The organism is Moritella dasanensis ArB 0140 (genome assembly GCF_000276805.1).
In the GTDB taxonomy this organism is placed as follows: domain Bacteria; phylum Pseudomonadota; class Gammaproteobacteria; order Enterobacterales; family Moritellaceae; genus Moritella; species Moritella dasanensis.
In genome coordinates this window covers 1-115,343 of the sequence record NZ_AKXQ01000002.1, presented here as the reverse complement: position 1 = coordinate 115,343, position 115,343 = coordinate 1, and the positions used below count along the sequence as shown (strand labels likewise).

Sequence of the window (115,343 nt, the reverse complement as noted above, 5' to 3'; positions counted from 1 at the left end):
GCACTCGGTTTAGCTAAGCGTAGATTATCACCAATCGTGGCATGAAATAGATGACTGTTTTGACTCATCAGGGCAATATGTTCACGCAACGATTCAGTATTTAAGTCATTTAAATCAATGTTATTAATCGTGATACCAGGCTTTGATTTGCGCTCAACAACTGAGCCTTGATCCAGTTCAGGTTGAAGAATAGGCCAGAAGCCCATTAATAGATTCACTAAGGTTGATTTACCTGCGCCACTAGCACCGATAATGGCCACTTTTTCACCTGGTTCAATAGTAAGGTCAATATTGTTTAACACACTGCAATGACCATCAGGATAAGTGAAATTTAAATGATTAAACTCAATTGTACCTGTTGTTACTAACGTGTTGCCGCCAACATCTGGAATTGGTTTGTCAATAATTTCAAATAAACGCGCGGCACTGTCATGCACTTTCGGTAAAATCTGACAGGCTAGGGGCATATTAATCACAGTCTCAAAACAGACTAAAATAAGCAACGCCGCACTGGCAACGAACTCTGGTTTTAAATCACCCGTTTGTGCCAAAGGTGTCAGCAAGTATAAGCTTGTTAAGACAGTCGTGTTAATTGCTAAGAATGTTAACGCAGTGGCTAACGCATGTAAGCGGTGTAAGTGTAATTCCGCTTGATGGTAGCTTTTTGATACGTGATTAATTGATTGTTGATATTGATTGGCAATTTGATAAACCAATAATTCACGCATAGATGCAACGCCGTCGACTAATTCAATTTTTAATTCACTCGAGAGCTTAGCTTGTTGTCTAGCGCGTTTTTTACTTAACAATAATATTAATATTGGTAAAACAAAACCGACAATCAGTAACGCGCTAACAATCACAAGGGCAAGGTCTGATGAAATGAAGCTCACCCCCCAACCAACGAGTGGAATACTAAAAATAGCGACTAAAACCGGTAGTAACACTCTTAAATAAAAGTTATCAAGTTCATCGATGTCTTGCTGTAAACGTGCAAGAATATCTGCTGATTTAAAGTTAACGCGGTAGTAGGGCAGTAAGGGTTCTAAGCGGGTATAAAAGTAATAACGTAACGCAGCAAGGGTATTAAACGTGGCTTTGTGCGTCAGCAGACGTTCGGCATAGCGACCTGCTGTTCTTACAATAGCAAGAAAGCGAATGATGGCTGCAGGGGTGAAGTAGTTTGCGGTCACGCCAGAAAGTCCTGCAATGGCCATGATGGTAATGAACCAACCTGATACCGCGAGTAGGCCAATATTCGCCATCACGGTAATAATTGATAACAAGGTACCGAGCAACATTAAGGGTAATTGCGGCTTAAGTAATTTCATCAACCTAACTAATGGATTCATACGCTGGTCTCCATATCGATATTAATGGTGTCGGCATAACTTCCATTTAATTCGAGCAATTCGCTATGGGTGCCTTGCTCAATAATTTGTCCTTGTTCTAATACAATTATCTGCTTAGCATCTATCACGGTATGTAAACGGTGAGCAATGACAATGACCAGATGATCCTTGGCATACTCAGCGATACTATCACTGACGACTTGCTCGGTATCTTTATCTAAATGGCTACTTGGTTCATCTAAAATTAACACATCTGGCTGGTGGTAAAATGCTCGCGCTAACGCTAACCGTTGTGATTGACCACCAGAGAGTCCAACACCACCTTCGCCAACATGGGTGTTGAGTCCATCTTTGAGCTGTGACACAAAATCAGCAAGGCCAACACTGCTTAATACTTGTTGTATTTTTTCTTCATCAAAGTGTTCAGTTAAGGCGATGTTAAAACCTAGGCTGCCATAGAAAACATGACCTTGTTGGGCTATCCAACCACAGTTATTTAACCAAGCATCACGCAGTGCTGGAGTGTGCTTAATACCGTTGATTGTCATCTCGCCGCTATCTGGCGTATTAAAGCCTACAATAGTATCGATTAATGTCGATTTACCCGCGCCACTTTCACCAATGACGGCGTACAGCCCTTGGTTTTCTAGCGTCAGGTTAATATTGTTAAGGGTATTGTTTCTGCCCGAATAGGTAAAATTAACATCTGTTAAACTGATGACGAACGGTGCTTTAAATTGTGTTTCCGTTTGGCTTTCTTTAATCGGGGTATTCAGAATCTCTAGCATGTCTTGAGCCGCTGTTACACCGGCCATCTTGGCGTGGTACTGAGTACCTAATTGTCTAAATGGTAAATAGAATTCGGGGGCAAGTAATAGTACCCACAGGGCTAATAAATAATCGACACCACCGTAATAAAGTCTAAAACCAAGAATAACAGCAACGAGTGCAATGGCGATAGAAGCAAGAAATTCCAACATGAATGAAGAAAGGAAAGCGACCTTTAAGATCCCCATTGTTTGGTTACCATAGTCTTCACTGATTGTTTTTACTGCCGCCATTTCTTGGCGAGATGCATTGAATATTTTAAGCTGAGTAAGACCTTGAATAATATCAAGGAAATGACTACTCATGCGCAGTAGTTTAGTCCAATGTTGTTGGTTTAAATCATGTGCTTTGTGGCCAATGATGATCATAAACATGGGTACCATCGGCGCAGTTAACATTAATACTAAACCCGAACGCCAATCCATTGGAAATACCGCAAATAACACCGCACTCGGGATCACTGAGCAATAAGCGACAATAGGTAAGTAGCCAGAGAAGTAATCTTCCAGTGAATCAACACCTTGATGCAGAAGTTGTGCTATTTTAGCACTACCAATCGTTTGTGTTTTGGCTGGTCCCATGGCGAAGAGGTGTTGTAATAACTGTTGTCTAATAGACACCTTAATCAACATGGCGGCATGGCGACTGTAACGTTCACTGATATAACCAAATACAGTGCGGAAAATGACGATGGTAACTAAACCGAGTAATAAGGGCGTTATTTCTGCGAGTGCTTTGTTTGAGAAGATGATTTCATTGATGATGCCAGCTAGAAACGCCATTTGTATTATCATCAATATGCCATTTAATGATCCTAAAGCAATAGCTTTGCTTAATCGACCTTGGGCATGTGTTCGTTGGCTTTTAAGCCATGTTAAACGCTCTTTTTGAGTGTATTCTGTATTTATTGATTCTGTCATTGGTAAGCCTGAAATTGGAGGAATATTAAAATACTATTTAAAGAATAGCCCCTGAAATTGGAGGTTTAGAAACAGACGCCCATCCTTGGGCGCAAAGCGTAATCCGTTATTGATATAACTTAACTATTAAAAGTTAATGTTTTAGTCTTTCTGATCATCTTGATCTTTTGCCACGTTATCCGTGTGCTGTTCCATTTCGTACCACATTACATTGATGATACCGAGAGAAACTGCCAGCAAAACACCTAGGATCCAACTGAAATACCACATGGTTTACTCCTTAATATGATGAGTGGGTGTTTTCTTCAATTTCAGAACGAGTCACCGTTCTCCACATTTTGCTATAACACCAAATCGTATAACAAAGAATAAGCGGTAAGAATATCGCTACCACGATCAACATTAAGTTAAGCGTGCCTTCACTCGAAACCGCATCCCAAATTGTTAAGCTGTGATTAGGCGTGCTGCTTGACGGCATGATAAATGGAAACATAGAAACACCCATCGTCAAAATAACACCGGCAATTGATAACGCACTGGCCGTAAATGCTAAACCACCAGGCTTAAAGCGAGCAAGTAGACCTGCTACAATCGCCATCACGAAACCTGTTATAGGTAACAACCAAAGTATTGGCATGCTGTTAAAGTTATTTAACCATGCACCCGATACTATCGTAACGACTTTATTAGTTGGTTGAGCATAAGCCTGAGTATCAATTGCACTTTGAATAACATAACCGTCAATCGTTGTGGCAATCATTACACCGGCAAGGGCAAAACTAACAACAAGCACAGCTGCAAATACTTGTGCTGCTTTTGCAGAGCGTGCCGCAACATGTTCATCGGTACGCATACTTAACCAAGTGCCGCCATGCATCAGTATCATTGAAACACTCACAACCCCACTCAATAGTGCGAATGGGTTAAATAGTGCGAAAAATGAACCTGTGGTGTAAACACGCATTAACTCGTCAAAGTTAAACGGAATACCTTGTAGCAAATTACCAAATGCAATACCAAAGACGAGAGGGGGCACTATGCTGCCAACAAATAATGCTTTATCCCAGTTATAACGCCATTTTGGTGAATCGATCTTACTGCGGTAATCAAAACCAAGTGGTCGCAAGAATAAGCAGAACAGCGTTAGCATCATTGCAAAGTAGAAGCCACTAAACGCAGTACCGTAAACCATTGGCCAAGCGGCAAATAATGATGCACCAGCAGTAATTAACCAGACTTGGTTACCATCCCAGTGTGCGGCGATGGTATTAATCACTACACGACGTTCGGTATCATCTTTTGCCACGAAGGGCAGTAAGCTACCAACGCCCATATCCATGCCATCGGTAACGGCAAAGCCGATAAGCAATATTCCGATGATTAACCACCAGATAAGTTTTAAGCTTTCATAATCAAACATAATCTAAGCCCTTAGTATTTGTCTTGACGTAATTGTGGTGATGCTTCTTGCTCTTCTTGCTCAAAGTGGTAACGACCAGTATGTAGCGAGCTTGGACCTTGTTTGGCAAATTTAACCATCAGCCACATTTCAAGAATGAACATAACGATATAAACAAGAATGAACGCAATCATCGTCATGGCAACTGAACTTGCTTCATGGTTCGAGGTTGCCATAAAGGTTGGCAAAATCTCACTAATAGCCCAAGGCTGACGACCTACTTCAGCAACAAACCAACCCGTTTCAATTGCAATCCAAGGTAGTGGTAGTGCAAACAAGATTGCTTTAAGTAACCAGCGCTTATCTTGTATTTGACGACGAGCGTTAAAGTAGAAGGCTAGAATAAATAGGCCTAACATGACGATACCACTACCAACCATGATGCGGAATGCCCAGAAGATAGGTGCTACAGGTGGAATTGAATCCTCAACCGCCATCTGGATCTGTTCTTCAGTCGCATTAATCACATCATTGGTATAACGTTTTAATAATAAACCGTAACCTAGATCATCTTTAACTTCATTGAAACTCGCGATGTTTTCAGGTGTTTCTTCACCACCACGTAGCTTCTGTAGGTAATCATAAGCAATCATACCGCCACGAATACGTACTTCATGTTCTTTTTTCAAGTCACTGATACCAGTTACTTGACCATCTAAAGAACGTGTCGCAATAAGACCTAGCGCATAAGGGATTTTAACTGCGTAATCGGTTTCCATTGTTTCTTCGTTTGGCAAGCCAACTAAAGTAAACGCTGCAGGTGCCGGTTCTGTATGGAATTCAGCTTCAATTGCAGCAAGTTTAACGCGCTGCACTTCACCCACTTCATAACCTGATTCATCACCGAGTAGTAATACACAGAATATAGCGGCTAGACCGAAACCTGAGGCAACAGAAAAAGAGCGCTTAGCAAATGCAACATCACGACCTTTTAACAGGTAGTAACTACTGATACTCATCACAAACATAGCGCCTGCAACGTAACCGGCAGCGACAGTGTGAATGAACTTAACCTGTGCCACTGGGTTGAAAACAAGTTCAGAAAAGCTGACCATTTCCATACGCATAGTGGCATAGTTAAATTCACTGCCGATTGGGTTTTGCATCCAACCGTTGGCAACCAAAATCCACATCGCAGAAAGGTTAGTCCCTAACGCCATTAAGAAAGTAGCTGCTAAATGCTGTCGTTTACTTAGTCTATCCCAACCGAGCAGGAACATACCCACGAAGGTTGATTCGAGGAAGAAAGCCATTAAGCCTTCAATCGCCAGTGGTGCACCGAAGACGTCCCCAACATAATGTGAATAGTAAGACCAGTTGGTACCGAACTCAAACTCCATGGTTAAACCGGTCGCGACACCTATCGCGAAATTAATCGCAAAGAGTTTGCCCCAAAATTTAGTCATATCACGGTAAATAACACGGCCTGTCATCACGTATACCGCTTCCATGATAAACAGGATCCAAGTCATGCCAATTGTAAGTGGTACGAAAAGGAAGTGGAATAGAGCTGTGATGGCGAACTGCCAACGGGATAACTCTACTAAGGTTTCATTAATCATTATAAGAATACTCCTCTAGACTAATTTGATTCAGAATTTTTTTTATTTGGAAATAATTGATCTTTTACAGACAGCATCTTAGATACACCAGCGCCTAACTTCATCAATCGGCTCAGCTGCTCTGGATTAAGACGTTGTAATTCAGCTGCCCATTCGGTGACCATTTCGAGCAGATCATGAATTTCTTGCATTTTAGTTTGAGAATACTCGTCACCTGCATCTGTCGGTTTTTCGAGAAGAGAAGCACGCAGTAAAGAAAGCGTCGGATCTATTTCACGTTTACGGCGTTCTTTGAATACAGTGTTAGCCATATCCCAAATGCTACCAATAGAACTGTAGTATTCTTTACGGTCACCTGGAATGTGACTCATTTGGATCAACTGCCATGATTGCAGCTCTTTAATACTCATACTGACGTTGCCACGAGAGATGTTTAAACCGCTCGCAAGGTCGTTTGCACATACCGGTGCTTCAGTAATAACAAGCAGTGCATACATTTGACCAACGGTACGATTGAAGCCCCAGCGACTGCCCATTTCACCGAAATGATAAATAAAGGATTGGTTTTGAGTTGAGATATTCACATGTTACCTAACGAACTTTCAGAAGTTTCTGAAAGTTTAAATCACTAAGTGTAATTGATCAAGGTCAAATTGAGCTGAATTACCTTGTGGAGTGTAAAGATTCGTTGATATATATCAAAACGCTATATAACTTCTTTGATTAGCCAATGACTTGTTATAAAAACCGTTTAATGACACCCTGTAGCGGTGTTAGGTGACGATTGTGATTGAGGTTAACTTAATATTTCAATAAAGTATTTTAAATTAAGTTAATTTACATAAGGTTAAAATCTATTTATTTGGTTAAAAACCCAACTATGGATTTTTTAAAGCCAAACTAATGTGTATCAATCGTCAGTTCATAAATTATGCGTAAAGGATTAATAATGTCAGTTGATAAAAAAACGCCGACATCAAGTATTGATGCAGACAGCAAAAAAAATAAAATGCAAAATAGCGTTGATGAAAAGAAAGTTAAAGATAGCTCTCAAAACGAATTTTTTAGTACATGTGCGAACAAAGTGCTTAATTTAACTGGCTGGTACTGCGAACCGATTCCTGCAAAGTATAACAAAGCTGTTATCGCTTATGCGCCGCACACATCAAATTGGGATTTTCCGTTATTGATTGGTGCGCGATTTGCTAACAAAGTGAATGTGCAATGGGCGGGTAAATCAGAAATGTTTCGTTGGCCGTTTAACAATGCATTGAAGTTTTTAGGCGGTGTGCCGATTGTACGTTCCAAGTCGACCAATATGGTACAGACGGTGGTTAACATTTTTAATACCCAAGAACGCTTTCTTTACGCGATGTCACCTGAGGGGACAAGACAGTATCAAGACTTTTGGCGATCTGGATTTTACTATATTGCCTTAGAAGCAAACGTACCGATTATATTGTATCAATTAGATTATAAGAATAAGCGTGTGACGATCGGTGATGTTGTAAACGTCACTGGGGACATAGAGAAAGATTTAGCTGCAATCGATATGGTATTTAAAAATGTAGAACCTAAATTTAAAGAGAAATATTGTTTGGCTAAATTTAAGCATTCAGTGAAGTAAGGTGATTTGGTTAGCTTTTTACGGGGAAAATAAAGCACTGTTTAAGTATACAGTTAAAAAGTGGTTATCGTAAAAACCTAAGTTTTAACTGGAGTATAGGTAATAAGTACGACTAGATAGCTACTTATTACCTATATAGGGTAGGGTAAGTCGCTATCTAGCATAAACTTAGTCGTTATTTATGACGATTTTCAAGGCATTGAACAACTTCAGTCAGTGGCACTTCTTCTTTTTGTAATAGCACGAGTAGGTGATAAAGCAGATCTGAGCTTTCATTGACCAGCTCGTCACGATCCTTCGCGACTGCAGCTAGTGCAACTTCAACACCTTCTTCACCGACTTTTTGAGCGCAACGTTTGGTACCGCGCGCAAATAAACTCGCTGTGTAGCTTACTTCTGGATCGGCTGTTTTACGTTCTTCTAGCACTTTATCAAGTTGTGCGATGAATGTTAGCGCAGGTTTGTTTTCTGTGACGAAACAGCTTTGTGTACCGAGGTGGCAAGTTGGACCACAGGGTTTAGCCGTAATAAGTAACGAATCATTGTCACAGTCTTTAGTTATCTCTTGAACCAGTAAATAATTATCTGAAGATTCACCTTTGGTCCAAAGACGTTGTTTAGTGCGGCTGAAAAAAGTAACTTTACCGATTTCTAATGTTGTCTTTAACGCTTCTTCATTCATATAACCCAGCATCAGTACTTCGCCTGATACTGAATCTTGAATGATTGCTGGCATTAAACCATCTACTTTTTCCCAATCAAGTTGGCTAATTTGTTCGTTTGTTATCATGTTCTGATCTCCACATCTTGATCTCGTAGATATTCTTTTAGTTCACCAATATTGATGACTTGCTTATGAAATACACTTGCGGCTAATGCGCCATCAACGTCTGCTTCTTTAAATACAGTGTTGAAGTGACTCATTTCGCCGGCACCGCCAGAGGCGATTAAGGGTATATTACAAATTTTACGGGCTTTGGATAACTGTACAGTGTCGTAACCACCACGCACACCGTCTTGATTCATCACATTGAGGACGATTTCACCTGCGCCACGTTTTTGAACTTCTTTAATCCATTCAAACGTTGTCCACTTGGTTACTTGTGTCCGCGTTTCGTCACCGGTGAATTGATATACTTTGTATTCTTCGGTGTCTTCATCGAAATAGCTGTCTATTCCAATCACAATACATTGCACGCCGAATTTAGCGGCAAGGCGATTGATCAAACTTGGATCTGCAAGTGCAGGGGAGTTGATTGATACTTTGTCTGCGCCGTATTCTAAAATACGCGCTGCATCTTCTTCGCTCTTAATACCACCAGCAACACAGAAAGGAATATCAATCACTTCTGCAACGCGGCTTACCCAGCTTTTATCTACAACACGTTCGTCCGCGCTGGCAGTAATATCATAAAATACTAATTCATCTGCGCCTTCTTCAGCGTAACGTTTAGCAAGTGGGACTATATCGCCAATCAATTCATGATTACGGAATTTAACCCCTTTGACGACCTTACCATCTTTCACATCTAAACAAGGTATTATGCGTTTTGCTAACATATTACATCTCCAAGAAATTCTTGATTAATTGTGCACCCGCTTTACTTGAACGCTCGGGATGAAATTGCACTCCGTAGAAGTTATTTCGGTTCACTGCCGCGGTAAATGGCGCGCCATGCGTACACGTAGCAATCGTGTCGCCACCAACTGCAAGCGCATAACTATGAACAAAATAGAAATAACTGCCACTCGGAATATCTTTGAATAATGGATGATCTTGTTGTGGTTCGATCTGGTTCCAGCCCATATGAGGCAGACGAACACCTTTACTTGGCATCGGGTCAATGCTGCCACTAATTAATCCAAGCGTGGCGACGTTACCTTCTGCCGAGAACTCAGCAAGCAATTGCATACCAAGGCAAATACCGAGTACCGGTTGAGTGAGGCTTTTTACTAAATCAATCAACTCACGGTCAGCCAAGTTTTTCATTGCTTCTTGTGCAGTACCAACACCGGGTAAGAATAGTTTATCAGCATTACGTAATACGTCGGCGTCACGGCTTACTGCGACTGAGTAACCCAGTCGTTCAATCGCAAATCTGACCGATGAAAGATTTGCACAACCAGTATCAATAATGACAACATTAAACTTTGCTTGATCTTTGATTGTGTTTTGAGTCATTAAAGCACTCCTTTTGAGCTTGGTAGAACATCGCCTTCCACTTTAATGCATTGACGAAGGGTACGACCAAAACTCTTAAATAAGCTTTCAACTAGGTGGTGAGTGTTCTTTCCTTCCGCCTTAAGATGTACTGTTGCTGCCATACCATCACTGAGAGAACGGAAGAAGTGCGGCACCATTTCAGTTGCAAACTCACCAATATGATCGCGAGGAAAGTCGGCGTTAAACTGCAGGTAAGCGCGGCCTGATAGATCCAAAGAGCAAGATGCTTCACACTCATCCATCGGTAATACAAAACCAAAACGACCGATACCACGTTTATCACCAAGGGCTTGGTTAATCGCATTGCCTAATGCTAAAGCGGTATCTTCAACTGTATGGTGATCATCAATATGTAAATCGCCAGATACACTTAGCTTTAATCTAAAACCACCGTGTGTGGCGATTTGATCAAGCATGTGGTCAAAGAAACCCATGCCAGTGTCAATTTGACTACCACCTTGACTGTCTAAATCGATATCAACTTTAATGTTTGTTTCTTTTGTTGTACGAGTCACACTCGCAACACGATTACCCTTAGCTAAGATCTTATCTGCAATCATCGGCCAGTTTAAATCGGTGCGATTATAAAAGATGCCTTCAATACCCATGTTTTCAGCAAGCTGAATATCGGTAATGCGATCGCCAATGACATAGGAGTTAGCAAAGTCTATTCGACCAGATTGTAGATATTCTTTAACCAACCCTAAATGCGGTTTACGGCAACTACAGTTGTCTTCAGTAAAATGCGGGCAAAGTAATACCGATTCAAACTTAACGCCTTGTGAAGCAAACAGCTCCATCATTGCGTTCTGTGGAATATCAAAGTCACTTTGTGGGTAACTGTCTGTGCCAAGTCCATCTTGATTCGAAACGATGACCAGTGTGAAACCTGCAGCTTGTAACTTAAGTAATGCTGGGATCACTAATGGTTCAAATTTTAGTTTCTCTAAAGTGTCGACTTGTTTATCGCTAATCGGTTCATCGATTAATGTACCATCGCGATCAATAAATAAGAATTTTTCCTTGCTCACATCGGGCTCCTGCTTGTTTATTTATTATTCTTTTAATACTCTTAAATTAAGAGAGTACGGACTTTAAAGCGACTAAAGTGCTGTGCATTTCGGTTACGCTGCCTAAGGTGATTCGAATACAGTTTTCTAATCTTGCTTTGGAACTAAAATCTCTTAATACAATACCTTGTTTACCTAATAAGCTAAACACTTTTTGGCTATCAATAAATTGTACTAATACAAAATTACCGGTTGCAGGAAATACTTTCTCGACACCCTGTAATTGATTCAGTTCGTCGATAAACGCACTGCGCATACCGTTAAGTTGTTCAACACGGGCTGTCATCACCTGGATGCCTGATTCTGTCAACGCTTGGCTAGCTATTTGTGCTACCGGCTCTGGCACCGGATAAGGCGGAATTACTTTTGACAGTAAACCAATAACGGTTTCACTGGCCAATGCAAAACCACAACGTATTGAAGCTAACGCGAATGCTTTTGATAGTGTTCTTAAAATCACCAAGTTATCAAAGTCTTGCAATAAAGACACTTGTGATGCAGCTGGACAAAATTCAATATAAGCTTCATCACAAACAATAATTGCTTTGCCTTTTGCTGCGTTCAACAAATCCGTTAAGCGGTCAGTATTTAACACATTGCCAGTCGGGTTATTTGGTGCACACAAAAAGACGATGTTAACCGACTCTAATTGCGCTGTTATCGCATCGTAATCAGGATCAAAGTTAGCATCTAGATCTTGCTTAATAATGTTAACGCCACAAGTTTCAGCGCTTACTTCATACATACCGTATGTGGGCGGGTTAATCAGAATGCTATCGACGCCGGGTTCACAGAATGTGCGAATAAGTAGTTCAATCGCTTCGTCAGCACCCCGGGTCGTTATTACTTGTTCTGGTTTAACACCAGCATAAGCGGCATAACCTTTAATGACGGATTCAGGTTGAAACTCGGGATAACGATTTAAGCGGCTACAGTCTAGCGAGTAGTGACCGCAATCAGGTGCTTCATTGGCATTTAACCAAACATCACCGGTACCCCCAATTCTACGCGCAGACTGGTATGGCGTCAGTTCCTGAACGTTCTTTCTTGCCAGTAGTGTTAACTTGCTGCTCATTGCATTGCTCCCAAACGGTCAATTCTGATTGTGACGGCACGTTTGTGTGCGTCAAGTCCTTCTGCATCAGCCAGACAAGTGACCGTCTTCGCCAAGCTTTTGAGACCATCTTGGGTTAACTCCTGAACAGTAAAGCGTTTAGTAAAATCAGCAAGTCCTAAACTTGAATACGTTTTAGTGTAACCATAGGTTGGTAACACATGATTCGTACCACTTGCATAATCACCAACTGACTCCGGTGACCAAGCGCCTAAGAAAATGGAACCAGCATGCTTAATCTTCGGTAATAAACTACGCGCGTTTTCTGTTTGTACAATTAAATGTTCGGGTGCATATAAGTTGCTAATTGCTATTGATGTGTCGGTATCATTAGTGACGATGATTAAACTTGATGCAATAGACTGTACCGCGATCTCTTGGCGAGAAAGGCAAGCCAATTGTAGCTGCACTTGCTCAGACACTTCGGTTGCTAACGTACTTGATGACACGACCAAGATTGATTGTGAATCAGGGCCGTGTTCCGCTTGAGACAATAAATCAGCCGCGATGAAACCGGCATCCGCATCGGCATCGGCAATAACCAATACTTCAGATGGACCCGCTGGCATATCAATTGCTGCGCCATTAATGTCCGTACTTACTTGGCGTTTGGCTTCAGTAACAAAAGCATTACCAGGTCCGAATATCTTATCCACTTTAGCAATAGACTCAGACCCGTAAGCGAGTGCTGCTATGGCTTGTGCACCACCGAGGGTATAAATCTCGGTAACCCCACATAACTGGGCAGCAAACAAAATTTCATCTGCAATTGGTGGCGGCGTCGTTAATACAATACGTTCACAATTGGCAATGTTAGCGGGTGTTGCAAGCATAAGAACCGTTGATGGTAGTGGGGCCGTACCGCCAGGGATATATAAACCAACAGCATCAATTGCAACCGTGTGCATTTCACACACCACACCAGGCATTGTCTCTACACGAATCGTATCTTGTACTTGCGCTTCATGGAAAAGATGAATGTGCTGTTGAGCTTGTTTGATAGCTTGCTTGGTTTCACTGTCTACGCGTTGACTTGCCGCTGCAATTTCTGCCGCTGTCACCCGTAAACAATCCGTTTCAACTTTATCAAACTTTGCGGTGAGTGCTTTTAAAGCGCTATCACCTTCATTTCTAACTTGCGCAATAATGTCAGTAACAATGTCACCGATTTTTGCCGAGTTTGATATTGCAGGTCGCATTAATAATGCTGATTGTTGTACCTGACTAAGTTGATCCCATACGACTGTTTTCATGCTTGATCCTCCCTTAACATTGCTTGCTGATACTAACCTAGCATTTTTTCAATAGGTAATACTAAAATTGAACTTGCGCCTAACTGTTTCAGTTCTTCCATTGTTTCCCAGAACAGTTTCTCAGTACTGACTAAGTGTACTGCAACCGTATCTTCAGTCGACGCCAGTGGTAATACCGTTGGGTTTTCAGCACCAGGAAGTAGGGCAATAACTGCATCAAGTTGTGATTTTGGTGCATGTAGCATGATGTACTTGCTTTCTTTTGCTTGCATTACACCTTGAGCACGTACCATTAAGCGATCAACTAATGCTTGCTTATCTTCTGATAACGCGGCTTTAGCTTGGATTAATACTGCTTTAGAATGGAAGATGTCTTGTACTTCTTTCAGACCATTGGCTTCAAGTGTGGCACCGGTAGATACCAAATCACAGATTGCGTCGGCAATACCTGCGCGTGGCGCAACTTCAACAGAACCATTGAGCATAACGGGTTTAAAGCTGACACCTTGCTCATCTAAATAGCGTTTTAGTAATTCTGGGTACGATGTTGCAATACGTAAGCCTTGTAATGATTGAGGACCTTGATAATCAAACTCTTCTGTTGCTGCAATGGATAAACGGCAGCCACCAAATGTCATACGTTTAAGCAGCTTATACTCTGCGGGCTCACCAAGACGTTGACGCTCTAGTTCTTTCTCTTCTAGTTCGTTTTCACCAATGAAGCCTAGATCAGCAACGCCATCCATCACTAAACCAGGAATGTCGTCGTCACGTACACGAAGTAAATCAACCGGCATGTTTTCACAGTGTGCGATTAAACGCTGTTCGCGCATGTTAATTTTAAGGCCCATTGCTTTAAGTAGGTTTTGAGATTCAGTGCTAAGACGGCCTGATTTTTGAATTGCGATTCTTAGTCTTGGTTGTTCATTTTTTGTGTCTAACATAGTCATCCTTAAACCTTGTCAAAATAATTGTCTGTAAACGAAAAAACCCCCGAAAGTTTAATCTTCCGAGGGTTTTTCTAAATGAGTTCCGGAAGTTTGCATGCATACACCTCCAGTTAACAGCCTGAAAGCTAATCAAATATGATGATGGTGATGCACGTTTACTTTCAGATTGTTATTCATATGATTTATCCAGTTAGTATGTTGTTACTAATAAGTTTGGTTGAGTTCACAATAGCAATCTAGGATAAAATTGCAACGCTTTTTTGACTATTATTTATAACTATTATGTATACAATTTTTGAATTAAACATTAAACACCAAGGAAACGTAGAATAATTACTCATCTGAATAAGCTAGATCGATATTTTTATTCATGTGGATTTTAAGATTTTCAAGATTTACATTGGCTTTCACAAAATAGCTTGGCGAAAGTTCTATTGCACGTTCAAGAAAGTATTCTGCTTCACGATAACGACCTTCTAATATTAAAAAGTAGCCAATATCATTATAAGCATGCTCTGTTGGCATTACTTGCTTTAAGGTTTGCAGCGCTTTTGAATACATGCCCTTACGTACGTAAACTAAACCTAAATCTACCCAGGCTCTTGAAAATTGCATATCAAGATCGATAGCTGTTTTAAAATTTATTTCAGCTTCAACAAAATTACCAACTAGGTAATGAGAGTAGCCGATATTAGTGAATAAAATCGGGTCTTGTGGTGTGACTGGTTTTATTAAGTTAAACAATGCAATTGCTCTATCGTGATCACCTTTAAGATCATGAATCACAGCTAAGCCCATGTAAGCCTCTGTTGGGGATAGTTCATCAAGCGAAAAATAAGTATTCTTTGTTTGTTCTTCGTTAGCAAGGCGTAGTTGATCCGTGGCTATCGCTTTGGTTAATAAAACTAAAGCATCCTGTTTATTTCTTTGGGCTAAATAAATAATACCAAGTTGGGTCTGAGCTAATACATGCGATGGTTCTACTTTAAGTACTTGTCTAAATGCTTTTCTGCCAAGTTCGGTATTTCCCTGTTTTACTTCGAGTAAACCGATTTTATAAAATACAGCAGTATTAGTCATTGCTATTGTTGGTTTTTCTTCATCACTTGGCTGAATTTCTAATGCTTTGGCATAGAGCACAATAGCTTTATCAAATTGGCTATTTTGTTCAGCAGAAACAGCCTGCGTAAGTGTGGTCTCTCTTGTGTCTGGTGGAATATCTGAAAAATCGAGTTGATTATTACTGCTGGTGGTTGTACAACCAGATAAAAACGTTAAGCCAATAATGGTAAATAGCCAATTATTAATTCCATATGATTTTGTTATCAAAATGCTTCTCCCCAAACTGCCATGACTTTTAAAACGGCAGGTCCGATAGCGACGATAAAGAACGAAGGCCAAATACAACACATCATCGGAAAAATCATTTTAACGCCTAATTTCGCTGCATTTTCTTCTGCGGCCTGCAATCGCTTCTCACGGTATTCATCGGAATATATACGGATTGTTGCTGCGACCCCGGTACCCAACCTTAAACTTTGTACAATAACCGAATTTAGTCCTCTAATATCTTCTAGGCCCGTTCTATCGCTAAACTCTTTTAACGCTTGCTGTAAAGTAAGCCCGTATCTAACTTTACTGCAAACTAAATTTAGTTCGAAGGCTAAATCGGGATGTGCAAGTTTTAATTCCTTTGCGACTCGTTGAAATGCTTCCAGTAAGCCGAGTCCCGATTCACAACATACGATGAGTAAATCGAGAGCATCTGGAAAGAAACGTCTTAAATTTCCCATTCTACGGTTGGCCATTTTCTTTAATATCATACCGGGTAACAGGTAAGCGATGCCCAGCACAAAGGCGATTATATAGACAACGGTCGTTGTTGAATAAGTTGAAATATTATTGATTAAGGCAATAACTATCCCGCCACTCATTAATAATAATAATAGTTTAACGGAATTGAATATTTTAAGTGCATCTTGAGAGTGGAAACCGGCATGAATAAGTAGTTTTTTAGTTGATGAATCACCCTGATAATGTTTATTAATAAAAGGAACATGGTTCAATTTATCAATGGTATGCTCTAGTGATGACTCATATTCTTTGGCCAGGTCTTCAGGCTGTGCTGACTCGTTAGAAAGTTTGCTTAATTGTTTTTTTACCGGAGAGTAAAGCCCCGATATCAAAGATGAAAGCGCAATGGCTAGAGTTATTCCAGCTACACCTGCAACCAGATAAATGGTCCATTTCATTATTTCGGGGTCGGTAAATGTTGTTTCGAAAAGTTGTATAATTTGATTCATGATTATACCTCAATCTTAATTAATTTACTGATCCAGTAAATACCTAATAGCATGCCTATTCCACCCCATTTAAGTAAGTTTAAACCCTCGGGGGTATGAATTAGGATACTGGTGTAATCTGGGGATGAAATATAAAGCACTGCAAACAAAACGAAAGGAGTTAAGACGAGTACCCAGCCTGAAAGGCGACCTTCTGCGGATAATGTTTTTACACGGCGTTTGAAGGTAAATCTTTGTCTAATTATTCTTGATAAATTATCTATGTTTTCAGCAAGATTACCCCCTGTATCTTTATGGATAGACACTGAACTGCAAAAAGCCATTGCCGACGTACTTGGTACACGTTTGACAAAACTGAGTAACGCAGTATGAACGTCGTTACCAAAATTAATGCGATTAAACATTAATTTAAACTCATCAGACAATTCACCCTCAAGTTCTTCATAAACAAGCTTCAGTGAATCACTAAAAGCATAACCCGCTTGTAAGCCGCGCTTTAGTACATCTAATGCTTCAGGAAATTGTTGCTCAATTCTTTCCATTCGTTTATTTATATTACGGTTTAATATTAAGTGCATGACAGCAAAAACAGTGATGACAGAAAATACTGTAAATACAATATCTAAAGTCAAAAACCAAGCTGTAATGGTCACTACAAAAGATATTAAAATGGTCATTATCAGGTATTGATGGCCGAGCATTTTAGAACCAGATAGTTCCATCTTGTATGTGTAATTGTAAACTAAAGGCAATGATTCTACCCATTGTAGAAAAACGGGTAGTTTTTCAACTTTTTTATTGATTAAAATTTCAGCTTGAGCGTCTTCACTACCGTCTGTTAATGATGCCAAATGCTTACGTATATGTTTGGAATTTGCTCGTTGTGGACTATAGACTGAAATAAAAAAACCTTGGAATAACAGCACAACAGCTACAAATACCAAGAGTAAAAACATGATTTGAGAACTCATAAATTCACCACTTAAAATCCGTTGGACAGCATATCCACAGTGAATAGGCTGTGAGGAATATCAATACCTTTATCTTTGAGTTTACGGGTAAAGGTCGGGACTACTCCTGTAGCTGCATACCTTCCTCTGATCGTACCATCATCATTTTTACCTTCGCGTCGGAAAGTAAATATTTCTGACATCGTGATCATCTCACCTTCCATGCCTGTTACTTCTTGGATACTGGTGATACGGCGCTTACCATCTTCTTGGCGCTGCAATTGCACGACAACATCAATGGCTGAGGATATTTGGGTTCTAATATTATGCACAGGCATATCAAACCCTGCCATGCAAACCATATTTTCTAATCGGCCTAAGCCATCACGTGGAGTGTTGGCGTGAAGTGTCGTCATCGAACCTTCATGGCCGGTGTTCATCGCAGCCAACATATCTATTGCTTCGCTGCCACGCACTTCACCGATAACAATCCTATCTGGGCGCATTCTTAAGCAGTTTTTAACTAACTCTCGCTGGCTTACTTCACCTTTCCCTTCGATGTTTGCAGGTCTTGTTTCTAATCGAACCGTGTGTGGTTGCTGTAATTGTAATTCAGCTGAATCTTCAATAGTGATGATTCTTTCATTACTCGGTATGTAGCCAGATAAAATATTCAGCAATGTGGTTTTACCACTACCTGTACCACCAGAAATTAATATGTTTAGTTTACCTAATACGGCGGCTTGAATGAGATCTGCCATTGGTTGTGTCATCGAACCGTAGTCGATAAGTTGTTGTGCTTGAAGCTTATCAACCGTAAAGCGACGAATTGATAATGCGGGGCCATCAAGCGCAAGCGGGGGGATAATCGCGTTGATACGGCTACCGTCTTTAAGTCTGGCGTCGACCATTGGCGATGACTCATCAATTCTTCTACCGACACCAGATACAATACGATCAATAATATTTAATAAATGTTTATCATCATAAAATTGAACTGATACTTGTTCTAATTTACCAGCACGCTCAACGAATATTCGGTCGTAACTGTTAACGAGGATATCCGCGATGGTTGGATCCTCGAGTAAAGTTTCAAGCGGACCGAGACCCAAAATTTCATCTGTGATTAATTTAATTAAGATTTGTCTTACGTCTTGACTAATTGGTCTCGTTTGTTTATTCAGGAACTGATAGCAAGAATTGGCAATTTTCTCTTTGGCAACCTCTTGAGGTAATGTTTCTAACACCGAGAGATCAAGTTGTGTGAGCAAGAGACCAAATATTTCTTGTTTAGTCTCCATATCACTCGCAGTTAGCATACTAAAAGGGTCATTATTTTGGCTGTTGACAAATTCCATTATAGTCTCCGAAATATTTTAGATAATAAGGTCGTTTTCACTGGAACTTCAATGGGGAATAACTCCCCGATTATATGCGATACCTCATCTTGTATTACTTTATGGTCAGCTACTTTTAATAATGGTGAGCCTGAATCAATACCTGCATTGGCAAGTTCATAATTGTTACTGACGACATATAGTTTTTCGATACCCAACACCTTTTTTATATCTGCAAGTGTTATGTTGCTATTCTTAGTTGAATATCGATTAACGATGACATGTAACTTCTCTGTATCAATGCCTAGGTGTTGAGTTAATTCTTGTATCAGCACTTTTGCTTCACGTAAATTGAGGATATTTTGTTGTACCACAATCAGAACTTTAGATGATAAATTCAATAATGGGATCGTGAAATGCTCAATTCCTCGTGATAAGTCCACTAGTACGAGGTCGTGATTCAATTTAACCTTCCAGACCAGTTGATCTAAATACCCTAAGGTTTGGGGATTGGCGTGTAGTTGGGTATAGGGTTTGCTGGCTAGAAGGCTTAAGTTGTCTCTTTTTAGCATCATTGATTGAATGGCTGTATTATCTAGTTTATCTATTTCATTAAGCGCATCTGTTAAGTAATAGTTAGCATCAAAATTAAATGTGTCAGCAAGTGAACCGTAATTTAGGTCTGCGTCTATGATCGCTATCTCATCGTTTGATATATTTGCGCTAATCTCACCTAAGCAACTGGTAATGAAACTGGCACCAGATCCGGGCTTGCCGTTAATCACTGTATATAGTGGCGCTATTTTACTTGCTTGCATTAATTCATTTGCAGAATTAAGCAGTGAATTAAGTAATTCCTGTTCTACATCTTGTTGAGAAATAATGTCTTTTACTTTGAAATGCACAGCTGTACGAATAACATCATTACTAATATTATCGGCGACTAAAATAAAATTAATTTCTTGTTTCGCCACTTTCTTAATATCGTCTTTAGCTTGATGGTCATTACTATCAAGCACAAAAATAACCAAATTATGGTTTTTTAAGTTGGAATCTAATGCTGTACAATAATCTATTTTTAGATTAGCTACTGAGGCTAAATAGGTTGATAGATGCTGACGCATTGTCGGATTTTGGCACACGACTAAACAATTTAGTGGAAAAGGCAATGTTTGTGTATCTCGATCTATCGGGACGGAGTTGCTTTCACTAAATCCAATTATATTATTTGAATTTTGGTTATTCATTTATGATTCCTTACCAATAAAAAGTTAATTGTCTTTTATTATTGTTATGTAGGCACACAAGATGTTTCTGTTGTACGGCTAACACCTAAGCTTTCACGTGGTAGTGTGGTTGAAAATGTAGGTGAATCGAGAGTTAAGAATAAGCCTGGAATTAATAACTGATGTTGATAATTAATTATGTCTACTTTGACAAATTTAATGAAATTTGCTTCTGTTGGAGTTAGCGCTTGAGCTCCGTCATCCATCAGGTATTCAATTTGTATATTTGATATAGATAGATTAGATATCAATGGTTGGTTATTAAACAGTGAAGTTTGAAGCATGGCATTGAACGGCTCGACATTGGTCGTATCAAAATAACACACTGTTGCCAATCGAGCGCCTCGTCGGGTTACTTCGGTGAGAACGTTCCAAACAAAGAATAGTCTACCAATCTCTAAAACGGCGAATAATAGCAAAAAGAATATACTACCGACTACTGCAAACTCTACAGCGTATAAGCCTTGCTGTTTGTGATTACTTCGTTTAATCATTTGAACGCCCTCATCGTATACGTTGATACAAGTGGGAAGCTGACATTTATATCATTACTCATACCAAAGCTCGTGAACATATCACCAAATAATGGTTGCCAAGGGTAAGAAACATTAATTGTAACGAACTGTCCTGATACACTTAAATCTATGGCGCTAGAGGTTAAATTAGGAAGAAAAGGGGTTGATGATCCAGGGCCCCCATACTTGATATATGTTTTGACCTTAGATTCTATCTCAGGCGTTATCTCATATACTCCGGTACCCAGAATCGAATTCTCTGCTAAGTATCGAGATGCATTGCGTACGGTCTTATTAAGGGCGTTATATTGATACAATAATCGACCAAACTCAGCGGTAGCAAAAATTAGCAATAACATAAAAGGTAATATCATTGTTAATTCAATCGCAGCAAAGCCTTGTTGATTTTTATTTTTTGTACGTTTGTGTTGGAATGAATTTCGAAGCATAGAACCTCCTAAGAGTCAGAACTTCCTGGTACATGATATAAAACAATCTTATATGGACCGTTGTTATCTACAGGCGTGATTGAAGGTGTGCCACCGTTAGTACAGTTACCCCCGCTATTAATAAACTCGCCAATGACGTTTGCTGTGTTACCTGTATGACCCATCTTCTGAGTCATAAAAAAGCAACCTATATCAAGGAAGTCGAGGTCATTTTGTCCATTTATATTACTGGTGCCGCAGTCTACGATGACGACTTGTAAAATTCTGCGGCCATAACTAGATGCCTGCTCCCCCGTACTTGAAGTTTCAGGGATGATATCTCCACTTGGAAAGGCGTCACATGAAGTCGTAATATCAACACCTGTTTTATACTGTTCATAATTTGTATAGCGGTAAGCTTTATCTTCAGCGTCTAATTCATCAAATTCACCCGTTTTTTTGTCAACAATAATAGTATCGCCTTCGCATATATTACTGTCTCTTAGGTGTTCTTTAGATGTTTTTTTCAACGAGCCCTCCCACAGACCCATCCGAGTATTAATTCCGTTAGCAGCCGGTCCAACTTTGTTACCTGTTTCAGTTGGTACTGATGAATTATTGGCACCTTTTGTGAAGCACGCAGTGCCTGCACCATACTCTCCCGCCATAGCTCCGAGAATATCATTACCGCCTTTGTTGTCTCCAAGTCTGATTAACTGGAAATTTCCTGGTCCGATGGCTGATTGTGAATTTGAACCAGTCTTAAGTAAATTCAAACTGCCTTTTTCAAAACCATATTCGCTGGTATCACTGGTATCATTTTTATCACCACAAACGGCCATTGGCACAAGATCCTCATAACAGCTACTGATATCAGAACTTGGGCCGGCCAAAGCGGTTGCAGAAACCTGTTTGTTAAAATTGAAAATATTGGCGAGGAAATTATTTAGATTAAGCTGTGATAACGACACTTTTACATATTTGGCACTTTCATCTAGATCTCCAGTGAATGGATCAGGTTCTTGCGAAAATTCAACTGCTAACTGTGTTGTTATTTGATTAGCATCAGTGTTGATGTTGGCATCGGACAAATCTATCGCATCAGCTAATTCGTGATGGTCGTTATGACTTATGTTTAATCGGAGCATTTCTACGACTGCAAACCTTGCTTCTTTATGGGTAGAGCCCTCGTCCAATTCTGTTGCTGCATGTAATGCGGCAGCATCAACCAGATTTTGCAATTTACCTTTATTAAGTAATAAATGACCACCATCAAGCGCAAGTGATGAAACGGTAATCATTGCAAACAAACCAACGGTGAATATAACAAGAATGTTACCTTTCTGTTTTGTTTTTAGGTTTTTTATTATCTTGGTAGCCATAATATTACCTTCAATTACTGTGAAATATCACGCGCAGATTTAGCGGCGTAAGCGCTACTATTGTATGACGATATAACTTTTTGTGCGTATTTACCTTCAATCCCATTAGTTATGCCATCATTTTTTGCAGGGGCATCGTGATCAAGAATTTGTATTTCTTTGATGTATTGTGTTGATGCTGATAATTCGTAATTCGGCTCTTGTACGCAACCGAATAAGAATTGGCTACAGAACAGCGTTAAACTTATATATTTCATCATGATTCCTTAATTCAATCGTTCGCTATAAATGTATTATGAATATTTAGCTAATTGAGGGTATGACCATACTGTTGCTCTGTACCACCTGAATTGGGGACGATACTCGATGGTGAGTCGGACGTATCATTTGGGTTTTTCGTCGCAGAGTCTTTGTCTTGTTGGGTCATCTTACCGAGTAAGTAAAATTCCATATCTGACACGGGTACGAAGCCATCTGTAGGGAGTATCATGCCTTCTTTATTAAAAGGTCTTACTAATCGCGGTGTGACCATAATAACTAATTCGGTTTGACCGCTAATGTACTCTTGGCTCGTGAACAATTGTCCTAGAATAGGAATGTCGCCTAGTCCAGGGAATTTAGTGACCGATTCTCGGAGGTTGTCGCTGAGTAATCCGCCAATGACGATGGTCTGGCCGTCACCAAGTTCAACGGTGGTTGCAGTTGATCGTTTGACTAAAGAGGGGGTGATTGTCGTTGAACCCGTTTCTAATGCAGATATTGCGACACTATTAGCGTTACTGATTTCACTGACAAGCACTTTAAGGTTGAGGTTTATTTTACCAGAATCAAGTACTGTTGGTACAAAACTAACCCCAACACCAAAATCTCGATACTCAATTGAAACGCCATCGTCACCTGAAACCGGCACTGGGTACTCACCACCAGATAAGAATTCGGCAGATTGACCACTAAGTGCCGTTAGATTCGGTTCTGCAAGCACTTTAGCTAAGCCTTTGGTTTTTGCTACATCTAACGCAACACTAAATAACATGTCACCAGTGAGATAGCGTGCAAAAATATTAGTGTCTATTCCGCCTAACAGATTTCCCGGAACATTACCTGTCCCTGTCCCTATGCCACCAAACCCATCGGAACCGAATCCACCGATAACGGTATTACCGTCCAAATTGCGGCCTATTTCTGTACTCACTTCGGCGACAGTGACTTCTAGCATTACTTGTTGACCACCACCGACAGACATCATGTTTAATACTGTGCTATTACTATCACCCACGTTGGCTGCTGTAGCATAACCCTGAGCGATTTCAACTGCAGTACTCATTTTCATTAATGATGAGGCTTGTCCGCTAACTACTAATTGACCTTGTGATGTTTCTACACCGATCACTTCATTTGGTAAGTATTTATGTAGACGTTTTCTTAGGCTATTTAAGTCGTGAGTCACTTCTAGATTTTGCACGTCAACGAGGTTGTCTTCTTTATCCCATACCATCATGTTAGTGGTGCCTAATTGTTTACCAACAATATAGAGCTCGCTGCTACGTAAAATTAATATATCTGCGATTGCCGGATTACCTACGGATACACGGTGTATTGCTTGATCCATTTGTAAGTTTTTAGATTTAAATATCGGGATCCTAACGCTGTCATCATCTAATGCTGTTGGTCCGCCAGCTAACGCTGAATTCGCTAAGAAAAAATGAGTTATCAAAATTAAAGCCGCTAATGTCCATACATTCTTGTTAGGACCAGACTCAGATTTATATTTATAAAAATGGGAATTTATATTCATATATATCACCTATTTATAGTCGAATAACTAAATTTTAAGTTGGACAGATTCTTGGGTTGTACCGCGGATTATTTCGACTTTATGTTTACTGGTTCTCTGTTTAATCGGGCGAGGTTTTAATACAGGGGGTGCTATTTCAATGATGTCATCAGCAATTACTTTTTTATTACTTGCAAAATCAACGGCATGACTGTCTGTTGGGTTACGTAGCGCTAGTTGTAAGCGGCCTTTGTTACGTGCCGTCATCAATTTTTCTGCTTGTTCTAAGTTAACTTCTACGGTGATCGCACGTACGAGTTGAGGTTTGTTCTCACCTTTACCTGCTCGTTGATCAATAGCGAGAATTTTAATATTGGCAAGAATGACTTCTGTTGTAACACTGCCTTTATCGCTTGTGGTGTTCAAAATATCGACTCGGTTACCAGGTAATAAGAAACCTGCCACACCGACAACATCATCGACTCGGATAGATACTGCTCGCATGTTTTCTGAAATAAGACTTGCGAGTGTGCTACCTTCTCCTTTTACAAGCAGTCTTTCGGTACGCATAATGTCATTAATATAAATAGTGTCTTTGGCTATCATACCGTAGATTTCGTCAGGGTTTTGGATTGTATTATCTGCTGACATGGATACTGGCAATACTTTCAATGTAATATGCTTCGGCTCTATCACTGTGCCAATAGGAACCGTCATGGTTGAAAAAGCGATGTAAACTTGGTTCTCTGGTGCTGCTTGCTTATTATTATCCAGCCAAGATTGTGCAATTAAAATTGCGCCAACCCCAAACATAATCGAGATTGCGACTGAAATTATGGGTTTTTTATTCATGTTACTTACCTCTAATATTATTAGCTTTGACTAACAAAATAGTGTTTCCAAGCAATATCTATTAAGTTTTTTTCGACTTTATTTGGGAGCTCATTAAATTTAACTTGATCGCTGATGATACTGAGTAAATCTCGTGGATAGCAGGGCAGAAAAGGCTTGTTGGTTGTGTTGTGATATGCGTTTAAAAGGTAATCGAATGTGTCATCTGCACAAGTTAAGTTGAAACTTTCGCATACATTACCCCAAAGTTTCTTGTAGCTATCGACTTCTAACGGTTGAAATTCAATTTTGTAACCTAAGCGACGTAGGAAAGCTTCATCTACTAGTTCTGCAGGGTTTAAGTTGGTTGAGAACAATAAAATCAGTTCGAAAGGTATTTCAAAGTGTACGCCGTTGGGCAAAAACAAAAAGTCTCGGCGTTCTTCGAGTGGAATAATCCAGCGATTAAATAAGGCGAGCGGGGTCATTTTTTGACGACCGAGGTCATCCAATAATAAGATCCCGTTATTAGCTTTTAATTGTAGAGGCGCTTTATAAGTACGGCTGCTTGAGTCAAAATTGACCTCTAACATATCTTCGGTAAGCTCACCGCCAGTTACAATCAACGGACGTTGACATAGACGCCAGCGGGGGTCATGACCTCGGTCGAGACTGAATAATGCGTCTGCTGGTGTTTCGTTGTTTTGCTCGGTACTGAGTATGTGTACTTGTGGGTCATAGACTTGGATGATATTGCCACTGATTTCTATTGCCGAAGGGATCAATACATCATCGCCAAATAATAAATTTAAGTTACGGCAGAGGTAACTTTTACCAACGCCTGGCATACCATAAATTAATATCGGTTTGTTAGAGTTCAACGCGGGGCCAATGGCTGACGTTAACGCTTCCGAAAACATTAACTCTGCGAATCTAGCTTGCATGCGTTGTTTAGTAATCTGTGTATTTCTACTGGTTTGCTTAAGCACAATATCAACGTACTGTGTCAAAGGAACGGGAGCAACACTGATATACCCACTTGATTTTAATGCTTTCTCTGCCTCTACCTCACCAATGTTTGATAAGGCATAGCGCATCTGTCCACTGGCTAAGCTTTGTCTATTTTCTATTAAAGCTGACTCTTTTGCTACGTCGATAAGTACTTGTACTATGCCTCCAGGCAAAGCTAAGGCGTCTGCGAGTTCACGTATAGTGGCTACGTGCATAGCATGGATATGTTTAATTAATAATTCGGTTAGAAGTTGAGAGGATAAACCTGTTTCGCTAATTGTTGTTGGGCGCTTAGCTAAGTGCTCACTTGTACAATCAATTTGTTGTTCAGAAACTATTTCTGGAAAGAGTTGGGAGTCATAGGTATTTAATTTCGGTGCGTTTTCTTGCAGCCCATTTATTGATTGGTCCGTCATAATCATGCCCGTTATTTTATATGGTAATTAAAGAAAATTATATGAGGTTAAAGCTAGTACCTATTTCATTGAGCATTATTTCTACCGTCCACATTAAATCGTAAATGTCGTAGTTAATATAAGTTGCTAACATCCAACCGAGCATTAATGCAGGAGCATAAGGTACGTTAACTCCACCTGCGTCACCTTTTTCTGGTTTAAAATATACACCTAAATATAAACAATCGATGTAACGAGAAATCATGGCTTTTAGACCGACCCAACCAACGGTTTTAGTTGCGATTAATATACTTGTAAAAGCACCAAAAATAATACCGTATGCAATTGACCAGGTTAATATTAAAGGACCAGAAATGGCGCCGATGCCAATCATTAATTTTACATCACCAGCACCAAGCATTTTAAATTTGTAAGCAGGAATGAGTAGTATTAATGCCAACCCAGCCCCGAATAAAGACTCTATAAAGCCAGACCATGAATTAAAGAAACTATTAATAATAATGCCTAAAAATAGTGCTAAGAAACATAGTAAGTTTGGTATGCGCTTGTAACGAAGATCAAAGTACAGTGCTACACAAAGAATTAATAGCGCTGTTACAATCGGCATTACTAACGCATAGTTTGACATCATAAAATCCTTTTTTATAAACCTTAGTATTGTGGTCTAGTAAGAGCACTTGCTGCTATGTTTTTATTTAGCCACCACCAGCAGCCGCAGCTACGCCTGTACATGTTGCGTCCGCATCAACGGCACCACATAAAGTTGTTATTTGGCCTGTTGCAGCGGTACCCAATTGATCAAACGCAACGACCATGCCACCAACAACTAATCCACCAGCAATGGCATACTCAACCGCAGTAAGACCACTTTCGTCTTCGATAAAATCTTGGATAAACATTGATAATTTATTCATTTTTTAGTACTCCAATAAGTTACTTTTAATTCACAAATATAGATTAACACATTGATTTTATTGTCTTTACTTCTTGATGCTCCCTTACTTTAGAAGCATATACCTAAAACTAGAGCACTATCTCATTATTGGCTATTTTTTATTGTGTTAATTTTAAATTTATGAGTTGAATAATTAATTATCCTTTTTATACAGGTCGTTACGAAAATTTATTTTCCCTAAGTTATCAATCCATGCGGTTTGATATGTAATAAAAACGGGGAGTGAATCAGACAGTCTCATATGCTGGGTTTTAGACTTGTCCCCATGACTGATAAGTAAGCTCGTGAGTAAGTCTTTGGGCTTCTCTAGACGAATGCAACCGTGACTCAAGGCTCTATTATGTCGATTAAACAGATACTTGGTTGGCGTATCATGTAAGAAGATAGCGTTATTGTTTTTAATATTAAACCGCACATTACCTAACGCATTATTATTGCCAGCTCGTTGAACTAAGCGATACTGTCCTAACATGCTTTGTAGGTCAGCCGGTATCTCCCTGTATACCGTGTTAACGCCAAAACCTTTGGCCAGATGGAAGTTAAGGCTTTTTAGGGCAGTGTTATTGTTGTTATGTAAAGGTAAGAGGTCATTGTTTATTATATTGCGAGTAGGAGTCCATGTTGGATTCAGGGTAACTGAGTTAACCTCTGTGATCATGACTGGCGTTTGATTAGTGGGCTTACCGACAATCACTTTCATTGCCATTACAGGCTTACCTTTATCGATGAGGGTTAAATCAAACGCAGGGATATTGACCATGATGTATTTTGTTGGTGGAGTGCGGGGTAAAGAAAGCCAGCGCCATAAGTTAACTTGAAGCTTGTTGGTACGGGTGGCTATGCTTTGGTTTAAGGCGTTTATTGTATAGGTATTAAGTTTACCTGTTGGCTTAAAACCATTACGGCGCTGAAAATGCTTTATACCGTCAATGAGGCTTTGGTCAAATATGTGCAATCTATGTTTTGACGTAGAATGTTTTGAAGTAGAATTAGGGGCCTTGTTCAAATCATCGAGTATCATTAACTTGTGCCTGAGTATCTTCACTTCCGCGTGACCTTGACCTAATTGTGGGTTAAATGTCTCAGTCAGCAGAGGCCAGTCTATATATTGCATTCTCTTGTATTTGTTAATCGCCTGCCTTAAACGAATGACGGCGTTAAATTGCGGCATTGCTGAATCAATATAGGCGGAAAGGGTATCGTTATTAAGCGCGGCTTTAAAATCATCGGGTTTATTTGCTGGCGACTTTAATTGATTTCCCTGTGATTGCGAAGCGATGTGATAAAGCGCAAGGGTAAGCGCTATATCTGTTGCGTCTATATTCGATTTCTCATTATTGGAGAGTCTAGAATCTTGCCTAAAGCCGAGATCAGTTAATAAACTCAATAATGTAAGACCAGATAGATTTAGCCGATTATGTTTAAAAAACAGCAGCTGATCTTTATTGGTACTTTTAAGCTCGTCGTACAGGTGCTGTTGATCTTGAGAGAAGGGATAAATAGGTACAGTCTTGATTGATACAGAGCTGTTGGCATAGGAGTATGTATGGGAAGTGATAAGTATTAAGGTCACGAACATTAATTTAGTAATTGAATTGGTCTCATTACGCATCAGTCTATCCTTAGATTACTTTTAAAGTAGGACTAAATATTAGTTAATCTTTTAAGTCTAGATGTGAATTGACTATACGAGAGAAAAGTCGAGAGGAAGGTGAGTGTTAATGTGCTGTAGATTGTAGAAGGTGAACTTGCTGGCTATAAAATGAGAGTTAATCTGGTAAGTGAGATTCCTGTAGGGAAGATAAGGAACTCTCAACTTACGATTGGATTATTATATTATCCACGTGTTATTAGGCTGTTTATGACTAGCGCTCTAATAAGGACAGTTTATTTTCTACACCATCCCAGTCATCGGCATCTGCTGGTGGTTCGCATTTTTCTGTAATAATAGGCCATAGTTCTGACAGTTCTTCATTTATTTCGATAAATACTTGTTGATCTTCAGGTACTTCATCTTCTTGATAAATGGCATCGACAGGACATTCGGGTACGCAAAGTCCACAATCAATACAGGCTATCGGATTTATGACCAGGAAGTTCGGTCCTTCATGGAAGGCATCGGCAGGGCATACAGGGACACAATCACCATGTTTACATTTAATACAGTTTTCGGTTACGACAAAAGCCATGATGCTTGTTCCTCAATTTTCAAAGTGCTGGCATTATACGTAAGCAGGCCCTAAAAGCAATTAACATCCAATTAAGACGACAAAAGAGGCTCGAAAAACAAGCTGGTTTTAAATAATAAAATGCATATTTCGTCATAATAACGTAAAATGCCCGCCCTAAGATTCTAGTTTACAAGCGAGTGCTCTAACAGCGCTCAGCATTTTGATATTTGGATAATTTTCTATGTTACGTTTAACCGATGTAAAACTACCACTTGATCATGACGATCAAGCAATCAATGCATATATTTTAGAGAGATTGTCACTTAAACCTGAGCAATTAGCTGAATATACTGTTTTTCGCCGTGGTTATGATGCACGTAAACGTGATGTGATTATCTTAATGTATACATTAGATGTTACTTTGGCAGACAGTGTAGATGAACAAGCGATCTTAGCTAAGTTTGAAAAAGATCAGCATGTTCGTTTGACACCTGATATGTCATACAAATTTGTTGCTGAAAAAACAGAAGAGCTAGAGCAGCGTCCTGTTGTGATTGGCTTTGGTCCATGTGGTTTATTTACTGCACTAATACTTGCGCAAATGGGATTAAAACCAATTGTATTAGAACGTGGTAAAGAAGTGCGTGAAAGAACCAAGGATACTTTTGGCTTTTGGCGTAAGCGTGAATTAAATCCGGAATCAAATGTTCAGTTTGGTGAAGGTGGCGCGGGCACTTTCTCAGACGGTAAATTGTATAGCCAAGTAAAAGATCCGAAGTTTCATGCTCGTAAGATTTTAACTGAATTTGTTAAAGCTGGCGCACCTGAAGAAATCATGTATTTAAGTAAGCCACATATTGGCACATTTAAACTTGTTACTATGATTGAACGTATGCGAAAAGATATCATTGAACTTGGCGGTGATATTCGTTTTAGTGCGCGTGTAGATGATATTTTAATTGAAAATGATCAAGTTACTGGTGTTGAGCTTGCTGGTGGCGAAATTATTGCAACAAACCATGTTTCTCTGGCTATTGGTCACAGTGCGCGTGATACATTTGAAATGCTACAAAAGCGTGGCGTTTACCTTGAAGCGAAACCATTCTCGATTGGTTTCCGTATTGAACACAAACAATCAGCGATTGACGACGCACGTTTTGGTAAAAATGCCGGTAATCCACTACTTGGCTCAGCGGATTATAAACTCGTTCATCACTGTAAAAATGGTCGTTCTGTTTATAGCTTCTGTATGTGTCCAGGCGGTACCGTTGTTGCTGCAACATCTGAAGAAGGTCACGTTGTTACCAACGGCATGAGCCAATATTCACGTAATGAAATGAATGCAAACAGCGCTATCGTTGTTGGTATTACACCAGAAGATTATCCAGGTAACCCATTAGCAGGTATCGACTTACAACGTAAGTGGGAAAAAAATGCATTCGTTATTGGTGGTAGTAACTACGATGCACCAGGACAAACGGTTGGTGACTTCCTTAATGGTAAAGGCGAAGGTGAATTTGGCGATGTCGTTCCGTCATACAAACCGGGTCTTAAATTTACAGATTTGAGCAAGACACTTCCTCCATTTGCAGTCGCGGCAATTCGTGAAGCTATTCCTGCTTTTGAAAAGAAAATTAAAGGTTTCTCTACGAAAGATGCAACATTAACCGGTGTAGAAACTCGTACATCATCGCCTGTAAGCATTAAACGTGGTCGTGACTTCCAAAGTGTAAGCACGAAAGGTTTATACCCTGCTGGTGAAGGTGCTGGTTATGCTGGTGGCATTTTATCTGCTGGTATTGATGGTATTAAAGTAGCAGAAGCAATGGCGCTATCTATGCTTGTTAAAGAAGATTAATGACTGTTAAACAATGAATACAAAAAAAGGAGAGTCTACTTTTAATACTAAGTAGCTCTCCTTTTTTATTACATCATTTAATCTGTATACAATTTAATACATTCTATCTAGTTTAATAGACATGGATATTAATCAATAAGATTGTAATCGTTACGTAAAATTTCAACGATTTCAGCTTTCGGGTTGGCAGACAACACAATCTTTTCACCGGTGATTTTCTCAGCGATGTTTAAGTACGTTTCTGAAATTGACATTAATACAGACGTTGGTAGTGCATTATGTTCAGCAAGTGCCAAACGCTCATCCATTCTGTTTTTGTTTAATAAGATATCAGGTTCAGGGAAGTGGTTAAGCAATTGCTGACGGAAACCTTCTTTAGAGTTCTCCACTACATTACCTTGGTCGAATGCCGCTGTATCCCAAATACGTGATGAATCTGGTGTGCCGACTTCATCCATATAAATCAGTTTATCTTGACCTTTACTGTCTGTTACATAACCAAACTCGAACTTAGTATCAACAAACATTTGGCCAACATCGGCTAATGCATCACTAATTACATTAAAGCCTTCTTTTAATAGCTTCTCGTAGTAAGTAATATCTTCGACAGATTTAAAGTTAAACGCTTCATAATTATCTGAGATATTTGTACGCGTGATATTGACATCATCAACAGCAGGAACGCCAGGAATGCCTTCTAAAATACCTTTAGTCGACGGCGTAATTAACAATTCTGGTAGTTTTTGGTCTTTGGTTAAACCTTCTGGTAATTCGATACCGCAGAAGTTTCGTTCACCTTTACTATAAGCGCGCCACATTGAACCTGTGATGTATTGGCGACAAATCGCTTCAATCATGACTGGTCGGGCTTTTTGAACGATCCAAATGAATGGGTGAGGGATATCAAGGATATGGCTATCAGCTAATCCATTCTCACGGAAAGACTTAAACCAATGGTTTGAAATTGCGTTTAACGCAGCACCTTTCCCAGGTACACCGCGCATGTCGCCTTCACCGTGCCAAATACATTCAAATGCAGAAATACGATCACTAATAACCATAATTGCAAGTGGTGCATCTGCCGCTACGTCATAACCCTTTTCTTCGATTAGACGACGACTATCGGCTTCAGTTAACCAATAAACAGAACGTACTTTACCACTGTGAACAGGCTTATCTGTACGGATTGGTAAATCATTGTTTACAGCTAGTACTTTATCAGCAAGACTCATTGTTAACTATCCTTATTGAGTTTAATCGTTTAAATACCTAAGTAACTTGGAAGAGTTTCTTTCATTTCCCTGAAGGCTCTTCCAAGTTACTTTGGACTCATTAGCTAGATTCGAGGTGTTGCTGTCGATTTGCAGGCGATTTTAGCAGAAGTGGGGCGCGATTCCACTATTACTGACTAATTTTGTTAAAAATAACAAGTTATAAGCGGTAGTATTTTGTTAACAGGGTTGAAAAACAACCATCAATTTGGCTTTATACAACATCAATTTGATTATTAGCATAAGTGATGGTATTAAATGGCGTCTAATAAAATTAAATGGAAACTTGTTTGTGATAGAGCAATATTTTTTATCGGGTGGCGCATTAGCCAAAGTCATCGATGGCTATACGGCTCGTCAACCGCAAATCGATATGGCAAAAGCCATTAACGATGTGATCGCAAGCAAGGGTAACTTAATAGTCGAAGCAGAGACAGGGACAGGTAAAACGTTCGCCTATCTTATTCCTGCGTTGGTTAATGACAAAACAACCATTATTAGTACGGGTAGTAAAAACCTGCAAGAACAGTTGTTCAACCGTGATTTACCTTTCATTATCGACGCATTAAACAGTAAAGCTAAAACAGCATTACTCAAAGGTCGTAATAACTACCTTTGTACAGAACGTTTGACCCGTTTGAGTCGAGAAACGCAATATCAAAATCAAACGATATTAAGTGATTACGTTAAAATAAAGGGTTGGTCTAACATCACCATTAGCGGTGACATGAGCTCGGTACCAGGGCTGAAAGATGATGCGGAGATCTTACCGCTCGTTACATCGACAAATGACAACTGCTTGGGACGAGATTGCCCAGATTATGAAGATTGCTACTTAGTTAAAGCCCGTCGTAAAGCCTTAGAGGCCGACATTGTGGTCGTCAACCATCATTTATACTTTGCTGATCTTAATGTGAAAGATTCTGGTTTTGGCCGCTTGCTGCCTGATGCTGATGTGATTGTCTTTGATGAAGCCCATCAGATACCGGATATAGCCTCGGAATATTTTGGTAAAAGCCTGTCGAGTAAACTAATCCAAGCGTTGTGCAAGGATGTCCAATACCTTGGTCGAACCGATCTTAAAGACACAGTCCAAGTTACAAAAGCCGCAAATGGTCTCGCCAACGCAACTCAAGATTTACGCTTAAGCTTTTCAATGGAAACCGGCCGTGGCAATTGGCGTCATCTCCTTAATCAACAAGCTGTAATGAAAACTGTTACCCGTTTTCAAGACCAACTCGATTTTATCTATGAAGTACTTAAATTAGCGCTAGGGCGAACAGAGCTTGTCGATCAATGTTTCGATCGTGTGGTTGAGATTAAAGCAATATTTCAACAAATAATGGCGGTAAATAATACCGGCGAGAGCTATTGGTATGAATGTACCAAGCGAAACTTTACATTAAATATCACGCCACTTAATATTGCGGAACGCTTTAGTAGCGAGCAGGAAAAAAATAATGCGGCGTGGATCTTTACGTCAGCTACATTGGCAGTCGATCATTGTTTTTCGCACTATCGTCAACAAATGGGCTTAGCTAATGCCAAAGAACTTATTCTGGCCAGCCCGTTTGATTATCAAAACCAAGCTATGTTGTGCGTACCACGTAACATTCCTGAGCCTAATGATCCAAACATCGCGCGGATATTGGTTGAGAAGTTAGCGCCGGTGATTATAGCCAACAAAGGTCGCTGTTTCTTCCTTTGTACTAGCCATTATATGATCAGGCAAGTATCTGCGTTATTACAGCAACAATTACCTATGCCGATATTTGTACAAGGGCAAGACAATAAACAAGTGTTACTGGACCAATTTATTGAACACGGTAATGCATTATTAATCGGTACTTATTCATTTTGGGAAGGTATTGATGTACGCGGGCAAACTTTAAGCTGTGTTATTATTGATAAATTACCGTTTGCATCACCAGATGATCCGCTGTTACAGGCGCGTATTGAAGACTGTCAGCGCAAGGGCGAAGATCCTTTTGCGGCATTGCAAATTCCAAAAGCGGTTATTAGCTTGAAGCAGGGTGTCGGGCGTTTGATACGAGATGTCAAAGACACAGGCTGTGTCATTATTTGTGATACACGTATTGTCTCTCGTGGTTATGGCGCTACATTTATCAATAGCTTACCTGATATGCCGCGTACCAGAGATTTAAATGGCGTTTTATCTTTTATTAAGAAAACTAACAATTAGAAAGTGAATTTTATGAGTAATATTTTAGCACTAGATACATCAACAGAAAACTGTTCAGCCGCACTGAGCATTAACGGTGAGATATTAGTAAGAGAGTTTGAAAGCCCACGTGAACATACTAAACGTATTTTACCTATGGTCGATAGCTTGTTGTCTGAAGCGGGCATTAAGTTGACCGATTTAGATGCACTTGCATTTGGACGTGGACCGGGCAGTTTTACCGGCGTACGTATTGGCACTGGTATTGCGCAAGGTCTGGCTTTTGGTTCTGATTTACCCATGTTACCTATTTCGACATTGGCAGCAATGGCACAAGGTGCACATCGACTACATAATGCGACCGATGTATTACCCGCCATTGATGCACGCATGGGCGAAATATACTTTGCGCAATACAAGCTAAATGAAGCTGGCGTGATGACATTAGTGGGTAATGAAATGGTGATCACGGCTGATGAATTAGTGGCTAATTTCAACCAACCAGAGCAAGCATTCTATACACTCGGCACAGGTTGGGCGACTTATGCAGAGCAACTTGCGGCATTAAACGTGGCAAACCTTACTGCATGTGAAGGTATTCAATTTCCAACGTCACACGATATGCTGGCTATTGCGGCGGCTGATTTTGCCAATGGTAAAGCGGTTACAGTCGAAGAGGCTATGCCTGTTTACGTTCGAGATACTGTCACTTGGAAGAAACTGCCAGGTAGAGGGTAAATTCTAATGATTAACGTTAGTATAGAGGTTAATGGCAGCATTATTACTGGCTTGCAGTGGGGGGACAACACGAAACCTGTGTTATTAGCCGTTCATGGTTGGTTAGATAATGCGGCTAGTTTTTTGCCTCTTGCTGATGCTTTATTAAATAAGTTAGAAGATGGTTCACTGCCTTATCAGTTAATTGCAATTGACTTACCTGGTCACGGTCATTCGGATCATAAAGTAGGTCATTACAATTTTATGGAGTGGGTGGACGATTTATATCAAATCGTTAAAACCCAACATTGGGGGCCTGTGAGTATTATTGGCCATTCCATGGGGGCTATGATCAGTTCTATTTTTGCTGCTACGTTTCCTGAGTTAGTACACCGAATTGTGTTAATTGAAGGTTTGGGTGCTATTTCAGCAGAAGCTGACCAAACTGTGAGCCAATTACGTAAAGGCATAGAAAGTCGCGCTATTTACAATAAAAATGTCAACGCAAGTATGAAGCGCAAAAGTAATACTTTAACGTTGGAAAAAGTGGTTAAAGCACGCTGTCTTGTTTCTGATTTGAATGAAGAACATGCTAAAATAATTTGTAACAGAAATTTAACATCTTGTGATGGCAGTGTTAACTTTTGTTCAGATCCAAAATTGAAGCTACGGTCTTTAGTTCGTTTGACAGAATTGCAGGTTTTTGATATTTTATCATCATTATCAACGACTTGTTTGATAATGGTTGGTGATAAAGGATTTCCATTGATCACACGCACTTTAGATTTAGAAATATTTTCTAAAGCCAATTTTACTATTTTAGAGGTGCCTGGCGGACATCATGTTCACATGGATAATGCCGCGGAAACTGCAATGGCTATCGTTAAATTTGTTGAAAATTAAATATAATGGTTTATTAAATCAACTAAAATAGAATAATTGTTATCTAATTCTAAATTATGAAGATTTAAATAAACAACTAATGTAGATATTTTATTTGTTAATTGAGTGTTAATCAATTAAGATCCGTTCACAATAAATAATTTCATCAATAGCGATTAATTATTATTAAGGGATTAATAATAACGTTATTGTGTTGTTAAATTAAAAGTTAAATAAAAGGAGTGGTAAGGTGGAAAAAGTTTGGTTAAAGAGATACCCGGATAATGTACCAGCAGAGATTGACTTTGGTTCATTTCGTTCTTTAAACGATATATTCGATCAGACAGTTCAAAATTATGCAGATAACCCTGCGTATGTAAATATGGGCTGTTCATTAACTTATGGTGAAATCGATGAGAAGTCTCGCGCTTTCGCAGCTTACCTTCAAAATGAGCTTAAATTAACTAAAGGCGACCGTGTCGCGTTAATGATGCCAAATTTACTTCAATACCCGATCGCGCTATTTGGTGCGTTACGTGCAGGTATGGTCATTGTTAATGTAAATCCTTTATATACACCGCGCGAGTTGAAGCACCAGTTGAACGATTCAGGTGCTAAAGCAATTGTTATTATTTCCAACTTCGCTAGTGTACTTGAAAAAGTCATTAAAGATTCACCTGTTGAACACGTTATCTTAACGCAATTAGGTGACTTGTTCTCTCCTGTTAAAGGCGCTATCACAAACTTAGTTGTTAAGTACGTGAAGAAGATGGTACCTAAATTTAACCTACCTAATGCGATACCGTTCAATCGCGTGTTAAGTAAAGGCCGTTCATTGCAGTTTACTAAAGTTGAAGCTGGTTTTGATGACATCGCTTTTCTTCAGTACACTGGTGGTACAACGGGTGTTTCTAAAGGTGCAGTATTAACGCACAAAAATATGCTTGCTAACGTGTTACAAGCGGAAGGGGCTTACGGTAGTATTATTGACCGTGGCAAAGAAACTGTGATCACGGCATTACCGCTATATCACGTATTTGCACTCACAGTGAATGGCTTATTATTCTTCTTGGGTGGTGGTAAGAATATTCTTATTACAAACCCACGTGATCTGCCTGCATTAATCAAAGAAATTAGTGATCATAAACCAACTGCAATCACAGGTGTTAATACACTGTTTAATGCACTCGTTAATGATGACAGTTTTGCTAACATTGATTTTTCAGCTCTGAAACTATCTGTTGGCGGCGGTATGGCTGTGCAACGTTCAGTCGCTGAAAAATGGAAGAAGATCACTGGTTGCCATTTACTTGAAGGTTATGGTTTAACAGAATGTTCACCACTTGTAACAGTAAACCCTTACGATCTACATGAATATAACGGTTCTATTGGTCTACCGGTATCATCAACTGATGTACGTATTATCGATGACGAAGGTGGCGTATTAACAAAACCTGGCGCAGTAGGCGAAATGCAAGTGCGTGGTCCTCAGGTGATGCAAGGTTATTGGCAGCGTCCACAAGACACTGCTGAAGTGATCACTGATGGTTGGCTAAACACTGGCGATATCGCCCGTATGGACGAAGAGGGTTTCTTCTACATCGTCGATCGTAAGAAGGATATGATCCTTGTTTCCGGCTTTAACGTTTTCCCTAACGAAATTGAAGATGTACTGACAATGAATGACAACATTCTTGAAGCTGCAGCAATTGGTGTTCCTCACGAATCATCAGGCGAAACAGTTAAAATCTTTGTTGTTAAGAAAGGTGAAATTTCGAAAGAAGAAATTATTGCCCATTGTCGTGAACACCTTACTGCTTATAAGATCCCACGTATTATCGAGTTCCGTGATGAGTTACCAAAGAGTAATGTTGGTAAAATATTACGTCGTGAATTGCGTGATTAAGCATTAATATAATTTAAAGTCATAAAACACTTATAATTAGACGTTTATTTCGTTAAAATTAAGCCACTTTCTAAATTTTAAGAAAGTGGCTTTTTTTTGAGGTTATAAGTGGAATATATTTTAGTTGAAGATCAAATAACATTGCAGCAAATGATAGCGCAATGTGCGGACGTTGAAGTTTTAGCAATCGACACTGAATTCATCAGACAGCGTACTTATTACCCCATTCTTGGATTGTTTCAGCTATATACTGGTACTGAAACTTATTTAGTTGATCCACTTGCCGTTGATGACTTAAGTTCATTATGGCAACTTCTTGACCGTCACCCTGTAGTGCTTCACGCTTGCTCTGAAGACCTCGACGTATTTATGACGGAAGCAAATAAATTCCCCGATTTTTTTCATGATACTCAAATCGCTGCCGCATTTTGTGGTCTTGGATCTTCCCTTGGTTTTGGCGGTTTAGTTTCTGAATTCCAAAACATTACATTGGATAAAGGCGAATCGCGTTCTAATTGGTTAGCACGTCCCTTGACGCAAATGCAGCTTAATTACGCTGCTGCAGACGTATACCATTTGTTACCTTGCTGGAACGAATTGGAATCAAAGCTGAATGAACTCGGTTATTATGACTATTATCTACAAGAGTTAGATAATCTACGCCGTCGTAAATCGGCAAAGAAAAATCCGAGCACTGTTTATAAGCAATTCAAGAACGCATCTTTCTTGCCTCCTCGTCAACTTGCAACATTACAAGCATTGGGCGAGTGGCGTGAAAACAATGCTATCAATCGTGATATGGCGGTAAACTTTGTGGTAAAAGAAGCACACATTCTTGAAGTCGCAAAGCAACAGCCTCAATCATTACGTGATTTGAATAAGCTTGAGTTGTTACCAATCGAAATAAAACGTCACGGCAAACAAATAATTGAAATCGTAAAACAGGTAGAGCAATTGTCTGATGATGAGTTGCCTGAACCGCTAACACGTATTTCTGATTACCCAGGTTATAAGAAAATAGTCCAAGGCATACGCAATAAAATCGCGGTTGTGGCTGAAAAAACGAATATTCCAGCAGAATTGATTGGTTCAAAGAAGATTATTAACGAACTATTGAATTGGTGTTGGGAATTAACAGAAGAAGAGCGCCAAGTAGGGGATAAGCCGATTATGTTAAGTAATTGGCGTGCAGAACTGATTGGCAATACTGTATTTGAAAGCTTAATGGCCAAATAAGTAATAAGTAATAAGTAATAAGTAATATAAAAAGAAACGAGTGTGCAATCTCTTACACACTCGCTTTTTTATTTTGATTTATATTACTCTTCAGGCAGAGTCACATTTAACTCTAACACTGAAAGATTGTTATCTCTTTGATCAAGTTGCACACTTACTTGATCTGACGTCACAGCTACATATTTTTTAATTACTTCAAGAATATCTAATTTTAATTGTGGTAAATAATCTGGAGTGTTATTACGTAAACTACGTTCATGCGCAACAATTATCTGTAAACGATCCTTCGCTAAATTTGCTGATTGTACATCTGGTTTAGATGTACGGAAATAATCTAGTAACGACATTTTAACCTCCAAATATTCTGCTTAAAAAGCCTTTCTTTTCTACATTAACAAAACGAAACTCGCGTTCTTCACCGAGTATCCTTGCTACGGTATCAGCATAAGCTTGTCCTGCATCACTTTCTGTATCTAATATGACGGGTTGGCCACAGTTTGATGCTTTAAGCACTGCACCTGATTCAGGAATAACACCTGCAAGTGGCACCGCTAATATTTCAGTAATACTTTCTACACTTAACATATCACCGCGTTCTACACGCTCTGGTACGTAACGCGTAATAAGTAGATGTTCTTTAATTGGTTCAAGACCAAGCTCTGCACGACGAGAACGGCTTTGTAACATGCCTATAATACGGTCTGAATCGCGCACAGAAGAGACTTCTGGATTAGTGGTGATAACGGCTATATCTGCGAAGTATAACGCCATCATCGCGCCCGCTTCGATACCAGCTGGAGAATCACACACAATGTAATCGTGATTTTCAGCAAGTTGATCCAAAACTTTACCAACGCCTTCTTTTGTCAGCGCATCTTTATCTCGTGTCTGCGATGCAGGCAGGATATACAAGTTAGCAACTCGCTTGTCTTTAATGAGTGCTTGAGACAGGTTAGCTTCACCATTGATTACATTAACAAAGTCATAAACCACACGGCGTTCACAGCCCATGATTAAATCTAAATTACGTAAACCGATATCAAAATCGATAACAACAGTTCTTTTCCCTCTTAGTGCTAGTCCAGTAGCAATCGCAGCACTGGTCGTTGTTTTACCAACACCACCTTTGCCAGATGTGACGACAATAATTTCAGCCATTTTAATTCCTTGAATTTAATCGAACTTTGTAATTTCTAATTTGTTATTGATACAATTAATTTGAGCTTGAGTATTTATAAACTGACTTTGGACTGCGTCACTTAAAATATAAGTGCCATTAATTGAAAGCAACTCTGGGTCTAATTTATTACAAAATATTTGTGCACTTTCGTCACCTTTTGCGCCTGCAATTGCTCGACCACGTAAGGCTCCGTATATATGAATTGAACCATCCGCTATCACTTCAGCCCCAGCACTGATGTTGCCAAGTACTGTTAATGATGCATCTTGAGCGTAAATTTGCTGGCCAGAACGAATCTGTCCTTTATGAACTATGGTCTTAGTTATCGATTTTTCCACTATAACTGTCTGTATTTCTGGTTTTATATCAGCACTGGGCACTAATTTAGTTGCTGTATTTTTAGCCGTATTTGAAATAACAGAAATACCAGACTCGCGCACTGACAGTTTTTGCTCAGCCGTTTGACAACCTTCAATACCTACAAGGTTCATCCCATTATCAGTGATGACCTGTTGGATCATTTTGAAATCAATGTCACCTTTAAGATTAGCAACATTAACGACAACGGGAGCAGATTTAAAGAATGCGGGTGCTTGGGCGACTTTGTCGGCAATAAAGGTGTGAAGATTAGCCATCGCAGCGTTACTTTCGATATGAATTACCGAAAGTGTAAAGCTTGTCCCTTTAAATTTTATCGACTGTTCTGCCATTGTTTTTTCCTGATTGCTTAGTTTTTATGCCTGTTTTAGCATTTATCGTTATAGCACTTAGATAAATCATTATGCCATGTTATATTTTACTCGTAAAATAGGCAAGTTTATAACTTAAGAGAAATACAATGCTTTGTTCAATATATAAAACAAATAAAAAAGAAGGGATGTATTTATTTATTTCCCGTCGTGACGATTTTAGTCAGGTTCCTGAAACTTTATTAACAATGTTCGGTCAACCTAAACTAGTCGTCACAATGAATTTAACAGATAAACGTACGTTAGCGTTTGCTGATACAAAAAATGTATTAGAAAATTTAACGTCAAAGGGCTTTTATTTACAAATGCCACCACCGCCAATCGATCACTTAGTAGAATATAAAACGTGGCGTGATAACAATAAACAGTAGCGATATTTATTGCCGTCTTTTATAAGGAGATTAAATGAAATTAGCAGGATTAGTATTATTTGCATTAAGCACGACAGTTGTGTCAGCTAAACCGACATTTGATGAGTATTTATCGACCTTACGAACAGAGACGCAAGCCTTAGGTTTGAGTGAACAAACATTGGATGATGCTTTTGCTTCGATGAAGTATCGCAAAAAGACCATTGTTCATGACAAAGCACAACCTGAGCGTAAAAAAATAACGCTTGATGCTTATATCCCAAGAGCCGTACCTGAATGGAAGATCGCAAAAGCACGTAAGCTGTATGATGAAAATATAGATTTACTACAACGCATTGGCAAAGACTATGGTGTTCAGCCACGCTTTATTATCGCGTTGTGGGGTGTTGAAACTAACTTCGGTAACTACACGGGTAATTTTTCTACCTTATCAGCATTGGCGACACTCGCTTATGATGGGCGCCGAGAAGCGTTCTTTAAGAAAGAGTTGTTTGCAGCACTGAAAATTATCGATGAAGGACACATCACCATTGATAATATGAAAGGTTCTTGGGCTGGTGCAATGGGACAAGTTCAATTTATGCCTTCGTCTTTTAACGCTTATGCTGTCGATTATAATAACGACGGTAAAAAGGACATTTGGAACAGTAAAGCCGACGCATTAGCTTCTGCTGCCAATTATTTGAAACAAGCCAAGTGGGATGATACTTACACTTGGGGTCGACAAGTTACGTTACCTAAAGGCTACGATGCGAGTGTTTCAGGATTAAAACTGACTAAGACGTTACCAGAATGGCAAGCGCTAGGGATAAGAACCTTTGAAGGTAAAGCATTACCTAATGTAGATCTTGATGCGTCACTTGTTATGCCTGATGGCGAAAAAGGACGAATTTATTTAGCGTACAATAATTATAAAAGTATTATGCGTTGGAATCGTTCAGATTACTTTGCAACATCCGTTGCCCATTTATCAGATGCTATCAAATTCAGGGATTGAAATGATTGATTCTCTTTACGAACACCAGACATTAAATAACGATAAACTTGATCTGCCGGTTGGTAAGGTCGTGTGTATTGGCCGTAATTATCTCGATCACATCCGTGAACTTGGTAACGAAGTACCAGAACAAGCATTATTGTTTATTAAACCTGCAACCTCGTTAGTAGCACTGGATAAACCGCTGCTACTTCCTGTCGGTTTAGGTGAATGTCACAATGAGCTAGAAGTGGCGTTATTAATTAAGTCACCAATTACGAAAGGAACGCCAATCGTGCTTTCTGAGTTAATTTGGGGTGTTGGTTTAGGGCTTGATCTGACTTTACGTGATTTACAATCATCACTTAAAGCCCAAGGGCATCCATGGGAAAGGGCAAAAGCATTTGATAATGCTTGTCCTATTAGCACTTTTATCCCGTTTGCTGAATTTGCCGATGTGAATAATCTCGATTTCACCTTGATGGTTAATAACCAGTTAAGACAGCAGGGCTGCACGGCTAACATGATGCGTACTATTGAGTCATTGTTGACAGAGATAACCACGTGTTTCACCTTGTTACCTGGTGATATTGTATTAACAGGCACGCCAGCAGGTGTTGGGGTACTTAATTCAGGTGATAAGCTTGCATTAACACTGACAAACCGTTATAAATTCGGCTGCGAGTTCATTTAGAGATTAATTACATGGTAGAAAAATTTTGGCAGACTAAAACACTCGCTAAAATGACAGTTCCAGAGTGGGAATCACTCTGCGATGGATGTGGTAAGTGTTGTTTACATAAAATCATTGAAGATGAGTCGGAAGAGATTCATTTTACCAATGTAGCTTGTGAGCTATTAAACACAAAAACATGTCGCTGTAAGAAGTATGAAAAGCGATTTAAGTATGTTTCTGATTGTTTTAAAGTCACGCTTGATGATATTGATGCATTCCATTGGCTACCAGAAACATGTGCTTACAAGCGCCTTTTAGAAGGCAAAGAATTACCTGAATGGCATCCACTACTAACTGGTAGTCAATCAGAGATGCACAAATTGGGTTATTCGATTCGTGGTAAGGCTGTTCCTGAGTCTGATGCTGGCGATCTAGAAGATCACATTATTATGTTTAAATTATAATTTTAGAGGGTGTTATGTCTGAATCTGTTCATGGTAGAGAAGTCGTTGCATTGTTAGCGGCGCAGCCAGCGGGAATAAATGAGTCGGTGTTACTGGCGTTAATAGAGCAAACGTTTCCAGTCGGTTTATTCCACACATGCAAAGTTAAAGGTATGGATAAAAACCAAATATTAGCAAACATGATGACTAAAGGTCGTATTGTCGAGCAAGATGGTATTTTAACTGCTCAAACAAGTTGTGGTTGTAAGCACTAATAAAATATAAGGGGCAAGCTTTGTCCCTTATATTTTACCAACAACTTAGACCATCATGCAGTACTTCTTCTACAACTTAAAACCACAGACTTTAAATCTAACGCCCAGACATAACTTCATCGGAACGTTAGATTCAGTCAAATAAGCAGGGCGTTAATTAAGCGCTTCTAACAAATCACCAATCTTCTCTATCTGTATTATTTTAGCGCCACTATTTTCCATCGACTTATGGTAATTCGCCTTGGGTATATATATTACTTCAAAACCATGTTTAACCGCTTCGTTTACACGGGGAACGCCACCATTAATTGGTCTTACTTCGCCACTCAGTGAAATCTCGCCCATAAAACAGTGTTTTCGCGACATTTCTTTATCATTCAGGGAGCTAATAAGTGATGCCGCAATCGCTAAATCAGCACTGGTATCGGTTTCTGGTAATTTCAAACCACCGACTAAGTTAACGTAAATATCATGGAAAAGTTTAATACGTCCGTGTTTACGTAGTACGGCGGTTATCATCTTCAAACGGTTGAAGCTCAGGCCAATACTCACCCGTTGTTGATTTTCAGCTTCACATTCAGATACTAAACATTGCACTTCGAGTAATAAATTACGATTTCCATCACGAATACAAGTGATAGCAGAGCCCGCTACGGTCTCATCGGCACCAGATAGGAACAATTTACTTGGATTATCCACAGACAGCATGCCTTTACTGTGCATTTGGAAGATGCCAACTTGGTCTACGTCACCAAAACGGTTTTTACTGGCACGAATGGTACGGATAATACTGTCGTTAACTTCAATGTGGAGTAGGGTATCAACAATATGTTCTAGTGTTTTCGGGCCTGCTAAATCACTGCCCTTAGTGACATGACCAATAATGATTAATGTAATGCCATGTTGTTTAGAAAATCGACTTAACTCTTGTGCACAGCCTTTTACTTGGCTTACAGAACCCGCACTACCGTTACAATGTTCGCTTTCAAGGGCCTGAATCGAATCAATAATAAGGAACTTAACTTTTGCTTCAAGCGCGCGTTCCATAATATTAGAAACGATATACTCAGACATCAATAATAAGTTGTCTTCGATGAAATCAATTTTCAAACGCTCAATAGCACGGCTTTTAAATTGTTCGAGGCTTTCTTCTGCAGTGCAGTACATTGAAACCATTTGCTGACTTAGGTTTGCTGATAACTGCGTTAATATGGTGGTTTTACCCGCGCCAGGATCACCCGAAATCAATACAATAGAACCAACCGTAAGGCCATTACCCAGGACGCGGTCCAATTCACCTATCCCAGTCTTAAGTTTATTTAGTTCAACATGTGATACTTCAGACATCTTCTTGACAGTGTTACCGAGTGTGCCGGCATAACCACCTTGTGAAGCAATGCTTCGCTGTTGACTTGGTAGGGTTGCTTCTTTGAATTCAGCTAATGTATTCCAAGCTTTACAGGCATTACATTGTCCTTGCCAGCGCGGGAAATTTGCGCCACATTCAGAACACAGGAAACTAGTTTTGGTTTTGGGAGTTTTGGCCATGATTTCGCTATCAATTTAACTATAAAAAAATACTCATGCCACAATAGTAGCATGAGTACATGGATGTATATACAGTTATTAGGAAGCGTTGATTATATTACAAACTTTTCTTCGCCGGTAATACCGCATTCGCCAAGATCATACCTGCAAGGATCGCAATGAAGATCATAAACACAAAACCGCTGTCATTAATGTTGTTTATTATTTCATGACCTGAGATATACGTGTTTAAATCCATATAGGTTCGGCTACCTGGGACTAACAAAACAATACCTTGGATTAACACGATTGACGCGGGTCTGTTTTTGATAATCGCATAGACATTGCTAAACAAACCAACGGTAAAGGAACCAACGAAGGTACCTAATGTAAACCCTAAGTACTGTGCGGCGAACGTACTGACTACATAAGCAATTAAGCCAGCGGCAATTCCCCAAATCATATCGGACTTGTGGACATTGAACGCAACGACTAGCCCTGTGGATAGCGCCATCACTGCAATATAGTTTTTCCAATCGGGTAATGCATAGCTCAGATCTAATACTTGTGGATCGATAGTCCAGATTAGGTTACCTAATGTAATCCCCAATAACGCACCGAAATACAGTTTGAACAGCAGCATAGTCGCATCGACTAGCTTTGATGTACCTGATACAAGATCTTTATTCACAATTTCGCTTAAGGCCACCGTGATCGCAAGACCTGGGATAAAAATGATCACGGATGATAAGATCACGAATGGCACGTTGATTGTGATCCCAAGACTCGCGACAAAGCAGGCCAAAATCGCAGATATAAATGGGGCGAAAAATTCAACAATTGAAGCTAAACGTGGCGAGTGTGCAGATAATTTATATAAGATAAAAACCAGAAACGAGAATAAAAATGAACTGACTATGTCCAAGCTAGAAGACGATAATAGCATTGCAAACGCACCGCCTGTTACACACCAGCCAAGTGCTTCAGTTTTAACGCCATAAAAGCTAGGTTGCTGTTTAGCTTCAACCAACAATAACATCGCTTCATCGAGTGTGACTTGGGAATCAACCACTTTTTCGACAATCTCGTCTACAACCGCCAATTTCCCTAGGTCATTACCAGAAGGCTGAACGCGCACAACATGTGTGTGTTGGTCATCTGGGTTACTTGAAAAAATAAACGTGAAAGCGGTTGGCGTAACAAGAAAGCTTGCTTCAATATTCCAGAATTTTGCCAAATTCAATAAATGGTTTTCAATTCGGTAACTTGTCGCACCACAACGATGTAATGCAAGTCCAAGCTTAATAATAAAATTTATTTGCAGTTTATGGGTTTGGCTGGGCATAGTGATATTCTGGAAAGTACAAAAGGATGCTTATTTTAGTTCTATTTAAGTTAATTTGTTAGCAAAAATGTTGGTTATTTTGCATTTAATTGAAGTTTATTATAGGTATGTTTGTCACAAGTTGATTTAAAGGGTGAGACCTAACCTAAGTATCTAATATTTTGGAATGTATCTTCTAATTTACCTCGATAATATAAGGGCCATAAAACATATATATTGTATTAGTGGCTTCAAAAAGGGTTTTTTATGTCTAAAGTAATTACTGCAGCAAAACATGTATGGTCTGCAAAAGATCAAATCACACGTAACATCTGGTTAGCTGGTCTAGGTGCCTATGATAAAGGGTATGAATCTGCATCGAACACTGTGACTAAAAGCCAATCAATTTTTGATGAATTAGTCGAGCGAGGCCGTAAGCTTGAATCTGATACCACTCAGACTCTCTTTAACCAAAAAGATAAATTGACGTCAGCAAGCCAAAATGCGACTGATGCGATACAAGGAAAAGTGCATAGCGCAGTTTCAAATTTAACCAATATTGATGCAAGTACATTCGACAACATCATTGATAAAATCGAGCAAATCGAATCAGCATTGGCAGAAGCAACAACAACTGAACAAGTACAAGAAGCTGCACCACAAGTTGAAGCTGTAAAAGAAGCTATCGAAATTGTTGAAGCAGCAGTCACAGAGAAAGTGGCTAGCGTTGCCGCTGAAGTCACGGCTGTGGTAGAAAATGTAGCAGAAGCAGTAACCCAAGTTGTGACTCAAGTAACACCTGTTATTGCTAAACCGATTGTAAAAGAAGTAATGCAAGACGTTGTACAAGAAGTAACTGAGCAAGTAGCAACAGTAAAGCAAACTGCAAAAAAAGTAACGAATCGCCGTGTTAAAAAAAACGTGGCTAAAAAAAAGTAATAATACGAATCGATTAACTTTTTAGTCTTTATATCTAAAAATGAACCGGTAGTAATGGTATACCATTTTACTACCGGTTTTTATCTTATTTCCCATCTCTATTTCCCTTAAAGTATCTCGCCTAAGGTTCCTGTAAAGTGCCATCCATCTCCTTCATGCAAAGTCGAACAACACGTCGCACAATTACTCATAATCATTTGAATAGTAAGTTGTAAATCCATATCACATTACACAAATAAATCATCTTAAATGCTTATTTCACCGTGCGATAAAGGCACATAAATGATATGGTTAATACAAGTTTTATAACAAAGAGAAGTTAAATGTTTGACACCTATAACAACATAGTCATCCTCACTGGTTCTGGTATTTCAGCTGAATCGGGTATTGAAACATTCCGTGCAAGTGATGGTTTATGGGCTAAGCATCACATTGATGACATAGCAACTTTGGATGGCTATCGTCGCAACCCGGAGTTAGTTTATAGTTTTTATAATCAAAGGTTTAATCAATTATCTTTGCCAACTATTCAGCCTAATGACGCACACGTAGCACTTGCAGAACTACAAAAAAACTATACAGGTAGTGTGACCATTGTTACGCAGAATATTGATAATTTACACGAACGTGGTGGTGCTAATGACATTATTCATATGCACGGTGAATTAGTCAAAGCACGCTGTGAAAAAACGCAGAAATTATTCCCATATAAGCAGCTAACTAAATCATTAAAATGTCCGTGCTGTAAAGTGCAAGGCAACCTACGTCCTCACGTAGTTTGGTTTAATGAAATGCCACTATTCATGGATAATATTTACAAAACGCTAAGCGAAGCAGACTTGTTCATTGCTATCGGTACGTCTGGTTCTGTCTATCCAGCCGCTGACTTCGTTAACGAAGCAAATAAAGCTCGCGCTCATACAATTGAAATTAATCTAGATGCGACCCATATTTCTGATAACTTTAAAGAGCATCGTGTTGGTAAAGCAACGGATGAAGTGCGAGAGTTGGTTGATGAGCTAATGGCGCGAGATAAACAATTTTTTTGATTCTATGATGTTAGTTTAACTAAGTAAGATCAAGCAAGATCCAAAAAGGTGCATACAAGATGCACCTTTTTATTATCTACAATTTAACCCAATAGCGTTGAAGCTTACAGGTTTTGTGCTTTTAGTTTTTCGTAATAACGTTCGTAAATGATGTTCGCTTCACCTACATCGGAATGGAATTCACCATTCGCAATTGTTTCTGCATCAGGAAATATGATTTTGTTTTCGATAAATTCTTTCGGCAACAGCTTTTTAGCGGCACTATTTGGTGTTGGATAACCAATTTCAAGAGCCACTTCTGCAGCTACTTCTGGACGCAGTAAGAAGTCGATAAGTTTGTGCACCGCATCAACGTTCTTAGCATTCTTAGGAATTGCTAAGCTGTCCATCCAGAATACCGCACCTTCTTTTGGATATACCATTGTAATGTCGCTGTCTTCTTGTTGCGCCATGTACGTACTGCCATTCCAGATCATACCAAACTCTACTTCGCCTGCAATGTATGGATTAGCTGGTGTATCAGAGTTAAATACCAATACATTAGGCATTAGCTCTTTCAATAGCTCGTAAGCCTGTGCCAATTCTGTTTCGTCTTGTGTATTCGCTGAATGGCCTTGGATCTTTAACGCCATGTGGAAAATTTCACGGGCATCATCAGTTAATAATAACTGACCTTTCCATTTTGGATCCCACAAATCTGTCCAGCTCGTTACCGATGCGAGATCTATATCTGCAGTGTTAACGCCGATGCCGGTTGCGCCCCAGATATACGGAATACTATAGCGATTACCTAAATCATACTCTTTGTTTAATAAAGACGGGTCTAGGTTTTTATAGTTAGTTAACTTGTTGTGATCAATTTCTTGCAGCATGTCTTCTTTCTTCATTTTACTGATGAAATAAGTTGAAGGGACCACTAAGTCATAACCATTTTTGTCATACGTTTTTAATTTCGCATACATAGATTCATTCGACTCATAAGTTGAATAAACAACTTTGATACCCGTTTCTTCTGTAAAGCGAGATAACAGTCCTGGTGGGATATATTCAGACCAGTTATAAAAATTTATTGTCGTTGCATACGCAGAGCTACTGAAAAGTAGGGCAGCTGCAACACATTTTATTGCTGTTTTAAACATGTTCATTCTTCTTCTATTTAGTGGTAAACAATTGCAGTCCTGCATTACTTAATACAAAAGCAAAAGCAAGACTACATAATCGATAACAAACTGTCATTAAACAGACTTGTCACTTTTATTAATGAGGGCTGCTGCAATCACAAATGATATCGATATTAAAATCATCATCGTCGCTAATGCATTAACCTCGGGTGAGACACCCACTTTTACCATTGAATAAATTTTCAATGGTAGTACTTCAAAACTTGGACCCGTGACAAACGAGCTCACAATGACATCATCAAGCGATAAGGTGAATGATAATAACCAACTGGCAATAATGGCCGGTTTGGCAATGGGTAAAATAATGCGTTTAAAGATAGTTGCTTCCGTTGCACCTAAGTCTTTACCGGCTTCTAGTATCGCGTTATCAAAATTGCTCAAACGACTGTAAACGGTAATCACAACAAACGGAATACAGAAAGTAATGTGTGAGATAAGCAAAGTAACAAAACCGAGTTCTAGGCCAAGTATAATGAATAGCGCTAATAACGAAATTGCCATCACGATATCTGGCGACATCATTACCACAAAGAGTAGACCAGATATAAACTTTTTACCTTTAAACTGATGCTTAAACAAAGCCACTGCGCCAAGCGTGCCGATAGCGACCGCGATTGAAGACGCAAAGACAGCGATTGTGATCGAATTAAAGGCTGCTTGCAACAAAGTATCGTTATTCCACAGTAACTCATACCACTTGGTGGTGAAACCATTCCATTTTAGACCATATTTTGACGCGTTAAATGAATTACCAATCAAAATAAAAATAGGCGTATATAAGTAAATATATACAAGTAATAACAATACTTTTGATATATGACGTTTAAGCATTATTACCTCTATTCTTAATCGATTTACCTACCTTATAATAGAAAAACAGTAAGCCAGCCATAAACACCGTTAACGTAATACTTGCAGCAGAGCCAAATGGCCAGTCACGAATATTCAAAAATTGTGTCTTGATCGTATTACCAATCAATAAATTCTTGGCTCCACCGACAAGATCGGCAATATAAAACATACCCATAGCCGGTAAAAATACCAATAACATACCGGCGATAATACCAGGCAGGGTCAAAGGTAATTCAACCTTTAAGAATGTCGTAAATTTAGATGCACCCAAATCTTTCGCCGCTTCAATTAAGCTTTTATCAATTTTTTCAATACTTGAATATAAAGGTAAAATCATAAAGGGTAACAAGATATATACCAATGCAAAAATGACCGCAAACTCCGTATACATCATTCTCAATGGTTCATCAATAATATGTAAATTAAGTAACAGAGCATTTAACAGGCCTTTCTTAGCCAACAAGACTTTGATGCCGTACGTTCTAATTAACGAATTGGTCCAAAAAGGCACAATGATTAAAAACAACAATATCGGTCGAATCTTTTTAGGTAACTGGCTGATCGTATAAGCGAAAGGATAACCAATGATCAAGCAGATGAACGTCGCGATACTCGCCATATAGACAGAATGCGTTAATACCTTAAAATAAAGTGGATCAAATAACCGCACATAATTGTCTAACGTAAAGGTCAAACTAATTAAGTTAGCATCGTCACGGGTTAAAAAACTCGTCACTATGATCATTAAGTTAGGTAATAAAACAAAGACACTCAGCCAAACGAGTAATATTCCGATTGAAAAGCGCTTAAACATCGACGAATTATTCATTTGTTAAGATAACCTCCCAGCTTTCAACCCAAGACACAGCCACTTTCTGGCCTAGACTATGATCAAAGTCAGGATCATCTTCATCAAAGAATTCACTAATCTGTACTCTTTCACCGGAATCTAAACGAATAACAGAGTCCAACGTCATGCCTTTATAATTACGTTCGATAATATGTCCAGTAATCTGTACCGACGTTGCCTTGTCATCCAGTTCTTTAATTCTTAAATCTTCTGGACGTAATAAGATATTAACTGACTGATTTTTTTCTAATGTAAGGTCTGTCGAAATCGTATACTGACAACCATGTACATTCGCTAAATACTTATCTTCATCGATGTGAGAATCGATTACCGCAGGAAATATATTAATTTCACCAATAAACTTAGCAACAAATAAGTTAGTTGGTGTTTCATATATTTCGCGTGGTGTACCAATTTGTTCAACGCTACCATTGTTCATTACAATGATACGATCTGACATCGTCAACGCTTCTTCTTGATCATGAGTCACGAAAATAAAAGTAATATTTAACTTACGTTGCAGCATTTTAAGTTCGTTCTGCATTTCCTTACGCAGTTTGTAATCCAATGCACTTAACGATTCATCCAGTAATAATACTTTTGGTTGATTAACCACAGCACGCGCAATCGCAACTCGTTGTTGCTGACCACCGGATAATTGTGCAGGTTGACGGTCTTTAAAATCTGTCAGTTTTACAATTGCCAGCATTTCGTTAACACGCTGCTTAATTTCGGGTTCAGGAATTTTCTGCATGCGTAAACCAAAGGCTATATTCTCAAATACAGTCATATGGGGGAATAACGCATAACCCTGAAATACAGTATTGGTATTACGTTTTTCAGCAGGGACTTGCGTAATACATTTATCATCAAGATAAATGTCCCCACTGTCTAACGTTTCTAAACCTGCAAGCACACGTAATACGGTTGTTTTACCACAACCAGATGGGCCTAAAATCGTGACGAATTCGCCATCGTAAATATCTAACGTTAAGTCATTAATAATAACTTTGTTATCAAATGACTTTTTTGCGTTAGCAAGTCTAATGATTGAGTTCTGATTTTTATTAAGCATCAATAAACCTAAATAGTAAGAAGTCCATCAATTCTATTGAGATGAACAATTTGGGTGAATTCTAAAGCTATAGCTCACATAAATGAAGCATAAATTTGCACATCGATAAAAAAAATGCATTAAAAACATATTCAGGTCATTTTTAAATCTTAAAAAGTAAATAAAATCGTAATATGGACTCAAACTTATGGCTGATTTTAGGTATAATCAGCGTCATATAACTTTGTATTTTAACTACCGCTTACTTATTAATTAAGGATCAGATCATGTTCAATAACCATTTCATTAAAGTGGTGCTGCTTTCCAGTCTCCTTGTACCATCTATAAGCGCCCAAGAATTAGTCGTTGGTTATGACGGTTTCTATAACAGAATGAAAAGTAGCCAAAAAGAACAATTCGTTAATACAAAGATTGGCGTTTTTCTTAATAATAGTCAGACAGGGAAACATTGTCAGATTGAAAATGCATTTATTAATTTTGAAGGTGCTATCACAGATGTTAAAGTCGGCGATGATTCTGAGCTATTGCTCCCGTTTAATAAACAATTGCGTGATGACAAAGCAAAATTGCACGTAAATGTAACTGATAAAGCAACTTGTGACGTTTCTTTTCAAATAATGGCGACAGACACGAATACCACAGAGTTCACATCGTTGACTTTGGTTAAGCAAATTGAAGAGTTTGATTTGTTCTTAGGTAACATGGCGGGATATTTTGGCCGAATGAATTTACCCACTACGATGGGCGTTCAGTTTATTTTTGATGAACCTGTTGATGCATATACCGCCAGCGGTACTTTGTTCAAAAGTGGCACTCAGATTTCGGTATCACAAGATGAAATTATCCGTGATAAGATTGCAGGCATTACATTTAGTAAAAAGCCGTTGCGTATTGTACCGCTAACTGAAATTTAATGACTCATTAATCGCTGGTTAATGAACGAATACAAAATTTGAGTAAAAAAAAGCACGGCGTTATCGCCGTGCTTTTTTTGTATTCCTATTTTGAGCTTGCTCTGAACAGGAATGACTAACAGTTAAGTTTTTATAATTGAACGATAGTAACCATTTCATTCGGATCAAAATTCTCAACCCCAGATTTAGATTGCTCTGTTGGCACCATTTCAATTTCAGTATCAAACGCGGTATCTAATTCTGTTAATTCGTCTGCACGATCTAGCGTCATATTAACAAAATCAAATGCGTTTGTATCTGCAAGGTGACTTGGTACAATACTACGTATCGCGTTGAAACAATTATTTACACGACCAGGATTTACTTCATCCCATTGTGCTAACATTTTTTTCACGGCTTGGCGTTGCAGATTTTCTTGTGAACCACAAAGATTACACGGAATAATCGGGAATGCTTTAAACGCAGAGTAAGCTTTAATATCTGCTTCGCGACAATACGCTAGCGGGCGAATAACAATGTTACGCTTATCATCAGAAATAAGTTTCGGTGGCATTGTTTTCATTTTCGCGCCATGAAACATATTCAAGAATAATGTTTCAACGATGTCGTCGGCATGATGACCAAGTGCAAGTTTTGTCGCACGCAGATCAACGGCAGCGTTATAAAGAATACCACGGCGTAAACGAGAGCAAAGACTACACGTTGTTTTGCCTTCAGGGATCTTTTCTTTAACGATGCTGTAAGTATCTTTTTGAACAATCTTGTATTCGATACCCAAATTATCAAGGTAGCGGGGCAAGATTTCTTCGGGGAAACCTGGTTGTTTTTGATCCAAGTTAACCGCGATAATATCAAAAGTGATTGGTGCCGCAGCTTGTAATTGAAGCAGAATGTCGAGCATTGTAAAACTGTCAGCGCCACCAGACAAACAAACCATGACTCTGTCACCATCTTCAATCATATTATAATCAACAATTGCTTTACCAGTTTCATGGCGTAGCTTTTTTTGCAGTTTAGCAAATTGCTTTTTTTCTAAAGCGGTAAGATCTTCAAGATTCATTCGGACACTCAGGATAAATAATGCTGTAAGCAGCGCAGTATACCCAAGCAAACCGGAAAAGCAAGTTCCGGTGCCCGCGCGCACTGCTACGCTTAAGAGTCTAGGTTATTATTTTGTAATCATTTTAATGCTAAAAGGTCACAGTTAATCGAATCAATCACCATCTCTGCTGTATTGCCGATCAGAAATGCAGAAAAACCATTGCGGGTTGGTGCGCCAAGTATGACTAATTCGGCGTCAACTTCCGCAACAACATCTGCGATAACATCTTCTGGCGCACCTGATTGTATGTGCACGTTTTCTTTAGCGACATTAAATTTATCGGCGTGTGCATACATGGATGTCTTATGATGTGTTTCGATTTCTTGATTGTAAGCAACAGCATCAAAATTGGGTATTTCAATGGAAATATGCTCAGGGGTACTTGGGTATGCATTGGCTAAATGTATATGCGCATTCAACAGCTCTTTTAATTCCAGTGCTTCTTGCGTTATCCGCTCATTAATCGAATCATCATCTTCAGAACTCAAACTGGTGCTTTCAAGTACTTGAATAGCGGCGACAATATTACCACCGACAGGCCACTCATGATCTTTGACCAATAGCACTGGACACAAACTTTTACGTAATAAATGCCAATCGGTAGGGGTAAACATAACCGCACTTAATTTGTTGTGATTATGGGTACTTTTAACAATTAAATCGTGATTATTGAGTGTGGCTTCTTCTAAAATCGATTCGAACGGGCGCTTGTGCCAAACCAATTTAAGATTAATTTTAGCATCAGGGTAGTCTTTCTCTAATTGTTTGGTAAAAGATTTTTGCTCTTCGAAAACGATGGCATCTTGCATTGACTCACGCTCATCACTCGAAAATAGCGAAGTGAGTTCATAAGAGAGGTCATAGATAACCAAGAGAAGTGAAATTGAGACGTTATCTTGTTGAGAAGCAAGATACAAAGCACGGGATAATGCGATTTGTGGTGTATTGACTGGATCTGCAACCACTAGAATATTTTTATATTTATTCATAAGGCACCTTGATAACAAATTGAATGTAGATTAAGTATATGTTTATTATATTGATTATACATAATCAACAATTGTACTTATCTAACTATATCCCAATTTGTGATAGATGCCATAAATGTACGCTTATTTGTAGAGCAAGCGCAATGGAATAAACACTTAATGTTAAAACGGTGAGATTATCGTAGTCAACTCACCGTTAAAAATTAAGCGTCTTTCTTACCGGCTAGTAAAGCAAGACTTTCACGATCGATAATACTAATGTATTTACCTTTCACTTCAATCATGTCGCTGGTTTGAAAACGACCAAGTAAGCGGCTAATAGTTTCAACAGTAAGTCCTAAATAGTTACCAATATCGCCACGTGTCATTGTTAAGCGGAACTCTTTAGGCGAGAAACCGCGCTCAGAGAAACGGACAGAAAGGTTATTTAAGAAAGCAGCAAGACGCTGTTCAGCATTCTTCTTACTTAACAATAAAATCATTTCTTGGTCAGCAGCAATTTCACCACTCATTAAACGCATCACTTGGCGACGTAACATCGGCATTTTACCAATCAAGTCATCAAGCGTGTCATACGGTATTTCACATACCATCGATGTTTCAAGTGCTTGTGAAAAACTTGGATGAACACCAGTGCTTAAACCATCAAATCCGATTAAATCACCCGCTAAATGGAAACCTGTGATTTGTTCATCACCTTGCTCAGTAATTGTGTAAGATTTTACAGAACCTGAACGGATAGCATAAAGCGATTTAACTTTATCACCGGCTTTAAAAATTTCGTCGTGCTTTTGAAAAGGCTTTTTGCGTTCAATAATTTGGTCGAGAGAATCTAGCTCTGAATCATTCAAAGAATATGGTATGCAAAGTTGGCTAATACTGCAATTCTGACAGTGTATTTCACTCTTTGTTGCAGCAGTTCGTGTTGGTATCTTCTTATCTAAGGCCATAATTCCAATAAACTCTTTTGATATATGTCAATATTGTAGCAAATTTAAATACCAGAAGCACTCAATTGTACTAAAGCTATATAAATAACATGTAAACCGAATAAAACGAGTAACAAACCACTAAATTTTTTGAACTTGCTATTTTGAATTAAACTATTGAATTTAGTCGATAAACTACCAACTAAGAACATAATAGGGAAGGTGCCTAAGCCAAATGCTAACATTGTTAATGAGGCGTTTAATGTAGACCCCGTTGATAGCGCAAGTGTTAATGCCGAGTAAACTAAACCGCACGGTAGCCAGCCCCACAAGAAACCAAGCGGGAATGCATGGTAAGGTGTCTTTAATGGCATAAACTTACGTGCTAACGGCTGAATATATTGCCAAACTAGACGTCCAACCTTCTCAAGCTGTAAAATAGCAGAGTTAAGTTGTGCGATGTATAAGCCAATCAGTATGAGTGTAATACCTGACACAAAACGTAAGATCAATAATAAGTCATAACCAGCCCCGAAATTTAAGCCTATTTGAGCAGTAAACCCAACGATAGCCCCAATTAAAGTATAGCTACTTATTCGTCCTAGATTATAAAACAGCGGGGCGAGGTGATTCGCTTGTGTTGTTTGCTTGTTGGCGTGTGCGATTGCACCAGAAATACCACCACACATTGCTATACAATGACCAGCCCCTAGCACACCAATCATAAATGCAGCAAAGAGACTAGTTATCATGTTTATTATTTTTGACGTTATGTTTGTTTACTGGTACTTCGTTATTACCTTCGTCATCAAACAAAATATTACTACCTTCACGTTCTAAATCTTCGAATTGATCAGACTTAACTGCCCAAAAGAAAATGCCCACTGCAATCGCGACAAAAATCATCGCAATTGGGATTAACATAAAAATAACTTCCATTACTTTAACAACCTTAATGAATTACCAATAACAAGCAATGAGCTAAGCGACATGCCGATCACTGCAATATACGGAGGAACACTACCTGAAATTGCTAACGGTAGTATTAATGAATTATAACCAAGCGCCCACATTAGGTTTTGCTTAATTATTTTATAGGTTTTTGTCGCGGTAGCCAGCATATATTTCATGGCGATAAAATCAGTACTTAATAACACGACGTCTGCACTGTTTTTTGCTAAATCCGAACCTTCACCCATCGCAACCGATACTGTCGCTGCACTCAAGACCGGCGCATCGTTAACACCATCACCAACCATCAACACCATCTTGTTGTTTGCTTGCTGTTCATTAATGTATGCCAACTTACTTTCGGGAGATTGACTGGTTCTTTTATTCGAAATGGCTAAACCTTCAGTCACTTTATTGGTATTGTTTTCGCTATCACCAGTGAGCAAGGTCACCGTTAAGCCTGATTTCGCGATGTAATCCAATGTTGTCGCAACGTTATCGCGCATTTCATCTTGAATATAAAAACGGGCGATGAGTTTATTGTTTTTTGTTAAATAAACCACTATTTCTTTACCGTCTGACGCGAAACTTTCTTGTTGAGTGAATTTAGCCGAGCCAATTTTATAACGATCATCTCCAACCAAGGCGGAGATACCTAAGCCAATGTGATTCTCGGTTGTATCGAATTGCATTCTCTGCTGTTCAGATTTAAATGCTGACGCAATTGGATGTGTTGAATGTTGTTCTAGTGACGTAGCGACACGTAATAGCTCATCCTCAGAAAGATCACTGTCAGATTTAATCTTGGTGAGGGTAAATGCACCTTTTGTTAAAGTCCCGGTTTTATCGAATGCGACCTCATCAATCTTGGTCAGTGATTCTAGAACATGCTCTTTACGAATGAGGATACCACGTTGCGATAAGAAACTCGTCGCACAGGTTAATGCTGTTGGTGTTGCCAGTGATAAAGCGCAAGGGCAGGTAGCAACAAGTACGGATAAGGTTATCCAAAATGCTTTCTCAGGCTCGTAGGCTAACCAAAACAAATAAGTACCAGCCGAAATGATTAACAGTGCGAGTACAAAGTAACGTGATATCTGATCGGCTAAAACAGCTATGTGGGGTTTAGAAGACTGCGCTGTATTTTGTAATCGAATAATTTCTGAAATCAAATTATGCTTATGTGTTTTAGACACGCAAACAGTAATGGTTTGTTCGACATTAAGACTACCGGTATACACATCACTATCAACAGCTTTAACGATAGGGAGAAACTCACCCGTCAACATTGATTCATCGACACTCGTTTTACCATTGATGATCATGCCGTCGCAAGGGATTACTTCACCACTTTTAACAATAACGTAATCATTTATTTTAAGCTGTTTAGTTGGGATCAGTTGTTCAGATTTATCGCTGTTAACACGTAGCGCCATATTCGGGACAAGCTTGGCCATGTTAGCACTGAGTTCTGAGGTTTTCTTTCGTGCTCTTAACTCTAAATAACGGCCAAACAACAAGAAAAAAGTAAACATCGACACGGATTCAAAATAGACTTCACCTGTTCCTGTCATTGTCGCATAAGCGGATGCAGTATACGCACCGAGTAGGGCGATGGACACCGGAACATCCATGCCTAACGTTCTAGTACGTAAGTTACGTAGCGCGTTTGAATAGAAAGGCTGTGCGGAATAAAGTAGTACCGGTGTTGCGACGATCAAACTTACCCAGCGGAAAAGTTGGCGATACATTTCTTCCATATCGCCAAACCAAGTAGAGTAGAGCGCAACAGCAAACATCATGACTTGCATTGTTGCCAGTCCAGCTAAACCCAAGCGTCTAAAATAAGATTTAAGTTGCTTATTATACATCAATTCATGCTGGTCAGCTTGAAACGGCGATGCACTGTAACCTAGGTTACTGATACGTTTTAAGATATCACTGAGTTTTATTTGTTCATCGATCCACTTGATTGCAATGCGGTTACTTGTGGCATTCACATTAATAAAATGAATACCTTTGGTATTACGGAAACTTCTTTCAATTAACCAGGCGCAGGCGGCGCAACTAAGACCTTCTACCGTCAGCGTGATCTCTTTTATCTCACCGTCTTGATAAACAAATTCATCTTGAATTTCATTATCGTCATAAATTTCCAAACGTAACAATTCATCCGGTACTAACTGCTTTGCGGTCGGTGATAAATCTGTTCGATGTTCATAATAAGAACTCAAACCAGAACCAACAATCATTTCTGCGACAGACTGGCAACCCGGACAACACATTTCGCGTTCTTCAGGTGCAATATAAACTTTAAATTTATTTTGGTCTGCTGCTAAAACAGATTCACCGCAGTGATAACAATTAGTACCGTTTGACATTAATCTTGCTCGCCGTCTAACTTAATTACAGAAGTATTTGGATATTGAACATATTCTTGTACACGCCATTTATTATCGAATGACTCTGCACGAACGCGCCATTTACCTTGCAGCATATCAGCAGGGATCTCTACACGGTAACTGCCGTCACCAAATGCGGTCGCTAACACTGAAATGTCATGTTTTGCTAACGTAACATGGAAGAATGAAATATTAAGAGCTTCATTCTCTTTCATGTCACCGGTTGCTGGCATAAACACGGCGAAACCGTCTTCAAATTTTAGCGTGAATGTAATGTTTCGAGCTAATGCTTCGTGGTATTTAGTGAGGTCTTGGTTAATCTTTTTACCATCTTTATAATAATCGTCAGAAACCATATCTGGTTGATTATTTTGAAAAACAATAAAAGTAGAAACACCCGCAACGACAGATATCGCAGGGAAGAAAATAACGAACCAGAACCAAGGTTCTTTATACCAATAAGATTTCATTGTGAACTCCAAGAAGGGAAAGGTGAAATTTAACAAAGTTACAGCCAAAAAAAAAGCTCCATTCAGTAAATGGAGCTTTAAATTAGCACTATTACGTTACTTTACACTTAAACTGTAAACATAACTGCTTAATAGCATTACTTTATCTTCACCAAGGATGTGACTCCATGCTGGCATTACACCGTTACGACCATACTTAACAGTTTGTTCGATAGCCTTACGTGAGCCACCGTACAACCAAGTTTTGTCAGTCAGATTTGGTGCACCTAGCATAGTCATGCCTTTCGCATCTGCGCCGTGACAAGCTGAACAAGTTTGAAGGAATACTTCTTTACCTGCGGCTTCTTCACGTGCATTCACTTTACGACCAGATAAACCAACAACATACGTTGTTACTTGATCTACTTTCTCATCACCTAGAACAGGCAACCAACCCGGCATTACACCAGCGCGGCCGTGCATGATAGTTGCTTTGATGTCAGCAGGGTTACCGCCGTACAACCAATCACCATCAGTTAGGTTAGGAAAGCCTTTTGCACCACGTGCATCAGAACCGTGACACTGAGAACAATTTTGTAAGAATAGGCGTTGACCTACTTTTACTGCTTCAGGATCTTTAGCAATGTCAGCAATTTCACGGTATTCAGCGAAGTCACTACTTTCTGTTTTAACTAGCTTGTTAAATACAGCTGCATATTTTGCATCAGCTGATTCAATTTCACGTTCATACTCGTTAGTACTAGTCCAGCCAAGTAAACCTTTGTAGCTGCCTAGACCTGGGTATAATGCGAAATAGATAAAACCACCAATACAAGTGAAAATAAATAAGTATTTCCACCAGGTTGGTAATGGGTTATTTAACTCTTCGATACCATCGAAAGAGTGACCCATTGATTCGCCTTCTTTAACGCCGGTGTCATTTTTATTACACACCCAAAGTAGGCCTAGACAAGCAAAGATAGTGCCTAGTGTGATCACTGTGATCCAAATACTCCAAAAAGTACTCATAATCATAAACTCCTAAATATGAGCAGATTTGTTCTTCTGCTCTCCATTAAGTGAATCAGTGTGAGCAGCTTCATCAGCAAATACTAAATTAGCAGCTTCATTAAACGCACTTTTTTGTCGTTTGCTGTAAGCCCAAGCAATAATAGCGATAAAAATGGCCATTAGTACTAGGGTGTAAATCCCTTGAAACATAATTACATCCTTATTTTAATGCATGACCTAATGATTGCAGGTAAGCAACCAACGCGTCTAATTCAGTCTTACCTTTAACAGCTTCTTCTGCACCAGCAATGTCAGCATCAGTATACGGAACGTCAAAGTAGTCTTTAAAGATACTTAGTTTCGCAGCAGATTCTGAACCATCTAATACATTTTCAGCTAACCAAGGGAAAGCAGGCATGTTTGACTCTGGAACAACACTTCGTGGGTCAAGTAAATGCGCACGTTGCCAATCATCAGAATAACGACCACCAACACGGGCTAGATCTGGACCAGTACGTTTAGAACCCCAAAGGAACGGATGTTCCCAAACCGATTCGCCAGCAACAGAATATGCACCATAGCGCTCTGTTTCTGCACGGAAAGGACGGATCATTTGACTATGACAAACAGCACAGTTCTCACGCATGTAGATATCACGGCCTTCCATCTCTAGCGCCGTATAAGGACGTAGAGTATCAAGTGGTTCCGTTGTATCTTTTTGCCAGAACAGTGGCGTAATTTCAACCATCGCACCTAAGCTAATCGCAAAGACGATGAAGATTGCTAATAAGCCAATGTTCTTTTCAATTAATTCATGTTTCATAAGATATCTCCTTTCTATGCGACTTCAGCGTCAGCTTTGATTGAATGATCTTCAGCAGAGATTGTCTTAAAGACATTGTATGCCATCAATAACATACCAGTCAGGAAGAACACACCGCCAATGAAGCGTACAAAGTAGAATGGATATGAAGCTTGAAGTGACTCAACGAAGCTATACGTTAAAGTACCGTCAGCATTTACCGCTCTCCACATCAGACCTTGCATTACACCCGAGATCCACATTGCAACAATATAAAGCACAGTACCAACAGTTGCTAACCAGAAGTGAACGTTGATCAGCTTAACGCTGTACATACGACCTTGGTTAAATAACACTGGGATTAAGTGGTAGATAGCACCGATAGATACCATTGCAACCCAACCTAGCGCACCAGAATGTACGTGACCGATAGTCCAGTCAGTGTAATGCGATAGTGCATTAACACTCTTAATTGCCATCATTGGACCTTCGAACGTAGACATACCGTAGAAAGATAAAGAAACAATTAGGAAACGTAAAATCGGGTCATAACGTAGTTTATGCCATGCGCCAGAAAGCGTCATGATACCGTTGATCATACCACCCCATGATGGAGCAAATAAGATTAACGACATAACCATACCAACTGATTGAGTCCAATCAGGTAGTGCTGTGTAATGAAGGTGGTGAGGACCAGCCCAAATGTACAGCGATACTAATGCCCAGAAGTGAACAATTGATAAACGGTATGAGTAAACAGGGCGGTTTGCTTGTTTCGGTACGAAATAGTACATCATACCTAGGAAACCAGCTGTTAGCAGGAAGCCAACTGCATTGTGGCCGTACCACCACTGAACCATTGCATCGATCGCGCCACCGTAAATAGAATAAGATTTCATCATATTCAGTGGGATCGCTGCACTGTTCACAATATGTAAAACAGCAACGGTTAAGATGAATGCACCAAAGAACCAGTTCGCAACATAAATGTGCGATGTTTGGCGTTTAATGATGGTGCCGAAGAATACAACCGCATAAACAACCCAAACTAGCGTGATTAAGATATCAATCGGCCATTCAAGTTCTGCGTATTCTTTTGTTGTGTTATAACCAAGTGGTAATGATATAACAGCAGAAAGAATAACTAGTTGCCAACCCCAAAATACAACCGCAGGTAAAACACCGCCAAATAGGCGTGCTTGACACGTACGTTGAACAACATAAAAAGATGTTGCCATTAGGGCCGAAGTACCAAATGCAAAGATTACTGCATTGGTGTGTAGGGGACGAAGACGACTATAAGTTAACCAAGGTGTATCGAAATTTAGTGCAGGCCAAATTAGCTGTGCTGCAATTAGCACACCCACTGACATTCCAACAATACCCCAGATAACAGTCATCACAGTAAACTGTCGTACAACTTTATAGTTATAGTCAGTTTTTATAGGTGAATGAGAGCTCATTTTTTGCTTCCGGTGCGTACGAATAATTAAACATCATCTGATGCGTGAATACCCAAAAAGTATGTGTGTAAATCTAAGTAATCTAAATTGACAGTCATACTCAGATGGGGATATTACGCGATTTTTCGTAACATTAACAGCGGAATTTGTTTGTTGTATTGTTAAAAACGTTCTAAAAATAGAGTGTTAAAGCTGGTTTGATTTAGATCAATAAAACAAGCATGAAAAATGGAAATTAGACATGTGAATTGATAATGATCAATCAAAAATTGGCGGTGAATATTATCAAACTGATGACAATATGTATAAATTAACATACAAACACATAATATTGTTCAGGGATGGTTAACCATATGTTAAATAAAACAAGACAGAACACTCTCGCTATAAAATGAGTATTCTGTCTTTCGGTTCTAAAAACGTATAAATTTATGCCAATTTGTTCTTAGTACTTTATTAAGCTTTTAGTGCTGCAGACACAATTTCTTGTGCTTCGCTCAAAATTAACGCTAAATGTGCTTCATCTTTGAAACTTTCAGCATAGATTTTGTAAATTGCTTCCGTGCCTGATGGACGAGCAGCAAACCAACCGTTTTCAGTTGTTACTTTTAAACCGCCAATTTTACCGTCGTTACCTGGGGCATTGGTTAACTTAGCGGTAATCGTTTCGCCAGCTAACGTTTTTGCCTGAACAAGTTCGGGAGATAAATTAGACAGGATCGCTTTTTCTTCAAATGAAGCGGGTGCATCGATGCGGTTATAAACAGGTGAACCGAATTCTTCTGTAAGTTCTGCATATAACTGTGCTGGATCTTTACCTGTTACCGCTAGAATTTCAGCAGACAGTAGCGCTAAAATAATACCGTCTTTATCTGTAGTCCAAACAGTACCGTCTTTACGTAAGAATGATGCACCGGCACTTTCTTCACCACCAAAGGCAAATTCCGCAGTATGTAAACCTTCAACAAACCATTTAAAGCCAACCGGGACTTCACAGAGTGGGCGTTCAATCTTAGCGGCTACGCGATCAATCATCGAACTTGAAACCAGTGTTTTTCCTACTTTTGCATTTACTGGCCAGTTTGTACGGTGAGTAAATAAGTATTGGATTGCAACAGCAAGGTAATGGTTTGGATTCATCAAACCGCTTTTAGTGACAATACCGTGGCGGTCATAATCAGGATCATTACCAATGGCGATATCGAAATCATCTTTTAAACTAATTAGACTTGCCATAGCATAAGGTGACGAGCAGTCCATACGGATCTTGCCATCTTTATCTAGGCACATAAATGAAAAGCTTGGGTCAACGCGATCGTTCACAACAGTAATGTCTAAATTGTATTTCGCTGCAATCACATCCCAATAAGCAAAACCTGAACCACCTAATGTATCAACGCCGATCTTGATACCTGCGTCAGATATAGCCTTTAGGTTAAGTACGTTTTCTAAATCAGCTACATAAGCTTCAACATAATCAATTTCTTGATAATGTGCAGATTCAGTCGCAATTGCAAAGCTAATGCGTTTAACTGCCACTAACCTTTCAGCGATAATGTCGTTAGCACGATTTTCAATGATCTTAGTTACATCACTATCTGCAGGGCCGCCATGTGGTGGATTATATTTAATGCCGCCATCTTGTGGTGGATTGTGTGATGGCGTAATCACAATACCGTCAGCTTGAATATCGCTGTGACCGTTATGCGCTAGAATTGCATGTGAGATAACAGGCGTTGGCGTAAATCCGTCATCTGCTTGAACACGAACATCAACACCATTGGCAATCAACACTTCGATAACAGAAATATTTGCAGGCTCTGATAATGCATGGGTATCTTTACCGATGAATAACGGACCGGTGATACCTTGTTCAACACGGTATTCAGCAATCGCTTGGCTGATTGCCAAAATATGGTCTTCATTAAAAGAAGAGGCAAAAGCGTTACCGCGATGACCAGAAGTACCAAATGCTACACGCTCAGCAATTTTCGTTACATCGGGTTTGTTAATGTAATAATGAGACACGAGTGCAGGTATATTACAAAGATCTGAATTTTGCGCCTTTTGTCCGGCTCTTGGATGAACTGCCATGTGCGATGTTGTCCTTAAATAATTGAAAGTTGTGATGAATTAAATTGTTATCAGTATACCTCTTATAAGTTAATTTTGGCACATCCTTTCATTTGAAAGGTTAATTATTTACCTAAAACTGGTCTTAGCAGTTGTTTTTGTGGTTTCTATAACCAGTAAATTAACGCGAGTAATTAAGACTCTAGTCAGAGGCTGATAGCTTATGGTAAAATAAGGGATTGTAAATTATTTATTTAAAGTAGAGTTAGTCATGGCGAGTACAGCTGCAGCATTGCATATCCTAGTTAAGCACGAACAAAAAGCATATGAAATATTAGAAAAACTTGAAAAAGGTGGCAACTTTCAAAAGCTTGCTAAATCACATTCTATTTGCCCATCAAAGAAAGATGGCGGCAACTTGGGTGAATTTAGAAAGGGCGCTATGGTTCCCGCTTTTGATAAAGTAGTATTTAACGGTGAAATTCTAGCGAACCTAGGACCAGTTAAAACTAAACACGGTTACCATATCATTAAAGTTCTTTTCCGTACGTAACTCGTAATGATATAAGCCCTCAATCAAATTGAGGGCTTATATACGCTTCTTTAATCAGATTATATTATATAAGCCCAGTTAAATTATTTCTCTGGATATGCTTTTCTGACTTCTCTTTCAATAAGTGCTTTTAATTGAACATCTCCAAATTGTGTCAATGCTTTTCCATTGACATAGAATGTCGGTGTTTTGAATACTTTCAATGCTTTAGCATCTTTCGCATCTTTCGCCATATTCTCTGCGATAACAGCGCTCTTCATATCAATCTTAAGCTTAGCAATGTCAATACCAGCGTCCTGTAGATATGGATATAACAAATCTACATTAGCAGTGTGATTGATTGCCCAACTACTTTGATAATATAGTGTAATACGCAATGCATCCCAGAATTTGTTTTGCATTTTTGTGGCTTCTAACGCAGCAACAACAGGGCCTACGTTTTTATGAAATGCAACCGGTCGTGCAATTAAGTTAACTTTACCTTTATATTGTTTTATTTGGCTTTTAACCAGCGGGTAAAAAGCACGGCAAGATTCGCAAGCCGGATCAAAAAACTCAACAATGGTTACTTTGGCATGTTTACTACCAAAAATTGGTGCGTTCTGACTATATAGAAGTTGGTCAATATTTTTATCAGTCGTTGAAGGCATTAATAAGAATACACCAATCACAATAACGATGCTGAATATTACGATTGATATGATCTTGTTTTTCTTTTGTTGTTCTAAACTCTTTTTTGTCGCTAGTTTCTTCATGAATAAACCTGAATCGAAAATGAAATATATTTTGTATTTTAGATATAAAATGTAATAACGTCTTGATCAAACTTCAATTTACCGACAAAAAAGTACAGATAATGACTTGTTCAGTTGATGAAACTGACACTAGGTTAAGTTATGTGCAATATCAGTGCGTAAGCTTAAAAAGCCAGCTGCAAATTGTTACATCCGCAGCTGGCTTTTTGTCTATATTTGTTTGCTATATAAGGACTGAATTGTTAGAAGCCGTATTCAAGACCGACACGAGCGAATACTTCTTGGTCATCAGTTGGATCTTGAGCCCAACCACCTTGGTCGGTCATCCCCACACGTACATAAGGTACAAAATCATTAACTACACCCATCACTTGTAGAGAGGTTACAGACGAACCCTTTTCTGTATTCGAATTATCTTCTGAATCAACATCTTCAGTCGCAGCGTACCCTAATTTTATACCCAGTGGGCCATTCCAATATTGCGCAATCACAGAGTATGAACCTTGAGAATCAACGCTTTTCGTCACGATGTTTTCTGCTTGCCCATATTTATACGCAGCAGAAATACTAATACCGGTACTCGCAATCGGAGCTTCAAAACCAACTAGATAAGTGAATGTGTCAGTAACAATAGCATCTACAGCATCTACAGCAGCGACTGGTACTATCACACCATTTTCATTTATTTTATGTCCGGCTGCAACAGCGTCTTTACCAGCTTTAGCTTCTCGATTATTTCCATACTCAAACGTGGCGTGTAATGTAATTGCATCAAACGCTTTATATTTTGCCGCACCACCGAACCAATGCGCATCTTCGCCACTTCCCGCACGACCAGTTGCTACATTGATGTTCAAGTTGCCCATCGCAGGGGCAAAATAACGAATAGATTCAGTACGGTCGTACATGTAAGCAATATCACCGGTTGCAGCAGGATCAAATACACGTCCTAGACCTGGGTTCGCGAAAGGCCAATCAACGACTTCATACATAGGTGTTAACTGACGACCAACCGTTAACTTACCGTAATCACCTTCAACACCAACAAACGTATCGCGGAAACCTAAACCGCCACCAGACCAGTCATCTACATCTGTATAACCTGATTCAACTTGGAATATAACATTGATTCCATCGGTCATTTGCTTGCTACCGCGGAAACCTACACGAGTTTCATTTTCTATTTTGTAGTCCGAGATGCCGGTGTTATGTGGGTCTTTTGCAGATGACGTATCAGTGTCACTTGTGTCATCACCTGAAATGCCATACGCAGAAACTGCGACAACACCATACACTTCGATGTTGCCAGTATTTTCAGTTCCTAAAACATACGCATTTGCGGAGGTTGATAATAAAGCAGTTGAAACCGCTGCGGCCACCATCGATAAGCTTAACTTGTTCATTCTAAAATCCTTTTAGTAGATGTAAATGCTGTTTGCGTTTTTTTGTTAATTCATATTGAACTTAATTACTTGATGAATCGAAGTCTACTCACATTAATTTACTAAACAAATTAACTTATTCTCAGTCGTGACTAAAATCACAATAAAACCCATAATGTCCCATAAACAATGATAAAGATCTCATTTACTCTTATTTTAAGTGGTTAATTCGCGGCATTAATTTACAGGGGCAATAAGGATTTATAGTTAACGTGATGATAACAATTGTACTCTGCAGTATTACGGAATATCATCGGAACACATGTAAGATGCCGTTATTAAAGTATTTAACAGTCATGTGAAATAAATTAATTGTTATTGTAAATTAGTTTACAGGTTGTTTTAATGTTAACTGATAATGTGATGACGTGTTTCACACTTTGTTTTAGATCTGAATTTATTACCTTCAACATTTGAGACATAATTTATATTGATGTTAATCACGTGAGTTTCTATAAAACACCTTATATTAGTGATAGTTGTCACATAGGTTGATTTTGTGGATAGTAAATCACGAATGTTACTTTACAGTGCGTATTAAGTTTTTAATTTAACAACTCATTAATCAGGTTTAAGTATTTCATTCAAAGGAAGGTCGAATATGAAAAAAACAACAATTGCACTTGGGTTAAGTGTTGCATTAGCAGGTTGTAGTAGCACTACATCTCCAGTCGCGACAACACAAAGTGTTGTCGATGCTATATCGACATCAGTTCAAGTAACTTATGTCGTAAATCAGAAGCTTGAAGGTGATGATGCCGCGACATGTAAGACGTTAGGCGCAGAGTGGGCGGCTTGCCAAGATGCAACAATTCAATTAACCAATAGTGGTTCAGCCATTGAATCAGGCGATTGGGAAATATATTTCCACAGTATTCGACGTATCCTAGAAGTTAACTCTCCAGAGTTTGCCATCGAACATATCAATGGCGATTTACACAAACTTATACCAACTGCAGAATTTAAAGGCTTTGCTGCTAACTCAACAGTCGATGTTAACTTCATCGCGGAATATTGGTCATTATTCGAAACAGATGTAATGCCACGCTATTATGTCACCGCAGAAAATGCACAACCAAAAGTGATCAGTAACACTGACACTGAAGATATGTCAGAAATTATGGCACCAATAACAGGTGAAAACCTAAAAAGACATGCCGGTGATAACAACATAGTCATGAACGCGAATACGCGTTTTGAATCTAATGCTGCAACTGCTCAATTATCAGCAGCTTCAGTAGCGAACAAAATCATTCCAACACCCGTGTGGCAAGATGATAAGGTGCAAGGTTTTGCTGATTTAAGCGCTGGTATTAATATTCATGCACCAGCAATGCAGCAAAGTTCACTGGACGCAGTTACCCAACGATTCGAAAACTTTGGCGTGAATGTAGCAGGTAGTTATCCTGTTAATATCACTATTGCACCGCAACAACTTGAAAATGAATTCGCTAAATCAGGTGGTTACACGCTTGACGTATCAGATAATAGCGCAGAAGTGTTAGCGTTTGATAATGCCGGTGCACTTTATGCCCTACAATCAATCGCGTCATTAATCCCGTCTGACTTTGCCCTGAACAAAAACATCCCACAAGTCAGTGTAAAAGATGCGCCGAATTTTGAATACCGAGGTATGGAAGTTGATATTGCGCGTAACTTCCACAGTAAAGAATCACTGTTACGTTTACTCGATCAAATGAGTGCGTATAAAATGAATAAATTCCACTTGCACATGACAGACGATGAAGGCTGGCGTATTGCAATTCCAGGTCTACCTGAATTAACGGATATCGGCGGAAAACGTTGCCATGATTTAGAAGAGAATACCTGTTTATTACCTCAGTTGGGTTCAGGTCCTGGTTCGGATAATCGTGGTACAGGCTATTTAACCAAAGCAGATTACATTGAACTGGTTCAATATGCCGATGCACGTAACATTGAAGTTATCCCAGAAATTGATATGCCTGCCCATGCCCGTGCCGGTGTCGTGGCAATGGAAGCACGTTATAACAAATATAAAGATTCAGATTTACAAAAAGCACAAGAATATCGCTTAGCTGATCCAGATGACAAGTCTGTATATACAACGATCCAATTCTACAATGACGGTATTTTAAACCCTTGTATGGATTCGACTTATAATTTCATCGGCAAAGTGATTTCAGAAGTTCAAGCGATGCACCAAGAAGCAGGCCAGCCATTGAAAACATGGCACATGGGTGGTGATGAAGCGAAGAACATTCACCTTGGTAATGGTTTCGAACAAACTGGTGGTACAACGGGTTGGAAAGGTGATAAAGACTTAACCAAAGAATCTATGCCTTGGGATAAATCACCACAGTGTGTAGCGCAAGTTGCTGCGGATGATAGTTTAGAAACAGCACATGATTTGGGTCCAATGTTTGTTAAAAAAGTAGCTAATATTATTGCCGCTGCCGGTATTGAAAAAACCCAGTTATGGCAAGATGGACTGAAAGGCGTTGATGCTAAAGATTTACCTATAACAACTGTCGCCAATGTATGGGAAACCTTATATTGGGGCGGGGCTAATATGTCTAACCACATGACTGAAAAAGGTTTTGAAGTAGTACAATCACATCCAGATTACCTGTATTTCGATTTCCCGTATGAAGTAAACTCAAAAGAACGCGGTTACTACTGGGCAACACGTTACACTGACAGTAAAAAGGTATTTAAATTCTCACCGAATAATTTACCGCAGAACGCTGAAACATCGACAGACCGTGACGGTAATAACTTCAACATAAAAGGTGACACTGAAAACCGTGGTTACAATGGTATTTCAGGTCAGCTTTGGAGTGAGTCAGTACGTACAGACTCACAATTTGAATACATGGTTTACCCACGTATCTTGCCATTAGCAGAGCGTTCGTGGCATAAAGCGTCATGGGAACTGGATTACGTGAAAGATCGTGAATTCAAAGGCGGCGAAACCACGTTTGTTGATGCTAATAAACAACAGGCAGCCTGGAGCCAATTTGCTAACATCGTTGGTCAACGTGAACTCGCTAAAATAGACATTACTGGTGTTCAATATCGTCTGCCAGTACCGGGTGGAAAGATTGAATCAGGTAAGCTATTAACAAACGTTGCATTCCCTGGTTTAGAAGTACAATACAGTACTGACTCGGGTTCAACGTGGACGACATGGACAAAACCAGTTTCGGTCACGACGGCTGAATTACGAACAGTATCGCCAGACGGTAAACGCTTTAGCCGTATTACGTCGGTTAAATAAGTTAACTTAAAAGTGACTTAAAATTAAAGGTGATTGGATATTAATTCAATCGCCTTTATTCCAATATTTCATAGCACTATATTTCATAGAACATATTTAAGAAATCAGTACCGTAATCTAAAACAATCGCATGATTAAGACTGTCAGACCTATAACGAGAGATGATTAAGATGAAACTAAAATTTCTAGCGCCACTTCTATTACCACTTGCACTCGTGGCTTGTTCGAATACTTATCAAGATGCGAGTTCTGTACAATTTAAAGACATGGTCTCGGTTCAGCAGACGTGGGAAGGCAAGCGATTAACGGGACCTACAATTAGATTGCCAGCAAAAGCAGGCACAACAACGGCACTGTTTAAAGCTGACGCTTACCTGTATGGCAGAGAAAGTAGCAATGAAAAACATCAGATAGATACACGTGTTAACTTGTTAGTTAAGCATACAGATTTTGGTTTTGAATACGGTTTTGTGTCTATTAATGGATTGGAATCAGTGAAGATTAAACAAGAACGCGCAACATTTAGAACGTGTGATGAATTATGTGTATTTGACCAAATGTTTTCATTCTCGATTCCTGAATCAGTGAACAATAACGCTGACCTAGTGATTCAATTACAAGAGAAAGCGAACAGTAAACATGGACCAGTACTTTCACTACCAGGTACTTATATGACAGGTTATGAGCAAGTACAAATACAAAATAAAATTGAAAATGAGGCTAAACAAAGCCTTTAATTCTTTCAAGCGCAATAATTAGTACAAGAGCAATAATTATTACAAGAGGTGTAGCCTTGTACTAATTGACGCTTTATATCGTTCTGGTGTAATTTATGATAATTAACTGCCTTTTCGCGCTACACATATTTGCGCATAGGTTTTAATTACATCGCCATTCTGTAGTTTGCATTTCACTTCTGGTCCCAATACACCGGAACCTTGTCCTTCAGTTGCACTCACATTGAATGTAACTGAAGCCATGATGAACGTGATCATTAAGATTAATTTGCTCATACTTACCCTACTAATTATATAAGTGGATACAGGTATTTATGGTCTCTGTATTACGGCTTACACCCTAATACTAGACAGTGATTAACAAACCACAAGGTTACTAAATTAATTCATTATACAAATTAAGATCTCGCTAACTTAAGCAGTGATTTAACCCTTAGGTGCGTTCTCAAACTGTAATTCACACAGGCGACGATACAATGTCGATGACTCAAGCAATTGGTTATGTGTCCCCTGGGCAATCACTTGGCCTTGGTCCATTAGCAATATAACATCGGCATTAATCACCGTAGATAATCGATGCGCAATAATAAGCGTGGTTCTATTCAGCATCAATTCTTCCAACGCCGCTTGCACATGATGTTCACTTTCTGCATCAAGGGCACTGGTTGCTTCATCTAACAACAAGACTTCAGGATCTTTCAATATTGCACGGGCGAGGGCAATACGTTGTTTTTGACCACCAGATAAACGCACGCCTTGCTCACCTAAAAAGCTGTTATAACCCTCGGGCAGTTGTTCAATAAACTCATGGGCATGGGCAAGTTTAGCTGCTTTTATTACCGCGTCGTCAGTGGCAGTTGGATCACCATAACGGATATTGTGCCAAACGTCTGAACTGAACAATACCGGATGTTGCGGTACCATACCCATGCGCTGGCGCACTTCGTGCAGTGCTAACGCGTTAATATTTTGGTTATTGAAAAGCACAGAACCTTCTTGTGGGTCGTAAAATCGTTGCAGCAACTCGAACAAGGTTGTTTTGCCGGCGCCGGATGGACCCACCAACGCAATCACTTTACCTTTTGGTATGACTAAATTAAGACTTTTTAACGCAGCGGTGTTTGGGCGTGATGGATAGTAAAAGTCCACGTTTTTGAATTCGATAATATTACTGTGATTATTGATCATATCTTTAGGTTGTTCAGGGCTTTGTATTTTACTGGTGACTTCCAGCAACTCTAACAAACGCGTAGCAGAGCCGGCTGCACGTTGTAATTCGCCATACACTTCCGAAATAGTGGCAACAGACATAGCGACCATGATGGCATAAAATACGAATGCACCTAGCTCACCACCAGTCATGTTACCTCTCAGCACATCCATGCCGCCAACCCATAACATAATACTGATAGCACCAAAAGTAAGAAAGATGACAATCGCGATCAATAACGAACGTTGTTTAATTCTATTCTTAGCAACTGAAAATGCTTTTTCAACTTCACCGGCAAAGGCCGCTGTCTCTGTTTGTTCGTGAGTATAACTTTGTACTACTTTGATATTCTGTATTATTTCACCGGCGTAAGTGCCAATGTCGGCAATTGCATCTTGGCTGTTGGCGGCTAACAACCGCACCTTTTTACCGTAAATTAAGATAGGGATAAGAATGAAAGGGACAAAACCCACAACCCAAAGCGTGAGATTGATGTTGGTTATTAGCAGCATGATCAAACCACCAATCAACATCAGCGCACTGCGCAACGCCATTGAAAAAGAAGAACCAATAATGGATTGTAGCAGTGTGGTATCTGTCGTTAACCGTGACATAATTTCACCACTGCGATTTTCTTCAAAATAGCTTGGGTGTAGTTTGATAACCTGATTAAATACAGCTTTTCTGATATCTGCACTGACACGTTCGCCAAGCCAAGACATAAGATAGAAACGACTGAAGGTACCTATAGCAAGCAGCGTGATTAGAATGACGAGCGCAAAAATAGCTGTTTTTAATTGTGCTTCAGACCCCGCAATAAAACCATTATCAATAACAAACTTAACGCCTTGGCCAAGTGACAAATTAACAGCGGCTGTCACTAACAGCGCGAGTAGGGCATAAAACACCATTAACTTATAGGGTTTGATAAAAGCTAAAATAGGTAACAAACTGGTGAATGATTGTGTTTTATCGATGTTATCAGTAAATGATGAACTCATTGCGTGGCCTTCTTTTATCAACTAACAATTTCAATTGATTGGTATACCTTATTTTTACTATTATTCTTAGCTAAATACAATGCCTTGTCTGCATCATAAATTGTCATGTCGATACTTGTACGTAGTTTTGCAAAGCCAATGCTGACTGTTAACTGACATTGTTTATCTTCAGAGCTGACAATCATGGTTTCAATACCATAGCGAAATTCGTCTAATTTTTTATATGCTTGTTGCTCATCATTAGCCTGAAAAAGGACTGCGAATTCTTCGCCACCGTATCGAGATGTAACCGTTTGATGGTTGAAGTAATGTTTAAGCATATCAGCAGTTTTGATAATAACGAGGTCACCAAACAAATGGCCATAGGTATCGTTAATTATTTTAAAGTCATCTAGATCAATCATTGCTAGGTAGGTATCAGCAGTCTTAGATTTAATCTGATTGCCCATTTGTTGACGTAGATACGCTTTGTTCATCAAATGGGTCATTGAATCTTCACTGCGTATTTTCTGCGTTAACAGCATATTGATCAGTGCACTCTGTGCGTAGTTACGAAATATGTTCATAAAATGCAACGCGTTTAAATTACTATTTGTCAGGTAGAGAACACCGACAAGCAGACCTTTATTATAAAGTGGAATACGAACACAACGTTGTACCGATGATATGTCAGGGATTAAGGGATTATCAATTTTCAACGCGTTGATTTTGTTATCATCAACCTCACTGAAGACATCACTTTCACTGAGTCTAATGTTGTGGATAGGTTCTTCGAACTGTTGGTTGTAAGGATTGTGTATAAAGAGAAACATTTTATCGAATTTAATCAGTTCACTGGCCATTTGTAGCAACAAGCTATAGATATCTTCTAATCGTGTTGATCCCGACAGTACTTGCCCCTTGCTGTGTATACGATTAGATATGAAGAACGTCATTAATATCACGACTAAAATAGCGAACAAGGCAAAGGATACAACGCCGATGTTTAATGCTTTATAGGTCAAATCCGTATTGTTGGAATTAGAGAGTAATACCCAGCCAAACTGATTCTTGGATTCATAAATACTGAACTTATTTTGGCCTTGATAAGTATAGTTAATGGTATTTTTAGACATTGTATTACTGGCGATACTATCAAGTACATCTGATGTAACACTGACAGATTTTGTCGAAATACGAGATGGGTCAGGGTGCATGACTATTTCACCCGTTTTGGTATCCACAGCGTAAACATAGCCATGCATCAATGTCTTAAGTAATGATAGTTTGTCATAAAGTCCAAGAATATCAAGTTCTAGGACAATGCGTGCAGATTCGCCGTTATTAAGCTTCAATAAACGGACAATTGCTACCGTCCATTTATTTGTCTGTTCACTTTGATAAAGTGTTGATATAAATGGCTGATCATAATCCATGTTGTCACTAAACCAGACACGTGAGCGGTTATCGTCAGCATCGCCGTTATAAACATAATTCGTCGCGTAATACTCATTTTTAGACGTGAGTAATCCAATCTCCAAGTACCTGGTTTCATTATTAAGTAAGTATTGAGCACTTAATAAAAATTCGGTGACGTTATAGTTATACTTATATGTTTCACCAAGTAGATATAGCTGATTATCTACGGCATTCAAATGTTGATTCAGGTATTCGTTAGCAATGTCTAAGTTGTTTTCAGCTTGTTGATAAGTACTTTGTTTAATGTACTTATAATCAGAATAGCCAACATAAATTAAGCTAATCATAATCAATGCCAGCAGTGGATAAATCATCGAAATGAAGAGTTTAGGTTGTAATTTTAGATGCAACATTTTCACTGAGATAAAATCATCCATGATATCGATTAACTGGATTGATGCTTTATGGAATAAGCTAAAATAAACCATCAATGATTACTCGATAATATCAAACAATGAAATTAATTGAACAATTAGATATAGAAAACAGTTCCTTAGTCGCATAAATAACACATTGTCACCAATAAGTATAAACAATGATATACAAATGCTTATTATCAATAAGTGGTAGACCAGAGTAGGGAATAGAACAAAACTTTTTAAACATCTTGTTGTCATAACGTAATGCACAGGAATAATGTCTTCTATTAATAAGAGTGAACCATGTATGTTTAAAGCATTACACAATTTATTTAAGCAATTATCTGATGACGCATCGTTACCAAATATCGTAGGTAAACAGGAATTTGAATTATCAATGGCAGCATTGTTATGTGAAGTTGCTAGCATAGATAATGACATTAACGACAAAGAAACCATTGCTAAAGTTCGTCAACTTTCATTATTACTCGGTATCGACAACGAAAAAGCGAACGAGTTGTTAGTCATCGCCAGTAAGAAAAGTGACGACTCAGTTTCAGTTTATGAATTTACATCGACGTTACGTAATGTTGAATACAAACAAAGGTATGAACTCATTGAGTCAATGTGGTGTGTGGCTTATGCCGATGGCGTTATTGATCCAAGTGAAGAAGCATTAATTAGACAAGTCGCAGATCTTATTTACATCACACATTCAGATTATATAAAAGCCAAGTTAGATGCGGATTCAAAACCGATATAATCGTCATGATAAATGAACCGCGAGTTCGGGCCTTGGTTTATATGTGTGAAGATATTTGATTACATCATATTTTGGATAAAATATGATGTAATCATTTAGATGCATATCATATACTTTATGGTAAATAAGATAAGTGTTAAATAGACAACATCTCAATCCATCAAACATTCATGAACTTGAACATCGACTATAGAATAGGTCTCTATATCATCTTCCCATAAACTCTATTTACCATAATATACATTATGCGCAGTGTTATATAAACCCAGATAGAGATGTCCGGTTTGAGATTATTGGGATTGATAGCAAAATATTGTTCCTGGTACTTCATTCTGATATCAAAAAACCGTGCGCTACGTGAAATCTGAAATGTTTTGCCAGTATAGTTATTGTAGATTTAACACAGCGCGTTATCTATTTAGCTGTTTGATTATTAATGTTTTTATCTGACTTTAAGTATTCCAGTTATTTTAAGCATGCGAATATTTTTGCATAACCATTGAAGTATTGTTCATCGCCATCGCTCAAATCTGCCGACAAAAGATCCTCATGTAAAAATACAATTGATTCTTTAATGTCGTTAAACTCGATTGATATTTCACTGCTCGCCGCGACGGTAAAATAAGTGACCATCTGTTAAACTGTTTTTTGCTATTTCTAATTCATGTACTGTCATATTATTTCAACATATGTTGTGAACAGTTTTCTTGATCTGTAACGGCTCGATTCTTACAACGCATATCTTACACAGCACCCGTTATAGTTCTCATCGAATCTCAACTTTGCTCTGAATGGATATTCTGAATAACTTTCTCAAACCAGAATTATTTTAAGTCATATTGAAGTCCGGCCATATTAAATTCACATCGGAATCATGTTGATTAGGGATTTATTCGAGTCGTTATTTTAAATGATCATACGTTAAATTTGCTCACTAGCGCGTCGATTACTGATTCAGATATCACGTGGTGACTGGTAAAAATGGACATTATTGAGTTTGTTGTTAATAACGCTAAAACTCTCTTGCATCGACTTTAACAATCAACTTAAACTATTGATTTTTAATCACATTGATAAATTATGATACAAGCGCCCTATCCTATTTCTTATACTTCTAGGCGGCCATACGCTGGGAATTATACTTGGTAGGAGTTAGTTCTTAAATGACATATCGTGTCGTAATTCGCCATAGTTTTAGTCTCTTAGTTTATGGCCAAATCTACTATACCACTTCATATATCACTACAATTCTGACACGATTTTAATTAATGCTTCTATAATTGTTGGTAATAATCAGATTATTTGTAAACGGATCAAGCTATCGTGCTCTTATGTTCATGCTAGCTACATATAATCAAACACAATTGATTGAGGTAAAACAATGAGATCTATAAAGAAGATGTTTTCTATCGTAGTTGTTTCAGCAGCTTTGGTTGCTGTGCCACTGGCTAATGCTTCTACCACGCAAGAAGTCGTACAAACTCCATTACAGCAAATAGTTGCTTCTCTGGAGCTAACGGAAGATCAAAAGAATGAAATATCTTCATTCATTGATAAGCATCAAGAGTCACGTCCAGTTATTGATATGGAAAAAGTGATACAACTAAAAAAAGAACAACTGCGCTTAATTTCTCAGCCTAAACTCGATGAACCGAAATTAGAGTCACTAATCGATATGATTCAAGGTAAGGAAAAACAACTTCTGATGGATGAGATGCGACTAAAAAATAATATTTACAACGTACTAACAGAAGATCAGAAAACTAAGTTCAAATCTTCATTGAAGTCATTGATATTAGATTGATTAATAAACGTGTCAAAATCCTCGTTAATGAAGGTTTTAACGAGGATTTATAAATTTTTTAATGAAGCGCCCTATTCTATGCAGAGCTATTGCAGAGCATTAATTTGCTATTCATTAAAACTCAAACTTACCTGGATTTCGACTTCTTATATCTTTAAAAGTACTCATTTCTATTTGATGATGTGCTAGCCAATAAGGTAGATGTTTAGTCACAAATACATTGGATTTATCCATCATATCAAAGGCTGTAAAAGCCTTACCCTGCGCAAGTGCTGCGCCCAAGACGCTTCGTTCCAAAATTGGCACGTCTTCAATATCTTCTAGCAGTGCATTCTTAATATGAATGGTATTCATATCCCAAGCGAATGTTTCTATTACTTTTTTGGTGACGATAGCTTCATATTTCTCAATGATTGTAGGCATATACTCAAGCTTAGGGGTCACATCCGCACAAGAAAAATACTCATCTCTCATCTTTTTTTCTTTATAATCCATCATGACAAGCGTTAAAGCTTCGTCAAAACTAGATGTAAAGTTGTTAGAAATAATAAACAGTCCAATCGACCTCATCATGCCAAGTAAAACACCAATGTCCGGCTCTTTATACTCCACATCTTCCAATCTCATTCTTGTTACATTGGCTGTCGTTACAGCACTTTGCCATACTTTCGGCACCATTATTTTGGTATTTTTATCTGACCATTTTAATAACTGTTTGGACATGATAACAGGAAAAATCATGCGACAACTTTCGATCCCAATAAAACCAATTGCGGTTTTAGCATCTCGAATATTTCTAACTGTATATCCTTTTTTCTTGCAAAAATTATCGTTATTAACCAAATCCAGAATACTATTAGATAAAGAGTTACTTAGCGCGCAAAGACTACCCAGTTTAGTAAAATCAAGGCTTTGGCCATATGCAAAGGAAGCAAACGATTCAAAATACGGCGTTCCAATGATAAGCTTGTTAACATCGGTGTCATTTAGCGTATTGGATAGGACGGCTTCAGCAGCCTTCATGACAACCTCTGAAACCATTTTATATCGTTCCTGCCGAGTTTGTGCATCAAGTCTTTTTTCTTTAACTCGGGCTTGTTCGCATTCTAAAAGAAGCCTTTGTTGCTCGCCAACTCGTTCCGTTTCATCCAAAATAACTGAATCACAAAAGTCTGACTCTCGACTTAATAAATGGTCGACATCTTTTTGATGGACCAAATATCGCTGGCTAACAAGCCATTTTGTAAATCTTGAATTCACTTGTTCACTAATTCTTTTAGCATCGTCAAGTCCCGATGGTCTATAACGTTTTTCGGTATAAATCGATGTCTTCATTAAAATCAGATCCTTTGTGACAGTGATTTCAAAATCACAATCTCTAACTAATTGATATTATGGTAAAGTATAGTTTAATTACGGCTGTTAGATTAACGCCGCACAAATACAAAAAAGGTGTCGACTATGCGACACCTATTCCTATTTATGGATTTATCTTTTATTCCGAGTCTGAGTTTCTCAACCAGATGTCAGCATTAACAGGCGCTTTATTTCGCTTCTTCTTACCGCTACCTTCAGGTGGCGCCATTGGTACATATGCTTCAACAGTTTCATCGACTTCAAAACCAGCTTCTTCTTCACGCTCAAGTCTGATCTTATTTTTCTTTTCGATGATACTGAAATGGTGCGCATCGACATGATCGATAAGTGATAATGCTAGGCCAACTTCACCGGCACGACCACTTCGGCCAATACGATGCATGTAATCTGATGGACTTCTTGGTAAATCGAAGTTGATTACTACTGGTAGTTTATCGATATCGATACCACGTGCAGCAATGTCTGTCGCGATTAACACGTGGATCTGACCAGCTTTAAATCCTTCAAGCGTACGAATACGCGCGCTCTGTCCTTTATCACCATGGAACACTTGTGAAGTCACACCACGTTTAGCAAGTTTTTCTGCTAAGTGATTACAGCTGTGTTTCGAATTAACAAAAATAAGCACTTGTCGCCATTCATGTTTCTTGATCAAATGCGCTAACAAGGCCGTCTTTTCACCTTGGTTAACGTTAAATACGCGTTGAACTAAAGTACTCGCATCCGCACTTTGCAATTGAATTTCAAGTGGGTCATTAAGCAGTTCTTCAGTTAACGCTTTTACTTGTTCAGGGAAAGTTGCTGAGAACAATAAAATCTGTTTTTGCTTTGGCATCAATGCCATTAATGCAGATAGCTCTTCTGTAAAGCCTAGGCTTAACATACGGTCGGCTTCATCTAACACTAAGGTTTTAACCATATCGAGTTTAATCGCATTGCTTGAAATCAAATCAAGTAATCGACCCGGCGTTGCAACTAAAATATCTGTGCCGCCACGTAATGCAAGCATTTGAGTATTTACAGAGACACCACCAAACACCGCAACCGTTTTAATGTCACCATTTAAATGTGCAGCATACGATTTAATACTGTCAGCAACCTGCATAGCAAGTTCACGAGTAGGCACCAAAATAAGTCCGGAAACAAAGTTACCTTTCGATTTTGTGCTGGTTTGATTTTCAGTATATAAATTCTGCAGCATAGGCAGTGCAAAAGCAGCTGTCTTACCTGAACCAGTATTAGCGCCTGCAATTAAGTCACGTCCAGCTAATACACTTGGGATAGCTTGTGCTTGAATTGGTGTAGGTTGCTGATATTCCATCTCAGTTAATCGAGTTAACAAAGGTGAAATAAGACCCAGTTCAGTGAAGTTGGTTGGTGCTGTTGCAGTTGTCATTTATATAAAAAACTCAAGAATAAGATAATAGTCGCGCATTTTAGCGCATTTCTGCACTATTAAGTTAGTGAAATCGTTCAAACGCTGCAGTAATGTCTCTCAATCCCTGAATAGATTGCGTTTTATTCGACGCTAAGTCTGTGTTCAGTGAGGAAAGGCCTAAATGTAATACGACATAGGCCTTCTACTAACCACCAATCGATAACAATGGACCTCTTGCTGTGTCACCAGAATCGGTCAAGCTGAGTAATATCTGTAAGACCCCGAAGGTTCGTTTGCTCATCAGATCCCGATCATCAATATAGAACCAATAGCCGCGATCACGGATTGCCACATACGCCATGTCCGGTTTTTCAATAGACGAATGAACTTGCAACAAAGGTCCACCGAGACCGGTATCAACAAATGTTGGAAAGGTTCTGCCCTCGTCTATATGTTGTTGAGGCACATCGACCATCCGAGCCAAGTCGACCATCATGTCCAGTATAGATAACGTCAATACGACGAGTGAATCGGGTTCATTGCTTATTAATCCATACGTCAAAGTGAACTCTTTAGCACCTTTTCGTAAGCCTAACGTTTCCTGTAGGAAAGATAGGTCTTCACGTGTCTGTTCATCAAGTTCGACATCGTTCACGTACAGCACAATCCGCGCCCTTTCATTGTGGTTGTTACTGCGTCGCAGCGCTAAAATGCGCGCTTCACGTAGCCGAGTCCAAACAGACAGCGTCTCACGAAACCCGGGGTCAGCCTGCTGCGGAGGATTAGAATCTGCAACACCATTAATTTGTGCCACGGTCAGACGAAACATCAGCTCGGGTGGCCAGCCAGATTGCACTAATGCAAACAATGATTCCGGAGAAATGGGGGTCAACAAACTTTCAGAAAATTTCTTTCCCGAGATAGGACTGTAAGTGATCGTCGGACGATCTTCCCAACGCCCTCCTGCACCAAGATTCGCGGTATTACTGCCGCTATTGAATCCAAGCCCCGCGTCAATACTGCCAGACAAGGAGTACTGATTAATCACAGAAGCAACATCAACAAAGATAGGTGCCTCCATATACCGCAGACGCACTATGTTACCGAGCAGTTGTTGTTTAATTGACGTATTAAGGGAAAGCCCATAGTCCATGCGATCACGTTCAATAGTACTCGGACCGAGGCTAGTGCAAGAGACCAGTAAAGCTGTTGATGTAATAAGCAAGGTCTTAAAGCCGCGTTGTAATATCCATATTATCGTCATTCTAATACCTACTATTTATGATTACTTACAGCGCAGTTCCACTGGATGGTCTAGGACGCCAGGATTACCTAAGTATTGTAGTGATTTAATGAATTTGGTGTTCAGGCATAAAAATTTTAATTTTGGGAGTAATTTGTCGCTTATGGATCAATATGGCTTAATTTTGGGGCTTTAAAAGGTGACTGTTCGTATTAAAGAAATGGCTGTTTTACTCAATTTTGTTGAGCGCTATGCCATTTATGACCTCGCTTTGATAAAAACACAATTAAGCCCGGAATGAACAACCACATATGTAATGTTAATAATAATGGCGGCGTCAACTCAAGCCGCTGCGTCAAACTAACCATTAATCCAGCGCCACTCATCTGAAACAACCCAAGTAATGCTGCGGCGGTACCAGCCCGATCACCAAACGGTGCTAGAGCACTTCCGGCTGAGGATGCAAAAACAAACGAAAAACCTAACGAAGTCATAAACGTTGGGATCATAAAAGCCCATGCTTGTTGGCTGTAGCTCAAACCAAGCATCATCGCTCCCGAAATAATCAAGATAACGAATCCCGCATAGAGAATTCGGCGAGATCCAAATAGGTCCATAAATTTTGGAGCTGCCATGCATGACAAAATGTTCAGAACGGCGTTAATACCAAACCATATAATAAATTGGTTCATATTGAGCCCTAATTTCATCATTAACCACACAGGCGCTGAAGTCACATAGGCTAGGATAACAGCCATCGCTAACATGCATAATGTAGCGTGAAATAAAAATGTAGGTTCACGCAATATTGAAAAGTAACGAGAGAAACTGAATAAAGTATCTTCTACATCGACATTGCTTGGTCGTGTTTCTTTAAAATTCAATATGACAAAAATACCCGCGATAACCGAAAATACGAACATAAAACTAAAGTTAGAACGCCAACCAAAGTGGAGTGTCAACCAAGCACCTAAGAGGGGGGCTAATACTGGTACACAGCAAATAGCACCATTAAGGTAGCTGATCATACGCCCACATTTTTCAGGACCAAAACTATCACGCACAGCTGCAAATGCGGCGACTGATGTGGCACAGGCACCTAATCCTTGTATTAAACGCGCCACCAATAACATATCCAGAGTATCGGCAATATAAGCCAAAGCCGAGCTAAAAGCGTAGATGAGTATGCCACCTAATGCGATAGGACGGCGTCCAAAGCGATCGGCCAATGGCCCTGCTAATAATTGGCCGATCCCCAAACTAAACATGAACCAAGTGACAGTATCTTGCAAACGCGTAACATCAACAGAAAACTCTTTAGCCATCATAGGTAATGCTGGTAAGTAGATGTCAATTGCCAGAGGATTAAACAGGACTAGAGTAACCACAAGAGCAACGAGTCGAGAGTTAGTAGACATTGAAAGTATCACATTATTTTCCTAATAAATTATAATACAGACAATCTAAGTCCTTGAAGATATGAATAGAAATGGTTTATATTCAACATAGTTATTTCATTATGGAATATCTTTATTTTATGAGGTGTTATGTCTTTTGATAAGTTGGCTCGACTCGATCTTAATTTGTTAGTGTGTTTACATATTTTGCTAGAAGAGTGCAGTGTCACTCACGCTGCAGATCGTTTGCATCTAAGCCAGTCGGCAGTAAGTAAAAGCCTCAATAGATTGCGCGAACAATTTGATGATCCGCTGTTTATTCGTACTGCCTATGGCATTCAGCCTACTGAATATGCTCTCGATTTAGCACCACAACTTGAGACTCTGTTATTTAATATTGAACAGCTCACGGCGCCGAAGAAATTTGTGCCGACAACGAGTCAGCGGCACTTCAAAATGGCAGTGGTTGAAAATGTTTATCCACTTTTCTTACCGCAATTTCTTACCGCAATTTCTTGGCGAAATTTTTGCAGAGGCTCCTCATGTTATCCTTGATAATCAGAGTTGGGATAGTGAAACCTTCGAGCTATTACGCAAGGGTGTTCTTGATTTTGGTATCACAGGCAAAGATCTCAACCCACAAGATGCTGTACTTACTTTGATGCCGCCAAAAGGTATTAATTGTTATGAACTGTGTCAAGACACACAGAGTTGCCTCGTAAGGAGGAATCATCCAATTCTAAAACAAACTTGGGATGAGGATAACTATCTCCGTCAACGACATATTCAGGTACGGAGTATGAAAAATGATCGTTGGCTGTTGGATTACAAATTAGCGGAAAAAGGTTTATCAAGAGATATCGCAATCTATGTTCCAGATTTCCATAATGCGGCAACCCTATGTACCCATACAGATTTTGTGTTGACCGCTCCCAATCACTTTGCCCTGAGTATTGCCGAACAGTTAGATCTCGTTATTTTACCGTTACCAACACAACTTCCTCTTATGGCTTACACGCTATTTTGGCATCAAAATAAGGATAAAGATCTCGGTCATAACTGGTTGCGTAAAATAATAATTCGCCGTTGCAAAGATTTGTCTGTTCATGAACGATTTTAAATATGCCCTCCTCATCGTTATGCTTTGTGTATTTGGGGGGTAAAGCCATGTCATATTAGCCCCAAATATCTATTCTGTTGAAAAGATTATCTTTTTACCCCTGATATTATTGCGATACAACCAACCAACAACTTTAATTGTCACATTAGAGAAATAGTCGATATTATTTGATCTTAAACCTGTTATCCACCGTATTGATCTAAGCGACTCATCATAATGGAACAATACAATTGAAACATATAAACGCTCAGAGCCTTGGCAACATGCCAGACCGATATCGAACGCATTTAATCAACAGCTTATCTGGTTTTAAAAGCGCAAACCTTATAGGTACTGTCAATGGGCAAGGACAAACTAACTTGGCTATGTTTAGCTCTGTTATTCACCTAGGCGCATCACCCGCTTTAATTGGCTTTATTACTCGTCCAGACAGTGTCATTCGTCATACCTTAGACAACATCAAGCAGACAAAGCAATACACAATCAATCAAGTCAGTGAAGATTTTTACTTAAGCGCACATCAAACATCAGCGCGTTATTTGAGTGACGAAAGTGAGTTTGCACATACAGGCTTGACTGAACATTATATCGACGGCTACAGCGCCCCATTTGTTAAAGAAAGTGGTCTTAAATATGTATTAACACTACGAGAAATAATGCCGATCGCATTGAATAATACTCAACTAGTGATTGGTGAGGTAACCGATATACTGTGTGATGAGCAAGCCATTAGAAGTGATGGTTATATTGATATTGAAACATTAAAGACCGTCTCTGTCTCTGGGCTAGATAGCTATCACGTCAGTTCAAGATTATCTCGTTTAAGTTATGCCAAAGCCGATACATTACCAACAAGTATCAGCGTAGATGGATATCCAACCGTACTGTAACTGTGTCATGAAGGATAAGTGATGAAAATACCTCAAACACTCGGTTATATGGGGTTAATGCCCTTTATAATTAGTCTGTATTTAAGCATAAATGATACGGGATGGCAGTTAGATGCTAAACAAGTCTTTATCGCTTACAGCGCTATCATTCTAAGCTTTGTTGCCGGGACGCTCTGGCAAACGAGTGACGAAACGAAGCACGACCGAAGAAAAATAGTCAGTAATATATTTAGCCTGTTCGCGTTTCTCACCTTGCTCGTTAATCATCATCTTGCTTTGATGATCTTAGCTGCAAATTACATTTTGTTATTCTTATATGAATCTAAATTAGTCACACTAAACCAAGAAAATGATAGAAACCCAGCTTATATGTCAATGCGATTTAGACTCACATGTATAGTCGTTTTACTGCATGGTAGTGCGTATTATTTATGGTGATAACTGTTGTTAACCCCTATTGCCAACCAATAAGCCATTTATCTGTTAACTTTAATTCACGCCAATCAATATTGTATTCGTTCTTGCTCATTACCGCCTCTATCACGCATTCGATAACCTTTTGGTCTTCATCAAATTTAACGAGTGTGATGATAAAATGCTTTTCTTTGTTGGTGACATCGACCTTGGTCCATTTACTCAGCATTAACGCTTTGGGATTAATACTATTCATAGTCGGCTCCTTGTTATTCATTGTCTTTATCAACGAGTAATTTTGATATCTTTTTAAAGAATATATCTACGGTCTCTTTATCTTTGTAATCAAATCTATACGGCCCATGAAATAACAACGTGATGGTCAAATCTTTATAGGTTAACCAACACGTATAGCCATCGAAATCATGTGATGCTCTAATATCTGAAAACTCATAAGCACCGTTGGACTTGCAGCCTTTACTGGTAATGAGATTAAATGCTTTTAACAAATTCCGTTTTTCTAACTTGTTCACATCCATAGCTACCCCTATTCTGGAAATCCAGTACTAGTCAGATTATATTAATGATTGAAACGAATGCTGTGATTGATTAAGCATTCGTTTCAATCGAAAATTGTCTTTATTCTTGTAGTTATATACGCACTGAACAGGAATAAGGATCAACTTATTTCATCACTAAGATGGACGCGCCAACATAAACACATCCACATTAGCGTTAACAGCAACAACAACGCCTCACTCACTTTCCATCAGCCGTGAGCATCATATTTAGGGGGACTACGGATTAACCATTTCGTTACCTGACGTCTTACCTTGCTCATAAAATTGCAAATTACCGAGAGTTGTGTCGACAATATTGGCAAGTGCTTCTTCAGTTAAAAATGCCTGATGACCGGTGAATAGCACGTTGTGGCATGATGATAATCGACGGAATACATCATCTTCAATGACATCATTCGATTTATCCTGAAAGAATAAGTCTTTCTCGTTTTCATAAACATCAATTCCTAAAGCCCCTATTCTTCTGGCTTTCAAGGCGTCGATGGCATCTTTAGAATTAAGTAAACCACCACGACTGGTATTAATGATCATGACCCCATCACGCATTTTGTCAAAGGCTGCTGTATTCAACATATGGTAATTGTCTTCTGTCATTGGGCAGTGCAAAGTGATCACATCAGCCTTGTCGTAAATCTCATCAAGCGATACGTAAGTTGCACCAAGCTCTAAGGCCATCTGATTTTCATACGGGTCAAAAGCTAAAATATTCATGCCTAAACCGTTGAGAATCCGCATTGTCGCGATACCAATCTTTCCGGTTCCAATAACACCGACTGTGCGACCATGAAAATTGAAGCCTGTTAATCCATCAAGCATAAAGTTAACGTCACGTGTACGTTGATATGCACGATGAATATGACGGTTCAAGCTCAACATAAGACCGATGGTATGTTCAGCAATCGCTTCGGGAGAATAAGAGGGTACGCGAACAACCTGAATACCAAGGCGTTTGGCCGCGGCAAGATCTACGTTATCAAACCCTGCGCAACGCATGGCGATAATGGTTACCCCGTGGTTTGCCAATATGGTGAGCACGGCGTCACTTAGATCATCATTAACAAATGCACAAACAGCATGGAACCCTTCAGTCACGCGCGCGACTTGCTGTGTCAATCTAAAGTCAAAGTAAACTAATTCATGTTGATAATTTTGATTTATCAAATCAAGGGATTTCTGATCATAACTTTTAGTACTAAAAACGGCTACTTTCATGTCGTCACCTCGTTCATAAGGAGTTACAGCCTTGATATAGGGTATAAAATTAATACCAGTGACTGCACTGGTAGGATATTTATATTACTAACGATATTACCACTGAGTTATAACCACAGGCAAATACTAGGATCAAAAAAACCAATTACATATAATTGGCTTTTTTCGTCGTATTGGCTTCAGCCAGTAACTTAAAATGATTTGGTCTGCGTGTTACTGATAGTAGATATTATCTACAACAGCGTCATCACATTTTTCGGGTTTTAACCACTTTAATAATATACCTTCAAGTTCTTCTACATCGATAGGTTTACTTAAGTAATCACTCATGCCAACGTTAAAACACTTTTCCTTATCACCAGCCATCACACTTGCGGTCAACGCAATGACGGGTATCTGATGATTTGATTCACCGGCGTCTCCAGAACGAATTCTCTGGGTGGCTTCAAACCCGCCCATTATTGGCATTTGACAGTCCATCAGTACTAAATCGTAATGGGACTGACTTAGTTTATCTATCGCCTCACCACCATGATTAGCCACTTCTACCGTTAGGTTATATTTGAGCAATAGCGCTTTTGCAACCAACTGATTCACTTTATTATCTTCAACCAAGAGAATACGGGTTGCTTTTGTCCAGCTGGTTTTAGGGTTTGCTTTGTTCAGTCTGGAGTTATTTTTAACATGATTGTAAACAGGCAGTTGAGATTTTTTGAATGAGTCAGGATCCGCCTTCGTTATTGCTAATGCAGCAACGAGACCGGATGCTGTTGCCGGTTTAACAACATAATCGCTAAAGCCAGACTGAGTAAAGTGCTCAGTTTCATCCAATTCGTCGATAAAAGTCATCAAGATTAGTTTCATGTTAGCAAAGTCATTATTGTTATGTAACTGGTTACCTAGTGCCATGCCATCCATGTCAGGCATTTTCATATCTATAAAGGCAATATCAAAAATAGGTTTGCGTTGTTGTTCTACACGATCCTGACAAATCTGTAATGCTTGCGTTGCATTCACAGCCTCGACGACAACCGCGCCCCATGTCGCTAATAAACCGGACATAACATTCCGGTTGGATTCATTGTCGTCGACAATTAACACAGTCAATTCACTTATATTTATAACTGGTATAGCAATAGGTTGCTGGTCAATCACATCCAGCGGAATGATGATAGTGAAACAACTGCCCTTACCAATCACACTTGTTACGCTAATTGTCCCAGACATCAATTCGGATAAACGCAGGCAGATGCTCAAGCCCAAGCCGGTGCCCCCATATTCGCGTGTTGTCGATGTATCAACCTGAGTAAATGATTCAAACAAGGAAGCTTGCTTATCTAGCGGAATGCCAATACCAGTATCAATAATATGGCAAGTAAACTGCACGTTATGCTTATCGATTTGTTTGGTGGAGGCGCGAATAACGATTTCTCCCGCGTCCGTAAATTTAATTGCGTTACCAATAACGTTAGTTAAAACTTGACGCAGTCGATGCGTATCCCCTTTTATCGCGATATTGCTGACACTGGCAATATCGAGCACCAATTCCAAGCCTTTTTGATGCGCTTGCAACGCTAAACTTTCACTCACGTCCTCTAGTGTTTTGCGTAAATCAAACGGAATATTCTCGAGGGTTAATTTACCCGCTTCAATTTTAGAGAAATCAAGAATATCATTAATAAGCGTAAGCAGTGACTGGGCACTGGATTGAGCAATATTGGCTTTATAGTACTGTTCTTTATCTAACTTGGTATCAAGTAATAGTCCAAGCATACCTAACACCCCGTTCATTGGAGTGCGGATTTCATGGCTCATTGAGGCAAGAAACTCGCTTTTGGCTTCGAGTGCTTTTTCCATCTTAGTGGTGGATTGCTTTAGTGACTTAGACATATCGTTAAATGATTCAGCTAAAGTAAATAACTCATCTTTACTGGTGATTGTAATCTTGGAATCAAAATCGCCTTTAGTTATTCTTTCGGTACCAACTACCAATTTTCTAAGGTTTATAAGTATATTGTTTGACATGAATAGCGTAGTAATCCCAGCCAAAGCAATGGCAAGTAGAGTACTAATAACAATCATTATCTTTGTGTTATTTGCTGTATTAAACGCTTCATTTTGACGTTTAGTCAGTAAACGATTCTCTTCTTCAATAAAATCAGCTGTAATAGCTCTTATATTGTCTATTATTTGTTTACCTGTTTGTGATTCAATTAACTGGATCACAATAATTAATGAGCCATCATTCTGGACCCGCTTTCTCGCTGCAATCTCTATTTCAGCAGCTTCGTTTATCCATCTTTTTTGTAATTCACCTATTTGTTCAATCTTTGCTACTTGGGATGGGTTATCTGAAACCTGCATATTGAGTGCCTGAATATGCTCGTTCCAGATATCCTTTGCACTGTAATAGGGTTCTAAGAATACAGATTTACCCGTAATTAAATAACCGCGTTCACCTGTTTCCATGTCCAACATTAACTTAACTAATTCATGGCCTTTTGCTGTAACTGCATGAGTATGCTCAACCCATTTTGCGGTGCTGATTGTTCTTTCTATATTGATATAAACCACTATCGAAATATTTATCAGCAGCAGAATTGGGATCGATGCGCACATAAATATTTTATTTCTAATTGATAAGTTGTTCATTCTTTGTAGCATAAATTAAACCTATAGGTAACAACCGACCACTCGATTTATATTGGTAATCATCGGATTAAAGGATGTATCTTGTTGTTATTAGTATAGATAATAAAGACATCGTTACCTAAGTTACTGAGGATGTAGGTCACAATAATGAAGTAATAGTGCGCAGGAGCATCGTCTATGACGTTGACGGGAGCCAAATAATACCCTTTAGACTATGTCTCCGAGCAATTAACCCTAAAATGTAAGTTTAATACTTTAGGGTTAATTGCATGTTTTAAGGTTAACAGTTTATTTAAGGTGACTAGAATCGAGTTACTTTAATTTGAAATAACTGATTGAACTCAGTAACTCTTTGCTAAGATCTGATAATGAAGACGCAGAAGTCATTGAGACTTGCGCGCGAGTAGTGTTCTCTTCGCTGACTTGATTAACATCGTTAACATTGGTTTGGATCTCGTCAAGTGTATTTGTCTGCAGGAACGACGCTGCTGATGTATCTTTGGCAATGTCTTTAATTTGATTAACGGACATATTAATTTCATCGATCACATTACCTGCATTGGATACATGCTTAACACTTTCCAGAGATTTGGTGTGGCTGTCATTGATGGTTGATACAGCCACCAGCGTACTTTTCTTAAGTGTTTCAAGTGTTACTTGAATTTCTGCCGTGGCGTCTTGTGTGCGCTTGGCTAAATTTCTGACCTCATCTGCCACAACAGCAAATCCACGACCTTGTTCACCAGCACGCGCTGCTTCAATTGCTGCATTCAATGCCAGCAGATTAGTTTGCTCCGCAATGCTCTTGATGACTTCGAGAATACTCGTAATGTTGTCCGCTTCTGTATCCAGTTGTTGAATAGCAGATACCGAGTTTTCAATTTCGCCAGCTAAACTTTGAATAGACGCGATGGTTTCGTTCACAATGACTTTCCCTTTTATCGCCGATTCAATCGCATAATCTGATTTAGTCAGGGCACCGTCTGCATGTTCAGACACTTGGGTTGAAACAGAATAAAGCGCTTCGACAGAACCTGAAAGCTTGGTCATTTGTGAATGTTGAAATTCTGCATCATCAATTCTTTGCTTGTTGTCGCTGAGCAACCCGTCTGTTGACGCATTTAAATTGTTTGCTAGCGAGGTAACGGATTTAAAGATATTATTCAAATTGTCAGTCATGCTGAAAACAGATCTTTTGATTTCACTAATCTCGTCACAGTTGTCGCCGGTTTCAATCGTTCTGCTCAAATCACCTTCTGCCAATGAGTGTGTTACCGAGACAATAGACTGTAAATCTTGCTTTAACCGACGCAACATTAATACCGACATAATAATGACGATAAGGAATATGCTCGCGGCAAGAAGCATAGATTGAATTACAATTTGATTTTGAGCTGCAATAATTCTTTCTGAACGTATGCTAGCCAATTCGTCATGCATCTTATTTATCGTTTCAATAGTGCCAACAACTGGAGGAAAAGCGAGATGAGCGGCCTTCTCCGATTTTTTACGTACAACAAAAGTCGCTTTGGTTAGCCAAACATTCGTTAATGTCGATAACGATGTATTAAGGTGTTTTGCTTGTTCTATTAATTTATCTCGAGCAGAAAATATCCCGTCTGCTTGGCTAAGTCCAAGTTCCGAATTCCATTCACTCTCAAGGGTATTACTCGCTGTCATCAAACTGGCCACGTAATCGTTAATCAACGTTTGAACTTTATCGGTAGCGACCACTAGCGCTTCTTGCTCTACCGCCCTTGCAGAAAACTTCATGCCTACTTCTTCTGAAAACTGATAAGCCTTGAGAATGTCTTTCCATTTATTGTTCATGTTTGAATAAAATTGCCTAATATCAGAATCTAACTCTATGTTTTCGACAACGGCTCGACTATTGACGATCAGATTGACAGAAATAAACAGCAATGAAAACAGTAAGACGATGACAAGACTCGATATTTTAAATGATAGCGTGACGTTTTTAAGTATATTCAAGCGAAATCCCTGCTTTAATGAATGCTGTCTAAAAGTGATCGTTCGGTATAGCCCGGCAACGGTTAATAAAGTGTTAACAGACACTCAATCTGTTAACACTTTAAAACCTTACATTACGTATAGTAAGAATAGAAGCGTTTTCACTAATAAGTGCCTTGTGGAATAGGGTTTATCGCTTGTTATACCCCCATTTAAATACACTATTACCATAATTTGTCATCAGGACAACATGTTACGCTAGCTTAAATTGTTGAACTAGATCATATAAACTAGGGTGATTTCGGTTTACCTGCAAAGGCAACGACGACAGTGTCAGCACCTAGTGTACGGGAGAACGCATAACCATTTTGTTGCTTAATCTCTTGATGGTTACCTGCACCTATAGCAGGGTGATCTTGCCTAAATTGACCCAGTGTTTGCCAATGCTTGAGCAATTTTTTACGATCAACATCGAGTGACCAAGTCATATCAGAACGCGTCCCCTGATGGAAATCATCGGCATAAGGACCAATATTTCTGGCGACTTCATCACCATAATAAACTTGAACGGCACCAGGACTTAGCAGTAGCGCACTGGCAGCATTACGTTGCATTTCAAAAGACTTAAAGCGACCAAAGAAAAGCTCGGTATCATGCGATGACATGTAACTAACGGGATTAAAATCAGGTTCTTGCTTTAACGTATCCGCATAACTTTGGTATGTGTCAGCCATCTGACTAAAACAACTCGCGCCTTGATCCATCTTTTTCTGCATATCGAAGTTGATCAGCGCGTCGAACCCTTCATCATAATAAGGGCTGCGATAAGCACTATGCCCCCACACTTCCCCCATCATCCAAAAAGGTTGACCTGTTTTACCATTCTCTTCACGCCAGTCTTCTAAACTTGTTGTCGCCGCTGCTTTTAAGCGCGTCCATACATCACCAGACACATGCTTTACAGTATCCACTCGGTAACCATCAATACCAAATCGTCTTACCCAATCTGTTTGCCATTTAATGAGATAGTCAGCAACGGTATAGTTGTCACGGTTAATGACTCTCGTACCTGGGTTATTCAATAACCATTGCGGAGGTGTAACCGTTTTACTCGATTCGGTGATGAAATCAGGTAAACCAGCGAGAGATAGCGTGCGATCATTTGTGCCAGGTTTAGGATAATCAGGTAAGCCAGCACGAACCCAATCACCGCCCCACCAGTTACGCCATTCGGCATTGTTATAATCGATATTGTCATTGAAACTATGCCAAGTTTGCCCCTTGCTCGGTTGCCAATCACCCCATTGTTCAGGCCAGTTTTCAGATGGATTAACAACAGTAATATTGTCTTCTTGGAGATCCGTTAACGTTGCATATCCCGAATGGTTTATAACGACATCGAGTAATACTTTCATACCGCGTTTATGCGCCTGTTCAACAAGACGTTTAAGATCATCTTCATTACCAAAGTTGTTATCTATTTTAGTGAAATCACGAGTCCAATATCCATGATAACTATAAAAAGGAAAGGACCCGGCGTTACCACCACCCACAAAACCCTGTACCTGTTCTACAATCGGTGAAAGCCAAATAGCATTAGTACCTAGGCTTTGAATGTAATCGAGTTTCTCAATGACGCCTTTTAAATCACCACCGTGAAAGGTGCCAACTTCATCCTTACCGTCTTTACGACGACCATAGCTATTATCATTACTTGTATCGGCGTTATTAAACCGATCGATCATAACAAAATAGATATTTGCATTACGCCAGTTAAATTCAGCCTCTTGAATTGGTTTATGCAAAGGTTCTAACAATATTAATCCACCGCTGTTTGCTGCTGGGGTTAGGGTTACTTGTTGTTGACTTACACTAACAACTTGTCCGCTTATTTTGTCGGTTAACTGTGTACCATCTTTGTAAGTATCACCTAGGTTAACCGTCACCTCGCCACCATCATAAGTATCACATTGCACTTGTGGTATCGGACGTTTAAATGCTTTTTGAGTCGACTTTTTGGCTTGGCGATTGATGACTATCGTTTTATTATCGGCATCAAATGTGAATGCGTAATCGCCATTAAATCGAATTTTAATCGGTAACTCAGTCGGAGATGCGCAATTCAAGCCTAGCGGTTGGTTGAACTTTACCTTTTGTGCTGCTGGGGCCACACAGCTTCCCTTAATACCCGTCACTTTTAAGGTGTAACTCGCTTTGGTCAGCGGTACTATTAACGGCGATTCACTGTTAAGGGGAAAATCTCGACTATTGGTGCTCGTTGAAATAGTGAGGTTTGGGGACGCAAACAAACTGGGGCTCGCAAGTAAAAGTACAAGCGTTATCTTATTGAATTTCATATTCCGACCTTGGTTATTCCATTAATTGATATCATCATAAAACGGAATAAGAGGTCGGACATCATCCTTGCAAACTACGCCTTAAATTGTTAACCAGATCAAAGTATTAGTGTTATAGGGTGGAGAATTTAGTTCGCTTAATATGATCCTCTTACATTAGCTTAAATTTCTGAACCTGTGTTGATAAACTATTCGCCATTGCGCTTAAATTAAGTGTTGTATCGGTGACGATATCGATTGCGGCTTTATTTTCGTTGGCTTTGATACTGATGTGCTTCACATTAAGTTCTATTTGCTGACTTTCATTCGCTTGGTCAGCCACCGACGCTTCTAACATTTGCAAATTATCCAATGATGACTGCGCCCCTTCATTTAGATTAACCAAAGGCCCTACCATTTGTTGCAGCATCAAAACACCTTGTTCAATTTCTGCTTTACCGACACTTATTTTTTCGACCACATTTTCAGTCTCTTGCTCCATCGCATCGATTACACCATTAATCTCTGTTGTGGCATTTGCCGTACGGCCGGCTAGTGCACGCACTTCGTCAGCTACAACCGAGAATCCACGCCCGCTTTCACCTGCCCTTGCCGCTTCGATAGCAGCATTTAACGCTAAAAGGTTTGTTTGTTTTGCAATATTACTGACGATAACAACCAAGTCTCGAACCGATTTGGCTCGTTCCTGTAACACCACTACCGCTTTAGCTGAAAGACTAATCGTATGAGATATATGAACAAACTCGTTAGACGCTTTTTCAATCATGGTTTTACCTTCGTTGGCTAAATCACGTGCCGTCGAAGATTGTACTTTGGCTTGCTTTGCCGTGTCTGACGATTGATTACTTTGTTTAGAAAACTCAAATATAGCGTTGCTTATTTCTCTGACAGAGGTGACTTGTTGCAGTGACCCCTGACTTACTGAATTAACCGGTCCAGATAGTTTATCTGCTGAAAATTGGATCTGTTCAGATGACTCTCTAATTGATGAAATCAAGGTAAATAGCCCGCTACGCATTTCATTTAACGCATCGTTTAATTCGCCAATTTCATCTCGACGTGATGCAATGTCTTGATGTTGTAAATTTCCTTTTGCAATTTCACGGGCGAAGCTAACTGCTTTTGATATTGGATGAGCAATACTACGGCTTACAGTAATAGCTAATACAGCCCCTAAGATGAACGCTGAAATAGCAAGCGAGATAACCAAATTAAAAGCCATCTCATTTGCTTGCTCTGAAGCATTTTGTTCATGTCTCATGCGTTGTTGTTCGAATTGTTGAAATGTATTGATGGCATTCAGTAACGCTTCTAATGCCGGACGAGTCTCTTGATTATAATGACTAATAGCAAATTCAGGTTCGATTTCAATGTATTCAACAGTTTCAATAAATGCATCGAAATACGTTGCTCTAATAGCATTGAAAACACTTAATTGTGGTGGCGGATTATTACCATAAGACACAGTGATATCAGTAATTAGTTGATCCAAAACTTTGTTTTCACTGTCCATCTCTTTATACAATTTGACTCGTTCATGACGCTCTGAGGTAGGTAATATTTGTAATAAGATTAACGCAGATTTTTGGGCATGGGCTTTTATTTCATTCGTTTGTATTACACGAGAAACATCACGATTGAGTAACTGCGCAGACATTAACGCTTGTTCTTTCATACGTGATAAAGCGACACCACTGATGAGTGCCAGTAATAATAAAAAAGCTAAAAAACTAGCCCCGAGACGAACACCGATACGACTACTAGATAAAATTGACATGACATAACGTCCATTTAACATGCGAAAGACTGCCAACTTTCGCTGGCTAATAACATAACCGCATGGATGGTCGGTTATGTTATTTACGGTTATGTGAAACTCTTAGCTCGCCGTTGGTACTTTTGTATCAACAGCTTTATGTTTACACATTTCGTCTTTAGCTAGCTGGCGCTTAACCAGATGATCCACAGCAAAACGTCCGCCACTGAAGATGACGACTTGTAACAATAGCGTTGCCCATAAAACATGTTGAGCATAAGCCGCCGCGGCAATATCTTCTAAGCTGATAACAGCAACAATATTAACCAAGAACAATCCCAATGCAGAGAAACGACTCGCCAAGCCAGCCATTAACAACAAGGGTAAAACAATCTCTGCCGCAGTGCCTAAGTAAGCGGCTAGTTCGTAAGGTAATAATGGCACGCTGTATTCTTCTTCAAACAAAAATAATGTGCTATCCCAGTTATTTAACTTAGTTAGTCCTGATGAGAAAAATGCCCAGCCGACATAGAAACGAGCGGCTAATAATGTGACGGGTGCTAACGTACTGACTTTATCTGCAATGCGTCGATAAACTTGATTTGCTGATGTCAGTAATGAATTTGAATTATTCATGAGTAACTCTCTTTGAAATAATGAATTAAATTGTGTTCTATAGCATTAAGTAACCAGTGTTGAAACGAGAACTCAGCGTCATTACTCACCAAATCCAGTGATTCAGCAAGTGAATTACCGCTTATTAAAGACTGTGTGAACTGCCCTTCACTCGATGTTAACTTGATTACTCTTGGTTGAAATTCTGGGCGATAAATCATTATGTGATGATCCACCAGCGCTGACGATAAGGCTTGATTGGCATTATTCAAGGCAACTTGTCGCCGTTGTTTATCGTCGTGGTGATGCCCGTCAAAGATGTCAACGACTGGATAACGGCTGCTAAGCAATTTCACATTTTGATTAAAGATAATAACGACTTGTTCGGGTTCGCAATTACCTAATATCTGAAGTGAACTTTGATCTAGTGTTTGATCTGCACCGTGCAGCGCACAATGAACATGCCAATCAAGTGCGGAACAATCAGCAAGGAATGGGTAGTCGTCACTGATGTCAGTTGTCGCCATAAAATCAGCAAATTTATCACCCCATTGGCCCCAATCACCTTGATCTGGAGGCGATGCTTGCAGAAACTGTTTAACCAAATCAGCACTTACATCGCTATCAAGTAACTTAAACACGGTAGGAAAAGTGATGCCTAAGGCTCGTTGCGCATTGGCTAGCAAGTTACGGCGATAAATGTTGATACCTTGCACACTAAAGCCATGCAGGTTACCTGAAAGGTCATCATTCCAAATAACGGCCAACAGTCGTTGCTGCTCAGTTCTCTGCGGTTTATGTTCAAGCAAGTCATTCATGATTAATTTCCATTACAGAAGCTCGTGCATTAACACCCAATACAGCATTGGCTATATCACGCGCCTTCTGTGCTTCGCCAATTAACGTTGACCATGCTGGTAAATCCGAATCCCATTCAACTAACGTCGGAACAGCACCAAAACGTGTGAGTGCTTGTCGATAACCTTGCCAAACGTCGTCAGAAACAGGGCAAGCATGATCATCAACAACCAATTGCCCATGAGGCACATCACTGCAACCGGCGAGATGAATTTGCGCTACGCTATCGATTGGCAATACATTAATATAATCAACAACAGATTTTTCAATATCCCCGCCTTCGAAATTTAAACTATTCACTGCAATATTGTTAATATCTAACAGTATTTTAGCGCCTGTTTGCTGGCACAATGCCGTTAAAAATTCTGCCTCTGAAAGATAGCTTTCATCAAACTGCACATAAGCCGATACATTTTCAATAATCAGTTCGCGCCCTAAGTACGTCTGGACCCTATCGACCTGTTCACACATACGTTTTAGATTATTGTGCGTGTGTGCGATAGGTAACAAGTCACCGCTGTGCATCAATTGCCCTTGTAAATGCCCCCATGTAAAGCAAGCATGTTCTGACATTAAAAAAGGGTCAATCGTTTGAGTTAATCGCTTTAAACGTGCTAAATAGTGAGCAGGGATATCTGCAAATGAGCCGAGCCCCATAGAGGTTGAATGCAAACTGACTGGATATGTCTCTCTTACTTGTTGAAGCACAGATAAGGCCGCGCCTCCTTGGCCAAAAAAGTTCTCTGAATGGACTTCCACAAAGTCTATTTCCTTAGCAGAAGTAAGTATGTCGGTAAAGTGTGGATGCCTTAATCCAACACCCACTAATATATCTTCACTATGTTTAGAGCTATGTTTAGAACTATGCTTAGAACTATGCTTAGAACTATGAAGCAAATTCTTTACCGACATACTATTCTCCGCGAGCTTATTTAGAAGCTAAATATATCTTCTTGGCTTCTTTTTTTGACAATCCGCCCAGTGTTGAACAAGTGCCTTTGGTTACGAGTTTCCATTCACCTTTATCATCACTTAGGCTTGATTGTCCCGCGCATGAATGCGTACCAGCTAAGTTAGCGCAATCATTCTGACCAGCTTTCGCGACGCCATAACACTTCTCTTTTTTACTTGCTGCTTCAGCTGATGCGATAACACCGGTAGACATCACAGCCGCTAATGCAGCGCTTACTAATATTTTATTATTCATAACAGTTCCTTAGTCGACCTAGTATTGATGTCGGTATTAGTGGTTATATGGATATTAGTCGTACACTATTTCAATTTGCTCTTCCGTTAGGCCTTTAATATCAATCCAGTTAACTTGTGCAGTTTCGATATAACCTGGGATATCTGTATTCCATTTTTTCTGTACAGCCTTGTTGTAGTTCAAGTACAACTTATCGCCGCGAATATGCCAAGCTGTTGGGTCAGTATCTAATTTCTTATTCAGTGCGACGCCCATTGCACAAAATCCGCCGTATTGAGGAGCGTATTTACGCGGATCCGCTTTGAATAAGTCACGGTTATCAGCAGATGAAAATTGATAAATGGCGCCATTATATGCGGCGGTGTAATCGTTAGAACCTTTAGTCGGCATGCCTTTGGTAAAGTAAGAAACCGTATCGTAACCACTAATGGCAATGTCGTTACTACTGGCGTTAACTTCGATGTTCGCAGCAAACGTTAAGCTACTTGCTAGCAATGCTGTCGTCACGAATGTTGATTTTATAAATGTTGAAAGCTTCATCATATTCTCCGTCTGTTATTAAAAGTTATCAAAAGCGTAGTGTTAACCATCTACGTATTTGAAGGTTGTCTTCCTTAGTTATAAATATACTGCTTTCAATAAACATCAAGGGATGACATAGTCCTAATATTGAACCCAATCGTCCAAATAGTCTTATATGAGGTAATAATGGATCCTTTATCGATCATTCTTCAGCGCTTCTCAATGAATACCGACGTATTTTTTACCGGTAATCTGTGTGGTATTTCTAATTTCAATCAAGAACCCAACAAAGGACATCTACATTTACTACAGAGTGGCGAGATCACCCTCATTGATGAACAAGGTTTAGCGCATGTCATTAATGAACCAACCGTGATGTTTTTCCCCACACAGCATGCGCACCGAGTCATTGCCAGTGAAGATAACCCACCAAAATTGGTCTGTGCCAACATCATTTACAATGAAAATACAGCGAATCCCATTGCCGATGCTTTGCCAAGACTACTTTGCTTCAAGCTCAGTGAAAACGCAGCGTTAATGAAAACTGCGCAATGGTTGTTTGCAGAAGCCTTTAACGAAGATAGCGGACGACTGCCGATGATTAACTCGTTGACTGACATCTTTATTATTTACGTTTTACGCCATGTAATTGATAACAACATAATGCAACATGGTCTACTTGCAGGATTAGCCCATCCGCAAGTATCAAAAGTGTTGTTAGCCATACACGATGCGCCAGAACGCCAATGGGGATTAGAAGAGATGGCTGCGTTAGCGCTTATGTCTCGATCGAAGTTTGCCGACGTATTTAAACACACGGTAGGTCAAAGCCCTGGGGACTATATAATTGATTGGCGTATTATCGTGGCGAAAGGTCTATTACAACAAAACAAGCCTGTGTCATTGGTCGCGAATGCCGTGGGTTATGAAAATGGTTCAGCGTTAGCACGGGTATTTAGGAAGAAACTCGGCGTTTCACCGAAACAATGGCTTCAACAAACGCTTTAATGAATGTCTTAATCATACTTATATTAGTAACACTGAGGACCAATTAACTTTCAATTAGCTTAATTTCGGATTTTGTACATACTTGTAAATTATATGAGGCATAACCTATAATCTTTGTATCTAGTTTTAAATGGTAGTGAAGTTAATTTGCAGGTAGAGGGTTATTTGTGATTATAAAACCGACTTATGAACAGCTTTTGTCTCGAATTAAAGAGCTAGAAAACCAAGCTAATGACGGTACAGATTCAATTACGAAAGCCGAACACTTAGTGTGGCTTGAAAGCACACCGGTGTGTAACAAAGTTGTTGATACAGATTTTAATTTACAATATATCAATAAAACAGGCATTCGAGCTTTAATGATTGACGACGTCGAAGCGTATTACGGTAAACCTTACCCTTTTAATTTTTATCCTGACAGCTTTAAACGTTCGATGATTGAATGCATGAATAAAGCGATATCAACCAAACAGGTTATGACTCTAGAACGCCCTCTAACTAACGTTGAAAAAGTGCGTATTTGGTATCATTCAACCATTACCCCCGTACTTGATAATAATGGACACGTAGACCATCTAATTATTGCTTCAATCGATATAACAAAGAGTAAGCTCGCTGAACAAGCCCTTATTCATCATAATATTATGTTGGAAAACATAATTTCTAAACGAACTCAAGATCTTAAAAAAGAGATCCAAGAACGTCTTCAATCTGAAAAGAAAGCAACTTATCTTGCTACTCATGATGAGTTAACTCAACTCGCTAATCGTTATTTACTATTCGATCGATTAAAACAAGCATGCGCAAGGGCTGAAAGAGAAGAAACAAAAGTAGCAATACTGTTTATAGATCTCGATTGCTTCAAGCTTATCAATGATCAAATGGGACATGACTTTGGTGATAAAGTCCTTATTGAACAAGCCAAGCGTATATCGAGCTGTGTAAGAAGTACAGATACTGCAGCCCGTTATGGTGGCGATGAGTTTGTTGTGATGCTTACTGATGTCAGAGATACGACAAGTATAGAAAAAGTAGCAAAAGGTTTACACACATCTTTAAACCTACCATTGTTGATAGATGGCTTCAGTATCAACTTGAGTGCTTCGATTGGTATTTCATTTTTCCCTGACCATGCATTAATCCCAAAAGAATTAATATCCCAAGCAGATAAAGCCATGTATCAGGTAAAAGAGAAAGGTAAAAATGGGTTTGAATATAGCGTGAACGGGTGAGTTGTCAATTGAGGGGTAGCACAGGGCTAACCCTTTATTTGTATTTACGCGCTAACTATTTTTTGATAATGACAAGCTCACCAAACAAATGACCAGATGATGGGCATATATGCCTACGCACTTTCCCTCATATCCCCTTCTTTATACTTAACCCTTACTAAGTATCTATCGCTAAATCAACTAACTCGTATAGAGTATTATGCTAATAAAAGGTGATAACCTTAACAGATCGTTAGTAACAAATGGTTAAGCACACATCTTCCAACAAAACAGTTTCAGTTAATACATTAACCCAAAGCTACCCATTATAATCAGTTAAAACCCCCGCTTAATAAATAATTGGCAATACAATGCTCTCTATAAAGACCTTAGTAGTTGTTGAATTAATCTTAATATATTGTTAATTTATTTGGCCATGGAGCGGTAAATACAGTACTGAATAGTGAATTATTCTGTTGTGTGTCGCTTATATTAGATAAATCATGGATGGAATTGAATATGATCACAAAGATTAGTCGCTACATTGTTGTAATGTTAAGCATGTTTACCTCTTCGGCTTTTGCCGCCAGTGAACAAGTTGGTTTTGATAAAGCTGTAGACCAGTTTTTTAACGAGAATCTCAGTTGGTTCGCAAATACAATTTTCACCTCAGTCCCTGTTAATGGGACAAACTTCCCCATCATCGTTGGCTGGTTATTCGTCGCCGCTATTATCTTTACATTCTACTTCGGTTTTGTGCAATTCAAACGTTTTGGTTTAGCGGTTAAGATCGTTAAAGGTGACTTTACCGACCCGAATAATGAAGCGCCAGGTCAAGTGTCTCACTTCCAAGCATTGACGACTGCATTGTCTGGTACGGTCGGACTAGGGAATATAGCCGGTGTGGGCGCCGCACTTGCAATTGGTGGTCCCGGTGCAACTTTCTGGATGATCCTGTGCGGCCTGTTAGGTATGGCTTCAAAATTTTGCGAATGTACACTAGGTGTTAAGTATCGTAATCAGCTACCCAATGGTGACGTATCAGGTGGTCCAATGTATTACCTGAGCAAAGGCTTAAAAGAACGTGGCTTTACAAATTTAGGTAAATTCCTCGCTGTTGGTTTCGCAATAATGACGATTCTAGGCGCGCTTGGTGGTGGCAACATGTTCCAAGGTAACCAAGCCAATGCGATGATAGTGCAAACTCTAGGTCTACCTGAGGGTTATGGTTGGGTAACAGGTGTTATTCTAGCGTGTATGGTTGCATCCGTTATTATCGGTGGTATGCCATCGATTGCAAAAGTGACTGGTAAGCTTGTTCCTACCATGGCGTTATTATATGTCGGTATGTCCGTTATTGTGTTGGTATCGAATGCCTCTATGATTGGTGATGCATTTGGCCAAATCATTGATGGTGCCTTTACGGGCTCCGGTGTTGCTGGTGGTTTTGTTGGTGCATTAATCCAAGGTATGAAACGTGCGACATTCTCGAATGAAGCCGGTGTTGGTTCAGCAGCGATTGCCCATGCGGCAGTAAAAACTAAAGAGCCAATCACTGAAGGTCTGGTTTCAGTACTCGAACCATTTATTGATACTGTGATTATTTGTACGATGACAGCCTTGGTTATCACAATCTCAGGCATGAATAATGGCGAACTCAGTGGTGTAACACTCACCGCTGCAGCGTTTACTGAAACTGCTGATATATTCCAATACGTGCTCGCTGTAGCCGTTGTAATGTTTGCTTTTTCTACTATGATCTCATGGTCTTATTATGGACTTAAAGCATGGACTTACCTGTTCGGTGAAGGTAAAACCACAGAGCTTGTATACAAAATTATGTTCTGTTGTTTTGTCGTAGTCGGCGCAAGTGTAAGCTTCGGTGCTGTTATCGACTTCTCTGATGCGGCTATCTTTGCAATGTCTATCTTCAATATTATCGGTTTGTATTTCTTAATGCCGGTTGTGAAAAAAGAGCTACAATCGTTTATTGCCCGCGTGCAATCGGGTGAAATCAAAGATTACAGTAAAGAGGCGGTGCTGGTGACTAAACAGTTAAACGACTAATGGTGACCAGTTGTTTTTAAAAGCTTAATTTGAATAATAAAAATCTCAGTCAATAATATTGATTGGGATTTTCTCGTTTCTAAAAACACATATTTTCATGCTAAAAAACGACGACTAACCTACTATTAACCCACTATAATTGAGCATATTTTCCAAATCAAATGGCTAATTTGATTGTTTAAAAATGCCATTTGATTGTACAATATAGCCTGTTATTTTACGCAATTTATAGAGATTTAGTAGCTTGGAACTTAAAGAATTAAAGGTTTTGTTTGATAATGGCGGCCTTAAAAAGATAACGATAAAACGAGCACCTTTAATGAATGGTTATATTGTCATTGCACAAACAACCAATAAAAATGTGCATGTGATGACATCCCAACGTGAAGAGTCCAATACACCACGGGCATTTAAGACGATTGATTCTGCCGCTGCAAATGCACAAAAGATTGGTTTTAAGAAGATAAGTGTCGATTTCACGTAACTGCAATTATCACTGTATGTATACACAGTGATAATTACTACCCCGTAAAAACGGCACTTTTTCGGGGGATTTAGGGGCGATGTTACATATTTAGTGCTAAATAGGCTTTATTCATTGCGAATAACCGGTCTTTTTCAACATCAGAAATGAAACTCGCTTCAATCGCGTTGAAAGTGAATTGGGCAATTTCAGCTTTTGTCATGAGATGTGCCTCTCCGACTGCCATAAAGTTGTCAGTCATGTAACCGCCAAAGTATGCTGGATCGTCAGAATTGATCGTGACGCATACACCTTTACGTAATAGCTCAACAATATTATGCTGGCTCATATGTTCAAACACTTTTAACTTAATGTTAGATAATGGACAAACCGTCAGCGGCATTCTTAGTTTCGCTAATTCTTCGACAAAGTTTTCATCATCTGAACAACGTACACCATGATCAATTCTGGTTATTTTCAACAGTGCTAACGCATCACGAATACTACTCGCTGGCCCTTCTTCACCTGCATGCGCTACCGTTAAAAATCCTTCACGTAATGATTGTTCAAATACACGTTCAAACTTACTGGCTGGATTACCATTTTCTGACGAGTCTAGACCAACACCGATGATCTTATCTTTGTGTTCAAGCGCTTGTGCTAAAGTTGCAAATGCTGATTCTTCATCGAGATGACGTAAAAAACACATGATTAACTGACTGCTAATATCGAGTTCTTTTGCCGCTTTAATTAATGCTTTATCAATACCATTCACGACGGTATCAAAACTAATGCCACGATCTGTGTGTGTTTGTGGATCGAAAAATACTTCGGTGTGAACAACGTTATCGTTTTTGCAACGCAGTAAATATGCCCAGGTAAGGTCAAAGAAGTCTTGTTCGGTGATGAGTACATTGGCTCCTTGATAATAAATATCTAAAAACGATTGGAGATTATGAAAACTGTACGCGTCTTTTACTTCAGCGAATGAGTCAAATGGGATTTTAATATTATTACGCGCGGCAAGTTCAAACATCAATTCAGGTTCGAGGGTACCTTCGATATGTAAATGCAGTTCTACTTTTGGTAAAAATTGGATAAATCGTTTCATGATTAAGTTCCTAATAAATGTTATTAAGTACTTCTCTTTAATAAGAAAAAAATGCTACAAAGAGAAAAGTACTGATGTACTAAACTCTTCGTAATCAGGAATTAATGGTTCCTGGTAGAGACCCCCAATCCATATCATTGGGGTTATACGAAGGGAAAACAGAGTTATATTTAGGTCTTTAAAGTCTATTTTAGACACTAAATTTATATACTACGCCTGAATTTGCATCGATATTACAGGGTCTTATTTAATAAGTCTATAAGTTAAACGTGGCTGCTTGACCGTGATTAACACCATCTTCATCAATGACATTCCAGACTGTGGCACCCTCTATCCAAAATGTTCTGCCTGTCGATGAAATACGTAAGCCCCGATAATCATCAATAAAACCAAACTTGGTGACTCGCGCGAGTAAATCTTCTCTTTCATTACGATCCAATGGTTTAGCCGACAGCCGTGATGGTAATGCAGTAAAGTCAGACCAACTCAGTTCAAATGCCTGTAATGCTAATTTATTCCCATAATTAAATATAGGATCTAATTCGTTACCATGCGACACAACAACTAAATTAGCATTAAACAACGCTTGAGTAATACCTCTGTTTAACGGGTTATCTTCAATCAAGTTTTTACCGGTTAACCGATAATAGCTTGAGATCAAAAGCTTAGCATGTTCATCAATAACGTTATTTCCTACACTGGGGGCATTCATTAAATTGTCTTCCTTTACGCTAAAAATGTCCGTTGGACTCTACTCTAACATAACTTTGATCACCTGGCTCTTATGCTAGAACCGTTATCAATTCCACAACGCGCTCTACTGGTTTTTTTTGATCAATAATAAGGTTATGAATGAATGATTTAGGTGACGCTACGTAAAATATACCAGTTAGGATACTGAATACATCTTCAGATTTCACGTAGCGCACGAAAAAACAAGCCATTTATACTGTTTGCTTATACAGTTGTTAATGTTATAATTGACGCGGAAATAATTAAGACCTTTAATAAACGCGGACGTGTAATGCCTAAAGCATTGATAAATATAAATAATAATTCAATTGTTTCATCTCAACACTTAAACGAAGAACACATTGAAAACCTGATTAGGTTTAGTGATCGTAAAGAACAGTTAGAAGAAAATACGCTAAAGTCGCTACATTTCCATGTCAGTAAATTTAACGATTATTGTGCTACACGTAATGTAATCCCCTTGCCACTTCAAGATGCGACCGTACTCGAGTCATTTCTAATTAAAGAAAATGAACGTGGTTGCAAGGCGCAAACTCTGCGAATTTATGCCTGGGCAGTATCGAAGATCCACAGTTTAGCCGGTTTAGAGATCCCTTATTTCAAAACAGTTATTACTGCTCGGTTAAAGATAATATCCAAACAAGAGGTCAAACTCGGTGTTAAACGTAAACAAGCGGTCGCATTTTCTTATGATCATCTTAAATTTGTTAACGATAAACTCGATATAAACTCACTACTTTCTATCCGTAATGCCTTATTACTGAATATTTGCTATGACGGTTTATTACGTGAAAGTGAAGCCTGTAATCTATTTGTCGATCAAATACAAAAAGTGAACGGTCTGTATAACATTAACATAACTAATTCCAAAACAGATAAATCATTAGATGGTTCGATAGTGCATTTAAGCAAATTCACCTCTAAATTACTGCCGTTGTATTTAGAAAAGGTAGTAGCTCATCGCGGCCAGTTCTTGTTTAAACGTATTACCCCTCGTGGTGGTAAATTAGAAAAATTAAAGCTCAGCGACTTAAGCCCCAATCCATATGATAAACCGATCTCAACTAAAACTGTCGAGCTGGTATTTGCCAATACTTGGCATTCAATCACTGAATATAATCAATCGGTGAGTTTTGAGCATTATATAGATTTACCCGAACGACCATTCAGTGGTCACTCTGCTCGAGTTGGTGCATCGTGTGATCTAGTCAGTGCTGGTTTTGATGATTCATTAGTCATGCGAGCCGGAAGATGGAAAACATTAAGAATGGTAGAACTGTATACGCGTGGTGTGAATAATAAATTTGCGACAGTAAGAGAATTCCGAGAACGATTGGAAACAATAGCCGATAGCTAGATATTATAAATCAAAAATAAATAATCTTAGAGAGAGCTGATACCTTTATTATTATTGTTATCGAAAAGTTTGTATATAAGCGAGGCACGGAAAGGTGAGTCACCTTCCCTATTACTCAAGAATTTTTTTACGCATGACTTGTCTATCCTTGGTCGTCATTTATAAAGCGATTAATTAACGACTAATTAACCATTCCCTGCTATCCATCAATCAGCTGGACCATTTGATTTAGTGTCGCATGAAACATACAGCTTACATCATCATGACTAAACTGATTACCGTTTAAGTTAACCGTAATTTCAGTGTCATCATTATCCGTCTCTACATACAGTGTGTTTTTTATTGTTGGGTAGTTTTCCAATAACACATTTTCAGCATGCTTCCTTGTGATCTTATTACTCAGGTGTACGGTAATAATCCCCGTCCCCAACAACAGTTTATTCATGCCATGTTCAAAAACATCTACAAGCATACCTTCGACAAACTGACTTTTTGAAACATTACATTGTTCGCTTATCATTTCTAATTTTACCAATAAGTCTTCGTACATTCTTATCGTGCTGTTCTTTCGTGTCGCATCTGGTTTAATCTTCATGTTTGTACCACTGAGTCTATGAGTTAACAAATTCCTGTTTATTTTAAAATAGGAATTAAGTGAATACATTTTAGCACAGTTTTGAATTTATTTATAATGCAGATATAGTCACTAACTCCACTTTATATACACTAAAACTAACTTTTTAAAACAATCTAAACTAGAACTTATTAGTGTAAATTGTTCATTATTAATAATTCATTTTATTGTTTAACTATTAATCCACATAGTGTTCACCATCAAAAACCTATAATATCAAGTACTTTATTTCGTTTAACGGTCATTATACGAAATAAATAAAATTGAAAGGTTTCGTGTTGCTTATTTATAGTGAAAACATGTGGCGACATATAAATGCAATAAGTGCACACAATTTAAATCACCTTATGATCACTTAAGGAATCAACTGATTGCTGATTTATATTCTCAAAGTGAATCTACAACTGTTATTATATTTTAAATAATAACGCGTTATTAATTCACATTTGCAATCCTATCAACATACTACTTATTAGGCCCTTATTTTTAATTTTGGCTGTCGTTACCCATATTAAAATGTAGATTTAACACACAGCGCGTAACAAATGTTACTTTACTATATATTAGCTAATAATATCAGTAAGATAAGAGTTTTTTCACGATTTTAAATGACGTGTAAATATGACGAATAAGCCTTTTATACCGGTAATGTCAGCTATATTTTCAAAACAATAAGCACTGTATATGCATACAGCTTTTATTTAAATCCCGTAAAAACATGACCTTAACTTAATGGTAAATTAAAATATTGTTTATTTACAATGAGTTACAATTTACAGCTGAAGCATCAATTAGGCATTCCATACCGCTTAGTCCTGAATTACTTACTAATTAATACCGTGATAATGACTTTGATTATTACTATTTGGTAAAAATGCTGAATAATACACAGGATATGTAATGTGTCTTATTCAGTATTTAATATTTAGTATTTAACCAATTTAGCCAAAGTCTTTAATGGGAACATGATTGGAATAACGATAGAATACGATTGCTTAATGTCGCACTTAAAAACATGTTTTCAGGGATATAATGACCAACAATCACAGAGCCGATTTCATATTGGTGATCACAACACTGCTTGCGTCTGCCGGCTGGATATTTTCCAGAGAAGCTATTCAAGTTTTACCCACCTCGGGGTTTATCGGCTTAAGGTTTATGCTTGCTTCATTAATATTACTGCCGTTCTGTTATCGGGGCTTATTATCGATAGATCGTAAAACGTTATTCGAAGCTTCAACTGTTGGCTGCTTTCTTGGCTCTGCAATTTTACTTTGGATCTATGCCATCGGCCAAAGCGACTCATTAGGTGAAGGTGCATTTATCATGAGCCTCTCAATGCTTTTTGTGCCAGTCATTGCTTGGTTGTTTTTTAAAAACCGCCCTCCTCGACTATTTTGGTTATCGTTACCCTTCGCAATTATCGGATTGATATTTCTGTCGCAAGGAAGTGCATGGTCATTATCAGGCAGCCAAATTTGGTTTGTGATCTCGGCGCTAATGCTTGCGATCCAATTTAATTTGAACAGCCACTTTTCACAGAAGATACCAACAATGGTCCTTACTTGTATTCAGTTATTTGTCACAGGAGTCTTGGGTATATTCGTATCGTTCTTTACAGAAACTTGGCCTGACACGATTGGAATTGAAACATGGGGATGGTTGGCGATGAGCGTATTGATTGCGACAAGTTTACGCTATGCCTTACAAACTGCAGGCCAAAAAAATACCACCACAGCAAACGCGGCAATTATTATGATCTTGGAACCGGTGTGGACCGTGATTTTAAGCATGGTTTGGTATGACGAAATATTGGGAACCACACAAATTGTAGGCTGTAGTTTCATTCTTTTTTCGTTGTTGGTTTACCGCGGCAGTGACAAAATACGCTCACTTATCAAGTAAATTTAATGTAAAGTGTATTGCACTAATAATATGACGCTAGTCACTATATACTTACACTCGCTTACAATACTGCAGTCTTATCGCATTGTTAAAAGTTCCATTAAGTTTATAATCATCGCTATAAAATACATTATAAAAACAAGGTGAATAATGAAAACTATAACTCTATTAAGCACACTAGCTGCAATGGCACTATCAGTAAATGTTCAAGCGAATCAAGATGTGTCAGGTTTCTATATTGGCGGTGGTGTTGGTACTACTGATGCTAATTTAAGTTCAGATTCTGTTTCTTACTCGCCATCAACTGATGGTTCATCGCTAAAAGTTATCGCTGGTTACCAGTTTAACCGTATCGTAGCAATTGAAGCACAATATACTTCATATGGTGATATTAAAACTCCATCTGTATATTCATATAATTGGGAACCGACAACAGTATCGCTTGCTGCAAATTTAGGTTATACATTCGATAATGGATTACGTCCATTTGCAACGATTGGTTTTTCTGCACTTGATTTAAATGAAAGCCAGAACCTACTCAATGATAATAATTCAACAGCACTTCGAATTGGTGCAGGCCTAGAATATACACCAGCTTCTTTAGGTGGTGTAAGTTTCCGAGCTGGTTATGAAGCTGATGCATTTATAATTGATACTGGTTATTTGGCTAATGATGATATTGATGTATTCATTGGTTCATTATATGTTGCTGCATCTTACAAGTTCTAAAAATTTTGGAATGACAATATTTCATTGTTGTTGTCATTCCTACTTTTCATTCGAATATACCCCATGTCAAATAATTGATCTTCAAAATACACCGTTTCTAAAAAACCAAAATATATATAAAGTACACCGATTCCCTCTCTTATATTTACTCCCTTGCAGCCTTTATCACTATCAATAAATTAATTAGACAAGCTGAGATAGCATAATTTATCAGTAGCTACCCTAGCGTTTTCTACCTTCACCAGAACGAAAATTAAGCTATTATAAATTTACGCGCGATTAACTGCTTCAATAAACTGAACCCTAAAGACGTAAATAATCACTAAATATCCTCTTTTTTTAATGTATATAACGTTTAAGCCATACAAAGTTTACCGCTAACATATTTTAATTATTCATACAAAAATCTACTGGTAGCACATATTTAGGATTTAACACTTAAAATAGTTATATTTTTAAAAGTTTTTTTACTTCTTTACCTTCAAATACTTAGAAATTAAAACCAATAACTTACAAATATTAGCCTACAGAACCGGTCGCTAAGCGACCTTGCGCTGTACGATTATTACCGCTAGTATGCTTAAAAATCAAACAGCGACGAGTTAGGAGTTCATTTGAAAAAATTATTACTTTGTATTTTTACTGGTACATTTTTAGTTGCATGTGGTGGTAGCAGTAGTAGCAATGATAATCCTCAGACTGGTCCTATACTACCAGAAGTACCTACAGATCCAGCTAATATTCATGATGTTGTACCATACATTAATTATGAAAGCGCACCGGGTATTATCGATAATATAAACTTTGATAGCCAACAGAACGGCGAATATACCTCAGGTATGTTTAATGCCGATTTTAACAATGAATGGGGAAGTGTCACTGGTAAAGCCAATATTATTGATCGAAACGGTTCAAATCAGTTAGCGGTAACACATCCTAAAGGGAATTACAAAAAAGGCATTTCCGGTGGTAAGGACTTAAACGAATTTAACGAATTATACTTCTCATATGAAATAACATTCGGTAAAGATTACGACTTCTCTATGGGTGGAAAAATGCCTGGCTTAGCTGGCTTAAACTCGAATGTAAGTACTAAACCTGATGGTTGCGATACTGTAGGTGAAGACGATGGTTTCAGTTTACGTTCGATGTTCCGTGAAGACGGTCGTGCGATAGGTTATTTCTACCATCAAGACAAAACGAACAAATGTGGTGATGAAATTGATTATCAGCATGAAGGTAAGGACTTTTCTTTCAAGCGTGAAAAAACGTATTTAATTGAGCAATACGTAAAAATGAACGATGCAAATCAAGCGAATGGCATTGTAACAATCTACGTAAACGGTTTTAAAGTACTTGAACGTAAAAACATGACATTTTCAGAAAACGGTATATATGCAATCAATTATCAATATACCCAATTGTGGCATGGTGGTAACAGCAGTGATTGGGCGGTAGACCGCGATTCAACAGCCTATTTAGATAACTTTACGTTAAGTTCACAACCACTTAGCTATACAAAATAAACCTTACATTTTTTACTTATTGGCCTTGTTGCTTACAAGGCCAATTTTTTTGTCTGTATAAATTGAGTTAAGTGAATAGATAGTAACTAATCAAATTTATATCGTCACATTATTAGAGAGAATTAGCTTTGAAAAAAATATTACCTTGTATCATTATTTCTTTATTCTTGACCGCCTGTGGTGGCAATGATAGTAGTAGCGATGACAATGCTCAAACCGACCCGATTGTTCCAGAAGTACCTGAAGTTCCAGACGTACCTGTAGACCCAGCTAATATTCATGATCTAGTTCCATATGTTAATTATCAAACCGCATCAGGCATTATCGATAACATAAATTTTGATAACCAGCAGAGCGGTGAGTATACCGCTGATATGTTTAATGCAGATTTTAATAATGAATGGGGTAAAGTTACCGGTAAAGCAAATGTTGTAGACAGAAGCGGGTCAAACAAGTTAGCCGTAACCCATCCTAAAGATAATTACAAACAAGGAATAACAGCAGGCAAGGATTTAAACGAATTTGACGAGTTGTACTTTTCTTATGAAATAACATTTGGTAAAGATTATGACTTCTCTATGGGTGGAAAAATGCCTGGCTTAGCTGGCTTAAACTCGAATGTAAGTACTAAACCTGATGGTTGCGATGCTGTAGGTGAGGACGATGGTTTTAGTTTACGTTCGATGTTCCGTGAAGACGGTCGTGCGATTGGCTATTTCTACCATCAAGACAAAACGAAAAAATGTGGTGATGAAATTGATTATCAACATGAAGGTAAGGACTTTTCTTTCAAGCGTGAAAAAACGTATTTAATTGAGCAATACGTAAAAATGAACGATGCAAATCAAGCGAATGGCATTGTAACAATCTACGTAAACGGTTTTAAAGTACTTGAACGTAAAAACATGACATTTTCAGAAAACGGTATATATGCAATCAATTATCAATATACCCAATTGTGGCATGGTGGTAACAGCAGCGATTGGGCAGTAGACCGCGATTCAACAGCCTATTTAGACAACTTTACGTTAAGTTCACAACCACTTAGCTATACAAAATAAACCTTACATTATTTACTTTTTTGGCCTTGTTTCTTACAAGGCCAATTTTTTTGTCTGTGTAAATTGAGTTAAGTGAACAGGTAGTAACTAATCCAATTTATATCGACACATTATTAGAGAGAATTAGCTTTGAAAAAAATATTACCTTGTATCATTATTTCTTTATTCTTGACCGCCTGTGGTGGTAGCGAAAGTAGTGATAATAATCAGATAGATACAGAAACACCAATACCAGGAACAACGCCAGATCCAACACCTGATCCGACTCCAGATCCAACACCAGACCCAACACCAGATCCAACACC

Annotated in this window: 109 protein-coding genes, 1 riboswitch and 1 other annotated feature (1 of these 111 running past the window's edge); of the genes, 33 read left to right on the top strand and 76 right to left on the bottom strand. The window is 38.9% G+C overall.

Going from position 1 to position 115,343, the window contains the following annotated elements; all coding sequences use genetic code 11:
• From cydC to A923_RS0102235, 6 genes are all read right to left on the bottom strand, one after another.
• A protein-coding gene (gene cydC / locus A923_RS0102260; protein ID WP_017220020.1) for a thiol reductant ABC exporter subunit CydC crosses the window boundary here: on the bottom strand, positions 1-1,352 show its 5' portion. The gene continues 412 nt to the left of window position 1, outside the view; 1,352 of the gene's 1,764 nt are visible here — the first part of the coding sequence; its start codon is at positions 1,350-1,352; its stop codon lies beyond the left edge, outside the window.
• Positions 1,349-3,100, bottom strand: coding sequence for a thiol reductant ABC exporter subunit CydD (gene cydD / locus A923_RS0102255; RefSeq protein WP_017220019.1), 1,752 nt, complete (start codon positions 3,098-3,100; stop codon positions 1,349-1,351). Before cydD ends, cydC begins: the two co-directional genes overlap by 4 nt.
• A gap of 141 nt (positions 3,101-3,241) precedes the next feature.
• Positions 3,242-3,370 (bottom strand): cytochrome bd-I oxidase subunit CydX, encoded by a 129-nt coding sequence (gene cydX, locus A923_RS0102250; RefSeq protein WP_017220018.1) that lies wholly within the window; start codon positions 3,368-3,370, stop codon positions 3,242-3,244.
• A gap of 10 nt (positions 3,371-3,380) precedes the next feature.
• Positions 3,381-4,520 carry a cytochrome d ubiquinol oxidase subunit II gene (gene cydB / locus A923_RS0102245; protein ID WP_017220017.1) on the bottom strand — a complete coding sequence of 380 codons (1,140 nt, stop codon included), beginning with the start codon at positions 4,518-4,520 and terminating at the stop codon, positions 3,381-3,383.
• 11 nt (positions 4,521-4,531) lie between these two features.
• Positions 4,532-6,121 carry a cytochrome ubiquinol oxidase subunit I gene (locus A923_RS0102240; RefSeq protein ID WP_017220016.1) on the bottom strand — a complete coding sequence of 530 codons (1,590 nt, stop codon included), beginning with the start codon at positions 6,119-6,121 and terminating at the stop codon, positions 4,532-4,534.
• Between the two features lie 20 nt (positions 6,122-6,141).
• On the bottom strand, positions 6,142-6,705 hold the full coding sequence (locus A923_RS0102235) for a GbsR/MarR family transcriptional regulator (protein ID WP_017220015.1): 564 nt from the start codon (positions 6,703-6,705) through the stop codon (positions 6,142-6,144).
• Positions 6,706-7,070: 365 nt separating this feature from the next.
• On the opposite strand from A923_RS0102235, the gene A923_RS0102230 reads away from it, so the two are divergent.
• Positions 7,071-7,748 carry a lysophospholipid acyltransferase family protein gene (locus tag A923_RS0102230; protein WP_017220014.1) on the top strand — a complete coding sequence of 226 codons (678 nt, stop codon included), beginning with the start codon at positions 7,071-7,073 and terminating at the stop codon, positions 7,746-7,748.
• Between the two features lie 175 nt (positions 7,749-7,923).
• Here the strand turns inward: A923_RS0102230 and hisIE are convergent, their stop codons facing one another.
• From hisIE to fdxA, 23 genes are all read right to left on the bottom strand, one after another.
• Positions 7,924-8,538 carry a bifunctional phosphoribosyl-AMP cyclohydrolase/phosphoribosyl-ATP diphosphatase HisIE gene (hisIE, locus tag A923_RS0102225; RefSeq protein WP_017220013.1) on the bottom strand — a complete coding sequence of 205 codons (615 nt, stop codon included), beginning with the start codon at positions 8,536-8,538 and terminating at the stop codon, positions 7,924-7,926.
• Positions 8,535-9,308, bottom strand: a complete 774-nt coding sequence (hisF, locus tag A923_RS0102220; protein ID WP_017220012.1) for an imidazole glycerol phosphate synthase subunit HisF — start codon at positions 9,306-9,308, stop codon at positions 8,535-8,537. The genes hisIE and hisF overlap by 4 nt, the downstream gene beginning before the upstream one ends.
• 1 nt (position 9,309) lies before the next feature.
• On the bottom strand, positions 9,310-9,930 hold the full coding sequence (gene hisH, locus A923_RS0102215) for an imidazole glycerol phosphate synthase subunit HisH (RefSeq protein WP_017220011.1): 621 nt from the start codon (positions 9,928-9,930) through the stop codon (positions 9,310-9,312).
• Positions 9,930-11,003 (bottom strand): bifunctional histidinol-phosphatase/imidazoleglycerol-phosphate dehydratase HisB, encoded by a 1,074-nt coding sequence (gene hisB, locus A923_RS0102210; RefSeq protein WP_017220010.1) that lies wholly within the window; start codon positions 11,001-11,003, stop codon positions 9,930-9,932. The genes hisH and hisB overlap by 1 nt, the downstream gene beginning before the upstream one ends.
• Before the next feature lie 46 nt (positions 11,004-11,049).
• Entirely contained in the window at positions 11,050-12,117 is a 1,068-nt protein-coding gene (gene hisC / locus A923_RS0102205) for a histidinol-phosphate transaminase (protein ID WP_017220009.1), read from the bottom strand.
• Entirely contained in the window at positions 12,114-13,409 is a 1,296-nt protein-coding gene (gene hisD / locus A923_RS0102200) for a histidinol dehydrogenase (protein ID WP_017220008.1), read from the bottom strand. Before hisD ends, hisC begins: the two co-directional genes overlap by 4 nt.
• Before the next feature lie 32 nt (positions 13,410-13,441).
• Complete coding sequence (gene hisG, locus A923_RS0102195; protein ID WP_017220007.1) at positions 13,442-14,353, bottom strand: ATP phosphoribosyltransferase; 912 nt, start codon at positions 14,351-14,353, stop codon at positions 13,442-13,444.
• Between the two features lie 37 nt (positions 14,354-14,390).
• Positions 14,391-14,510, bottom strand: a sequence feature (His leader region).
• Positions 14,511-14,692: 182 nt separating this feature from the next.
• Positions 14,693-15,688, bottom strand: coding sequence for a tetratricopeptide repeat protein (locus A923_RS0102190; protein WP_017220006.1), 996 nt, complete (start codon positions 15,686-15,688; stop codon positions 14,693-14,695).
• Entirely contained in the window at positions 15,685-16,662 is a 978-nt protein-coding gene (locus tag A923_RS0102185; RefSeq protein ID WP_017220005.1) for a type II secretion system F family protein, read from the bottom strand. Before A923_RS0102185 ends, A923_RS0102190 begins: the two co-directional genes overlap by 4 nt.
• A gap of 2 nt (positions 16,663-16,664) precedes the next feature.
• Positions 16,665-17,633: a type II secretion system F family protein gene (locus A923_RS0102180; protein ID WP_017220004.1), complete on the bottom strand. Its 969-nt coding sequence runs from the start codon at positions 17,631-17,633 to the stop codon at positions 16,665-16,667.
• 11 nt (positions 17,634-17,644) lie between these two features.
• The gene (locus A923_RS0102175; RefSeq protein WP_017220003.1) at positions 17,645-18,970 is read right to left on the bottom strand and encodes a TadA family conjugal transfer-associated ATPase; all 1,326 of its coding nucleotides are present in this window, start codon (positions 18,968-18,970) and stop codon (positions 17,645-17,647) included.
• Complete coding sequence (locus A923_RS0102170) at positions 18,970-20,196, bottom strand: CpaE/TadZ family protein (protein ID WP_017220002.1); 1,227 nt, start codon at positions 20,194-20,196, stop codon at positions 18,970-18,972. The genes A923_RS0102175 and A923_RS0102170 overlap by 1 nt, the downstream gene beginning before the upstream one ends.
• Positions 20,197-20,240: 44 nt before the next feature.
• Positions 20,241-20,729, bottom strand: coding sequence for a TadE/TadG family type IV pilus assembly protein (locus tag A923_RS0102165; RefSeq protein WP_017220001.1), 489 nt, complete (start codon positions 20,727-20,729; stop codon positions 20,241-20,243).
• Positions 20,726-21,199, bottom strand: a complete 474-nt coding sequence (locus A923_RS0102160) for a TadE family protein (RefSeq protein WP_017220000.1) — start codon at positions 21,197-21,199, stop codon at positions 20,726-20,728. The genes A923_RS0102165 and A923_RS0102160 overlap by 4 nt, the downstream gene beginning before the upstream one ends.
• An 8-nt stretch (positions 21,200-21,207) precedes the next feature.
• A complete protein-coding gene (locus tag A923_RS0102155) occupies positions 21,208-22,560 on the bottom strand; it encodes a pilus assembly protein TadG-related protein (RefSeq protein WP_017219999.1) in 1,353 nt (450 codons plus the stop codon).
• A gap of 14 nt (positions 22,561-22,574) precedes the next feature.
• Positions 22,575-22,817: a hypothetical protein gene (locus tag A923_RS0102150; RefSeq protein WP_017219998.1), complete on the bottom strand. Its 243-nt coding sequence runs from the start codon at positions 22,815-22,817 to the stop codon at positions 22,575-22,577.
• A gap of 50 nt (positions 22,818-22,867) precedes the next feature.
• Positions 22,868-24,355 carry a type II and III secretion system protein family protein gene (locus tag A923_RS0102145; protein ID WP_017219997.1) on the bottom strand — a complete coding sequence of 496 codons (1,488 nt, stop codon included), beginning with the start codon at positions 24,353-24,355 and terminating at the stop codon, positions 22,868-22,870.
• 27 nt (positions 24,356-24,382) lie between these two features.
• Positions 24,383-25,186 (bottom strand): Flp pilus assembly protein CpaB, encoded by an 804-nt coding sequence (gene cpaB, locus A923_RS0102140; RefSeq protein WP_017219996.1) that lies wholly within the window; start codon positions 25,184-25,186, stop codon positions 24,383-24,385.
• Between the two features lie 20 nt (positions 25,187-25,206).
• A complete protein-coding gene (locus A923_RS0102135; RefSeq protein ID WP_017219995.1) occupies positions 25,207-26,592 on the bottom strand; it encodes a P-loop NTPase family protein in 1,386 nt (461 codons plus the stop codon).
• A 37-nt stretch (positions 26,593-26,629) separates the two neighbouring features.
• The gene (locus A923_RS0102130; protein WP_157532738.1) at positions 26,630-27,223 is read right to left on the bottom strand and encodes an A24 family peptidase; all 594 of its coding nucleotides are present in this window, start codon (positions 27,221-27,223) and stop codon (positions 26,630-26,632) included.
• A 64-nt stretch (positions 27,224-27,287) separates the two neighbouring features.
• Positions 27,288-27,506 (bottom strand): Flp family type IVb pilin, encoded by a 219-nt coding sequence (locus A923_RS0102125; protein ID WP_017219993.1) that lies wholly within the window; start codon positions 27,504-27,506, stop codon positions 27,288-27,290.
• A gap of 174 nt (positions 27,507-27,680) precedes the next feature.
• Complete coding sequence (locus A923_RS0102120) at positions 27,681-29,159, bottom strand: L,D-transpeptidase family protein (protein ID WP_017219992.1); 1,479 nt, start codon at positions 29,157-29,159, stop codon at positions 27,681-27,683.
• A 253-nt stretch (positions 29,160-29,412) separates the two neighbouring features.
• The gene (gene fdxA, locus A923_RS0102115) at positions 29,413-29,736 is read right to left on the bottom strand and encodes a ferredoxin FdxA (RefSeq protein WP_017219991.1); all 324 of its coding nucleotides are present in this window, start codon (positions 29,734-29,736) and stop codon (positions 29,413-29,415) included.
• 223 nt (positions 29,737-29,959) lie between these two features.
• On the opposite strand from fdxA, the gene A923_RS0102110 reads away from it, so the two are divergent.
• Positions 29,960-31,576, top strand: a complete 1,617-nt coding sequence (locus A923_RS0102110; RefSeq protein ID WP_017219990.1) for an NAD(P)/FAD-dependent oxidoreductase — start codon at positions 29,960-29,962, stop codon at positions 31,574-31,576.
• A 128-nt stretch (positions 31,577-31,704) separates the two neighbouring features.
• Here A923_RS0102110 and A923_RS0102105 read toward each other — a convergent pair whose 3' ends face one another.
• On the bottom strand, positions 31,705-32,808 hold the full coding sequence (locus A923_RS0102105; protein ID WP_017219989.1) for a phosphoribosylaminoimidazolesuccinocarboxamide synthase: 1,104 nt from the start codon (positions 32,806-32,808) through the stop codon (positions 31,705-31,707).
• A 331-nt stretch (positions 32,809-33,139) separates the two neighbouring features.
• Here A923_RS0102105 and A923_RS0102100 point away from each other — a divergent pair, with 331 nt between their 5' ends.
• The 5 genes from A923_RS0102100 (at position 33,140) to rnd (ending at position 39,770) form a co-directional block, all read left to right on the top strand.
• A complete protein-coding gene (locus A923_RS0102100) occupies positions 33,140-35,050 on the top strand; it encodes a DNA repair helicase YoaA (RefSeq protein WP_017219988.1) in 1,911 nt (636 codons plus the stop codon).
• Between the two features lie 12 nt (positions 35,051-35,062).
• Entirely contained in the window at positions 35,063-35,767 is a 705-nt protein-coding gene (gene tsaB / locus A923_RS0102095; RefSeq protein ID WP_017219987.1) for a tRNA (adenosine(37)-N6)-threonylcarbamoyltransferase complex dimerization subunit type 1 TsaB, read from the top strand.
• A gap of 6 nt (positions 35,768-35,773) precedes the next feature.
• Positions 35,774-36,649: an alpha/beta hydrolase gene (locus A923_RS0102090; protein WP_017219986.1), complete on the top strand. Its 876-nt coding sequence runs from the start codon at positions 35,774-35,776 to the stop codon at positions 36,647-36,649.
• Positions 36,650-36,878: 229 nt separating this feature from the next.
• Positions 36,879-38,534 (top strand): long-chain-fatty-acid--CoA ligase FadD, encoded by a 1,656-nt coding sequence (gene fadD / locus A923_RS0102085; RefSeq protein ID WP_017219985.1) that lies wholly within the window; start codon positions 36,879-36,881, stop codon positions 38,532-38,534.
• A 108-nt stretch (positions 38,535-38,642) separates the two neighbouring features.
• Positions 38,643-39,770 (top strand): ribonuclease D, encoded by a 1,128-nt coding sequence (rnd, locus tag A923_RS0102080; RefSeq protein ID WP_017219984.1) that lies wholly within the window; start codon positions 38,643-38,645, stop codon positions 39,768-39,770.
• A gap of 83 nt (positions 39,771-39,853) precedes the next feature.
• On the opposite strand, the gene minE is transcribed toward rnd, so the two are convergent.
• Genes minE through minC form a run of 3 tightly spaced genes read right to left on the bottom strand, consistent with a single transcriptional unit; the run spans position 39,854 to position 41,660 of the window.
• On the bottom strand, positions 39,854-40,117 hold the full coding sequence (minE, locus tag A923_RS0102075) for a cell division topological specificity factor MinE (RefSeq protein ID WP_017219983.1): 264 nt from the start codon (positions 40,115-40,117) through the stop codon (positions 39,854-39,856).
• A 1-nt stretch (position 40,118) separates the two neighbouring features.
• Complete coding sequence (gene minD / locus A923_RS0102070; protein WP_017219982.1) at positions 40,119-40,928, bottom strand: septum site-determining protein MinD; 810 nt, start codon at positions 40,926-40,928, stop codon at positions 40,119-40,121.
• Between the two features lie 15 nt (positions 40,929-40,943).
• Entirely contained in the window at positions 40,944-41,660 is a 717-nt protein-coding gene (minC, locus tag A923_RS0102065; RefSeq protein ID WP_017219981.1) for a septum site-determining protein MinC, read from the bottom strand.
• Between the two features lie 128 nt (positions 41,661-41,788).
• Between minC and A923_RS0102060 the strand changes: the two genes are divergently transcribed.
• From A923_RS0102060 to A923_RS0102040, 5 genes are read left to right on the top strand one after another with little or no spacing between them, the layout of a single operon-like run.
• On the top strand, positions 41,789-42,070 hold the full coding sequence (locus A923_RS0102060) for a YcgL domain-containing protein (protein WP_017219980.1): 282 nt from the start codon (positions 41,789-41,791) through the stop codon (positions 42,068-42,070).
• 34 nt (positions 42,071-42,104) lie between these two features.
• Positions 42,105-43,067 carry a lytic murein transglycosylase gene (locus A923_RS0102055; RefSeq protein ID WP_017219979.1) on the top strand — a complete coding sequence of 321 codons (963 nt, stop codon included), beginning with the start codon at positions 42,105-42,107 and terminating at the stop codon, positions 43,065-43,067.
• A 1-nt stretch (position 43,068) separates the two neighbouring features.
• Positions 43,069-43,740, top strand: a complete 672-nt coding sequence (locus A923_RS0102050; protein ID WP_017219978.1) for a fumarylacetoacetate hydrolase family protein — start codon at positions 43,069-43,071, stop codon at positions 43,738-43,740.
• Positions 43,741-43,751: 11 nt separating this feature from the next.
• Positions 43,752-44,186 carry a YcgN family cysteine cluster protein gene (locus A923_RS0102045; RefSeq protein WP_017219977.1) on the top strand — a complete coding sequence of 145 codons (435 nt, stop codon included), beginning with the start codon at positions 43,752-43,754 and terminating at the stop codon, positions 44,184-44,186.
• A 14-nt stretch (positions 44,187-44,200) separates the two neighbouring features.
• Positions 44,201-44,440, top strand: a complete 240-nt coding sequence (locus A923_RS0102040; protein ID WP_017219976.1) for a DUF2492 family protein — start codon at positions 44,201-44,203, stop codon at positions 44,438-44,440.
• Between the two features lie 153 nt (positions 44,441-44,593).
• On the opposite strand, the gene radA is transcribed toward A923_RS0102040, so the two are convergent.
• Both radA and A923_RS0102030 read right to left on the bottom strand, forming a co-directional pair.
• On the bottom strand, positions 44,594-45,988 hold the full coding sequence (gene radA, locus A923_RS0102035) for a DNA repair protein RadA (RefSeq protein WP_017219975.1): 1,395 nt from the start codon (positions 45,986-45,988) through the stop codon (positions 44,594-44,596).
• Positions 45,989-46,085: 97 nt separating this feature from the next.
• Complete coding sequence (locus A923_RS0102030) at positions 46,086-47,312, bottom strand: threonine/serine exporter family protein (protein ID WP_017219974.1); 1,227 nt, start codon at positions 47,310-47,312, stop codon at positions 46,086-46,088.
• A 246-nt stretch (positions 47,313-47,558) separates the two neighbouring features.
• Here A923_RS0102030 and A923_RS0102025 point away from each other — a divergent pair, with 246 nt between their 5' ends.
• Entirely contained in the window at positions 47,559-48,230 is a 672-nt protein-coding gene (locus A923_RS0102025) for a phasin-related domain-containing protein (RefSeq protein ID WP_017219973.1), read from the top strand.
• A 323-nt stretch (positions 48,231-48,553) separates the two neighbouring features.
• Entirely contained in the window at positions 48,554-49,279 is a 726-nt protein-coding gene (gene cobB / locus A923_RS0102015; RefSeq protein ID WP_017219971.1) for a Sir2 family NAD+-dependent deacetylase, read from the top strand.
• Positions 49,280-49,383: 104 nt separating this feature from the next.
• Here the strand turns inward: cobB and A923_RS0102010 are convergent, their stop codons facing one another.
• From A923_RS0102010 to potA, 4 genes are all read right to left on the bottom strand, one after another.
• Positions 49,384-50,418: an extracellular solute-binding protein gene (locus A923_RS0102010; RefSeq protein WP_026006018.1), complete on the bottom strand. Its 1,035-nt coding sequence runs from the start codon at positions 50,416-50,418 to the stop codon at positions 49,384-49,386.
• A gap of 96 nt (positions 50,419-50,514) precedes the next feature.
• Positions 50,515-51,291, bottom strand: coding sequence for a spermidine/putrescine ABC transporter permease PotC (gene potC, locus A923_RS0102005; protein ID WP_017219969.1), 777 nt, complete (start codon positions 51,289-51,291; stop codon positions 50,515-50,517).
• Positions 51,284-52,141: a spermidine/putrescine ABC transporter permease PotB gene (potB, locus tag A923_RS0102000; protein WP_017219968.1), complete on the bottom strand. Its 858-nt coding sequence runs from the start codon at positions 52,139-52,141 to the stop codon at positions 51,284-51,286. The genes potC and potB overlap by 8 nt, the downstream gene beginning before the upstream one ends.
• Positions 52,134-53,237, bottom strand: coding sequence for a spermidine/putrescine ABC transporter ATP-binding protein PotA (gene potA, locus A923_RS0101995; protein WP_017219967.1), 1,104 nt, complete (start codon positions 53,235-53,237; stop codon positions 52,134-52,136). Before potA ends, potB begins: the two co-directional genes overlap by 8 nt.
• 266 nt (positions 53,238-53,503) lie before the next feature.
• On the opposite strand from potA, the gene A923_RS0101990 reads away from it, so the two are divergent.
• A complete protein-coding gene (locus tag A923_RS0101990; protein ID WP_017219966.1) occupies positions 53,504-54,151 on the top strand; it encodes a DUF2987 domain-containing protein in 648 nt (215 codons plus the stop codon).
• A gap of 130 nt (positions 54,152-54,281) precedes the next feature.
• On the opposite strand, the gene ttcA is transcribed toward A923_RS0101990, so the two are convergent.
• The 12 genes from ttcA to pgm form a co-directional block, all read right to left on the bottom strand.
• Positions 54,282-55,211 carry a tRNA 2-thiocytidine(32) synthetase TtcA gene (ttcA, locus tag A923_RS0101985; protein WP_017219965.1) on the bottom strand — a complete coding sequence of 310 codons (930 nt, stop codon included), beginning with the start codon at positions 55,209-55,211 and terminating at the stop codon, positions 54,282-54,284.
• Between the two features lie 119 nt (positions 55,212-55,330).
• Positions 55,331-56,242 (bottom strand): universal stress protein UspE, encoded by a 912-nt coding sequence (gene uspE / locus A923_RS0101980; protein WP_017219964.1) that lies wholly within the window; start codon positions 56,240-56,242, stop codon positions 55,331-55,333.
• 203 nt (positions 56,243-56,445) lie between these two features.
• Entirely contained in the window at positions 56,446-57,192 is a 747-nt protein-coding gene (locus A923_RS0101975) for an FNR family transcription factor (protein ID WP_017219963.1), read from the bottom strand.
• A 44-nt stretch (positions 57,193-57,236) separates the two neighbouring features.
• The gene (locus A923_RS0101970) at positions 57,237-57,923 is read right to left on the bottom strand and encodes a sulfite exporter TauE/SafE family protein (protein WP_017219962.1); all 687 of its coding nucleotides are present in this window, start codon (positions 57,921-57,923) and stop codon (positions 57,237-57,239) included.
• The gene (gene ccoS, locus A923_RS0101965; protein ID WP_017219961.1) at positions 57,913-58,110 is read right to left on the bottom strand and encodes a cbb3-type cytochrome oxidase assembly protein CcoS; all 198 of its coding nucleotides are present in this window, start codon (positions 58,108-58,110) and stop codon (positions 57,913-57,915) included. The genes A923_RS0101970 and ccoS overlap by 11 nt, the downstream gene beginning before the upstream one ends.
• Complete coding sequence (locus tag A923_RS0101960) at positions 58,110-60,503, bottom strand: heavy metal translocating P-type ATPase (protein WP_017219960.1); 2,394 nt, start codon at positions 60,501-60,503, stop codon at positions 58,110-58,112. The genes ccoS and A923_RS0101960 overlap by 1 nt, the downstream gene beginning before the upstream one ends.
• Positions 60,503-60,994 carry a FixH family protein gene (locus tag A923_RS0101955; protein WP_017219959.1) on the bottom strand — a complete coding sequence of 164 codons (492 nt, stop codon included), beginning with the start codon at positions 60,992-60,994 and terminating at the stop codon, positions 60,503-60,505. Before A923_RS0101955 ends, A923_RS0101960 begins: the two co-directional genes overlap by 1 nt.
• A gap of 96 nt (positions 60,995-61,090) precedes the next feature.
• Positions 61,091-62,002 (bottom strand): cytochrome-c oxidase, cbb3-type subunit III, encoded by a 912-nt coding sequence (gene ccoP, locus A923_RS0101950; RefSeq protein WP_026006017.1) that lies wholly within the window; start codon positions 62,000-62,002, stop codon positions 61,091-61,093.
• A gap of 12 nt (positions 62,003-62,014) precedes the next feature.
• Complete coding sequence (locus A923_RS0101945) at positions 62,015-62,194, bottom strand: CcoQ/FixQ family Cbb3-type cytochrome c oxidase assembly chaperone (RefSeq protein WP_017219957.1); 180 nt, start codon at positions 62,192-62,194, stop codon at positions 62,015-62,017.
• A gap of 10 nt (positions 62,195-62,204) precedes the next feature.
• A complete protein-coding gene (ccoO, locus tag A923_RS0101940) occupies positions 62,205-62,807 on the bottom strand; it encodes a cytochrome-c oxidase, cbb3-type subunit II (RefSeq protein ID WP_017219956.1) in 603 nt (200 codons plus the stop codon).
• 14 nt (positions 62,808-62,821) lie between these two features.
• Positions 62,822-64,249: a cytochrome-c oxidase, cbb3-type subunit I gene (gene ccoN / locus A923_RS0101935; protein WP_017219955.1), complete on the bottom strand. Its 1,428-nt coding sequence runs from the start codon at positions 64,247-64,249 to the stop codon at positions 62,822-62,824.
• 456 nt (positions 64,250-64,705) lie between these two features.
• Complete coding sequence (gene pgm / locus A923_RS0101930) at positions 64,706-66,343, bottom strand: phosphoglucomutase (alpha-D-glucose-1,6-bisphosphate-dependent) (RefSeq protein ID WP_017219954.1); 1,638 nt, start codon at positions 66,341-66,343, stop codon at positions 64,706-64,708.
• A 250-nt stretch (positions 66,344-66,593) separates the two neighbouring features.
• Between pgm and ppiC the strand changes: the two genes are divergently transcribed.
• Entirely contained in the window at positions 66,594-66,875 is a 282-nt protein-coding gene (ppiC, locus tag A923_RS0101925) for a peptidylprolyl isomerase PpiC (RefSeq protein ID WP_017219953.1), read from the top strand.
• An 83-nt stretch (positions 66,876-66,958) separates the two neighbouring features.
• Here ppiC and A923_RS0101920 read toward each other — a convergent pair whose 3' ends face one another.
• Both A923_RS0101920 and A923_RS0101915 read right to left on the bottom strand, forming a co-directional pair.
• Entirely contained in the window at positions 66,959-67,630 is a 672-nt protein-coding gene (locus A923_RS0101920; RefSeq protein WP_017219952.1) for a DsbA family protein, read from the bottom strand.
• Positions 67,631-67,872: 242 nt separating this feature from the next.
• On the bottom strand, positions 67,873-69,033 hold the full coding sequence (locus A923_RS0101915; protein WP_017219951.1) for a porin: 1,161 nt from the start codon (positions 69,031-69,033) through the stop codon (positions 67,873-67,875).
• A gap of 640 nt (positions 69,034-69,673) precedes the next feature.
• Between A923_RS0101915 and A923_RS0101910 the strand changes: the two genes are divergently transcribed.
• Entirely contained in the window at positions 69,674-72,331 is a 2,658-nt protein-coding gene (locus tag A923_RS0101910; protein ID WP_017219950.1) for a beta-N-acetylhexosaminidase, read from the top strand.
• A 170-nt stretch (positions 72,332-72,501) separates the two neighbouring features.
• Positions 72,502-73,068 carry a hypothetical protein gene (locus A923_RS0101905; protein WP_017219949.1) on the top strand — a complete coding sequence of 189 codons (567 nt, stop codon included), beginning with the start codon at positions 72,502-72,504 and terminating at the stop codon, positions 73,066-73,068.
• A 102-nt stretch (positions 73,069-73,170) separates the two neighbouring features.
• Here A923_RS0101905 and A923_RS23050 read toward each other — a convergent pair whose 3' ends face one another.
• The 3 genes from A923_RS23050 to A923_RS0101890 all read right to left on the bottom strand — a co-directional run bounded on the left by A923_RS23050 (position 73,171) and on the right by A923_RS0101890 (position 77,165).
• A complete protein-coding gene (locus A923_RS23050; protein ID WP_017219948.1) occupies positions 73,171-73,344 on the bottom strand; it encodes a hypothetical protein in 174 nt (57 codons plus the stop codon).
• Positions 73,345-73,494: 150 nt separating this feature from the next.
• Positions 73,495-75,279 carry an ABC transporter transmembrane domain-containing protein gene (locus A923_RS0101895; protein ID WP_017219947.1) on the bottom strand — a complete coding sequence of 595 codons (1,785 nt, stop codon included), beginning with the start codon at positions 75,277-75,279 and terminating at the stop codon, positions 73,495-73,497.
• 17 nt (positions 75,280-75,296) lie between these two features.
• Positions 75,297-77,165 carry a sensor domain-containing diguanylate cyclase gene (locus A923_RS0101890; RefSeq protein ID WP_017219946.1) on the bottom strand — a complete coding sequence of 623 codons (1,869 nt, stop codon included), beginning with the start codon at positions 77,163-77,165 and terminating at the stop codon, positions 75,297-75,299.
• Between the two features lie 238 nt (positions 77,166-77,403).
• On the opposite strand from A923_RS0101890, the gene A923_RS0101885 reads away from it, so the two are divergent.
• Positions 77,404-77,859 (top strand): tellurite resistance TerB family protein, encoded by a 456-nt coding sequence (locus A923_RS0101885; RefSeq protein WP_017219945.1) that lies wholly within the window; start codon positions 77,404-77,406, stop codon positions 77,857-77,859.
• Positions 77,860-78,324: 465 nt separating this feature from the next.
• On the opposite strand, the gene A923_RS22465 is transcribed toward A923_RS0101885, so the two are convergent.
• The gene (locus A923_RS22465) at positions 78,325-78,492 is read right to left on the bottom strand and encodes a hypothetical protein (RefSeq protein WP_017219944.1); all 168 of its coding nucleotides are present in this window, start codon (positions 78,490-78,492) and stop codon (positions 78,325-78,327) included.
• Positions 78,493-79,240: 748 nt separating this feature from the next.
• On the opposite strand from A923_RS22465, the gene A923_RS0101875 reads away from it, so the two are divergent.
• Positions 79,241-79,663, top strand: a complete 423-nt coding sequence (locus A923_RS0101875) for a Spy/CpxP family protein refolding chaperone (protein ID WP_017219943.1) — start codon at positions 79,241-79,243, stop codon at positions 79,661-79,663.
• 114 nt (positions 79,664-79,777) lie between these two features.
• Here the strand turns inward: A923_RS0101875 and A923_RS0101870 are convergent, their stop codons facing one another.
• From A923_RS0101870 to A923_RS0101855, 4 genes are all read right to left on the bottom strand, one after another.
• Positions 79,778-80,998: an HDOD domain-containing protein gene (locus A923_RS0101870; RefSeq protein WP_017219942.1), complete on the bottom strand. Its 1,221-nt coding sequence runs from the start codon at positions 80,996-80,998 to the stop codon at positions 79,778-79,780.
• 160 nt (positions 80,999-81,158) lie between these two features.
• A complete protein-coding gene (locus A923_RS0101865) occupies positions 81,159-82,436 on the bottom strand; it encodes a DEAD/DEAH box helicase (RefSeq protein WP_017219941.1) in 1,278 nt (425 codons plus the stop codon).
• Positions 82,437-82,623: 187 nt separating this feature from the next.
• Positions 82,624-83,682 carry a hypothetical protein gene (locus tag A923_RS0101860; protein ID WP_017219940.1) on the bottom strand — a complete coding sequence of 353 codons (1,059 nt, stop codon included), beginning with the start codon at positions 83,680-83,682 and terminating at the stop codon, positions 82,624-82,626.
• 212 nt (positions 83,683-83,894) lie between these two features.
• Entirely contained in the window at positions 83,895-85,091 is a 1,197-nt protein-coding gene (locus A923_RS0101855; RefSeq protein ID WP_026006015.1) for a multidrug effflux MFS transporter, read from the bottom strand.
• A 117-nt stretch (positions 85,092-85,208) separates the two neighbouring features.
• Here A923_RS0101855 and A923_RS23200 point away from each other — a divergent pair, with 117 nt between their 5' ends.
• The 4 genes from A923_RS23200 (at position 85,209) to A923_RS0101840 (ending at position 87,506) form a co-directional block, all read left to right on the top strand.
• Complete coding sequence (locus tag A923_RS23200; RefSeq protein WP_237716155.1) at positions 85,209-85,613, top strand: LysR family transcriptional regulator; 405 nt, start codon at positions 85,209-85,211, stop codon at positions 85,611-85,613.
• Positions 85,531-86,178: a LysR substrate-binding domain-containing protein gene (locus tag A923_RS0101850; RefSeq protein WP_017219938.1), complete on the top strand. Its 648-nt coding sequence runs from the start codon at positions 85,531-85,533 to the stop codon at positions 86,176-86,178. Before A923_RS23200 ends, A923_RS0101850 begins: the two co-directional genes overlap by 83 nt.
• A gap of 263 nt (positions 86,179-86,441) precedes the next feature.
• Positions 86,442-87,068, top strand: coding sequence for a flavin reductase family protein (locus A923_RS0101845; RefSeq protein WP_083849951.1), 627 nt, complete (start codon positions 86,442-86,444; stop codon positions 87,066-87,068).
• A gap of 21 nt (positions 87,069-87,089) precedes the next feature.
• Entirely contained in the window at positions 87,090-87,506 is a 417-nt protein-coding gene (locus A923_RS0101840) for a DUF3429 domain-containing protein (RefSeq protein WP_017219936.1), read from the top strand.
• Between the two features lie 16 nt (positions 87,507-87,522).
• On the opposite strand, the gene A923_RS0101835 is transcribed toward A923_RS0101840, so the two are convergent.
• The 12 genes from A923_RS0101835 to A923_RS0101780 all read right to left on the bottom strand — a co-directional run bounded on the left by A923_RS0101835 (position 87,523) and on the right by A923_RS0101780 (position 101,231).
• Complete coding sequence (locus A923_RS0101835; protein ID WP_017219935.1) at positions 87,523-87,738, bottom strand: TIGR02450 family Trp-rich protein; 216 nt, start codon at positions 87,736-87,738, stop codon at positions 87,523-87,525.
• Positions 87,739-87,751: 13 nt separating this feature from the next.
• The gene (locus A923_RS0101830; RefSeq protein WP_017219934.1) at positions 87,752-88,021 is read right to left on the bottom strand and encodes a DUF3081 family protein; all 270 of its coding nucleotides are present in this window, start codon (positions 88,019-88,021) and stop codon (positions 87,752-87,754) included.
• A 258-nt stretch (positions 88,022-88,279) separates the two neighbouring features.
• Complete coding sequence (locus A923_RS0101825) at positions 88,280-89,275, bottom strand: 2-hydroxyacid dehydrogenase (RefSeq protein WP_017219933.1); 996 nt, start codon at positions 89,273-89,275, stop codon at positions 88,280-88,282.
• A 213-nt stretch (positions 89,276-89,488) separates the two neighbouring features.
• Positions 89,489-91,939 (bottom strand): response regulator, encoded by a 2,451-nt coding sequence (locus A923_RS21910; RefSeq protein ID WP_017219932.1) that lies wholly within the window; start codon positions 91,937-91,939, stop codon positions 89,489-89,491.
• Positions 91,940-92,239: 300 nt separating this feature from the next.
• Complete coding sequence (locus tag A923_RS0101815; RefSeq protein WP_017219931.1) at positions 92,240-93,919, bottom strand: methyl-accepting chemotaxis protein; 1,680 nt, start codon at positions 93,917-93,919, stop codon at positions 92,240-92,242.
• Between the two features lie 269 nt (positions 93,920-94,188).
• The gene (locus A923_RS0101810) at positions 94,189-96,255 is read right to left on the bottom strand and encodes an alpha-amylase (RefSeq protein ID WP_017219930.1); all 2,067 of its coding nucleotides are present in this window, start codon (positions 96,253-96,255) and stop codon (positions 94,189-94,191) included.
• A 151-nt stretch (positions 96,256-96,406) separates the two neighbouring features.
• Positions 96,407-98,032 carry a methyl-accepting chemotaxis protein gene (locus A923_RS0101805; RefSeq protein WP_017219929.1) on the bottom strand — a complete coding sequence of 542 codons (1,626 nt, stop codon included), beginning with the start codon at positions 98,030-98,032 and terminating at the stop codon, positions 96,407-96,409.
• Between the two features lie 102 nt (positions 98,033-98,134).
• On the bottom strand, positions 98,135-98,647 hold the full coding sequence (locus A923_RS0101800; RefSeq protein ID WP_017219928.1) for a DoxX family protein: 513 nt from the start codon (positions 98,645-98,647) through the stop codon (positions 98,135-98,137).
• Positions 98,644-99,444, bottom strand: a complete 801-nt coding sequence (locus A923_RS0101795; protein ID WP_017219927.1) for an HvfC/BufC N-terminal domain-containing protein — start codon at positions 99,442-99,444, stop codon at positions 98,644-98,646. Before A923_RS0101795 ends, A923_RS0101800 begins: the two co-directional genes overlap by 4 nt.
• Entirely contained in the window at positions 99,437-100,396 is a 960-nt protein-coding gene (locus A923_RS0101790; protein WP_083849945.1) for an MbnB/TglH/ChrH family RiPP precursor modification enzyme, read from the bottom strand. The genes A923_RS0101795 and A923_RS0101790 overlap by 8 nt, the downstream gene beginning before the upstream one ends.
• Positions 100,397-100,412: 16 nt before the next feature.
• Positions 100,413-100,691: a BufA1 family periplasmic bufferin-type metallophore gene (locus tag A923_RS0101785; protein ID WP_017219925.1), complete on the bottom strand. Its 279-nt coding sequence runs from the start codon at positions 100,689-100,691 to the stop codon at positions 100,413-100,415.
• 54 nt (positions 100,692-100,745) lie between these two features.
• A complete protein-coding gene (locus A923_RS0101780; RefSeq protein ID WP_017219924.1) occupies positions 100,746-101,231 on the bottom strand; it encodes a YHS domain-containing (seleno)protein in 486 nt (161 codons plus the stop codon).
• A 168-nt stretch (positions 101,232-101,399) separates the two neighbouring features.
• Between A923_RS0101780 and A923_RS0101775 the strand changes: the two genes are divergently transcribed.
• From A923_RS0101775 to A923_RS0101760, 4 genes are all read left to right on the top strand, one after another.
• On the top strand, positions 101,400-102,221 hold the full coding sequence (locus A923_RS0101775) for an AraC family transcriptional regulator (protein WP_017219923.1): 822 nt from the start codon (positions 101,400-101,402) through the stop codon (positions 102,219-102,221).
• A gap of 167 nt (positions 102,222-102,388) precedes the next feature.
• A complete protein-coding gene (locus A923_RS0101770; RefSeq protein ID WP_017219922.1) occupies positions 102,389-103,453 on the top strand; it encodes a GGDEF domain-containing protein in 1,065 nt (354 codons plus the stop codon).
• 498 nt (positions 103,454-103,951) lie between these two features.
• On the top strand, positions 103,952-105,499 hold the full coding sequence (locus tag A923_RS0101765) for an alanine/glycine:cation symporter family protein (RefSeq protein ID WP_017219921.1): 1,548 nt from the start codon (positions 103,952-103,954) through the stop codon (positions 105,497-105,499).
• A 319-nt stretch (positions 105,500-105,818) separates the two neighbouring features.
• The gene (locus A923_RS0101760; RefSeq protein ID WP_237716153.1) at positions 105,819-105,983 is read left to right on the top strand and encodes a hypothetical protein; all 165 of its coding nucleotides are present in this window, start codon (positions 105,819-105,821) and stop codon (positions 105,981-105,983) included.
• An 82-nt stretch (positions 105,984-106,065) separates the two neighbouring features.
• Here A923_RS0101760 and A923_RS0101755 read toward each other — a convergent pair whose 3' ends face one another.
• Both A923_RS0101755 and A923_RS0101750 read right to left on the bottom strand, forming a co-directional pair.
• Entirely contained in the window at positions 106,066-107,073 is a 1,008-nt protein-coding gene (locus tag A923_RS0101755) for an adenosine deaminase (RefSeq protein WP_017219919.1), read from the bottom strand.
• A 71-nt stretch (positions 107,074-107,144) separates the two neighbouring features.
• A riboswitch (purine riboswitch) is annotated at positions 107,145-107,244 on the bottom strand.
• Positions 107,245-107,329: 85 nt separating this feature from the next.
• Positions 107,330-107,785, bottom strand: a complete 456-nt coding sequence (locus A923_RS0101750; protein ID WP_017219918.1) for an MEKHLA domain-containing protein — start codon at positions 107,783-107,785, stop codon at positions 107,330-107,332.
• Between the two features lie 312 nt (positions 107,786-108,097).
• On the opposite strand from A923_RS0101750, the gene A923_RS0101745 reads away from it, so the two are divergent.
• Positions 108,098-109,183 carry a tyrosine-type recombinase/integrase gene (locus tag A923_RS0101745; RefSeq protein WP_017219917.1) on the top strand — a complete coding sequence of 362 codons (1,086 nt, stop codon included), beginning with the start codon at positions 108,098-108,100 and terminating at the stop codon, positions 109,181-109,183.
• A 199-nt stretch (positions 109,184-109,382) separates the two neighbouring features.
• On the opposite strand, the gene A923_RS0101740 is transcribed toward A923_RS0101745, so the two are convergent.
• Positions 109,383-109,778, bottom strand: a complete 396-nt coding sequence (locus tag A923_RS0101740) for a hypothetical protein (protein WP_017219916.1) — start codon at positions 109,776-109,778, stop codon at positions 109,383-109,385.
• A gap of 1,071 nt (positions 109,779-110,849) precedes the next feature.
• Here A923_RS0101740 and A923_RS0101735 point away from each other — a divergent pair.
• The 4 genes from A923_RS0101735 (at position 110,850) to A923_RS0101720 (ending at position 115,038) form a co-directional block, all read left to right on the top strand.
• Positions 110,850-111,722 (top strand): DMT family transporter, encoded by an 873-nt coding sequence (locus tag A923_RS0101735; RefSeq protein ID WP_017219915.1) that lies wholly within the window; start codon positions 110,850-110,852, stop codon positions 111,720-111,722.
• A 150-nt stretch (positions 111,723-111,872) separates the two neighbouring features.
• Positions 111,873-112,451 (top strand): porin family protein, encoded by a 579-nt coding sequence (locus A923_RS0101730; RefSeq protein WP_017219914.1) that lies wholly within the window; start codon positions 111,873-111,875, stop codon positions 112,449-112,451.
• 614 nt (positions 112,452-113,065) lie between these two features.
• On the top strand, positions 113,066-113,977 hold the full coding sequence (locus A923_RS0101725; protein ID WP_017219913.1) for a polysaccharide lyase: 912 nt from the start codon (positions 113,066-113,068) through the stop codon (positions 113,975-113,977).
• 128 nt (positions 113,978-114,105) lie between these two features.
• Positions 114,106-115,038, top strand: coding sequence for a polysaccharide lyase (locus tag A923_RS0101720; RefSeq protein WP_017219912.1), 933 nt, complete (start codon positions 114,106-114,108; stop codon positions 115,036-115,038).
• The last annotated feature ends 305 nt before the right edge of the window (positions 115,039-115,343 follow it).

Bases quoted from the DNA above. Each gene is read 5' to 3' on its own strand.
- cydD (WP_017220019.1), bottom strand. From the start codon at position 3,100: ATGACAGAATCAATAAATACAGAATACACTCAAAAAGAGCGTTTAACA.
- cydX (WP_017220018.1), bottom strand. From the start codon at position 3,370: ATGTGGTATTTCAGTTGGATCCTAGGTGTTTTGCTGGCAGTTTCTCTC.
- cydB (WP_017220017.1), bottom strand. From the start codon at position 4,520: ATGTTTGATTATGAAAGCTTAAAACTTATCTGGTGGTTAATCATCGGA.
- A923_RS0102240 (WP_017220016.1), bottom strand. From the start codon at position 6,121: ATGATTAATGAAACCTTAGTAGAGTTATCCCGTTGGCAGTTCGCCATC.
- A923_RS0102230 (WP_017220014.1), top strand. From the start codon at position 7,071: ATGTCAGTTGATAAAAAAACGCCGACATCAAGTATTGATGCAGACAGC.
- hisIE (WP_017220013.1), bottom strand. From the start codon at position 8,538: ATGATAACAAACGAACAAATTAGCCAACTTGATTGGGAAAAAGTAGAT.
- hisF (WP_017220012.1), bottom strand. From the start codon at position 9,308: ATGTTAGCAAAACGCATAATACCTTGTTTAGATGTGAAAGATGGTAAG.
- hisH (WP_017220011.1), bottom strand. From the start codon at position 9,930: ATGACTCAAAACACAATCAAAGATCAAGCAAAGTTTAATGTTGTCATT.
- hisC (WP_017220009.1), bottom strand. From the start codon at position 12,117: ATGAGCAGCAAGTTAACACTACTGGCAAGAAAGAACGTTCAGGAACTG.
- hisD (WP_017220008.1), bottom strand. From the start codon at position 13,409: ATGAAAACAGTCGTATGGGATCAACTTAGTCAGGTACAACAATCAGCA.
- hisG (WP_017220007.1), bottom strand. From the start codon at position 14,353: ATGTTAGACACAAAAAATGAACAACCAAGACTAAGAATCGCAATTCAA.
- A923_RS0102185 (WP_017220005.1), bottom strand. From the start codon at position 16,662: ATGAATCAAATTATACAACTTTTCGAAACAACATTTACCGACCCCGAA.
- A923_RS0102180 (WP_017220004.1), bottom strand. From the start codon at position 17,633: ATGAGTTCTCAAATCATGTTTTTACTCTTGGTATTTGTAGCTGTTGTG.
- A923_RS0102175 (WP_017220003.1), bottom strand. From the start codon at position 18,970: ATGGAATTTGTCAACAGCCAAAATAATGACCCTTTTAGTATGCTAACT.
- A923_RS0102170 (WP_017220002.1), bottom strand. From the start codon at position 20,196: ATGAATAACCAAAATTCAAATAATATAATTGGATTTAGTGAAAGCAAC.
- A923_RS0102165 (WP_017220001.1), bottom strand. From the start codon at position 20,729: ATGATTAAACGAAGTAATCACAAACAGCAAGGCTTATACGCTGTAGAG.
- A923_RS0102160 (WP_017220000.1), bottom strand. From the start codon at position 21,199: ATGCTTCGAAATTCATTCCAACACAAACGTACAAAAAATAAAAATCAA.
- A923_RS0102155 (WP_017219999.1), bottom strand. From the start codon at position 22,560: ATGGCTACCAAGATAATAAAAAACCTAAAAACAAAACAGAAAGGTAAC.
- A923_RS0102150 (WP_017219998.1), bottom strand. From the start codon at position 22,817: ATGAAATATATAAGTTTAACGCTGTTCTGTAGCCAATTCTTATTCGGT.
- A923_RS0102145 (WP_017219997.1), bottom strand. From the start codon at position 24,355: ATGAATATAAATTCCCATTTTTATAAATATAAATCTGAGTCTGGTCCT.
- cpaB (WP_017219996.1), bottom strand. From the start codon at position 25,186: ATGAATAAAAAACCCATAATTTCAGTCGCAATCTCGATTATGTTTGGG.
- A923_RS0102135 (WP_017219995.1), bottom strand. From the start codon at position 26,592: ATGACGGACCAATCAATAAATGGGCTGCAAGAAAACGCACCGAAATTA.
- A923_RS0102130 (WP_157532738.1), bottom strand. From the start codon at position 27,223: ATGATGTCAAACTATGCGTTAGTAATGCCGATTGTAACAGCGCTATTA.
- A923_RS0102125 (WP_017219993.1), bottom strand. From the start codon at position 27,506: ATGAATAAATTATCAATGTTTATCCAAGATTTTATCGAAGACGAAAGT.
- A923_RS0102120 (WP_017219992.1), bottom strand. From the start codon at position 29,159: ATGCGTAATGAGACCAATTCAATTACTAAATTAATGTTCGTGACCTTA.
- fdxA (WP_017219991.1), bottom strand. From the start codon at position 29,736: ATGGCTTTTGTCGTAACCGAAAACTGTATTAAATGTAAACATGGTGAT.
- A923_RS0102110 (WP_017219990.1), top strand. From the start codon at position 29,960: ATGTTACGTTTAACCGATGTAAAACTACCACTTGATCATGACGATCAA.
- A923_RS0102105 (WP_017219989.1), bottom strand. From the start codon at position 32,808: ATGAGTCTTGCTGATAAAGTACTAGCTGTAAACAATGATTTACCAATC.
- tsaB (WP_017219987.1), top strand. From the start codon at position 35,063: ATGAGTAATATTTTAGCACTAGATACATCAACAGAAAACTGTTCAGCC.
- A923_RS0102090 (WP_017219986.1), top strand. From the start codon at position 35,774: ATGATTAACGTTAGTATAGAGGTTAATGGCAGCATTATTACTGGCTTG.
- minE (WP_017219983.1), bottom strand. From the start codon at position 40,117: ATGTCGTTACTAGATTATTTCCGTACATCTAAACCAGATGTACAATCA.
- minD (WP_017219982.1), bottom strand. From the start codon at position 40,928: ATGGCTGAAATTATTGTCGTCACATCTGGCAAAGGTGGTGTTGGTAAA.
- minC (WP_017219981.1), bottom strand. From the start codon at position 41,660: ATGGCAGAACAGTCGATAAAATTTAAAGGGACAAGCTTTACACTTTCG.
- A923_RS0102060 (WP_017219980.1), top strand. From the start codon at position 41,789: ATGCTTTGTTCAATATATAAAACAAATAAAAAAGAAGGGATGTATTTA.
- A923_RS0102055 (WP_017219979.1), top strand. From the start codon at position 42,105: ATGAAATTAGCAGGATTAGTATTATTTGCATTAAGCACGACAGTTGTG.
- A923_RS0102050 (WP_017219978.1), top strand. From the start codon at position 43,069: ATGATTGATTCTCTTTACGAACACCAGACATTAAATAACGATAAACTT.
- A923_RS0102045 (WP_017219977.1), top strand. From the start codon at position 43,752: ATGGTAGAAAAATTTTGGCAGACTAAAACACTCGCTAAAATGACAGTT.
- A923_RS0102040 (WP_017219976.1), top strand. From the start codon at position 44,201: ATGTCTGAATCTGTTCATGGTAGAGAAGTCGTTGCATTGTTAGCGGCG.
- radA (WP_017219975.1), bottom strand. From the start codon at position 45,988: ATGGCCAAAACTCCCAAAACCAAAACTAGTTTCCTGTGTTCTGAATGT.
- A923_RS0102030 (WP_017219974.1), bottom strand. From the start codon at position 47,312: ATGCCCAGCCAAACCCATAAACTGCAAATAAATTTTATTATTAAGCTT.
- A923_RS0102025 (WP_017219973.1), top strand. From the start codon at position 47,559: ATGTCTAAAGTAATTACTGCAGCAAAACATGTATGGTCTGCAAAAGAT.
- cobB (WP_017219971.1), top strand. From the start codon at position 48,554: ATGTTTGACACCTATAACAACATAGTCATCCTCACTGGTTCTGGTATT.
- A923_RS0102010 (WP_026006018.1), bottom strand. From the start codon at position 50,418: ATGTTTAAAACAGCAATAAAATGTGTTGCAGCTGCCCTACTTTTCAGT.
- potC (WP_017219969.1), bottom strand. From the start codon at position 51,291: ATGCTTAAACGTCATATATCAAAAGTATTGTTATTACTTGTATATATT.
- potB (WP_017219968.1), bottom strand. From the start codon at position 52,141: ATGAATAATTCGTCGATGTTTAAGCGCTTTTCAATCGGAATATTACTC.
- potA (WP_017219967.1), bottom strand. From the start codon at position 53,237: ATGCTTAATAAAAATCAGAACTCAATCATTAGACTTGCTAACGCAAAA.
- A923_RS0101990 (WP_017219966.1), top strand. From the start codon at position 53,504: ATGTTCAATAACCATTTCATTAAAGTGGTGCTGCTTTCCAGTCTCCTT.
- ttcA (WP_017219965.1), bottom strand. From the start codon at position 55,211: ATGAATCTTGAAGATCTTACCGCTTTAGAAAAAAAGCAATTTGCTAAA.
- uspE (WP_017219964.1), bottom strand. From the start codon at position 56,242: ATGAATAAATATAAAAATATTCTAGTGGTTGCAGATCCAGTCAATACA.
- A923_RS0101975 (WP_017219963.1), bottom strand. From the start codon at position 57,192: ATGGCCTTAGATAAGAAGATACCAACACGAACTGCTGCAACAAAGAGT.
- A923_RS0101970 (WP_017219962.1), bottom strand. From the start codon at position 57,923: ATGATAACTAGTCTCTTTGCTGCATTTATGATTGGTGTGCTAGGGGCT.
- ccoS (WP_017219961.1), bottom strand. From the start codon at position 58,110: ATGGAAGTTATTTTTATGTTAATCCCAATTGCGATGATTTTTGTCGCG.
- A923_RS0101960 (WP_017219960.1), bottom strand. From the start codon at position 60,503: ATGTCAAACGGTACTAATTGTTATCACTGCGGTGAATCTGTTTTAGCA.
- A923_RS0101955 (WP_017219959.1), bottom strand. From the start codon at position 60,994: ATGAAATCTTATTGGTATAAAGAACCTTGGTTCTGGTTCGTTATTTTC.
- ccoP (WP_026006017.1), bottom strand. From the start codon at position 62,002: ATGAGTACTTTTTGGAGTATTTGGATCACAGTGATCACACTAGGCACT.
- A923_RS0101945 (WP_017219957.1), bottom strand. From the start codon at position 62,194: ATGTTTCAAGGGATTTACACCCTAGTACTAATGGCCATTTTTATCGCT.
- ccoO (WP_017219956.1), bottom strand. From the start codon at position 62,807: ATGAAACATGAATTAATTGAAAAGAACATTGGCTTATTAGCAATCTTC.
- ccoN (WP_017219955.1), bottom strand. From the start codon at position 64,249: ATGAGCTCTCATTCACCTATAAAAACTGACTATAACTATAAAGTTGTA.
- pgm (WP_017219954.1), bottom strand. From the start codon at position 66,343: ATGGCAGTTCATCCAAGAGCCGGACAAAAGGCGCAAAATTCAGATCTT.
- ppiC (WP_017219953.1), top strand. From the start codon at position 66,594: ATGGCGAGTACAGCTGCAGCATTGCATATCCTAGTTAAGCACGAACAA.
- A923_RS0101920 (WP_017219952.1), bottom strand. From the start codon at position 67,630: ATGAAGAAACTAGCGACAAAAAAGAGTTTAGAACAACAAAAGAAAAAC.
- A923_RS0101915 (WP_017219951.1), bottom strand. From the start codon at position 69,033: ATGAACAAGTTAAGCTTATCGATGGTGGCCGCAGCGGTTTCAACTGCT.
- A923_RS0101910 (WP_017219950.1), top strand. From the start codon at position 69,674: ATGAAAAAAACAACAATTGCACTTGGGTTAAGTGTTGCATTAGCAGGT.
- A923_RS0101905 (WP_017219949.1), top strand. From the start codon at position 72,502: ATGAAACTAAAATTTCTAGCGCCACTTCTATTACCACTTGCACTCGTG.
- A923_RS23050 (WP_017219948.1), bottom strand. From the start codon at position 73,344: ATGAGCAAATTAATCTTAATGATCACGTTCATCATGGCTTCAGTTACA.
- A923_RS0101895 (WP_017219947.1), bottom strand. From the start codon at position 75,279: ATGAGTTCATCATTTACTGATAACATCGATAAAACACAATCATTCACC.
- A923_RS0101890 (WP_017219946.1), bottom strand. From the start codon at position 77,165: ATGGTTTATTTTAGCTTATTCCATAAAGCATCAATCCAGTTAATCGAT.
- A923_RS0101885 (WP_017219945.1), top strand. From the start codon at position 77,404: ATGTTTAAAGCATTACACAATTTATTTAAGCAATTATCTGATGACGCA.
- A923_RS22465 (WP_017219944.1), bottom strand. From the start codon at position 78,492: ATGGTCACTTATTTTACCGTCGCGGCGAGCAGTGAAATATCAATCGAG.
- A923_RS0101875 (WP_017219943.1), top strand. From the start codon at position 79,241: ATGAGATCTATAAAGAAGATGTTTTCTATCGTAGTTGTTTCAGCAGCT.
- A923_RS0101870 (WP_017219942.1), bottom strand. From the start codon at position 80,998: ATGAAGACATCGATTTATACCGAAAAACGTTATAGACCATCGGGACTT.
- A923_RS0101865 (WP_017219941.1), bottom strand. From the start codon at position 82,436: ATGACAACTGCAACAGCACCAACCAACTTCACTGAACTGGGTCTTATT.
- A923_RS0101860 (WP_017219940.1), bottom strand. From the start codon at position 83,682: ATGACGATAATATGGATATTACAACGCGGCTTTAAGACCTTGCTTATT.
- A923_RS23200 (WP_237716155.1), top strand. From the start codon at position 85,209: ATGTCTTTTGATAAGTTGGCTCGACTCGATCTTAATTTGTTAGTGTGT.
- A923_RS0101850 (WP_017219938.1), top strand. From the start codon at position 85,531: ATGTTTATCCACTTTTCTTACCGCAATTTCTTACCGCAATTTCTTGGC.
- A923_RS0101845 (WP_083849951.1), top strand. From the start codon at position 86,442: ATGCCAGACCGATATCGAACGCATTTAATCAACAGCTTATCTGGTTTT.
- A923_RS0101840 (WP_017219936.1), top strand. From the start codon at position 87,090: ATGAAAATACCTCAAACACTCGGTTATATGGGGTTAATGCCCTTTATA.
- A923_RS0101835 (WP_017219935.1), bottom strand. From the start codon at position 87,738: ATGAATAGTATTAATCCCAAAGCGTTAATGCTGAGTAAATGGACCAAG.
- A923_RS0101830 (WP_017219934.1), bottom strand. From the start codon at position 88,021: ATGGATGTGAACAAGTTAGAAAAACGGAATTTGTTAAAAGCATTTAAT.
- A923_RS0101825 (WP_017219933.1), bottom strand. From the start codon at position 89,275: ATGAAAGTAGCCGTTTTTAGTACTAAAAGTTATGATCAGAAATCCCTT.
- A923_RS21910 (WP_017219932.1), bottom strand. From the start codon at position 91,939: ATGCTACAAAGAATGAACAACTTATCAATTAGAAATAAAATATTTATG.
- A923_RS0101810 (WP_017219930.1), bottom strand. From the start codon at position 96,255: ATGAAATTCAATAAGATAACGCTTGTACTTTTACTTGCGAGCCCCAGT.
- A923_RS0101805 (WP_017219929.1), bottom strand. From the start codon at position 98,032: ATGTCAATTTTATCTAGTAGTCGTATCGGTGTTCGTCTCGGGGCTAGT.
- A923_RS0101800 (WP_017219928.1), bottom strand. From the start codon at position 98,647: ATGAATAATTCAAATTCATTACTGACATCAGCAAATCAAGTTTATCGA.
- A923_RS0101795 (WP_017219927.1), bottom strand. From the start codon at position 99,444: ATGAATGACTTGCTTGAACATAAACCGCAGAGAACTGAGCAGCAACGA.
- A923_RS0101790 (WP_083849945.1), bottom strand. From the start codon at position 100,396: ATGTCGGTAAAGAATTTGCTTCATAGTTCTAAGCATAGTTCTAAGCAT.
- A923_RS0101785 (WP_017219925.1), bottom strand. From the start codon at position 100,691: ATGAATAATAAAATATTAGTAAGCGCTGCATTAGCGGCTGTGATGTCT.
- A923_RS0101780 (WP_017219924.1), bottom strand. From the start codon at position 101,231: ATGAAGCTTTCAACATTTATAAAATCAACATTCGTGACGACAGCATTG.
- A923_RS0101775 (WP_017219923.1), top strand. From the start codon at position 101,400: ATGGATCCTTTATCGATCATTCTTCAGCGCTTCTCAATGAATACCGAC.
- A923_RS0101765 (WP_017219921.1), top strand. From the start codon at position 103,952: ATGATCACAAAGATTAGTCGCTACATTGTTGTAATGTTAAGCATGTTT.
- A923_RS0101760 (WP_237716153.1), top strand. From the start codon at position 105,819: ATGAATGGTTATATTGTCATTGCACAAACAACCAATAAAAATGTGCAT.
- A923_RS0101755 (WP_017219919.1), bottom strand. From the start codon at position 107,073: ATGAAACGATTTATCCAATTTTTACCAAAAGTAGAACTGCATTTACAT.
- A923_RS0101750 (WP_017219918.1), bottom strand. From the start codon at position 107,785: ATGAATGCCCCCAGTGTAGGAAATAACGTTATTGATGAACATGCTAAG.
- A923_RS0101745 (WP_017219917.1), top strand. From the start codon at position 108,098: ATGCCTAAAGCATTGATAAATATAAATAATAATTCAATTGTTTCATCT.
- A923_RS0101740 (WP_017219916.1), bottom strand. From the start codon at position 109,778: ATGAAGATTAAACCAGATGCGACACGAAAGAACAGCACGATAAGAATG.
- A923_RS0101735 (WP_017219915.1), top strand. From the start codon at position 110,850: ATGACCAACAATCACAGAGCCGATTTCATATTGGTGATCACAACACTG.
- A923_RS0101730 (WP_017219914.1), top strand. From the start codon at position 111,873: ATGAAAACTATAACTCTATTAAGCACACTAGCTGCAATGGCACTATCA.